Source organism: Sulfitobacter sp. HNIBRBA3233, assembly GCF_040149665.1.
Taxonomy (GTDB): domain Bacteria; phylum Pseudomonadota; class Alphaproteobacteria; order Rhodobacterales; family Rhodobacteraceae; genus Sulfitobacter; species Sulfitobacter marinivivus.
In genome coordinates this window covers 282,431-393,847 of record NZ_JBEFLP010000002.1, presented here as the reverse complement: position 1 = coordinate 393,847, position 111,417 = coordinate 282,431, and the positions used below count along the sequence as shown (strand labels likewise).

112 protein-coding genes and 1 tRNA gene (2 of these 113 only partly in view) are annotated in these 111,417 nt (G+C 62.6%); 58 read left to right on the top strand and 55 right to left on the bottom strand.

All coding sequences use genetic code 11. The annotated features are described in order from the left end of the window. A protein-coding gene (locus tag ABMC89_RS15140; RefSeq protein WP_349569392.1) for an indolepyruvate ferredoxin oxidoreductase family protein crosses the window boundary here: on the top strand, positions 1 to 424 show its final stretch. It extends 3,014 nt beyond the left edge of the window; only the last 424 of its 3,438 coding nucleotides appear in the window; its start codon lies beyond the left edge, outside the window; it ends in the stop codon at positions 422 to 424. 56 nt (positions 425 to 480) lie between these two features. Here the strand turns inward: ABMC89_RS15140 and ABMC89_RS15135 are convergent, their stop codons facing one another. The 3 genes from ABMC89_RS15135 to ABMC89_RS15125 all read right to left on the bottom strand — a co-directional run bounded on the left by ABMC89_RS15135 (position 481) and on the right by ABMC89_RS15125 (position 3,556). Then, positions 481 to 1,788 carry a TRAP transporter large permease gene (locus ABMC89_RS15135; protein ID WP_349569390.1) on the bottom strand — a complete coding sequence of 436 codons (1,308 nt, stop codon included), beginning with the start codon at positions 1,786 to 1,788 and terminating at the stop codon, positions 481 to 483. After that, complete coding sequence (locus tag ABMC89_RS15130; protein ID WP_349569387.1) at positions 1,781 to 2,332, bottom strand: TRAP transporter small permease; 552 nt, start codon at positions 2,330 to 2,332, stop codon at positions 1,781 to 1,783. The genes ABMC89_RS15135 and ABMC89_RS15130 overlap by 8 nt, the downstream gene beginning before the upstream one ends. A 63-nt stretch (positions 2,333 to 2,395) precedes the next feature. After that, complete coding sequence (locus ABMC89_RS15125) at positions 2,396 to 3,556, bottom strand: C4-dicarboxylate TRAP transporter substrate-binding protein (protein ID WP_349569385.1); 1,161 nt, start codon at positions 3,554 to 3,556, stop codon at positions 2,396 to 2,398. 305 nt (positions 3,557 to 3,861) lie between these two features. Here ABMC89_RS15125 and ABMC89_RS15120 point away from each other — a divergent pair, with 305 nt between their 5' ends. Continuing rightward, on the top strand, positions 3,862 to 4,503 hold the full coding sequence (locus tag ABMC89_RS15120; protein WP_349569383.1) for a TetR/AcrR family transcriptional regulator: 642 nt from the start codon (positions 3,862 to 3,864) through the stop codon (positions 4,501 to 4,503). On the opposite strand, the gene ABMC89_RS15115 is transcribed toward ABMC89_RS15120, so the two are convergent. Next, entirely contained in the window at positions 4,500 to 6,095 is a 1,596-nt protein-coding gene (locus tag ABMC89_RS15115; protein ID WP_349569381.1) for a class I adenylate-forming enzyme family protein, read from the bottom strand. The genes ABMC89_RS15120 and ABMC89_RS15115 overlap by 4 nt on opposite strands. A gap of 71 nt (positions 6,096 to 6,166) precedes the next feature. Then, on the bottom strand, positions 6,167 to 7,552 hold the full coding sequence (locus ABMC89_RS15110) for an aspartate aminotransferase family protein (RefSeq protein ID WP_349569379.1): 1,386 nt from the start codon (positions 7,550 to 7,552) through the stop codon (positions 6,167 to 6,169). Positions 7,553 to 7,731: 179 nt separating this feature from the next. On the opposite strand from ABMC89_RS15110, the gene doeA reads away from it, so the two are divergent. From doeA to ABMC89_RS15070, 8 genes are all read left to right on the top strand, one after another. Then, complete coding sequence (gene doeA / locus ABMC89_RS15105; protein WP_349569377.1) at positions 7,732 to 8,916, top strand: ectoine hydrolase DoeA; 1,185 nt, start codon at positions 7,732 to 7,734, stop codon at positions 8,914 to 8,916. Further along, positions 8,913 to 9,902, top strand: coding sequence for a N(2)-acetyl-L-2,4-diaminobutanoate deacetylase DoeB (gene doeB / locus ABMC89_RS15100; protein ID WP_349569375.1), 990 nt, complete (start codon positions 8,913 to 8,915; stop codon positions 9,900 to 9,902). The genes doeA and doeB overlap by 4 nt, the downstream gene beginning before the upstream one ends. Positions 9,903 to 10,538: 636 nt before the next feature. Next, positions 10,539 to 11,495 (top strand): response regulator, encoded by a 957-nt coding sequence (locus ABMC89_RS15095; protein ID WP_349569373.1) that lies wholly within the window; start codon positions 10,539 to 10,541, stop codon positions 11,493 to 11,495. 648 nt (positions 11,496 to 12,143) lie between these two features. After that, positions 12,144 to 14,537 carry a TonB-dependent receptor gene (locus tag ABMC89_RS15090; protein ID WP_349569371.1) on the top strand — a complete coding sequence of 798 codons (2,394 nt, stop codon included), beginning with the start codon at positions 12,144 to 12,146 and terminating at the stop codon, positions 14,535 to 14,537. 59 nt (positions 14,538 to 14,596) lie between these two features. Continuing rightward, positions 14,597 to 15,280, top strand: a complete 684-nt coding sequence (locus ABMC89_RS15085) for a Fe2+-dependent dioxygenase (RefSeq protein ID WP_349569369.1) — start codon at positions 14,597 to 14,599, stop codon at positions 15,278 to 15,280. Positions 15,281 to 15,283: 3 nt separating this feature from the next. Then, on the top strand, positions 15,284 to 16,120 hold the full coding sequence (gene exbB, locus ABMC89_RS15080; RefSeq protein ID WP_349569367.1) for a tonB-system energizer ExbB: 837 nt from the start codon (positions 15,284 to 15,286) through the stop codon (positions 16,118 to 16,120). 5 nt (positions 16,121 to 16,125) lie between these two features. Beyond that, on the top strand, positions 16,126 to 16,584 hold the full coding sequence (locus ABMC89_RS15075) for a biopolymer transporter ExbD (RefSeq protein ID WP_349569365.1): 459 nt from the start codon (positions 16,126 to 16,128) through the stop codon (positions 16,582 to 16,584). Next, positions 16,581 to 17,426 (top strand): energy transducer TonB, encoded by an 846-nt coding sequence (locus tag ABMC89_RS15070; RefSeq protein WP_349569363.1) that lies wholly within the window; start codon positions 16,581 to 16,583, stop codon positions 17,424 to 17,426. The genes ABMC89_RS15075 and ABMC89_RS15070 overlap by 4 nt, the downstream gene beginning before the upstream one ends. Here the strand turns inward: ABMC89_RS15070 and ABMC89_RS15065 are convergent. Next, positions 17,411 to 18,436, bottom strand: a complete 1,026-nt coding sequence (locus ABMC89_RS15065) for an alpha-hydroxy acid oxidase (RefSeq protein WP_349569361.1) — start codon at positions 18,434 to 18,436, stop codon at positions 17,411 to 17,413. The genes ABMC89_RS15070 and ABMC89_RS15065 overlap by 16 nt on opposite strands. 488 nt (positions 18,437 to 18,924) lie before the next feature. Here ABMC89_RS15065 and ABMC89_RS15060 point away from each other — a divergent pair, with 488 nt between their 5' ends. Then, complete coding sequence (locus tag ABMC89_RS15060) at positions 18,925 to 19,224, top strand: hypothetical protein (RefSeq protein ID WP_349569358.1); 300 nt, start codon at positions 18,925 to 18,927, stop codon at positions 19,222 to 19,224. Between the two features lie 102 nt (positions 19,225 to 19,326). On the opposite strand, the gene ABMC89_RS15055 is transcribed toward ABMC89_RS15060, so the two are convergent. From ABMC89_RS15055 to ABMC89_RS15035, 5 genes are all read right to left on the bottom strand, one after another. Continuing rightward, positions 19,327 to 19,533, bottom strand: coding sequence for a hypothetical protein (locus ABMC89_RS15055; RefSeq protein WP_349569356.1), 207 nt, complete (start codon positions 19,531 to 19,533; stop codon positions 19,327 to 19,329). Positions 19,534 to 19,826: 293 nt separating this feature from the next. Then, on the bottom strand, positions 19,827 to 20,879 hold the full coding sequence (locus ABMC89_RS15050; RefSeq protein WP_349569354.1) for a response regulator: 1,053 nt from the start codon (positions 20,877 to 20,879) through the stop codon (positions 19,827 to 19,829). 6 nt (positions 20,880 to 20,885) lie between these two features. Next, complete coding sequence (locus ABMC89_RS15045) at positions 20,886 to 21,878, bottom strand: PAS domain S-box protein (RefSeq protein WP_349569352.1); 993 nt, start codon at positions 21,876 to 21,878, stop codon at positions 20,886 to 20,888. Beyond that, positions 21,851 to 22,399, bottom strand: coding sequence for a hypothetical protein (locus tag ABMC89_RS15040; protein ID WP_349569351.1), 549 nt, complete (start codon positions 22,397 to 22,399; stop codon positions 21,851 to 21,853). The genes ABMC89_RS15045 and ABMC89_RS15040 overlap by 28 nt, the downstream gene beginning before the upstream one ends. A gap of 63 nt (positions 22,400 to 22,462) precedes the next feature. After that, positions 22,463 to 22,975: a putative pterin-binding protein gene (locus ABMC89_RS15035; protein ID WP_349569349.1), complete on the bottom strand. Its 513-nt coding sequence runs from the start codon at positions 22,973 to 22,975 to the stop codon at positions 22,463 to 22,465. A 264-nt stretch (positions 22,976 to 23,239) separates the two neighbouring features. Here ABMC89_RS15035 and ABMC89_RS15030 point away from each other — a divergent pair, with 264 nt between their 5' ends. Further along, positions 23,240 to 23,875, top strand: a complete 636-nt coding sequence (locus ABMC89_RS15030) for a response regulator transcription factor (RefSeq protein WP_349569347.1) — start codon at positions 23,240 to 23,242, stop codon at positions 23,873 to 23,875. A gap of 313 nt (positions 23,876 to 24,188) precedes the next feature. On the opposite strand, the gene ABMC89_RS15025 is transcribed toward ABMC89_RS15030, so the two are convergent. From ABMC89_RS15025 to ABMC89_RS15010, 4 genes are all read right to left on the bottom strand, one after another. Beyond that, positions 24,189 to 24,584 (bottom strand): hypothetical protein, encoded by a 396-nt coding sequence (locus ABMC89_RS15025; RefSeq protein WP_349569346.1) that lies wholly within the window; start codon positions 24,582 to 24,584, stop codon positions 24,189 to 24,191. 133 nt (positions 24,585 to 24,717) lie between these two features. Further along, complete coding sequence (locus ABMC89_RS15020) at positions 24,718 to 25,434, bottom strand: hypothetical protein (RefSeq protein WP_349569344.1); 717 nt, start codon at positions 25,432 to 25,434, stop codon at positions 24,718 to 24,720. Next, complete coding sequence (locus ABMC89_RS15015; protein ID WP_349569342.1) at positions 25,431 to 26,318, bottom strand: CsgG/HfaB family protein; 888 nt, start codon at positions 26,316 to 26,318, stop codon at positions 25,431 to 25,433. Before ABMC89_RS15015 ends, ABMC89_RS15020 begins: the two co-directional genes overlap by 4 nt. 533 nt (positions 26,319 to 26,851) lie before the next feature. Beyond that, the gene (locus ABMC89_RS15010) at positions 26,852 to 27,658 is read right to left on the bottom strand and encodes a LuxR C-terminal-related transcriptional regulator (protein ID WP_349569340.1); all 807 of its coding nucleotides are present in this window, start codon (positions 27,656 to 27,658) and stop codon (positions 26,852 to 26,854) included. Positions 27,659 to 27,842: 184 nt separating this feature from the next. Between ABMC89_RS15010 and ABMC89_RS15005 the strand changes: the two genes are divergently transcribed. Further along, a complete protein-coding gene (locus ABMC89_RS15005; protein ID WP_349569338.1) occupies positions 27,843 to 28,256 on the top strand; it encodes a nuclear transport factor 2 family protein in 414 nt (137 codons plus the stop codon). Further along, positions 28,256 to 29,434, top strand: a complete 1,179-nt coding sequence (locus tag ABMC89_RS15000; RefSeq protein ID WP_349569336.1) for an MFS transporter — start codon at positions 28,256 to 28,258, stop codon at positions 29,432 to 29,434. Before ABMC89_RS15005 ends, ABMC89_RS15000 begins: the two co-directional genes overlap by 1 nt. A 209-nt stretch (positions 29,435 to 29,643) precedes the next feature. On the opposite strand, the gene ABMC89_RS14995 is transcribed toward ABMC89_RS15000, so the two are convergent. Beyond that, positions 29,644 to 30,555 carry a LysR substrate-binding domain-containing protein gene (locus tag ABMC89_RS14995; RefSeq protein ID WP_349569334.1) on the bottom strand — a complete coding sequence of 304 codons (912 nt, stop codon included), beginning with the start codon at positions 30,553 to 30,555 and terminating at the stop codon, positions 29,644 to 29,646. Between the two features lie 232 nt (positions 30,556 to 30,787). Between ABMC89_RS14995 and ABMC89_RS14990 the strand changes: the two genes are divergently transcribed. After that, complete coding sequence (locus ABMC89_RS14990) at positions 30,788 to 31,204, top strand: DUF6647 family protein (RefSeq protein WP_500812333.1); 417 nt, start codon at positions 30,788 to 30,790, stop codon at positions 31,202 to 31,204. A gap of 29 nt (positions 31,205 to 31,233) precedes the next feature. Here ABMC89_RS14990 and ABMC89_RS14985 read toward each other — a convergent pair whose 3' ends face one another. From ABMC89_RS14985 to ABMC89_RS14965, 5 genes are all read right to left on the bottom strand, one after another. Continuing rightward, a complete protein-coding gene (locus tag ABMC89_RS14985; protein ID WP_349569332.1) occupies positions 31,234 to 32,901 on the bottom strand; it encodes an acyl-CoA synthetase in 1,668 nt (555 codons plus the stop codon). A gap of 4 nt (positions 32,902 to 32,905) precedes the next feature. After that, entirely contained in the window at positions 32,906 to 33,706 is an 801-nt protein-coding gene (locus ABMC89_RS14980; RefSeq protein WP_349569330.1) for an enoyl-CoA hydratase, read from the bottom strand. 19 nt (positions 33,707 to 33,725) lie between these two features. Then, entirely contained in the window at positions 33,726 to 34,175 is a 450-nt protein-coding gene (locus ABMC89_RS14975) for an OsmC family protein (protein ID WP_349569328.1), read from the bottom strand. 27 nt (positions 34,176 to 34,202) lie between these two features. After that, on the bottom strand, positions 34,203 to 35,342 hold the full coding sequence (locus ABMC89_RS14970; protein WP_349569326.1) for a glycine cleavage T C-terminal barrel domain-containing protein: 1,140 nt from the start codon (positions 35,340 to 35,342) through the stop codon (positions 34,203 to 34,205). Positions 35,343 to 35,505: 163 nt separating this feature from the next. Further along, positions 35,506 to 35,997, bottom strand: coding sequence for an Lrp/AsnC family transcriptional regulator (locus tag ABMC89_RS14965; protein ID WP_349569325.1), 492 nt, complete (start codon positions 35,995 to 35,997; stop codon positions 35,506 to 35,508). 257 nt (positions 35,998 to 36,254) lie between these two features. Between ABMC89_RS14965 and ABMC89_RS14960 the strand changes: the two genes are divergently transcribed. The 3 genes from ABMC89_RS14960 (at position 36,255) to ABMC89_RS14950 (ending at position 38,798) form a co-directional block, all read left to right on the top strand. After that, positions 36,255 to 36,461: a hypothetical protein gene (locus ABMC89_RS14960; RefSeq protein WP_349569324.1), complete on the top strand. Its 207-nt coding sequence runs from the start codon at positions 36,255 to 36,257 to the stop codon at positions 36,459 to 36,461. A gap of 125 nt (positions 36,462 to 36,586) precedes the next feature. Beyond that, positions 36,587 to 36,784, top strand: a complete 198-nt coding sequence (locus ABMC89_RS14955; RefSeq protein ID WP_349569322.1) for a hypothetical protein — start codon at positions 36,587 to 36,589, stop codon at positions 36,782 to 36,784. Between the two features lie 748 nt (positions 36,785 to 37,532). Beyond that, complete coding sequence (locus tag ABMC89_RS14950) at positions 37,533 to 38,798, top strand: adenylate/guanylate cyclase domain-containing protein (RefSeq protein WP_349569320.1); 1,266 nt, start codon at positions 37,533 to 37,535, stop codon at positions 38,796 to 38,798. Positions 38,799 to 39,107: 309 nt separating this feature from the next. On the opposite strand, the gene ABMC89_RS14945 is transcribed toward ABMC89_RS14950, so the two are convergent. From ABMC89_RS14945 to ABMC89_RS14935, 3 genes are all read right to left on the bottom strand, one after another. Next, positions 39,108 to 39,947, bottom strand: coding sequence for a methyltransferase domain-containing protein (locus ABMC89_RS14945; RefSeq protein ID WP_349569318.1), 840 nt, complete (start codon positions 39,945 to 39,947; stop codon positions 39,108 to 39,110). A gap of 183 nt (positions 39,948 to 40,130) precedes the next feature. Further along, positions 40,131 to 40,739: a DsbA family oxidoreductase gene (locus tag ABMC89_RS14940; RefSeq protein ID WP_349569315.1), complete on the bottom strand. Its 609-nt coding sequence runs from the start codon at positions 40,737 to 40,739 to the stop codon at positions 40,131 to 40,133. A 131-nt stretch (positions 40,740 to 40,870) separates the two neighbouring features. Next, positions 40,871 to 41,758 carry a LysR family transcriptional regulator gene (locus ABMC89_RS14935; RefSeq protein ID WP_349569313.1) on the bottom strand — a complete coding sequence of 296 codons (888 nt, stop codon included), beginning with the start codon at positions 41,756 to 41,758 and terminating at the stop codon, positions 40,871 to 40,873. A gap of 117 nt (positions 41,759 to 41,875) precedes the next feature. Here ABMC89_RS14935 and ABMC89_RS14930 point away from each other — a divergent pair, with 117 nt between their 5' ends. Continuing rightward, positions 41,876 to 42,976: an oxidoreductase gene (locus ABMC89_RS14930; RefSeq protein WP_349569311.1), complete on the top strand. Its 1,101-nt coding sequence runs from the start codon at positions 41,876 to 41,878 to the stop codon at positions 42,974 to 42,976. Between the two features lie 339 nt (positions 42,977 to 43,315). Here ABMC89_RS14930 and ABMC89_RS14925 read toward each other — a convergent pair whose 3' ends face one another. The 8 genes from ABMC89_RS14925 to ABMC89_RS14890 all read right to left on the bottom strand — a co-directional run bounded on the left by ABMC89_RS14925 (position 43,316) and on the right by ABMC89_RS14890 (position 48,884). Beyond that, positions 43,316 to 44,737: a sensor histidine kinase gene (locus ABMC89_RS14925; protein ID WP_349569309.1), complete on the bottom strand. Its 1,422-nt coding sequence runs from the start codon at positions 44,735 to 44,737 to the stop codon at positions 43,316 to 43,318. Continuing rightward, on the bottom strand, positions 44,707 to 45,183 hold the full coding sequence (locus ABMC89_RS14920; protein WP_349569307.1) for a putative pterin-binding protein: 477 nt from the start codon (positions 45,181 to 45,183) through the stop codon (positions 44,707 to 44,709). The genes ABMC89_RS14925 and ABMC89_RS14920 overlap by 31 nt, the downstream gene beginning before the upstream one ends. A 516-nt stretch (positions 45,184 to 45,699) precedes the next feature. Continuing rightward, positions 45,700 to 45,774: transfer RNA gene (locus ABMC89_RS14915), tRNA-Phe, on the bottom strand. Between the two features lie 99 nt (positions 45,775 to 45,873). Next, a complete protein-coding gene (locus ABMC89_RS14910) occupies positions 45,874 to 46,059 on the bottom strand; it encodes a DNA gyrase inhibitor YacG (protein ID WP_349569305.1) in 186 nt (61 codons plus the stop codon). Beyond that, positions 46,056 to 47,081: a ribonuclease E/G gene (locus ABMC89_RS14905; RefSeq protein WP_349569303.1), complete on the bottom strand. Its 1,026-nt coding sequence runs from the start codon at positions 47,079 to 47,081 to the stop codon at positions 46,056 to 46,058. The genes ABMC89_RS14910 and ABMC89_RS14905 overlap by 4 nt, the downstream gene beginning before the upstream one ends. Further along, a complete protein-coding gene (locus ABMC89_RS14900; RefSeq protein ID WP_349569301.1) occupies positions 47,078 to 47,656 on the bottom strand; it encodes a Maf family protein in 579 nt (192 codons plus the stop codon). The genes ABMC89_RS14905 and ABMC89_RS14900 overlap by 4 nt, the downstream gene beginning before the upstream one ends. Before the next feature lie 54 nt (positions 47,657 to 47,710). Further along, entirely contained in the window at positions 47,711 to 47,929 is a 219-nt protein-coding gene (gene infA, locus ABMC89_RS14895) for a translation initiation factor IF-1 (RefSeq protein WP_005978431.1), read from the bottom strand. 79 nt (positions 47,930 to 48,008) lie between these two features. Then, positions 48,009 to 48,884: a carbon-nitrogen hydrolase family protein gene (locus ABMC89_RS14890; RefSeq protein ID WP_349569299.1), complete on the bottom strand. Its 876-nt coding sequence runs from the start codon at positions 48,882 to 48,884 to the stop codon at positions 48,009 to 48,011. A gap of 127 nt (positions 48,885 to 49,011) precedes the next feature. On the opposite strand from ABMC89_RS14890, the gene ABMC89_RS14885 reads away from it, so the two are divergent. Both ABMC89_RS14885 and ABMC89_RS14880 read left to right on the top strand, forming a co-directional pair. Further along, the gene (locus ABMC89_RS14885) at positions 49,012 to 49,971 is read left to right on the top strand and encodes a LysR family transcriptional regulator (RefSeq protein WP_349569297.1); all 960 of its coding nucleotides are present in this window, start codon (positions 49,012 to 49,014) and stop codon (positions 49,969 to 49,971) included. Between the two features lie 19 nt (positions 49,972 to 49,990). Further along, a complete protein-coding gene (locus ABMC89_RS14880) occupies positions 49,991 to 50,686 on the top strand; it encodes an NAD-dependent deacylase (protein ID WP_349569295.1) in 696 nt (231 codons plus the stop codon). Here the strand turns inward: ABMC89_RS14880 and ABMC89_RS14875 are convergent. The 3 genes from ABMC89_RS14875 to meaB form a co-directional block, all read right to left on the bottom strand. After that, the gene (locus ABMC89_RS14875; RefSeq protein WP_349569293.1) at positions 50,683 to 51,159 is read right to left on the bottom strand and encodes a copper chaperone PCu(A)C; all 477 of its coding nucleotides are present in this window, start codon (positions 51,157 to 51,159) and stop codon (positions 50,683 to 50,685) included. The genes ABMC89_RS14880 and ABMC89_RS14875 overlap by 4 nt on opposite strands. Before the next feature lie 84 nt (positions 51,160 to 51,243). Continuing rightward, entirely contained in the window at positions 51,244 to 51,543 is a 300-nt protein-coding gene (rpmB, locus tag ABMC89_RS14870) for a 50S ribosomal protein L28 (RefSeq protein WP_349569291.1), read from the bottom strand. A gap of 117 nt (positions 51,544 to 51,660) precedes the next feature. Beyond that, entirely contained in the window at positions 51,661 to 52,650 is a 990-nt protein-coding gene (meaB, locus tag ABMC89_RS14865; protein ID WP_349569289.1) for a methylmalonyl Co-A mutase-associated GTPase MeaB, read from the bottom strand. A 94-nt stretch (positions 52,651 to 52,744) separates the two neighbouring features. Between meaB and hrpB the strand changes: the two genes are divergently transcribed. The 5 genes from hrpB (at position 52,745) to ABMC89_RS14840 (ending at position 60,128) form a co-directional block, all read left to right on the top strand. Further along, the gene (hrpB, locus tag ABMC89_RS14860) at positions 52,745 to 55,168 is read left to right on the top strand and encodes an ATP-dependent helicase HrpB (RefSeq protein WP_349569286.1); all 2,424 of its coding nucleotides are present in this window, start codon (positions 52,745 to 52,747) and stop codon (positions 55,166 to 55,168) included. A 165-nt stretch (positions 55,169 to 55,333) separates the two neighbouring features. Further along, positions 55,334 to 57,475: a sensor histidine kinase gene (locus ABMC89_RS14855; RefSeq protein ID WP_349569284.1), complete on the top strand. Its 2,142-nt coding sequence runs from the start codon at positions 55,334 to 55,336 to the stop codon at positions 57,473 to 57,475. After that, the gene (locus tag ABMC89_RS14850; RefSeq protein WP_349569282.1) at positions 57,472 to 58,116 is read left to right on the top strand and encodes a LuxR C-terminal-related transcriptional regulator; all 645 of its coding nucleotides are present in this window, start codon (positions 57,472 to 57,474) and stop codon (positions 58,114 to 58,116) included. Before ABMC89_RS14855 ends, ABMC89_RS14850 begins: the two co-directional genes overlap by 4 nt. Before the next feature lie 130 nt (positions 58,117 to 58,246). After that, complete coding sequence (locus tag ABMC89_RS14845) at positions 58,247 to 58,906, top strand: hypothetical protein (RefSeq protein WP_349569280.1); 660 nt, start codon at positions 58,247 to 58,249, stop codon at positions 58,904 to 58,906. Positions 58,907 to 58,961: 55 nt separating this feature from the next. After that, the gene (locus ABMC89_RS14840) at positions 58,962 to 60,128 is read left to right on the top strand and encodes a surface lipoprotein assembly modifier (protein ID WP_349569278.1); all 1,167 of its coding nucleotides are present in this window, start codon (positions 58,962 to 58,964) and stop codon (positions 60,126 to 60,128) included. 9 nt (positions 60,129 to 60,137) lie between these two features. Here the strand turns inward: ABMC89_RS14840 and gnd are convergent, their stop codons facing one another. Next, positions 60,138 to 61,559, bottom strand: a complete 1,422-nt coding sequence (gene gnd, locus ABMC89_RS14835) for an NADP-dependent phosphogluconate dehydrogenase (protein ID WP_349569276.1) — start codon at positions 61,557 to 61,559, stop codon at positions 60,138 to 60,140. Positions 61,560 to 61,707: 148 nt separating this feature from the next. Between gnd and ABMC89_RS14830 the strand changes: the two genes are divergently transcribed. Then, entirely contained in the window at positions 61,708 to 62,166 is a 459-nt protein-coding gene (locus tag ABMC89_RS14830; RefSeq protein WP_349569274.1) for an NUDIX hydrolase, read from the top strand. On the opposite strand, the gene ABMC89_RS14825 is transcribed toward ABMC89_RS14830, so the two are convergent. From ABMC89_RS14825 to ABMC89_RS14815, 3 genes are all read right to left on the bottom strand, one after another. Continuing rightward, a complete protein-coding gene (locus ABMC89_RS14825) occupies positions 62,163 to 63,170 on the bottom strand; it encodes a 2-dehydropantoate 2-reductase (protein WP_349569272.1) in 1,008 nt (335 codons plus the stop codon). The two genes, ABMC89_RS14830 and ABMC89_RS14825, sit on opposite strands and share 4 nt — an antisense overlap. Next, positions 63,160 to 64,065, bottom strand: a complete 906-nt coding sequence (argF, locus tag ABMC89_RS14820) for an ornithine carbamoyltransferase (RefSeq protein WP_349569270.1) — start codon at positions 64,063 to 64,065, stop codon at positions 63,160 to 63,162. The genes ABMC89_RS14825 and argF overlap by 11 nt, the downstream gene beginning before the upstream one ends. A 75-nt stretch (positions 64,066 to 64,140) precedes the next feature. Continuing rightward, on the bottom strand, positions 64,141 to 65,316 hold the full coding sequence (locus ABMC89_RS14815; protein ID WP_349569268.1) for an aspartate aminotransferase family protein: 1,176 nt from the start codon (positions 65,314 to 65,316) through the stop codon (positions 64,141 to 64,143). A gap of 274 nt (positions 65,317 to 65,590) precedes the next feature. Between ABMC89_RS14815 and ABMC89_RS14810 the strand changes: the two genes are divergently transcribed. The 8 genes from ABMC89_RS14810 (at position 65,591) to mdoH (ending at position 76,376) form a co-directional block, all read left to right on the top strand. After that, entirely contained in the window at positions 65,591 to 66,499 is a 909-nt protein-coding gene (locus ABMC89_RS14810) for a DMT family transporter (RefSeq protein ID WP_349569266.1), read from the top strand. 93 nt (positions 66,500 to 66,592) lie between these two features. Then, a complete protein-coding gene (locus ABMC89_RS14805; RefSeq protein WP_349569264.1) occupies positions 66,593 to 67,195 on the top strand; it encodes a GcrA family cell cycle regulator in 603 nt (200 codons plus the stop codon). 107 nt (positions 67,196 to 67,302) lie between these two features. Beyond that, complete coding sequence (locus ABMC89_RS14800; RefSeq protein WP_349569262.1) at positions 67,303 to 68,922, top strand: thiamine pyrophosphate-binding protein; 1,620 nt, start codon at positions 67,303 to 67,305, stop codon at positions 68,920 to 68,922. Further along, positions 68,909 to 70,120 carry a CaiB/BaiF CoA transferase family protein gene (locus ABMC89_RS14795; protein ID WP_349569260.1) on the top strand — a complete coding sequence of 404 codons (1,212 nt, stop codon included), beginning with the start codon at positions 68,909 to 68,911 and terminating at the stop codon, positions 70,118 to 70,120. The genes ABMC89_RS14800 and ABMC89_RS14795 overlap by 14 nt, the downstream gene beginning before the upstream one ends. Positions 70,121 to 70,335: 215 nt before the next feature. Further along, positions 70,336 to 71,688 (top strand): tetratricopeptide repeat protein, encoded by a 1,353-nt coding sequence (locus ABMC89_RS14790; protein ID WP_349569258.1) that lies wholly within the window; start codon positions 70,336 to 70,338, stop codon positions 71,686 to 71,688. A 43-nt stretch (positions 71,689 to 71,731) separates the two neighbouring features. Beyond that, positions 71,732 to 72,961 (top strand): OpgC family protein, encoded by a 1,230-nt coding sequence (locus ABMC89_RS14785; RefSeq protein ID WP_349569256.1) that lies wholly within the window; start codon positions 71,732 to 71,734, stop codon positions 72,959 to 72,961. Then, a complete protein-coding gene (locus ABMC89_RS14780) occupies positions 72,961 to 74,481 on the top strand; it encodes an OpgD/OpgG family glucan biosynthesis protein (RefSeq protein WP_439655669.1) in 1,521 nt (506 codons plus the stop codon). The genes ABMC89_RS14785 and ABMC89_RS14780 overlap by 1 nt, the downstream gene beginning before the upstream one ends. Continuing rightward, positions 74,478 to 76,376 carry a glucans biosynthesis glucosyltransferase MdoH gene (mdoH, locus tag ABMC89_RS14775; protein WP_349569252.1) on the top strand — a complete coding sequence of 633 codons (1,899 nt, stop codon included), beginning with the start codon at positions 74,478 to 74,480 and terminating at the stop codon, positions 76,374 to 76,376. Before ABMC89_RS14780 ends, mdoH begins: the two co-directional genes overlap by 4 nt. 129 nt (positions 76,377 to 76,505) lie before the next feature. Here the strand turns inward: mdoH and ABMC89_RS14770 are convergent, their stop codons facing one another. Both ABMC89_RS14770 and ABMC89_RS14765 read right to left on the bottom strand, forming a co-directional pair. Continuing rightward, the gene (locus ABMC89_RS14770) at positions 76,506 to 78,218 is read right to left on the bottom strand and encodes a capsule biosynthesis protein (RefSeq protein ID WP_349569250.1); all 1,713 of its coding nucleotides are present in this window, start codon (positions 78,216 to 78,218) and stop codon (positions 76,506 to 76,508) included. Next, entirely contained in the window at positions 78,196 to 78,855 is a 660-nt protein-coding gene (locus ABMC89_RS14765) for an ABC transporter ATP-binding protein (RefSeq protein WP_349569248.1), read from the bottom strand. Before ABMC89_RS14765 ends, ABMC89_RS14770 begins: the two co-directional genes overlap by 23 nt. A 383-nt stretch (positions 78,856 to 79,238) precedes the next feature. Here ABMC89_RS14765 and ABMC89_RS14760 point away from each other — a divergent pair, with 383 nt between their 5' ends. The 8 genes from ABMC89_RS14760 (at position 79,239) to trhA (ending at position 84,780) form a co-directional block, all read left to right on the top strand. Continuing rightward, positions 79,239 to 79,823 (top strand): uracil-DNA glycosylase family protein, encoded by a 585-nt coding sequence (locus ABMC89_RS14760; RefSeq protein ID WP_349569246.1) that lies wholly within the window; start codon positions 79,239 to 79,241, stop codon positions 79,821 to 79,823. Further along, the gene (locus tag ABMC89_RS14755) at positions 79,820 to 80,605 is read left to right on the top strand and encodes an SseB family protein (protein WP_349569244.1); all 786 of its coding nucleotides are present in this window, start codon (positions 79,820 to 79,822) and stop codon (positions 80,603 to 80,605) included. Before ABMC89_RS14760 ends, ABMC89_RS14755 begins: the two co-directional genes overlap by 4 nt. A 134-nt stretch (positions 80,606 to 80,739) precedes the next feature. Continuing rightward, complete coding sequence (locus tag ABMC89_RS14750) at positions 80,740 to 81,264, top strand: YHS domain-containing (seleno)protein (protein WP_349569242.1); 525 nt, start codon at positions 80,740 to 80,742, stop codon at positions 81,262 to 81,264. A gap of 6 nt (positions 81,265 to 81,270) precedes the next feature. After that, positions 81,271 to 81,750: a rhodanese-like domain-containing protein gene (locus ABMC89_RS14745; RefSeq protein ID WP_349569240.1), complete on the top strand. Its 480-nt coding sequence runs from the start codon at positions 81,271 to 81,273 to the stop codon at positions 81,748 to 81,750. A 41-nt stretch (positions 81,751 to 81,791) separates the two neighbouring features. Beyond that, a complete protein-coding gene (gene rimO / locus ABMC89_RS14740) occupies positions 81,792 to 83,162 on the top strand; it encodes a 30S ribosomal protein S12 methylthiotransferase RimO (RefSeq protein WP_349569238.1) in 1,371 nt (456 codons plus the stop codon). Positions 83,163 to 83,343: 181 nt separating this feature from the next. Next, positions 83,344 to 83,697, top strand: coding sequence for a hypothetical protein (locus ABMC89_RS14735; protein ID WP_349569236.1), 354 nt, complete (start codon positions 83,344 to 83,346; stop codon positions 83,695 to 83,697). A gap of 38 nt (positions 83,698 to 83,735) precedes the next feature. After that, positions 83,736 to 84,110, top strand: a complete 375-nt coding sequence (locus tag ABMC89_RS14730) for a thiol-disulfide oxidoreductase DCC family protein (RefSeq protein ID WP_349569234.1) — start codon at positions 83,736 to 83,738, stop codon at positions 84,108 to 84,110. 49 nt (positions 84,111 to 84,159) lie between these two features. Continuing rightward, positions 84,160 to 84,780: a PAQR family membrane homeostasis protein TrhA gene (gene trhA / locus ABMC89_RS14725; RefSeq protein WP_349569232.1), complete on the top strand. Its 621-nt coding sequence runs from the start codon at positions 84,160 to 84,162 to the stop codon at positions 84,778 to 84,780. Here the strand turns inward: trhA and ABMC89_RS14720 are convergent. Continuing rightward, positions 84,770 to 85,129: a YigZ family protein gene (locus ABMC89_RS14720; RefSeq protein WP_439655668.1), complete on the bottom strand. Its 360-nt coding sequence runs from the start codon at positions 85,127 to 85,129 to the stop codon at positions 84,770 to 84,772. The genes trhA and ABMC89_RS14720 overlap by 11 nt on opposite strands. A 107-nt stretch (positions 85,130 to 85,236) precedes the next feature. Then, positions 85,237 to 85,947 carry a M48 family metallopeptidase gene (locus ABMC89_RS14715; protein WP_349569709.1) on the bottom strand — a complete coding sequence of 237 codons (711 nt, stop codon included), beginning with the start codon at positions 85,945 to 85,947 and terminating at the stop codon, positions 85,237 to 85,239. A 134-nt stretch (positions 85,948 to 86,081) separates the two neighbouring features. Between ABMC89_RS14715 and ABMC89_RS14710 the strand changes: the two genes are divergently transcribed. From ABMC89_RS14710 to ABMC89_RS14655, 12 genes are all read left to right on the top strand, one after another. Beyond that, a complete protein-coding gene (locus ABMC89_RS14710) occupies positions 86,082 to 86,312 on the top strand; it encodes a DUF8831 family protein (protein ID WP_349569230.1) in 231 nt (76 codons plus the stop codon). Positions 86,313 to 86,345: 33 nt separating this feature from the next. Next, complete coding sequence (locus tag ABMC89_RS14705; RefSeq protein WP_349569228.1) at positions 86,346 to 87,224, top strand: branched-chain amino acid aminotransferase; 879 nt, start codon at positions 86,346 to 86,348, stop codon at positions 87,222 to 87,224. 119 nt (positions 87,225 to 87,343) lie between these two features. Continuing rightward, positions 87,344 to 87,799: a universal stress protein gene (locus ABMC89_RS14700; protein ID WP_349569226.1), complete on the top strand. Its 456-nt coding sequence runs from the start codon at positions 87,344 to 87,346 to the stop codon at positions 87,797 to 87,799. A gap of 90 nt (positions 87,800 to 87,889) precedes the next feature. Further along, positions 87,890 to 88,450, top strand: a complete 561-nt coding sequence (locus ABMC89_RS14695) for a NifU family protein (RefSeq protein WP_349569224.1) — start codon at positions 87,890 to 87,892, stop codon at positions 88,448 to 88,450. Positions 88,451 to 88,472: 22 nt separating this feature from the next. Continuing rightward, positions 88,473 to 89,087 (top strand): tRNA (adenosine(37)-N6)-threonylcarbamoyltransferase complex dimerization subunit type 1 TsaB, encoded by a 615-nt coding sequence (gene tsaB, locus ABMC89_RS14690; RefSeq protein WP_349569222.1) that lies wholly within the window; start codon positions 88,473 to 88,475, stop codon positions 89,085 to 89,087. Then, complete coding sequence (locus tag ABMC89_RS14685; protein ID WP_349569221.1) at positions 89,084 to 89,539, top strand: GNAT family N-acetyltransferase; 456 nt, start codon at positions 89,084 to 89,086, stop codon at positions 89,537 to 89,539. Before tsaB ends, ABMC89_RS14685 begins: the two co-directional genes overlap by 4 nt. Positions 89,540 to 89,650: 111 nt before the next feature. Then, on the top strand, positions 89,651 to 90,646 hold the full coding sequence (locus tag ABMC89_RS14680) for a BMP family lipoprotein (RefSeq protein ID WP_349569220.1): 996 nt from the start codon (positions 89,651 to 89,653) through the stop codon (positions 90,644 to 90,646). A 90-nt stretch (positions 90,647 to 90,736) separates the two neighbouring features. Further along, complete coding sequence (locus tag ABMC89_RS14675) at positions 90,737 to 92,332, top strand: ABC transporter ATP-binding protein (RefSeq protein ID WP_349569218.1); 1,596 nt, start codon at positions 90,737 to 90,739, stop codon at positions 92,330 to 92,332. Between the two features lie 3 nt (positions 92,333 to 92,335). Further along, on the top strand, positions 92,336 to 93,454 hold the full coding sequence (locus ABMC89_RS14670; RefSeq protein ID WP_349569216.1) for an ABC transporter permease: 1,119 nt from the start codon (positions 92,336 to 92,338) through the stop codon (positions 93,452 to 93,454). 3 nt (positions 93,455 to 93,457) lie between these two features. Further along, on the top strand, positions 93,458 to 94,429 hold the full coding sequence (locus ABMC89_RS14665) for an ABC transporter permease (protein ID WP_349569214.1): 972 nt from the start codon (positions 93,458 to 93,460) through the stop codon (positions 94,427 to 94,429). An 86-nt stretch (positions 94,430 to 94,515) separates the two neighbouring features. Further along, the gene (locus ABMC89_RS14660; protein WP_349569212.1) at positions 94,516 to 95,430 is read left to right on the top strand and encodes a sulfite exporter TauE/SafE family protein; all 915 of its coding nucleotides are present in this window, start codon (positions 94,516 to 94,518) and stop codon (positions 95,428 to 95,430) included. Continuing rightward, positions 95,430 to 96,194 (top strand): TIGR02186 family protein, encoded by a 765-nt coding sequence (locus ABMC89_RS14655; protein WP_349569210.1) that lies wholly within the window; start codon positions 95,430 to 95,432, stop codon positions 96,192 to 96,194. The genes ABMC89_RS14660 and ABMC89_RS14655 overlap by 1 nt, the downstream gene beginning before the upstream one ends. A 113-nt stretch (positions 96,195 to 96,307) precedes the next feature. On the opposite strand, the gene ABMC89_RS14650 is transcribed toward ABMC89_RS14655, so the two are convergent. The 6 genes from ABMC89_RS14650 to ABMC89_RS14625 all read right to left on the bottom strand — a co-directional run bounded on the left by ABMC89_RS14650 (position 96,308) and on the right by ABMC89_RS14625 (position 103,228). Next, positions 96,308 to 97,006, bottom strand: a complete 699-nt coding sequence (locus tag ABMC89_RS14650; protein ID WP_349569208.1) for an SDR family oxidoreductase — start codon at positions 97,004 to 97,006, stop codon at positions 96,308 to 96,310. Then, positions 97,006 to 98,538, bottom strand: coding sequence for an ATP-dependent DNA helicase (locus ABMC89_RS14645; RefSeq protein WP_349569206.1), 1,533 nt, complete (start codon positions 98,536 to 98,538; stop codon positions 97,006 to 97,008). Before ABMC89_RS14645 ends, ABMC89_RS14650 begins: the two co-directional genes overlap by 1 nt. Positions 98,539 to 98,579: 41 nt before the next feature. Next, on the bottom strand, positions 98,580 to 99,215 hold the full coding sequence (locus ABMC89_RS14640) for an acyl-homoserine-lactone synthase (RefSeq protein ID WP_349569204.1): 636 nt from the start codon (positions 99,213 to 99,215) through the stop codon (positions 98,580 to 98,582). A 121-nt stretch (positions 99,216 to 99,336) separates the two neighbouring features. Beyond that, positions 99,337 to 100,056, bottom strand: coding sequence for a helix-turn-helix transcriptional regulator (locus ABMC89_RS14635; RefSeq protein ID WP_349569202.1), 720 nt, complete (start codon positions 100,054 to 100,056; stop codon positions 99,337 to 99,339). A gap of 370 nt (positions 100,057 to 100,426) precedes the next feature. After that, the gene (ccrA, locus tag ABMC89_RS14630) at positions 100,427 to 101,707 is read right to left on the bottom strand and encodes a crotonyl-CoA carboxylase/reductase (protein WP_349569200.1); all 1,281 of its coding nucleotides are present in this window, start codon (positions 101,705 to 101,707) and stop codon (positions 100,427 to 100,429) included. A gap of 114 nt (positions 101,708 to 101,821) precedes the next feature. Next, on the bottom strand, positions 101,822 to 103,228 hold the full coding sequence (locus tag ABMC89_RS14625; RefSeq protein WP_349569198.1) for a 1-acyl-sn-glycerol-3-phosphate acyltransferase: 1,407 nt from the start codon (positions 103,226 to 103,228) through the stop codon (positions 101,822 to 101,824). A 164-nt stretch (positions 103,229 to 103,392) separates the two neighbouring features. Here ABMC89_RS14625 and ABMC89_RS14620 point away from each other — a divergent pair, with 164 nt between their 5' ends. The 3 genes from ABMC89_RS14620 to deoD all read left to right on the top strand — a co-directional run bounded on the left by ABMC89_RS14620 (position 103,393) and on the right by deoD (position 106,835). Then, on the top strand, positions 103,393 to 105,360 hold the full coding sequence (locus ABMC89_RS14620) for a methylmalonyl-CoA mutase family protein (protein ID WP_349569196.1): 1,968 nt from the start codon (positions 103,393 to 103,395) through the stop codon (positions 105,358 to 105,360). Positions 105,361 to 105,499: 139 nt separating this feature from the next. Next, complete coding sequence (locus tag ABMC89_RS14615) at positions 105,500 to 105,784, top strand: H-NS family nucleoid-associated regulatory protein (protein WP_439655667.1); 285 nt, start codon at positions 105,500 to 105,502, stop codon at positions 105,782 to 105,784. A gap of 340 nt (positions 105,785 to 106,124) precedes the next feature. Beyond that, on the top strand, positions 106,125 to 106,835 hold the full coding sequence (gene deoD, locus ABMC89_RS14610; protein ID WP_349569192.1) for a purine-nucleoside phosphorylase: 711 nt from the start codon (positions 106,125 to 106,127) through the stop codon (positions 106,833 to 106,835). Between the two features lie 49 nt (positions 106,836 to 106,884). Here deoD and ABMC89_RS14605 read toward each other — a convergent pair whose 3' ends face one another. The 6 genes from ABMC89_RS14605 to ABMC89_RS14580 form a co-directional block, all read right to left on the bottom strand. Continuing rightward, positions 106,885 to 107,727 (bottom strand): urea carboxylase-associated family protein, encoded by an 843-nt coding sequence (locus ABMC89_RS14605; RefSeq protein ID WP_349569190.1) that lies wholly within the window; start codon positions 107,725 to 107,727, stop codon positions 106,885 to 106,887. After that, on the bottom strand, positions 107,724 to 109,370 hold the full coding sequence (locus ABMC89_RS14600) for an FAD-binding dehydrogenase (protein ID WP_349569188.1): 1,647 nt from the start codon (positions 109,368 to 109,370) through the stop codon (positions 107,724 to 107,726). The genes ABMC89_RS14605 and ABMC89_RS14600 overlap by 4 nt, the downstream gene beginning before the upstream one ends. Positions 109,371 to 109,443: 73 nt before the next feature. Then, positions 109,444 to 109,659, bottom strand: coding sequence for a hypothetical protein (locus tag ABMC89_RS14595; protein WP_349569186.1), 216 nt, complete (start codon positions 109,657 to 109,659; stop codon positions 109,444 to 109,446). Positions 109,660 to 109,720: 61 nt separating this feature from the next. Next, positions 109,721 to 110,500 (bottom strand): succinate dehydrogenase iron-sulfur subunit, encoded by a 780-nt coding sequence (locus tag ABMC89_RS14590; protein ID WP_349569184.1) that lies wholly within the window; start codon positions 110,498 to 110,500, stop codon positions 109,721 to 109,723. A 40-nt stretch (positions 110,501 to 110,540) separates the two neighbouring features. Continuing rightward, positions 110,541 to 110,864, bottom strand: a complete 324-nt coding sequence (locus ABMC89_RS14585) for a hypothetical protein (RefSeq protein WP_349569182.1) — start codon at positions 110,862 to 110,864, stop codon at positions 110,541 to 110,543. Beyond that, a protein-coding gene (locus tag ABMC89_RS14580) for a hypothetical protein (protein ID WP_349569180.1) crosses the window boundary here: on the bottom strand, positions 110,861 to 111,417 show its 3' portion. The gene runs 340 nt beyond the window's last position; only the last 557 of its 897 coding nucleotides appear in the window; the start codon falls outside the window, past its right edge; the stop codon is at positions 110,861 to 110,863. Before ABMC89_RS14580 ends, ABMC89_RS14585 begins: the two co-directional genes overlap by 4 nt.

The window sequence follows — 111,417 nt, the reverse complement described above, 5'->3', positions numbered from 1 at the left end:
TCCGTCCTTTGCCGAAAAGCTGCGCGCGGAATTTGGCGAAGGGGCGCGGGTAAACTATCATCTCGCGCCACCGATCCTGTCGCGGGGCGCAGATGCGCGTGGCCGTCCGCGCAAGCGCAGCTTTGGTCCGTGGATGCGCCCTGTGTTCAGCGTTCTGGCACGGGCACGGCACCTGCGGGGCGGACCGCTGGATCCCTTCCGCTGGCAAGCGGACCGGAAACTGGAGCGGTCTTTGATCGACTGGTACAGATCCCTGCTGGCCACGGTCGCCCAGCGCAGCGACACCCTGCCCGCGTCCGATGTCGAAACGCTGCTCCGCGCGCCCATGGACATCCGTGGCTTCGGCCCGGTGAAGGAAAAGGCCGTCGCGGAGGTGAAGGAGCGCGTCGCGCGCGTCCTTGCCGGAGAGGCCCCGCAAGCGTGAACGCAAAAGGCCCCCGCGGATAACGGGGGCCTTGCTGTTTCAATTGACGCGCGGCGTCAGCCGATCATTTCGGGCAGGAACAGGACGATCTGCGGAAAGGCGATCAGCAGCGCGACGATCAGAAGATCGACGACGACGAACCAGACCACGCCACGGAACACGGTGGTCAGCGAGGCCATGTTGCCGATGACCCCCTTGATGACGAAAACGTTCATCCCCATCGGCGGGGTGATCATGCCGATCTCGAGCAGTTTCACCAGCACCACGCCGAACCACAGCAGGCTGTAGCCGGTTTCATCCACCAGCGGGATGACGATGGGCAGGGTCAGCAGCATCGCACCCACCGGCTCCAGCATCATGCCGAGCACGAGGTACACCACGACAACGCCGACCATGATCAGAACCGGAGACACCCCGAAGGACAGGATGCTGGACGACAGCGCATCACCGATCCCCGACAGCGCGAGGAAGCGTGTCAGAAGGCTCGCCCCGACGGCGATGATCAGCAGCGCCGCGGTGGTGGTGATCGTTTCGGTCACCGCCATGCGCAGCGCCTTCCACGTCAGGGTCCGGTACAGCGCCGCGACGACCAGCGACAGCATGGCGCCGATTGCGCCCGCTTCGGTCGGGGTGAAGGCACCGCCGAACAGGCCCGCGAAAACACCGATCACGATCAGGATCACCGGCCATGTATCGCCCAGCGCGCGGATCTTTTCGCGGCGTGTGGCTTCGGAGTGGACCGGCGGAGCCAGATCGGGGTTCAGCTTCACCCGCACGAGGATCAGCGTGACGTAAGCGGCCAGCGTGATGATCCCCACGGTCAGACCACCGAGGAAAAGCTGGCTGACGGACTGGCGCGAGATAATCCCGTAAAGGATCATCAGGATGGAGGGCGGGATCAGCGCGCCGATCGTGCCCGCAGCGGCGACTGTCCCGGTGGCCAGTTCCGCACTGTAGCGGTTGCGCACCATTTCGGGGACGGCGATCTTGCCCATGGCGGCAGAACAGGCAACCGACGATCCGGTGACCGCCGCAAATCCCGCGCAGCCGAAAACGGACGCGATGGCGAGGCCCCCGGGCAGACCGGATAGCCAGATTTGCGCCGCGCTGAACAAGCCCTGCGTCAGACGGGTGTGGTAGCAGACAAACCCCATCAACAGGAACGCCGGTATCGAGCTGAGAACCCAGCTGCTGGCGAAGTTGTAGGGGACAATCCCCAGCGATCCCCAGGCGATGTTCCAGTTGAACATCGACCACAGGCCGCCAAAGGAAACGGCGATCAGCGAAATCCCGATCGGGATACGGATCAGGATCAGGAAGAAGAGAACCCCGATGAAGATGCCGGCGGTTTGAAGGTCAGACATCTGAGTCAGCTTTCGAAAGATAGGGGTCTTCGATCTCGGGGGCGACAAGACCGCTGTCACGGCCCAGAAGCATCGCAATCGTTTTCCATGCGGAGACAAGTGCCATCAGCCCGAAACCGACAGGCAAAAAGAAGTAGGTGGGCCATGTGATGATCTTGCCGCCCGCCTCGATCGAATAGGCACCGCCTGCGTATTTTACCAACGCTTCCTGCCCGGTGCGCACGGCAACGGTCGCGGTGACGATGGCCGTCAGCAGGGTTGCGAGGAATGCCAGAAAGGTCTGGATCTTGGACGGGAACCGTTCGGCCAGAAGTTCGACCGAGATGTGCATGTCCTTCTCTTCCACGAGAGCGAGAGGAAGGAACGCGATGGCGACCATATAAAATGACGCTACATAAAGGATCGTGGCGTTCAGCGGCGTATTGAAGACGTAGCGCATTGCCACATCAAGTGTCACATGCGCCACAAGAAGGACGACCAGAACACCGGCAATACCCGAAGACGCAGCGACGACGGCGGAAATCGCCTTGCCAATTGCTTGCATGGAGCAGCCTCCTGAAAAACACGAAAAAGGACGCAGCGCGCGAACGCTGCGTCCTTAAGGGGTTTACTGGGCGTAGGTCGCAGGGTCGACCTTGGAGATGACTTCATCCCACAGAAGCTGCTGAAGCTGGTCCTGGCTTTCGACATCCGCGACCAGACCGTACCATTTTTCGAGAATGGCGGGGAATTCACCCGCGATCTCGCTGGCACGCTCGACATCATACGTATCGGTGAAGAGGGCCGACACGGTTTCGAGGTCCTGACGCGTGAACTCTTTCAACGCCGCCAGCAGCTCGGGCTCGGGATCGTAGATGTTGATGCCCTTGTCGCGCGCATTCTGGATCGCAGCGGCGTCGTCGGTGTAGAAGTTCCATGTGGTTGCGGCGGTCATCACGGCGCCACCATAAAGCATCGCTTCACGCTGCGCGTCGGTCATGCCGCGCCACTTGTCCTGGTTCACGTTGGCCGAGGCCACACCGGCAAACGCGCCACCTGGAACACCCAGCGTGATGTCGGTGACGACTTCGTGCAGGTTGTAGTTGGTCAGTTCCGGCGCGCTGAGCATTGCGCAGTCAAGAATGCCCTGGTCCAGCGCTTCGTAGACTTCGTTCACCGGCAGGCGAACGCCCTGTGCACCGAAGTGCTCGGCGAAACGGACGAAACCGGCACCACCCGCACGCAGACGCTTGCCTTCGAGGTCGGCGACGGAGGTCACTTTCACGTCTTTGCACAGCAGGTTGTAAAGCGGTGTCACACCACCGCCGGTGTAGACCTGATTCTGCGCGGAGAATTCGGCGATGCACTCGGGGCAGTTGTTGAAGGTGTATTCGACCATCGCACCGGTGAAGGCCAGCGGCTCCTTGCCGGTAGGCTCTTCGGCGAGGTTGATCAGCTGGTTCAGCTCGTGAAGGAACAGGTTGGTGCTGTATTCCGCGGCATAATAGGGTGGCAGCACGAAGCCCACGTCGGCCAGACCGTCCCGCACGCCGGGGCTGGTTTCGGGCAGGCTGAGCAGGGACATGGCGAAACCGGTCACGGCCAGTTCGCCATTCGACCGTTCGGCGACGGCATCGCCGTAATCGGATACGGCAAGCCCGATCGCGGAGTTGGCCGGATAGCCGTAGGCGAAGTTCAGGTTTTCCTGAGCGGCCAGCGGTGTTGCGGCGATTGTCGCGGATGCCGCGATTGCGAGCGCGACCGTCTTGGATGAATTCTGTATCGACATGATATGTCCTCCCTTGGTTTTTTTCATACGTTATGTTTCTTCCGGATTTCTCCGGTTGTGAGGGCTTGGCGCAGGTCTCCCTCCCGTGCCGGGCCCGTCCGCGTCGACAACAGTGTTTACGCGGACAACATTCCCAGTAGTATGTCTAGACGATCGCTGGGGGGACGACAACCATTAGTCACGCCATCCCCCACGCCGATCGCCTATGGGAGGAGCTAGGTCGCGCACGGTCCATTGCCAGCAAAGGGCATCAGGGACGCCGGGCTAAAAGGCACCGCGACCTGCGGAAGGTACGGAAAAACGGGATGGAGCAACAACCACAACAACCGGACGACGAATCGAAACCGGACAGCCAGTCGGAAATCATCGCAGCCGCCGCGACGTGCTTCATGCAAAGCGGGCTCGAAAAAGCCACGATGGACGATATCGCCGACGTGCTTGGCGCGACCAAGGGCCGTGTCTATCACCATTTCCGGTCCAAGAACGCGATTTATTTCGCCGTCTACCGTCAGGCGATGCAGTTTTGTTTCGACGCGATCGAGCCGATTATCGAACGGCGCTGTCCGCCGCCCGAAAAGCTGATGGAGATGGCAGCGACCCACGCGCGCGTGATGATGGACACCCTGCCCTACCAGCGCAGCATCCGTCTGGGCGTGGACATGTATCTGTCAGGCTCAACCACCGCGGCCGAGCGCGAAATCCTTGCCCAGCTGATCGACATGCGCAACGGATACGAAGACAGATTTCGCGCTGTGCTGGAGGAAGGCCAGCGCGACGGCAGCCTTGCGGTGACGGATGTGGCACTGGCGGGCCGCGCGCTGATCGGGGCGCTGAACGGTCTGGTCGACTGGTATCGCGTGCGCCCCGAACAGACCGATGCCGACCGCGAGCGGATCGCGCGCACCCTTGCGGGCACGCTTCTCAACGGGTTGCGGGCGCGGCCCTAGCCCTTGTTGCGCAATGCCGTCTTGACGATTTTTCCGTTCGCGTTGCGCGGCAGGGGCGTATCGCTGAAGGTCACAAAATCCGGTGCCTTGTAGTCCGCCAGTCGGGTCCGGCTGAACGCCTTGACCGCGTCGGCGTCCAGATCCGGCGCTTCGGTGTAGATGAATACTTCGAGCTTTTCACCCAGAACCGGATCGGCGCGGCCGATTGCGGCGCATTCGATGATGTCACGATGCGCCGTCAGCGCGTCCTCGACCTCGCTGCTGTAGATGTTGTAGCCACCGCGGATGATCATGTCCTTGCGCCGGTCGTGCAACCGGACGAACCCGTCCGCGTCACGCGATCCGATGTCGCCGCTTTTCCAATAGCCATCCCTGAATTCCGCTGCGGTCTTTTCGGGATTTTTCCAGTAGCCCGGCACAACCATCGGCCCCTTGATCCACAACTCCCCGGGCTCGCCCGGTGGCACATCCTTCCCGTCGGTATCCATCACGCGGATTTCGCCGCACGGAACGCAGATCCCCACGCTGTCGGCGCGCGTCACCCCGAACCCCATCGGCAGGATCGTCGCAGGCGAGGTGAGTTCGGTCGCACCGTAAGCGTTCATCAGCGCCAGTTGCGGCAGCTTTTCCGACAGTTCGCGGATTGTCGACTGCGCCATCGGGGCGCCGCCGTAGCCGCCGATGCGCCACTCGGCCAGATCGAAGTCCTCGACAGTGCAGCGCAGCAGGAAAAGGTTGTACATCGCCGGCACCATCAGCGTCTGGGTGACCCGTTCGCGGGCCATCAGTTCAAGGAAGGCGCGGGCCTCGAACTTGCGCATCAGGACACTGCAACCGGCGGTGCGCAGCATCGTGAACAGGGTCGCCACCAGACCGGTGACATGCGACGCGGGCACCGACAGAAGGGACCTCTCGCCCTCGCCCAGCTTCATGCAAAGCTCGAAATGCATTGCCGAATGGATGATGTTGAAATGCGTCAGCATCGCGCCCTTGGGCTTTCCGGTCGTGCCGGACGTATAGAGAATGACGGCGGTATCTTCCTCGTCCACCGGGGCTGGCGCGGCAGCCTCACCCGTCCTCTCGAGCGTCGCAAACGGCGCCGACCCCTGCGATGCGCCGCCCACGCTGTAGCGCGCCTTGACCGATGGCACGTCTTCGGGCGCTGGCAGTTTTTCGGCGATCTCCGCGTCGTGGACCACCACCGACGCGCTGCAATCGTTCAGAATATGCGCCAGTTCGGGCGCGCCTTCGCGGACGTTGATCGGCACGGCGATGGCCCCCACACGGATCGCCGCCAGCAAGGCCACAAGGAACTCCGGCCCGTTCGACAGCAGGATTGCGACACGGTCGCCCGCCGAAACACCCTGCCCCACCAGCCCGGCCGCACAGGCCGCGACCCTCGCGTCAAGCTCGGCGTAGGTCGCGCGCATGTCGTCGCAGACCATCGCCTCCCCCTCGGGGTTGCGCGCAACCGCCTCTGCCACCATCGTGTTGAGGCTGTCCGGCCTGTCGGTAAAGCACTTGATCGGGCCGCGTCCGAAATGCTCTTCGGTCCCGATCCTTGACGTGATCTCTGCCGGCCAGTCCTGCATTGCGGTTCCTCCTGTTGCGCTGTGGATGGCCAGTTGGCCCGACTGCACACAGGAGTTCAACTGCCAATCCGTCAGCCCGCGTCAAGAACCTCGGCGACGGCGTCCTTCGTTGCGGCGACAACCGTATCGGCCTCCTCGCGGGTCAGCGAGAAGGGTGGCGCGAAACCGATGATGTCCCCCTGTGGCATCGCGCGGGCGATGACATTGCGCTCCAGCATCGCGGCCACTACGCGCGGTCCGATCTTGAGGGCGGGATCGAAGAAAACGCGGTCGTCACGATCCTCGACCAGTTCGACCGCGCAGAGCATCCCCTCGCCGCGGATATCGCCGACCTTGGCATGTGCGCCCAGCGCGTCGGCCATGGCGGTGTTGAGGTAGGCACCCACATCGGAAGCATTCGAAATCAGGTCGAGCTTGTCGATCAGCTGCAGGTTCGCGACCCCTGCCGCGGCACCGATAGGATGCGCGGAATAGGTCCAGCCGTGACCCAGAACGCCGAATTCGTCGGTGCCCCTGACCAGAACATCCCACATGCGGTCCGACACGATGCTGCCCGACAGCGGCGCATAGGCCGATGTAAGCCCCTTGGCGATGGTGATCAGATCAGGCTTCAGCCCGTAGTGGTCCGATCCCATCATGCTGCCGGTACGGCCGAACCCGGTAACCACCTCGTCGGCGATCAGCAGGATGTCGTGCTTGGACAGCACGGCCTGGATCGCCTCCCAATAGCCGGCGGGCGGAGGCACGATGCCGCCGGTGCCCAACACAGGCTCTCCGATGAAGGCCGCGATCGTGTCCGCGCCCTCGCGTTCGATCAGCGCCTCAAGCTTGGCCGCGCAATCGGCCGAGAATTCCGCTTCGCTCATGCTGCGATCGGCGCGGCGGTAGTAATAGGGCGCTTCGGTATGCACGACCTGCGACAGCGGCAGGTCGAATTTCTTGTGGAACAGATCAAGCCCCGTCAGCGATCCGGTCATCAGGCCCGATCCGTGATACCCCCGCCAGCGCGCGATGATCTTCTTCTTTTCGGGACGGCCAAGGATGTTGTTATAGTACCACACCAGCTTGATGTTCGTCTCGTTCGCGTCCGACCCGGTCAGACCGAAATAGACGTGGTTCATTCCTTCGGGGGCGCGTTCCGCAACCATGCGCGCCAGCGTGATCGACGCTTCGGTGCCGTGGCCAACATAGGCGTGGTAATACGCAAGCTCCTTGGCCTGTTCGGCGATGGCATCGGTGATTTCGCTGCGCCCGTAGCCGGCATTGACACAGTAAAGCCCCGCAAAGGCATCGAGCGATCTGCGCCCTTCGCGGTCGGTGATGTGGACGCCGCTCGCGCCGGTGATGATCCGGTTGCCGACCTCGCGCCGGGCGAACTGGCCCAGATGCGTCGACGCGTGGAAAAAATGGTCATGATCCCATTGAGTCAGAACATCATTGGTCGCGGCTGTGCTCATCTTTGAATCCTTGTCTGAAAACGGCAGTCCTTTGATCCGACGCTAGTTGAAATCGGGCGCGCTCTCCACCCCCTGTGATCAGAAGAAACACGGCGACCCTGCGCGCAATCGAAACTTGCCAGCGACGACAAAAAGCAACAGGCTTTGCCCAGAGCCGATAACCCGGGAAAAACGCACGCATGTCCACCTTCGAGAAGAACTTCACCACCGAGGAATACCGCCGCCGTATCGCGAAGACACGCCACGTCATGGCCGCACGCGGGCTGGAGGCGATCGTGGTGTGCGATCCGTCCAACATGTCGTGGCTGACCGGTTATGACGGGTGGTCGTTCTACGTGTATCAGGCCGTGATCCTGACGCAGGAAGGCGATCCGGTGTGGTGGGGGCGCGCGATGGACGCGCGTGGCGCGGAACGCACGGTATTCATGCAGGGTGCCGACAGCATCCGGGGCTACGATGACACCTTCGTGCAAAACCCCGACAAGCATCCGATGACCGATCTGGCACTGCTTCTGGAGGAACTGGGGCTCGGCAAGGCCCGCATCGGGGTCGAGATGGACAACTACTATTACTCCGCCGCCGCCCATGCCGCGCTGAGCGCGGGGCTGGCCGCGGCCTCTCTCAAGGATGCGACAGGGCTGGTGAACTGGCAAAGGGCCGTGAAATCCGAACGCGAGATCGAATATATGCAGCGCGCCGCGCGTATCGTCGAGGAAATGCACCGGCGGGTGATTGAACTGGCCGAGCCGGGGATGCGCAAGAACGATCTGATCGCCGAGATCTACGCCAGCGGTATCCGCGGAATTGACGGGTTCTGGGGCGACTACCCCGCCATCGTGCCCATGGCCCCCTCCGGTATGGACGCGACGGCCCCGCACCTGACATGGGACGACCGGCCCATGCAGACGGGCGAGGCCACGTTCTTCGAGATCGCGGGCGCGCATCGCCGCTACCAGTGCCCGCAATCGCGCACCCTGTTTCTGGGCGAGGTACCGCAGAAATATCAGGACGCCGAGGCAGCCGTGCTCGACGCGATCGAGGCGGGGCTGGAACAGGCCCGTCCGGGCAATCAGGCGCAGGACATCGCCAACGCGTTCAACGCCACGCTGAACAAGGCAGGGTTCGAAAAGGACAGCCGCTGCGGCTATGCCATCGGGATCAGCTATCCGCCCGATTGGGGCGAGCGGACGATTTCCTTCCGGCGCGGCGACGCCACCGTGCTGGAACCCGGCATGACGTTCCACTTCATGCCCGCGCTCTGGCTGGATGACGGGGGGCTGGAGATTACCGAACCGATCCTGATCACCGAAACCGGTCATGAGTGTTTCTGCTCCACGCCGCGCGAACTGGTCGTCAAGACATGACCGGCAATCCCATCCGCACCACCGTGCCGCTGGACAGCGCCGGCGTGCATCACGGCTTTCTCAAGCTTCCCTACAGCCGCGATGACAGCGCGTGGGGATCCATCATGGTGCCGATCACGGTCATCGCGAACGGCGACGGGCCGACTGCGCTTCTGACCGGCGGGAACCACGGCGACGAATACGAGGGGCCGATTGCCCTGCAGGAACTGGCGTCAACGCTTGATCCTGCCGAGATCACCGGCAGGGTCATCATCCTGCCGATGATGAACCAGCCCGCTTTCGCCGCCGGTCTGCGCTGTTCGCCGCTTGACGGGGCGAACATGAACCGCAGCTTTCCCGGACGCCCCGATGGCAGCGTAACGCAGAAGATCTGCCACTATATCGCCACCGAACTGGTGCCACGGGCGGACATTGTTCTCGATTTCCACTCCGGGGGGCGCACACTCGATTTTCTGCCCTTTGCCGCAGCGCATGTGCTGGAGGACAAGACGCAGGAGGCCGCCTGCATGGCCGCGATGGAAGCCTTCAACGCGCCCTACTCTGTCAGGATGCTGGAGATCGACAATGTCGGCATGTTCGATACCGAAGTCGAACGGCAGGGCAAAACCTTTGTGACGACCGAACTGGGCGGTGCGGGAACCGCCTCGGCGCGCACCGCTGCCATTGCGCGCAAGGGCCTGCGCAACCTGCTGATCCATGCGGGCATCCTGTCCGGCACACCGCAGCGCAACGAGACCATCGCGCTGGACATGCCCGACGAGCGCTGTTTTTCCTTTGCCGAAACGGCGGGGCTGGTCGAATATCTGGTCGATCTGGGTGCCCCCGTTACCGAAGGACAGCCGATCGCGCGGATATGGCCCGCCGACCGGACCGGCGGGGCGCCCGCCCTCTGCCACGCGCGGCGGGACGGTCTGCTGACAGCGCGCCATGTGCCCGGCCTGATAAAGATCGGCGATTTCGTGGCACTGGTCGCCGTAGAGGTCTGACAATTTTTGGCCTCGGCCCCCATTGTGGAGCGGCGCGTATGTCATGGCGTCTTCGGCCTGAGACCTCGGAATTGTAGAGCCGGCGTGGCGATGCCTTTTTCCGAAAATGGAAGCCTTGCGGGGGTGCCAGGGCCCGCTTGTCGCCCCTGTCCGAGCCATTCCCGCACCCCATTAAATCCGCAAGTCTCGCGGCGCCCGTACCACGCGCCCAGAAACCGTGCCTCACGATCGCCAGCAGGCCCGCATCGCTTATAAAAGTTTTCGTCGGCTTTTCAGCCACTTCCGGATCAGATCGCTGCGGTTCGGGGAAAACTCGGGCTGCTCCGACGGGTCGATACGCCCATGGCCGGCAAGGCCAAAGGGGACGGTGGTCTTCTCCTCTCCGGCTGCTTTTCACGCGGTGGGCTTGCGTTGGCCCTCTGCAACTCCCCCTTGTGACGCTCAGAAAGAACGGCCTTTCACCGTCCGACCACTCGATAGAGACCCTGCCCTGCGCGTCCGGTTGCACCCGATGAGCAGATTCCCGCCAAACGTGTCATTATTCATCTGCTTCAGCATATTTAGGTCACAATCGGATGGTACCCCAATATTTAGTAAAAACTAAGGTGTTGAAAAATATCTAGGAAGGGAGAACCCGTGCAACTTCTTCTCGTTGATGACGATCCGATGATTTTGGACCTGCTACCCAGAGTTTTGGAAAGACAGGGCTATCCGGAGGTGAAAGCGGTGTCATCCGGCGCCAGTGCCCTCGAAGCGCTGAACGCCAGAAATAATGAATTCGACCTTCTGATCCTCGACATATCCATGCCGGTCATGGACGGGATCACGCTGTGTAAAAAGATCCGCAAACTGTCGCGTTACCGTGATGTCCCGATCGTGATGCTGACAGCGAACTCAGACCTGTCTTCGGTCGAGCGGGCCTTCGCAGCGGGTGCGAATGACTATATTACAAAGCCTTTCGCACTCGGCGACATCGGAAAGCGGATCGAGCTGACAGCCCGCAATTTCAAGAAAGTCCTTGAGATGCCGAACCTCGACCCCTTCGCGCGCAGCGGACGGGACGTGGAAGGCGACCATGAATTCGCCTTTGAAGACCCGCTGCGGCTTGTGAATGCGAGTCAGTACACCGACCGCTATTCGCTTGCCAACTACATGTGGCAGATCGAGCGTAGCCAGCTCAAGACGACGACCGTGTTCGCGATCCGCAACAACGAATTCGACGTCTATTACGACAACATGACGACGCATGAGTACGCCTGCACCCTGTTCAACATGACGAAATCGATCAGCAAGGTGCTCGACAGTGAAAGCCTGCTCATGTCCTACGTCGGGGATGGCACGTTCATCGGCATTTCGAACGACGATCTTCTCGAATACTGGAGCGAGATCGAAGAGATGCTGCAAGCGGACCTCAGGCAGACCCTGATCCTGCCGGATCGGGATACGCATGTCCCGGCGACAGTCACCCTTGGCCGACCGATACGCGCCCAACCCGGCAGCCCGCGACGCGTGACGCGCACGTTCGAGCGCGCGCTGGATACGCTGCAACTGCGGCTCTGCAGGGAAAAATCGGTGGCGCTCAAGTCCGCCTAACGGCACGGGCGCGCGAGCGGCCCTGCCAATCCTGAAACGGCTGTACCGGATGATCCCGGGCATGCCGCTGCTGTGAGACATGGTTCCGCAGGGCTTGCACCAGTGCTGGCCCGCGACCACGTTTTTCTGCTTCACCCATCGCAGAGCTGCCACGGCACCTGCGGCCCGCGCGGTCGGATGGGTGACCTTTGCGCTGCGACCGGCGATTCCCCTTCCTGCTGATATGTACCCGCCGAGCGGCGCATCGCGTGCGCGCACGCCTTCACGTTGTGGCGGGTGGGTTAAGGGCAGAGCGTTTCCGCGCGTAGGCCCCGGCCCCCGCGCCTTTTCCAAAGGCGCATTTCCTCGTTTTTAGCTGAAGTTTTCGGAATCACGGCCGGTTGCCCCGCCGCGATGCTGGCGTTGCGAGGTTAAAATTTGATTCCTGAGTGTTTTACTAAGTTTTTAATATTTACTTACTAAAATAGTCAGGATACGAGGTGAGATGTTGAACAAGCAGACCACCGATCGCGTGGCCAGCATAAAAATAATCTGCAAAGCGAGAGACTTATGCGTCGCCCCCCTGAAAATCGTGCTTGCCCGGACAAGCTTCACAGAAACTCAACTCTTGTTGCCGGTGGCCTTGGGGCCTCCCTGGCGATGGCTTGCATGGCCACGTCCACCGCCGCACAGGAAACGGATCTGATCATTCTTCCAACCGTCGAGGTAGAGACGACCGAAGAAGCGGCACCGCAACGACCGGCAGCCCCTGCCCCCGCAAAAGCGCGGCCCGCACCACGGCGCGCGGCAGAGCCCCGGACAGCGGCACCGGCGGTCTGCACATCGGCGCTGGCAGGCACGCCCGTCTGCGCCGCCGAGGAAGCGGCAGAGCGCGAGGCCCGCCAGACGGCAGAGATCCAGGCGCGCGCCGACGCCAAGGCGGCGGCAGGCAGCAGCCGCTTTGTCGATCAGGACGCCCCGTTCAAAGCGAACACTCTGGCGAACAGCCGCATACCCGGCCCGCTGAAGGACACTCCGCGCACGGTGACCGCGATCACACAGGAGGTTCTGGAAACCACCGGAACGACCAGCGTGCGCGAACTGGCCCGGTCGACACCGGGGATCTCCCTCGGTTTCGGCGAAGGCGGCAATTCCTTCGGGGACAACCTCTATATCCGCGGGTTCAAGGCCAATAACGACACCTATACCGATGGCATCCGCAGCCCCGGCACTGGTGTAGGCGAGACATTCAACACCGAACAGGTCGAGGTGGTAAAAGGCCCCGCAGGGACCGTCGGCGGGCGTGGCACTACGGGCGGCGCGATCGACGTCATCTCGAAAAGCCCGCAGGACATTGATTTCACGCGGACGATCACGACGGTGACCGACGCCTCCACCGTGCGCCAGACGATCGACACCAACAAGGTTTTCGACGACCGCCTGCAATTGCGCTTCAACGGTATGCTTCAGGACGGTGAAGTGGCAGGGCGCGACAGCGTCATCGACGACCGCAAGGGCGCGGCACTGGCGCTGAAGTTCAAGGCGACCGATGCGCTGACGCTGGAAGGCAACCTGAGCTATACCAAGATCGACCAGACCCCTGACTGGGGCGTGCCTTATGTGAACAACGAGGATCTGGGTGTCGTCGGGCCGGTCACGGAATACGGGATTGACCGGAGCACCTTCTACGGCGTGAAGGGGCGCGATTTCCAGACCTTCGAGGAAACCGTGGGCACCGCCAAGGCGACATATTCCTTCGACAACGGCATGACGCTGACCAATACGCTGCGGGCCTCGCGATCGCTCAACGACTATGTCCTTACCGCGCCGAGCAGGCTGATCGATAACGGTTCGACCGATCCCGAGGATTGGCAGGTCGGGCTGAGCTTCAAAAGCTGGAACCAGGAAACGGAGGTTCTGGCAAATGTGCTGGAGCTGGCGGGCGAAGGCCGGATTGGCGGCGCCACCCACACCTATGTGCTGGGGTTTGCCGCCTCGCGCGAGCATATCAGAAGGCTTGGCTACTCCAACCTGAGCAGCGAAGACTACCTGCCGCCCGAGGGCCAGCGCGGGTGTACGGTCAGCGCGGTCAATCCCGATCCCATTGCGGAAGGGTGCTGGACCGGCCAACAGCCGCAACTGGGAACCGATGTTACGACCACACAGGTCAAGACACAGTCGCTCTACGCGCTGGACACTGTCACCCTGTCGGACCGGTGGAAAGTGAACGGCGGCCTGCGGGTCGACATGTACGACATCGAGCGCACGGGCGTGAGAGACGACGAACCATATGCGCTGTCGCGGGACGATGTGATGCTGAACTGGAACCTCGGCACGACCTACGCCATCAACGACAGGCTGAATGTCTATGCGGCGGCGGCCACATCGACAAATCCGGCCGGTCAGGAGCTGGAAGCGGGCGGCGGGTTCTACGGTGGCCTTGATGACGGCGGCTCCGGGCTCGCTCCGGAAGAGAACACGTCGCTTGAGATCGGGGCGAAATACAGCATCACGCCGGATCTTCTGTTCACGGCGGCGCTCTACCAGACCACCAAGGATCAGGCGCGCGAGGATATCGGCCCCCGTGGTGCTGCGGTCACGTCGGACACGCTGAAATACCGTATCCGCGGCCTCGAACTCGGGCTCGCAGGCAGGGTGACCGAAAAGCTGAGCATCTTCGGCGGCGCGAACTTCATGGACAGCAAGGTGCTGGACAGCGCCGATGGCGAAAACATCGGCCTGTCGGTGGCCAACGTGGCCCACGAGCAGATCAACATTCTGGCCACCTATCAGGTCACCGACAAGCTGATGATCGGCGGGCGCGTCAACTATCAGGGTTCCATTGATCTGGGCAGCGTTGCCGCCAACGGCAGGTCAATCCCGGATGCCTTTACCTTCGATCTTCTGGGGGAATATGCGGTCGCCGACGACGCGATCATCAAGATGGGCATTACCAATGTCGCGGACACGACGGTCTACGATGCCGCCTATCGTTCCGGAACACCCTTCACCTATGTCGCCCCGGGCCGCGAAATCTCCGTGGCGCTGGAAATGAAGTTCTGAACCGGCCGCCAACGACGCGGGCAGCTTTGCGGCTGCCCGCAGGCCCCTGAAGGTATTTTATGCTCATCACCATTCCCTCGATCCTGACCAAGGAAGACGTGCAGAACGTGCGCGCGCATCTCGATGCCGCGGACTGGGAAAGCGGCTCGAACACCGCCGGTCCGCAGTCGCTGGAAGTCAAACGCAATCAGCAGTTGCCGCCTGCGTCGGACACGGCACAGACGCTGGGCAAATTCATCCTGCAGAAGCTGACCGCCAATCCGCTGTTTCTGTCGGCGGCCCTGCCGGCGCGCATCCTGCCACCGATGTTCAACAGGTACGACGAGGCCGAAACCTTCGGCGCGCATATCGACAATGCCATCCGCGTAAACCCCCTGACGCAGGAGCGTCTGCGCACCGACCTGTCGATGACCCTGTTCCTGAGCGAGCCCGAAGCCTACGAGGGTGGCGAGCTGGTGATCGAGGATCACTACGGCGCCCAGACCGTCAAACTGCCGGCGGGGGATATGATCCTCTATCCGTCGACCAGCCTGCATGAGGTGACCCCCGTCACCAGCGGGACACGGGTGTCTTCGTTCTTCTGGCTGCAAAGCATGATCAGATCGGACGCGCACCGCACGATCCTGTTCGACCTCGATCAGTCCATTCAGGCACTCAGCACATCCATCGGCGCGAACGATCCCGAAACCGTGCGCCTGACCGGCATCTACCACAACCTTATCCGCATATGGGCAGAGACCTGAACGATGAAGCTTCCAACGACCCTTTTCGCCACAACAGCGTTCACCGCGGCCGCCGGGCCAGCAAGCGCGCTTGATCTGGCGACACTTACAGCGCTCTTCGAGCAGGGCGCGCACGGCGATATGTCGCCCTTTGGCATGTTCATGGCCGCCGACTGGGTGGTGAAGGCGGTGATGCTGTCGCTTCTCTTCGCATCCGCGCTCGTGTGGGTCATCTTCGCGGCCCGGATCATGATCCTGCGGTGGGACCGCACCGTGCTGCGCCGGCGCTACAGGGATCTGGACAGGGCCGGTTCGCTCGTTGCGGTTCGCGATCATTTCGAACGCCGGAAAGGCGTTGTCGGCCAGATGGTGCGCGCGGCGCTGCGCGAGCGCGAAGCCTCGGCAACCGGCGCAGATGCCAAGGCAGGCATCAAGGAACGTGTCGGGTCGGAAATCGCGCGGATCGAAGCGGGGGCCGCCAGACGCATGAGCCTTGGCGCCGGTGTTCTGGCAAACGTCGGATCGACCGCACCCTTCGTGGGGCTGTTCGGCACCGTCTGGGGCATCATGAACAGCTTCATCTCGATTTCGGAAAGCAATACGACAAATCTGGCCATCGTCGCGCCGGGCATTGCCGAGGCTTTGCTGGCCACGGCCATCGGTCTGGTGGCCGCGATCCCCGCGGTGATCTTCTATAACGTCCTTGCACGCGGTTTGGGCGGCTACAAGGTGATGCTCGCGGATGCCGGCGCGCTGGTGGAGCGGACGCTCTCGCGCGATCTGGACAGTGCCACGCTGCGCGACAGCGGCGAAAGGCCACTCTACCGGCTGGGGTCCGTATCGGCCCCCGCGGCGGAGTAACGGTCATGGCGGCGCGGCTTCGCGGTGACGACGACGGCGATCTTGGCGAAAACAGCGAGATCAACGTCACCCCCTTCATCGATGTCATGCTGGTGCTGCTGATCATCTTCATGGTCGCAGCGCCGCTTTCCACCGTCGACATCCCGGTGGAGTTGCCGGTGGCAGTTGCCGAGGCCCCGGCCCGATCAGGCGATCCGGTCTTTATCACGATCACCGAAGACCTTGCGCTGTCGGTGGGCGAAAAGGCGACGACGCACGAGCGGCTTTACATCGACGTGGGCATCGCCACCGTCCAGAAGCGTGACACCCGGATCTACATCCGTGCCGACAAATCGGTGCCTTACGGTGAATTCATCCGGGTCATGAACATTCTGCGCGCCGATGGCTTCCTGAAGATCGGTTTGGTGGGTCTGGACGAGAACACGGTCGATGCGGGCGATACCGACGCGGGTGCCGATAGATGAGCCTGACCTACACATCCCGCAGCGCCATGCCGCTTTTCTGGTGTGCCGCGATTCTGCTGAGCGGTGCGCTGCACGCAGGGGTGCCGCTTCTGGTCATGGGCCGTGCGCCACAGGCAGATCCGGCCGATGCGAAGGCAGAAGGCGTGACCGGTGCGATGCTGTTCGATCTGTCCGATACCATCGCCGCACCTGCTGCACTGGAGGAAAACAGCGTTGCACAGGACGCGGCGCAAGAGGCCCCGACGGTGACCGAAAGCCCCGAGCCCGTGGACGCCGCACAGGCGTCAGAACAGCCCGTCCTCAGCCAGATCCCCTATGAGGTCGAGGACGACAGCCTGAAATTCGGCGTCGCGGCGCCCGAGCCCGAGGCAGAAACCGAAAAGACCGCCGAAGACATCGCGACCGAGCAAGACCCCGAACAGGAGCACGTCGACAGTCAGGTCGGCGCGCAAGATCGCCAAGCGTCGGAGCAGTCGATCGCGGGGCCGCGCGCCGATGCGCAAGCGGATACCGCACAGGCCGAATCCGAGGGGCTGACCGCCGAGCAGACCGAGGAAATCCGCGCATGGCAAAAAAGCATCGTGCTGCTGATCAGCAAAGCGAAGACCTATCCGCCACAGGCACGCAGTGACCGGATCGAAGGAGAGGTGCAGGTCAAGTTCACGGTCGACCGCTACGGTGCGCTGATATCGACAGAGGTGGCGAAATCGTCAGGCTCGGAAATTCTCGATCGTGCTGCGCTGAGGACAGTGGAGGGTCTGGAAAAGATGCCCACACCGCCCAACTATCTTGCCGGTGACGCCTTCGCCCTGATTATCCCGCTGCGTTACAGCTTCAGGTGAACCATGTCGCGGCGGATGTCTTCGATCCGCGCACAGCCGCTCAGAAGCATGGCGATTTCCAGCTCGTCGCGAAACAGCCGCAAGACGTGGCTGACGCCCAGCTCCCCCGCGACCGCCAGACCGCAGACCACAGGACGGCCGATCAGCACCGCCTTTGCCCCCAACGCGAGCGCGATGAAGGTATCGACGCCGCGCCTGATCCCCCCGTCCATGAGCAGCGGATAGTCGGGCCCGACCTTTTCTGCGATCGCAGGCAGCGCGGCCAGAGTGGCAGGCCCCCCGTCGAGAACGCGACCTCCGTGGTTTGACACGATCACTCCTGCGGCCCCGATTGATTGCGCCTGTTCCGCATCATCGGGGTGCAGAATACCCTTGAGCAAAAGCGGAACCCCCACCGCGTCGATCAGCCACGCAACATCGTCCCACGTCGGCAGGCTGTGGGCGATGCGGTCGAAAACAATCGACTGCCCGCCCTCGAGCGGCGCGAAAGCGGGCCGCGAAATGGAGGCAAGGTTCACCGCGCCCACATCCGGTGGCAAACGGAAACCGGCCTCGATCTCGCGGTCGCGCACCCCCTGCACCGGCGCATCGACCGTCAGAACCAACCTGTCAAATCCCGCGTCCGTCGCCAGTTGCGCCAGTTCAAGCGTGGACTGCCTGCTGCCCATCCAGTGCAACTGGAACCAGTCGCTGCCGGGGCCTGCAGATCGCACCTTCTGCGCCTGCACACTGCTTTGCGCACTCAGCACCATCTTGATCCCCTGGGCCTGCGCGCCCTTGGCTGTCGCGACCTCGCCCGAGGGATGCAGCAGACGGTGGTAGGCAAAGGGCGCGATCAGAAAGGGGGCCGTCAATGTTTGGCCCAAGAAGGATGTCTGCGTCGATCCCCCCGACAAATTCCGCAGCATCCGCGGCGTGATCGACACCCCATCGAACGCCCGTTCGTTCGCCGCAACCGTCCGTTCGTTTCCCGCACCTGCCAGAAAATAGGCGCGATTTTCCGGGCTCATCGCGTCCCGCGCCCGGCTGTAATAGGCGTTCAAAGTCGGCGGAAGCTGGTCTGGTTCAAGCACGGGCGAAATTCGATCCAAATTGACGTAAGATTACGCCGAACTGCTTCGGTAATTGGTGGCACCGGCGCGGGTTCCGACATGGGGATCGGTTTAGCCCATACGGCTGATCGGGCAAAGCAGCATTCCGGAAATAACCGCCCGCCAAGGGCGTGATCCACCGGCGGCAAATGCACTGATGTCAGGCACCTGCACTTCCAGTCAGCACGGAGGAACGGATCAGCGAGCGCTTGGTTGCCTGACTGCAACTGGATCGACGCCGAAGACGCGCGCCGACGTAAGACAACTCAATCCGTTGTGAGGAAAGGGACCGCATTTACGTCTTAAGGACAAGAATCCGAACAGCCAAGATAATGCTTTTCGGACAACGCTCGTGCGGGACTAGACGGCTGTTGTGTGTAATGCTGTCAGGAATGGGAGAAGATCAAATGAGCTTTGTTTCAATTACGACATGGCGGATCACTGGCGAGACCGAGAGCTTGGCCCACGTAAAAGACCTGATGGTGGCAAAGTATTTTCCCGGCCTTCTGGCTCTGGGTGCGAAGCATTCAATGCTGGTCGATGCAGAACTCGACCGGTTTGCGATCGTCACAGTCTACCCGAGCCGCCAAGTCCGCGATGACGCCATAACCCATATCTCTGCCCTGCGCACAGAAGGCGCGGAGGAGTTCGGAGCCGAGTTGATGGACGCCTATGGCGGAGAGATGTTGGCCGCCACGGATCTGTAAACGGGGGCGTAGCGACCCTGAAAAATCAGAACGTTCTGTATTCCATTCCAGAGGCCGGAAACGGGTACTTAAATAGAGAGAGTTTCCCAGCCCGATGCCTCCTCAGGAAATACAGGACGGATTTGCCGTAATACGCCGGCCAACAATATGCGTCGAGAAGACACGGATACATGCCATGTCATCTTTTTCCCAAACAAGTGTGCCTTGCGCAGTGGCAAAATTACCTGTCTGAACACATACGATTGAACCAACCGCCATGGAAGAAGTTTCTTCCCGAATAAAGTCAGATCTCTCGATGAAGAGGGTCATGGCATTCTCCAGTGTTTGTTACTGGATAAACTGTCCCACAAAATCTAATTCGGTGCGCGCGCTCTTCGGACCAGTTTTCATAGCCTTTGGTATACCGGCGAAAGCCTGATCGACTAGAACGCGCTATTTGCGCCTCAGGTTTGATACCCCGCCCTTTATCTCGGCGTTTTCAGCGGCGCGATTTGGCGAGTGCGCGCCAGTGCCCCAAGCGTTGCGCTGCGGATCACCGAGGTTTTCTGATCGCGTGAATATCACCATAAACGGCCGGTGTTTTCACTGCATCATCAAAACACCTAAAGGGTTTCAGTGAGACGCGCGGTGTCATTATCCTCGGCAGCCATTCCTTGCGCAGAGAGTTTCAAAGCCGCTCGGGCCTGCAACCACTCCTTGGTGAAGGACGCGACAACTTCGGGCAAGTTCGACCGCATATCCTGTCTCAGTTCGACTTCGAGGTTCCTGAGGCTCAGGCCAAGTGCCTCCAGCCGGAACACCGCGGCAGTTCCCGCGGCGTTATGCGCGTGCTGTGCTATGTCTTCTGCTTCCTCTGGCGCGCCTATCGCATTCGGACATCTGGCGACGAGCCGGTCTGTTTCCGCTATGAATTCGTCGATGAGCGCGCCCACCCTCGCCTCACCCAGCTGCTTGCACAAAACCGAGAAAACGTCCCGTGTCTCCTCCATTCCGTCGGGATCCGGGTGATGTCCGATCCTGTCCAAAGCATCCAGAAGAGACCGTTTGGTCAGCGGTTTGATGATTGTATCCACCATGCCGGCGGCCCGGAAGCGCGCCAGATCGTCGTCGTGTGCATGGGCCGTAAAGGCGATAATCGGCGTGTCGCGATTGGGGCCATCGGCGTCCCGGATAATTTGTGTTGCGGCAATGCCGTCGATAATCGGCATGGAAATATCCATGAGTATGAAGTCGAACGGCTCCTTTGCAGCGGCCTCCACGCCCTCGCGCCCCCCCGGAGCTTCCACAACCCGGTGTCCCGCCTGTTCGAGGATGTCGCGCGCCACGAGGCGATTGATCTTGTTGTCCTCGATCAGCAAGACGCTCAGGGGGCTGATCCCCGAAGGTGCTGGCGCGTTGGGCGTTTCTGCATGGCCCGCCTCCAGCGCCTTTCCGGCTGCGGCCCTCACAGGCAGCCTGACCCAGAACAGGCTTCCCGCGCCCAGTTCGCTTTCGACGCCGATCTGCCCTCCCATGGCGGTGACGAGCCGCTTTGAGATGGCAAGCCCCAGCCCCGACCCTTCCGTCAAGCGACCGAAGCTCGCATCGAGGGTCTTGAAATCCTCCCAGATGTGCGGCTGGTCCTTTTCCGCGATGCCGATACCGTCGTCGATCACGCGAAACTACACGATATTCCCGTCGGCGGCGCTGTCGCACTCGAGGAATAGATGCCCGTTGCGCGTGAACTTGTTGGCGTTGGCCAAAAGATTGAGAAGGACCTGGAAAAGGCGGTTCCGGTCGGCCCAGAACCGCGCCGGGCCCTCTTTGACTGAAACAGTAACGGTGTTTCCGTTGCTCGAAATGCTCGCGCTCTGGCTTGTCACCAACTGGTTCAGCAATTCTTCGGGGTCGATTTCGCTCGGCCTGAGGTCAAGCTTCCCGGCCTCTGCGCTGGAAATACTCAAGACATTGTTGACATGGCTTAGCAGCAGACCGGCAGAGGTTTCGATCGCAGACAGATATTGCTGCTGCTTCGCGCCCAGCGTGGTGTCCTGCAGCAGTTCGGTGGTTCCGATAATCCCGTTCAGCGGGGTGCGCATCTCATGGCTCATCACGGCGATAAGCTCATCCTTTGCCTTTTCACCCGCAACGGCCTGATCCCGCGCCTCGACAAGTTCCTTTTCAGCCGCGATCCGCTCGGAGACGTCTCGCAGGAAAGATACGAAAATCTCGTCTCCATCCGCATCGACCGAGGCAATCGTCGCCTCCACGGGGAAGACAGTCCCGTCCATTCGCTTTGCAAGAAGCTGCACCAGACCGGCACCGACGACCCGTTTTTCGCCTGTCTGGTTGTACCGTTCCATTCCCGCCTCGTGCGTCCTGCGCAGATGGTCGGGGATGATCAGTTCTGCCATGCTCTGGCCGATGGCCTGATCGCGGGTGTAGCCGAAGATCCGCTCGGCCGCGCCATTGTAATCGAGGATGCGGCCGTGCCTGTCCACCGCAAGGATGCCGTCGATGGACGTGGAAATCACGTCTTGCAGGCGATTTCGGGCGCTCGCCTCCGCGCGTTCCGCGTTCGCGCTTCTGCGGATCATCCAGATGAGGATAAAAACGAACACCAGCAATATGAGAACGAGAGCGAAGATCAGCAGGCCGATGCGCGCCAGCAACATAGCGAGCGTTTCGCGTCTTTCGTCCGACTCGGAGCGAAGAAGCCGACACCGAGCAAGGAATATGACCGCGCCACTTCGCGCAGCCCTTCAACGTCGTCCTGAATCTCTGGCAGCACGGACCTGAGGGCAGGATCCGGGCCGTCGAAGTCGGAAACTCGACGTTCCAGAAAACCGCGCAGCGTTTCGAGGGCTTCTTCTGCGCCCTGCTCCAGACGCAGTTCGGCGAACTGGCGGGCGTTGGTTGCGGTCATGACCCGGCTATAGAGGATGTCGAACTTGCGCCGGACATCGGCCAGTGCCGAGGCATCGCCCTGCGCAACCGCATCTGCCAAAGCGATCTGCAAGGCCAGCACGTCGACTTCCGTCTGTGCCAAAGACCACTGCGTCGCATCGGAGTTGGCCGCGGCCAGTCGATCAACCTCGAGTCGCACACTGCCCGCCAGGAACATCATGGTGACGGCGCTTGCGGTCAGGGCCACCGCAATCACCGCCACGCCGATGTTCAGAAGGTCTTTCTTCAACGCTGAAGCAATCACTTACCGGTCCTGACCGTCATGCATGTACACTACGCCTTTCAACGCAGTTTATTCCGACACCTCGAGACGGTCGAGTTGCCAGATGCTACGGGAATAAATCACCTCTGCCTGATAGTCTTGGTTCAGATCATAGGGGTAGACGATCCAGAGCGGTCCGTTGTCGCGCACCGACATCTCTTTGCCGCCTTGCATGTAGGCGATGATCGGACCGCCCTCGACCGCGTCAGATATGGGGATATCGACACCGTAATCGTTGATTGCCTTGGCCGACAGCGTGCCTTCGCTCACCTCGAGCCGGTCGAGCAGATCCTTCAGGGACACGCCGGTGAAGTTCTGCTCCCCGACCGTCCAGGGTGTGGTCGTCGTAAAGCTGACAGCATCCAGAGACTGCAAAAGGGCCATGTCGAACTGGGCCGTGTCGCCGACATTGGTGACCGGCACGTTGCCAGACACCGTCAACAGAATGTCGCCCGTGGGGGCTGGGAGTTCTTCTGCAGTCGCAGGGCCAAAGGGCAACCCGACTGCAAGCGTCAGGGCAAACAGGTGTCGTGCAAGTGTCATATGAATTCTCCGGTATAAGACGAACGTGCAAGAGAACCATCGCATGTGCCGACGCTCCCGTCAGCGTAGCATTGGAATACAGGACTATACTTTGGGATAGTCGCCCAAAGCGAACGGATCATCGAACGATCCGTCCGGGCCCGTGACATTGCTGAATTTTCCCTCTTTTATACTATCACAAAAATCAGGCCCCACTCCGTCTTGCCAAGACTGGCCGTGGATAGGGAAAATGAGCCTGATTCAACTTCGGAAAGGCACTCGACCATGGAAGAACGCGCAACAGCTGTGCAACCTCCCGAACTACGCCTTTTGATTGCCGACGACCACGATCTGGTCCGGGAATCCCTTGCCGCGTTGCTGAAGCAGGAAGACGATTTTCGGGTCACGACAGTTGCGTCACTGGACGACGCGCTGGACGCGGTCGCAAGCGCGGGCGATTTCGATCTGGTCCTGCTCGACTACAAGATGCCGGGGATGAACGGCCTCGATGGCGTTGCGCGGATGATAGAAGCGAACCAAGGCCGCCCCGTGGCGCTGATGTCGGGCGACGCGTCGCGCCGCATCGCGGAAGAGGCCATCGCGTCCGGAGCGGCGGGCTTTATTCCCAAGACGATGGCCTCGCGGTCCATGGCGTCTTCGCTGCGCTTCATGATCGCAGGCGGGGTGTTCGTCCCCTATGATTTCCTCCGGCAGGAAGACAAGGTCGCAGGCGATCTCAGCCAGCGCGAGACAGAGGTTCTGCGCGGAATTGCGGCAGGCAAATCCAACAAGGAAATCGCGCGCGAACTCGACCTGCAGGAAGTCACGATCAAGCTTCACGTCAAAACGCTGAGCCGGAAGCTGAACGCCCGCAATCGCACCCATGCTGCCATGATCGCGCGCGACAAGAATTTTCTTTGAGCCAACCCGCGCGAGCGGAATATCAGCGCCCGGCGCGAGAAACGGTTTGCAGTGACACCGGTGCGGACATCCGCGCACGATGATCTTTCCAGCACCAAACCTGAGTTAAATCCCAAAGCCCGTTCGTGGACGCAGACTGAAAATCTGCCGCGCGGCGTTTTGCTGAATGCCGTCTGGCGGGAAGCCCCGCTGCGCAGCCTTTGGGGAGAGAACGCACAAAGGGGGCGCGGATCGCCGCCCCCCCCTGCTGCCAGTCGTTCCGCCTCTGCTTGGAATGGCACGCTAGCCAAGCTGCACGGCGACAACGCATTTTCTATTGCGAGTGGTTTGCCTGATCGTCGGCCTGATAGGTTTCAATCAGCTCGCCCAGGATATCCGAAACGGATTGCTGGTCGCCGTTGTTCGTCTGGTCGTTCTCGATCATGATCAGACCTTCCGACCCATCACCGAGCACCATATCCACCTGAACCCAGTTCCCGATTGCATAAGAGTTGGAAACGTAGCCGAGCCCACCCGCGCCGCCCGGGACAGCAGCGCCACTCTGGGGTGCTCTCAATCCTTCCGGGCCACGCATATGCATCGTGATATGGCTCTCTCGGCTGCGCGGAGAGAAATTCCACGGCCGCGAACCGGTGACGAATGTCGTTTCGCCAGCGAGGACATCGAGCGGAAGCGCAAGGAAAATGCTTAGCGCGAACATCTTTTTCATCTTCATCTCCGTTTACCGATAATTGGGGCGGTCCGGGGGTGGGGGGCGTCCCCGGACCGCGGGACGCATCTGTTCTTGCCGTTCGATTTGGAGGGACATCGTGAGAGGCAGAAGAAGCAGATGCGTTTTCTGATCAGTTGATCCCGTCGATTGTCACACCGAGGTTGTTGCCCAGAGCGGTGGAGACCGAAGAGACAGCCGGATCAACCAGCGTGCCCAGACCGTTGACGTCGTTAAAGATGACGCCATCAACCAACGAGCTTGCCGTCGCCACTGCATAGGCGTTCTGGATGTTGTTTCCGATCAGGAAAGCATCCGAGCCCGATGTGGTGACCAGATCTGCGGTCAGATTGTTGGCAATCGCTGTTGCGCCACTGTCGACCGTTCCGTTCACGACACCGGTTGTGATCGAAGTCGCGGCCAGAATGCCGGGGAGCGATACATCGGCGATCGTCCCGGTCAGCCCGGTGCCGAGGGCCAGATCAACACCGCCGTAGGTCTGGTTCATGTCGAACTGCATGGACACATCGGATGTAAGCGCGGCGCTGTTGCCGAGCGAGGTGGATGTGGTTTCCACGGCGACCACATCGTCAAGAGCGAGGCCAGAGAGGTTCACCACGTCGTTGGTGATCAGGTTCGACGTGCTGGTCGCCGCAAAGTCACCGAGCGTGGTCTGCTCGGATTCAACCTGCTCGAGCCCGGTAGGCGCCACAGAGACATCGCTGACGGCGCCGGTTGTGACCGACGAGACGACATCGGCGTTCCAGTTCCAGGTCACGGTATCAAATGCCATGGCAGGTGCCGCGGCGAAGATGGCGATTGCGGAGACAGCGATTTTTTGGATTTTCATGGTTTGGTTTCCTCATCTGAGTTGGATTGGTTTGGTTGGTTTTGTTGGTCTGGTTGTTCGGGGTATTCCCCTCCCGGTTCGCAGCCTTCATGACTGTTTGCTGGCAAACCGAGCCCTTCGGTGAGGATCTGGTAGACCGCCAGTTCCACCACCGATCGCACTCCGAGTTGCAACGGTTCATTGCGAACCTTGCCGGAGTCGAATTCTACGAATTGGTCGCCGAAGAAGCGGAAGATGCCCGCCTCATATTCGACGCCAACAATCTGCTTTTGCAGGCTTGTGACATAAACCGTGCCGAGGCTTCTCGTATCCACGAGACGTAAATCGAGCCCCACGTTTATGACCGCAGCACGCTTGCTGCCGCCAATGCCCGCCACGAACAGCCGCTCGCCACTAGATTGAATGTTATAGTTCAGTTCCGTCACTGCCCCGAGGACGATGAAATGCGCGGGGGCGATATTTGCCTCGCCGGCAGGTTTCTTGATCAGCTTCGACTGGACGAGCTGCTCTTCGGAAAGAGCGATCCGCGGGTCGAGCCGCTCTGCGAGGTTGACCTGGCGCGTCTTGAAGAACGCGCTGATGACCATCTCGGAAGCGCCTTGCGTTACTTCCGTGCTATCGTTGACAGAGTCGTATGCCCGCTTGCCGGTCTTGTCCGCGATATTGCCAACCGCGACTGTTGGCCGGTGAAGGCCGGGGTTCTTCGCCAGCTCATCCAGACAAACGGAATAGGGAGTAGCGTTGTTGCTAACAGGAGGCCCCAGCAGCGGCTTTGTCTCGGAATTCGAGTGAATGTTCGGCGAACACGCACCAACCGATAGAGCCATCAATGCTGTATACGCTATCCGGCGGCGAGAAATTTGACTGTAACGTTTGGAAAACATCTTGACCTCTCTGCGTGTCCCGAGAGGAAAGATCGCCCAATTGCTGTTCCGAAGATATGGAGCAGAGGGTTGGCAGAAGGTGCTATGGGAATAAGGCTCATGTACGAAAGCATACAAGACCTGTATCGATGCGTAGACCGACCTACGCTTGACACCGGCATCCCGTTGGCGGCTTAGGTCTATCCGCCCAAATCAGCTCAGCGGGATCTGAGTTCAACCTGTACTTCCGCAGCAGCTCAAGGGTGTTCCCGCGCCCCGAGCGAGCGACCACCTGCCGCCGATTCTGCGGAAATCAGGACGCTCCACACGCAGAGAGTGGCGTTTGATATGGCCGCGAGCGCCTTTCCGAGCAAGCTATTCGCAATTGCTGCGACCGCAGGATTCTCGCTTCAAAGAAATAGAATTAAAACCCGCTCTGCAGACAATTCGCTCAGCTGGCATCGATGGCCGCTTTCGCAAGGTCCTGTTCCATCCAGTAAGGCAGCAAGCCTGGCAGGGTCGCTCGGCTTGTTGAAGCCGCGGGGATTTCTGCGTCAAGCTTTCGCGTCTTGCATGGTTTTGATCATCCGCGCGTTCTCCAGCGCGATCACGCTTTGTGCGGCAAACAGCTGCGCCAGTCTGGTGGCATCATCTGAGAATGGACGGACGGTCTGTCGGTACAGAGCAAACGCGCCGACCAGATCGTCAGCGGCCAGCATCGGTATGGCGACGAAGGATCGTGCACCACCCAGATCGGCGGTTGCATGGCGCAGGGGATCGTTGGTCTTGTAGATAGCCTCCGATTTGACGTCGAATATGTTGATGACTTCACGTTGGGCATCCATCCGGCCGAGCCCTGTTTCAGGGCTCACAGCGAACCAGCCCTTGTCTTCGAACCATGTCTTGAAATCCGACGGAATCCCGAGCGTGAATGTCGCATGGAATTTTCCGTTCTGCCCGTACTCGAAAAGGATGCCGTATTCCGCGTCACATAATTCGAGCGCATGGCCCAGGATCAGGGGCATCACGGCGTCCAGATTGCCTTTTGCTGCGCCAATAATCCGCAGCACCTCGCTAAGTGCTTTTTCACGGCTGATCGCTTCTTCGAGGCTCAGCGCCAGCTCCGAGATGACTGCTGTCATTTCGGACTGGTTGCGAGGTTCTGGCACTTCGCCGCTCAGCCGCGTTGCCAGTTCCTGTTTCGAGGACACCTCCAGTTTTCTGTAGATCGTCGCGAGGTGCGTGCGCACGGTAGATGGCGCAATGCAGAGGGTTTCTGCGATCTTTTGGTAGGTCGCGCCACCTGCATAGGATTGTGCGATTTCCAATTCCCGCGGGCTTAATTCGACTTGTGCTGACATGGCTGCCGCCTCGTAGAAATTCTTTCAAATGTAGTTTGAGCAGTGTGGACACGGCACGCAATCCAGCAAGTGCTGTAGTGGGATACTGCACAACTTCTTCGCAGATTAAAGCATCTGCACGATACTTGGCCTTTCTGACTTCCTCTTAAGCTGCTTCTGGAAAACAAGCTTGGAGAAAACCCAGATGACACAGTTCGATACGGCAAAAGCTTTCTTTGATGCGTGCGAAACCGGCAAAGGATGGGATGTCTGCCAAGACTGGTGCACGGATGGCGCGACTTTCAGCTGCCAGGCTGACGCGCTCGCTGAGACCAAGACGCTTGCGGACTATTGCGAGTGGATGAAGGACTTGCTGACCCCAGTGCAGGACGGGCGCTACAGGCTAACGTCTTTCGCAATGGATGAGGCGCGCGTCACCGCCGTGGTAACCGCCGAGTTTCACGGCACGCAGACGGGCCCCGGGGGACCGGTGGCACCGACCGGCAAGGCCGTCATGTCCGACTACGCCTATGTCATGCAATTCGACGGGGACAAGATCGCCCATATGACCAAGATCTGGAACGACGTGCAGGCGCTGCGCGGGCTCGGTTGGGCGTAATGCGCTGGCGCATCCTTGCCCTGCTGTTTCTTGCCCGGATCGGGATGGGGTTTCAGTTCCAGACACTGGCCTCCGTCGGCGACGGTCTGATCGCGGCCTTCGGGCTGGACTACGCAAGCCTTGGCCTGCTGATCGGGCTGTTCATGGCACCGGGGCTGATCCTGGCACTTCCGGCGGGATACCTCGGGCGGCTGATTTCCGATCGCGAGATGGCGGTTCTGGGGCTGATGGCCTTGGCTATCGGCGGGCTCATCTCTGCGGTTGCGGACGGCAGCGCCGGCATCGGGGCCGGACGCGTGATCGCGGGTATCGGGTTTCTCATCATCAATCTCTATTTCACCAAGATGGTCGCCGACTGGTTCGATGGCCGCGAGATCGCCACCGCGATGAGCATCCTCGTCATGTCCTGGCCTTTCGGCATCGCGATGGGCCAAGTGGGGCATGCCTGGCTGTCCGAACTTTACGGCTGGCGGGCGCCGTTTCAAATCGCCTCGGTCTATTGTCTGCTGGCAGCAGTGGGGGTCTTCATCTTTTATCGTGCGCCGGCCGGCCTGCCGGTCGCAAACTCCGGCGGTGCGGCGCGGCTGACCCGGCTGGAATGGCGTCTGGTGTTCTGTGCCGCGAGCGCCTGGGGCGTCTTTAACGCGGGATACGTGACCTACCTGTCCTTCGGTCCGAAGGTGCTTGAGAACCTCGGACAATCGTCAATCGCCGCTGCGGGCGTCATAAGCGTCGGAAGTTGGCTGATGATCGGCTCCGGTGCGCTATGCGGTCAGATCGTGGATCGGTACGGCCGGCGCGATCTGGTCCTGACGGTGTGTATGACGGCGGCAGTGATGGCCCTTTGGTTGCTGAGCTTGCCCGGCGCCGGTCTTGCGGCCAGCCTGCTCTTTGGGCTTGTCGGGATGGCGCCCGCCGGTGTCATCATGGCGCTGGCCGGTCTCGCCCTGCGGCCAGAGGTCCGCGCTCTTGGCATGGGGGTATTCTTTACGATCTACTACGCCATCATGCTTGCCACGCCCCCCGCAGCCGGCGCGATCCTAGATGCCACCGGGCAGCCGCAAGGCCCGATCTGGCTGGGCATGATCCTCTTCGCAAGCGTTGTCCCATGCGCACTTGCGTTCAAATTCATCAAGGAAGGCTACGGGGTAGATTTCCGAAAGGCGGGCTCGTCGTGATCGCATCAAGGTCGGCACGCGTTCAGATTGCAGCATTTGTCACCTTTGGTCCGAAGCAGACTTGCGGCGCTGTGGCAGCCGTCGGTCTAGCGGTCCTTGGCTGCGGGTGCCCGATTTCAGTCCTGGATGAGGTCACTCAGCGGACGAAGCCGCCGACCGCCGCGGTTGCCTGATCTACATCGTCATGCAGACGATAGCTTCTGACCGGATCACTCTGCCGCCTGCGTGAGGTGCTTTGGCAAGACGCGCTCGGCCTCGGCCTCCGCGCGCAACCAGCTTCGAAACGCGGCGATCCTTACGTCATCTGCTCGGGCTTCGGGACAGGCGATGGCATAGATCGACATGGGCAGAGTGGTCACATCGAAAAGGCGCTGCAATCGTCCCGAAGCGATCGTGCCTCGGACCACGGCGTCGTAGGCCAGCGACACGCCCTGTTGCTGCTCGACCATGGTCGTCGACAACTCGCAGTTGGGATAAGTCGGCCCTGGCGGCAGATCAGCCGCGGGAAGGCCCGCCGCAGCGAACCATTCTGGCCAGGCATCGTCCGTCTCGTCGTAGAAGAGCGTGAGGCGCAGCAAATCCTCAGGGTGACGCACGTTTTCGCGCTCCCGCAATGCCGGAGAGATTACCGGGTACCGTGCCGAGGCCATCAGCGGCTCGACGCGCAAGCCGGGCGTTGAGCGGTCGGACCATTGAATCACAACGTCCGCGTCATTCGTGGTGAAGTCGAGCGACGGCGCGCCGTTCGAGACGCGCAGGCGGATATCGCGGGCGAACTCAAGCTTTGGCAGACGCGGCACCAGCCAACGCGCCGCAAAGCCCGGCGTCGACAGGACCCGCAAGGGTCTCGGCGCCCCGCATACGGCCTCGGTTTCCTCGGTGAGCGCATCCAGCAGGTGAATGAGTTTTCCGGCATAGGCCTCTCCCGTGAGGGTAAGCGCGATGCGGTTGCCGGATCGCTCGAAGAGCAGCGTATCGAGAAACTCCTCCAGCGCCTTGATCTGGTGGCTGACAGCCGAGGGCGTCAGGCACAGTTCGCTCGCCGCGGCCTTGACCGACATGTGCCGTGCTGTGGCCTCAAAGGCGCGGACGGCTGCGAATGGAGGAAGCCTACGTCCCATCTTTCTGCCTGAACTGAGCTCACGCGAGCCTGAAAAGTGATCGTTCGGAACCTTTAGGCCCGCATTGTAGCATCGGGATACCAAATTTCAAAATCCTGCATTGGAGGGACTTATGTATCGCTCCCGCCGCGCCATGGCACTCGCCATGGCCCTGATAGCTTTGTGCCCAACGCTGCCACGCGCCGAGAGCGCGACGCCTGCGTCGATAGCCGAATGGCAGCAAGCGGAAGACATGGCTACGCTTGTCGCCTCGCTCGAGGCTTGGCTCGATGCGCACACAGTCTGGCCGCGTCGCGATGCGGCCCCGCGCGTGCGCCTTGTCACGGCTTGGGAGGCTGCGGCGCGCCAAGGTGCGACGGCGAGTTTTCAGCGCGGTCGTCTTCGCGGTCTCTATGATCCGGACCGGTCCGAGATCTTGCTTGTGCAGCCCTGGAATCCACGCAGGGCAGAAGATGTGGCTGTTCTACTGCACGAGCTTTCTCATCACCGGCAGGCGCCACAGCACTGGTATTGCCCGGCTGCACAGGAACTCCCGGCCTACCGGTTGCAAGAGATGTGGCTCTTGGCGCAAGGGCTTTCGCTGGACGTGAACTGGGTGGCCGTGGTGCTCGACGCAGGGTGCACCCCGCGGGACATCCATCCAGAATGAGAAGCCGATGGGGCAAGAAAAGCTCCGGCCTATTGAGCCGGAGACAATTGACCTGCATTTGGGTTTTGCGCGATCTCTCTGGCTTGGTCGCGCAAGATGAATTTCTGGATCTTGCCCGTGGAGGTGCGCGGAATCGGCATGAATACGAACCGTCCGGGCACTTTGTAGGGTGCCAGCTGGTCCCTGCACCAAGCGGTCAAACTGGCGGCATCCACGGTTTTCCCCGCGGCCAATTCGACAAAAGCACAGGGCGTCTCGCCCCATTTTTCGTGGGGCATGGCAACCACGGCGGCAATCTCAATCGCCGGGTGGCGATAGAGCGCTTCTTCCACCTCGATGGATGAAATATTCTCACCGCCCGAAATGATGATGTCCTTGGAACGGTCCTTGAGCTGAATATAGCCGTCCGCGTGCCGCACGCCCAGATCGCCGGAGTGGAACCAGCCGCCGGCGAATGCCTCCTGCGTGGCTTTCGGGTTGCGAAAATAACCTTTCATCACGACGTTGCCGCGAAACATGACCTCGCCCATGGTTTTTCCGTCACGCGGCACCGGCAGCATTGTTTCGGGATCAAGGACGTCCAGTCCTTCAAGCGGCAGATAGCGCACGCCCTGGCGCGATTTCAGCCTGGCCTGTTCGGCGGGCGGCAGATCGGACCAGCTCTGATGCCAGTCATTCACCACGGCAGGACCGTAGGTTTCTGTAAGCCCGTAAAGATGCGTTACATCAAAGCCTGCGGTTTTCATGTCGGCCAGCAGTTTTTCCGGCGGCGGGGCGGCAGCGGTAAAGAACTGCACGGTTTGATCGAGCCTGCGCTTTTGTTCCTCGGGGGCCGAGATCATCAACGACATGACAATAGGCGCGCCGCATAGATGCGTCACACCCTCATCGGCCAAGGCGTTCCAGATTGGCTCTGCCCGCACCTGGCGCAGGCAGACATGGGTCCCGATGATCGCTGACAGCGTCCAAGGGAAACACCAGCCGTTGCAGTGAAACATGGGCAGCGTCCACAGATAGACCGCATGTTTCGCCATCGAGGTCGTCAACGCATTCCCCTGCGCCAACAGATAGGCCCCCCGGTGGTGCGAAACGACACCCTTCGGATCCCCCGTTGTTCCGGAGGTGTAGTTGATCGAAATCGCGTCCCATTCGTCCAGCGGCATGAGCCAGTCGAAATCGGGATCGCCCGCCGACAGGAAATCCTCGTAGTCCTGCGCATCTGCCGCGAGGGCGGGCCCCTCGAATTCCGCATCGTCGTATTGGATCACCAGTGGCTTCACATCGGCCAGCGCCAGTGCGTCCTGCATCAAGGGCATGAATTCGCGGTCAACGATGACGATGTTGGACAGGGCATGGTCCAGCTGAAACGCGATCACCGATGCATCGAGACGGGTGTTGATGGAATGCAAGACACCGCCGCACATGGGAACGCCGTAGTGGCATTCAAGCATTGCAGGCGTATTGGACAGCAGGGCCGACACCGTGTCACCACGCCCGATGCCGTGCTGCGCCAGAGCGGAGGCCAGCTGGCGCGACCGCGCGTAGAACTCGGCATAATCACGCCGCAACGCGCCATGCACGATTGCCGTGTGATCCGGAAAGACCGAGGCCGCGCGTTCCAGAAACGTCAAAGGTGTCAGCGGCTGATGGTTTGCCGGGTTGCGGTCCAGATCGGTGTTGTAGGGGTTCGCTGTCATGGTGTCATACGTCCTGCCATTGGGGCGCGCGTTTTTCGATGAAGGCACCGATGCCTTCGCGCGCGTCTTGCGCCAGCATATTATCAACCATCACACCAGAGGCGTAGTCGTAGGCGCTGGCGAGCGTCATTTCCCGCTGAGCATAGTAGGCGCGCTTGCCCGTGGCGAGCGTCATACTGGATTTCGACGCGATCTTTCGCGCCATCTCCATCACTGTCTCTTGCAGCGCCTCGGGCGCCACGACACGGTTCACAAGGCCGATCTCGGCGGCCCGCGCGGCCGAGGTCATATCGCCTGTCAGCAGCATCTCCATCGCGTGCTTGTCCGCGACGTTGCGCGATAAGGCGACCATGGGGGTGGAGCAGAACAGCCCGATGTGAACCCCCGGTGTGCTGAATTTCGCGGTGTTTGCGGCAACCGCCAGATCGCAACTTGCGACCAGCTGACATCCTGCCGCCGTCGCCACGCCGGTCACTTCTGCAATCACAGGTTTCGGGCAGTTCACGATGCCCTGCATCACGCCTGCGCAGAGGGACATGACATGGGTGAAATAGGCCTTGCCGCCATCCTCTCCGGCGCGGCCTGCGGTCATTTCCTTCAGGTCATGGCCCGCGCAAAAGGCAGGGCCGTTGGCAGCCAGCACGACCACACGGACCGCCGGGTCTGATCCGGCATCGTCAATAGCGGCGCCGAGGTCCGCCAGCATCGCCTCGGACAGGGCATTGCGCCGCGCAACGTCATTGAGGGTCAGGCGCAGAATGCCCTGCCCGTCCAGAGTACGCAGCAGGATGTCAGATGTGGTCACGTGGCGGATCCTTTGACGGCTAGAAAATATTGATTTCGACGCTGTCGGCCAGCGTATTGGCGATAAAGCAGTAGCGGTGCGCGCGGTTCTGCATTTGCGCCAACTCGTCATCGCTGACGGCAAAGCCCGTGTCGAAACGGACCACGGGATGAAGGTCGATCCGCGTGACTGACATCTGCCCCTTCGGATTCTTCCCCAGATAGGCCTCTGCGTGGTCATGATAGCTTGCCACCGGCCAGCCTGCCTTGGCGGCCAACGCCAGAAAGGTCATCATATGACAACTGGACAGGGCCGAGGCGAGGGCCTGCTCGGGGTTGGTATTTTCGGGATTTCCGCCCCAATCTGGGGCGGAATCCACAAGCAGATCAAAGTGCTTGTTGTATTGCACGGTGTGCTCGTTGGAGTAGGAACCGGTTTGCAATACGGGCGTGACACGCTGCCAATGCAGCTCGATCGCAAGGTCTGACATCGGCGTCTGCTTTCTTTTGTCGTCGCGTTAAGCGGCAGCGATTTGCTTTTTGGGATCGTAGAAAGGGCGTTCGCAAATCGTCGCGCGAACGGGCCCGGACTTTGTGACGACCTCGACCATCGCACCGATATTTGCGTATTCGGCCGATACCATGGCCAGCGCGATGTTCTGTTTGAGCCGTGGCGAGTAGACGGCTGATGTGACCTTGCCGATACTTGCCCCATCCGCATTGATGTCCCAGAACGTGGTGTTCGGGCCGGAAAGCGGGGCACTGTCGATGATCAGGCCGATCTGCTTGCGGCTGACGCCTTCGTCCTTGATCCGGCGCAACGCGGCCTTGCCGATAAAATCAGCCTCCATATCGAGGTTGACCAGACGGTCAAAGCCAAGCTCGAAGGGGTTGGTGCTCATGTCGGCATCCGCGTGATAGGAAAGCATGCCACCTTCGATGCGACGAATGGAGGAGGTGTGCCCGGGCTTGAGCCCGAACTCCAGCCCCGCGGCCATGATGGTTTCCCACAAAAGATCGCCCTTGGACCCGTCACGCAGGTATATCTCGTAGCCCAGCTCGCTCGACCAGCCGGTGCGCGACACGATCAGCGGGATGCCGTTCAGCTCAACCTCGCGCAGCCAGTAATAGCGCAGGTCCATGATGTCGTCGCCAAAGAGCGCCCTCATGATCTCGCCTGACATCGGGCCCTGCAATTGCAACGGTGAAACATCCGGCTCACCAATCGTGACATCAAGGCCGGAGTTGATCGCGATCCCCTGCGCCCAAAGCAGAATGTCGCTGTCGGCCAATGAGATCCAGAAGTGGTTTTCCGCCAAGCGAAGCAGAATTGGATCGTTCAGAATGCCGCCATCGGCATTGGTGATGAGAATGTATTTGCACTGGCCCACGGCCATCTTGGACAGATCGCGGCAGGTCAGCATCTGGGTGAACCTGGCCGCGTCGGGGCCTGTGATCTCTACCTGACGCTCCACCGCTACGTCACACAGGATCGCCTCGTTCACGAGGTTCCAGAAGTTCTGTTCGGGGTCACCGAAATCACGGGGGATATACATGTGGTTATAGACGGAAAACCCCTGCGCGCCCCAACGCACAGTAGCGTCGAAATAGGGCGACTTGCGGATCTGTGTGCCGAAACCGAAATCATCTGCTTGCATTGAAACGTCCTCCCTTTTGGTTGTGATCCTCCCGACCACGAACCGTGAAACTCTGTCCGAGCAATAGTTCGGAAAAGCCAAGGAAAGCGGCCCAAAGATTCCGCATTCGCAGTCGAACCGGGCTGTTTTTGGAGTGCTATCAGGACCGTTTGGACCGGCGCGCCTATTTGAGGCGCGCAGTGGCCAGCTTTGATATGTTCGGCAAAGCGGTTTTCACCTGTCGGGTCGCGAAATGGGTCATGTAGCGATCGATGCCGAGGTCTGCCTCGTGCAGGTCTTCGACAAACTCCTGAAAGGCGGTCAGGCTCGCGCTGACGACCTTCATGATGTAGTCGACCCCGCCGCCCGTGGCGATGCAATCGATGATCTCGTCACGGCCGTTGACGTAGGCTTCGAAGCGGTCGAAGTCGGCCTTGCGGTGACGGCTGAGCGAGACAGTCACGATCACCTGCGCGAAATCGGCCAGTTGGCCCAAGGCAATATCGGCGTGATAGCCCCGGATGTATCCTGCAGCCTTCAGCCGCGTCAGCCGCGCCCAGCACGGCGTCGCTGAAAGGCTGCACACCTCGGCCAATTTGGCTTTGCTCATCTGACCATGCTGCTGTAGCGCGCACAGAATGCGGATGTCTGCTGCATCAAGGGCAAGTCGTTTCATCGGGTCAGCTCGTTCATGGTATAATGCAAATCCCAGTGTAGCATGACCGCCAGCCAGGTCAGCATTTACCTATCCGAAAGCCCTCCCTCAGCACGCCCGTTCTGCGACCAAAACCGGCAAATCTGCGTCGCGTCGGTCCGGGTTGCCCGCCAACAGGTGGCTATCGTCCGATGACACCAGCTTTTCGCAGCCCCCGTTTTCACGAAAGCGATGTATTCGGGATGCCAGCCTGCAGCGATCAAGGCCCAAGACGGGTGTTGGCGAAATTCACAACTGGCGACCGTGACGTCTTCGTCTCCGCCAACGCGGTTTGGGGCGCCGATTTCTGGATGGACCCGATGATCGATCAGGTCTGGCTCGCCGGCGAGCGCGCCGCGAAGATTCTGATATCGCTCAACTTGCAACAGCCGTTTCAACTGAACCAATGTAAATTCCCTGACACCGAGACATCGTTGCCGACATGAAACTGCGGGCGGCCGCTGCGCGGACGACATCGGACCTCGGACAACTGGGCGAAAATCATCCGATGCCTCAGGAGGAGGACGTGATATAAAAACGACCGGTAGCAAAGCGCGACAAGGACCAGTGAGTGACTGATACGATCAACCTGCGCCACCACAATAATCTGGACCGGCCTTTGGAAGATTTCGTTACAGGTCTTTACGGGCCAGAGGCTTTTCTTGGAAACGAGGGGGCGACTTTCCTTGACGCGGTGGACGGGGAAGAACCTGCCGCGGTACAATGGAATGCCAGTTACTGGATATTCGATCGCGAGAAGATCGGGTAATGGACAACCACGCCGCCCGCCGACAAGGGCCAGACACTGTCAATCTATCTCGATCCCGCCACCGACCGTTACGGCTATTCCGTTTTCGAGGATGCCAAGCTGATATCGGCGCGGCATGGCGCAGGGACCAGGTTCGAGGTAACCAAGTTCGAGAAAGACAGGGGCTATGAGCATCTTCAGGTGGCATATTATTGGCCGGGTGCCGATCACGAAACCGCGGAAATCATCAACAGCGGGGGTATCTCGCCTTCCGCCCCGCCTGAGGAGTTTCGGCGGGCGATCGTCTTGACCGCACTAGAGACTTACGCCGGCGGTGCTCCTTTCGGTGAGCACAGGCATTTCTTTGACGGGGTCCGCGTCCGGCCAATCCGGACGGCAGGCCGCAGATCTTCTGCAGGCAAGCTTGCCCGGCTGAAGCTTGGAAGCATTCTGAATTACTGGGGCCGGTAGCCTCGACCCAAGTGACGAACGCGGTTCGAAGCGGATCCGCGGCGCCACCGAAGAGGTAGCGTCCGGCCCGCGCGGGGATGCGTCGCTACCGGCCCGGGCGACTGCTGATGCCTACGATGCTCTCCGATTGGCCGAGCGCTATGTTGGGTCAGCCCGCGACACGACAATGGGCTGAAGCCAGACTTCGCAAAACAGGATTTCGGTAGTTAATGTTGCCTTGCAGAGATTTCGAGTTTTCACTGTAGGCAGATCGTCTTCGCCTTTTTTTTCGAAAACAGATATTTCAGGACCCACGCGCATGGCGCAAGAGCAACGCCGCACAAGCCCGTCGCTGTCAAAAATTTTCAGAGCCTACATAGAATACGGCTTGAAGGATGACATTGAACGCCAGCGTCGCAGGCAACTGATGTGCAATACGATAATGGGGCTGTCTGCACTATCTTCCTTCGTACACGTGGGAACTTTCTTGCTGCTTGGAAGTCCCTATTGGCCAGCAAGCTTCATCGCCCTCTGCATCGGTGTCACGTTCTTGGTCGCACCGATATGGTATTCATACGCGCCCACATCCGCAGTGGTACTGGGCACGCCCTTTCTGTGCGGATTATTCTGCGTGCAGACCTACCTGGTTGGCGCAGACTCGGCGACCCACTTCTACATGACGCTAACGCCAATAATCTGGCTGGCGATACTGGGGCCGCAGCGTCCGCTTCTACTTGGGTACGCTACGTTTATAGCCGTCATAAGTGTTCTCGTTGCCATGTTCTTCTTTGACACGCCGGCACTTAGCCTTCCGAACTATGCAGCCTACTCTGCCGTTTCACGAACCATGGTGGTTTCCTGGACCGTCGTCCTCACTCTCGTGATCGGGTTTGTCGCCTTTCTTCGCGCGGAGCGTGCCGAAGATGCACTTGAAGCCGAACATGCCCGCTCAGAGGCCCTGCTCTATAACCTTTTGCCAAATCAAATTGCGTCACGGCTAAAGTCGGACCCGTCGCAGACCATCGCTGATCGTGTGCCGCAAGTGGGCATCCTTTTTGCGGATATTGTGAATTTCACACCCCGCTCGTTGCAGATGAACCCCGACGAAGTTGTCAATTTTCTCAATCTGGTGTTCTCGAAGTTTGACGAACTGGCGGACCGACACGGACTTGAGAAGATAAAAACCATTGGAGACGCCTACATGGTCGCCGCGGGCATACCAACGCAGTGCAGCGACCCTGTCCATCGGATCGCGGACATGGCTCTTGATATGCTCGAAACAACACGGTCGCTGTCGGCAGGTATCCCCGGCGGCGTCGACGTTAGGATCGGCCTTCATGGTGGTCCTGCCGTGGCCGGTGTTATTGGCATCCGGAAGCTGTTCTATGATGTCTGGGGTGACACCGTGAATACCGCTTCGCGAATGGAGAGCCATGGCGAGCCCGGTCGCATTCAGGTGATGGAGACTGTCAGGACTGCCTTGGAGCGTGATTACGTGCTGGAGCGCCGTGGGACTATTGATGCCAAAGGAATGGGCGCGGTGACTACGTGGTGGTTGATTGCACGGCGCTCTACGCCGGCGTAACGCTGGTATTGGATAGGCTCTGCTACTGACAGAGAGATAAGTCTGCTCAAGCTGGCAAACCGCGCTTGATACGCAGAGCTGCCGTTGGCGCGGGATGCAGCAGTTAGCACCTTGGGCTCAAAACGGCCCTGCGGCGTCGCAGCATGGGTCGCGCCTGGCAACCTCGGCCGCGCGTCGCTACCCGCCCAGGGCCGAGCTTCGTTCTGCCTTGCTGATGCTACAGGCGCGGTCGGCATTTCAGACATTCACTATCTTGGTCGTCTCTGAGGGCAAGGCTACGGGATTTGGCTGTCGCCCCAAGTCGTATTTTCAAGACGCCTGCCTGGGCTTGTAGCAAACGATCTGAACCGGGTGTGTTCTGCCCTCCTCAATATTTCGCGCGGCATTCCGGACAATCTGCGGGGCGAGCTCGCCCAGAAGGATGTGCACTCCGAACACCGGCGCCTGGCCCTTTTCTGCGAGGGCGATGGCGGCCTTGTAGCCCTTCAGGTATTTTTCGCCCGTATCGGTCACCACCATGTCAGAGAAACCGGCCCTCTCAAGAGCTGCAACTGTCTCGGCGGGGCGCATGAGATAGGCACCGCTTCCGTCCTCGGACCAGGGGACCGGATGATATGGTTCACCCGCCACGCCGAGCCCGTGTTCGGTCAGCGCAAAGAACGCGCCGGGCTTAAGCACACGAAAGGCTTCCGCGAAGAAAACGTCGCGGTCAGGCACATTCATGGTGACATGTTGGGCATAACCACCATCAAATTGCTCATCAGCGTATGGCAATTGCTGACCGTCGCCGTGCCGGAACTGGACCTTGTCCTCCATTCCGACAAGCGCGCTCAACTTGTTCCCGGCCTCGACGAAGGGGCCTGTTATATCGACCCCGTCCACAAGGCAGCCGAAACGCTTCGCCAGATATCGGGCGGGACCGCCAATGCCGCTGCCGATATCGACAAGCCGGTCTCCCTTGTTGATCGGCAAAGCATCCGCAAGATCAACTGTCGCCGGGAACCCGCGTGCATGGAAATGATCTACCGGCGCGAGGTCTTCGATGGTCGCAGACCCGGGGTCGATCCTAGCCAATTTCATCGCTTCGATGATCCGCGCAAAGACGTCGCCCCTCCCCCAGTGGTCGGAAATGGACTTGGCGTCGGTCATGTGCAGCCCTCCAAATTGCCCCCACCTGCATATCACAGTTCGCTCGTTTTTCGTAGCGAGCTTAAGAAAGTCGGCTTCGGGCTCTTGGCGGACGATGGGTCGGGCGCAGAATATTGCATAGCGAGCGACCGCTGCACGGGCGAGGCAGCCCACCGCATCGCGCGGGCAAGATCATGGTCAGACCTATAGTAGGTTAGACGTCGCAGCGCGGATCATGGCACGCAGATTCTCGACATCTTGCATGCCGGATGCGAGGCGGTCTCCGATCAGGACCGACGGCACGGCCTGCACCCCAACGTTCCGGGCTAGGGCCAGCGCCGCATCGTGGCGGCGAGCATATTCCGGCTGAACCAGCGCCGCTTCGAAAGCGTCCGCATCAAGACCGAGACCGTCAACGATCTGCTTCAGGACCGCGATGTCACCAATGTCTCGATCTTCCTGGAAGAAGGTACGCATGACCGCTTCGACGTAGCTGTTCGCTGTGCCCTGATCGGCTGCCCATTGCATCCCGATGAAGGCCGTCCGCGTATAGGGCTGAGGTGAGATCGTGGGCAGGCGGATGTCTACACCAAGCCTTTTGGCCATTGGGTAGACACTCTTCTTCCAAGTTGTCTGCAGATAGTCATCTTCGGGGCGCAGCGTCGGGGTCGGATGTGGGCGCAGCTCGAACGGCAGCCATACCAGCGCGGCCCCCTCGGCCTCGACTGCCGCATGGATCGTGCTTTCGCCAATCAGGCAATAGGGGCAAACGAAATCGGTCCAGACATAGACTTTCACTTGCTCGTTGGTCACGGCTTTTTCCTTGAATGGGTGCGGGCGCTGGCCCGATGATGGTCGGAAGTTACCTTGTTACACGCGGCCGGCAAGAACGCCCAGACGTTATGCTGCTTAGCATTTTTTGTTCTAATAACATCCTTGCGCCGCTACGGCATTTGCCAAGTGGCGAAATGTGCCTTGAGCTGATCTATCAACGCGCGGATCCGTTTCGGAAGCTGCTGGCGTGTGGGATAGACCGCCCATATGCCGAGGTCGCGCAGCGTTGCATCCGACAGTTCAATCCGTTCGAGGCTGCCATTTTCAAGACACTCCCAGACATCCCAATAGGTCATCATGCCTATGCCAGCACCTTCGAGGCACGCCGCCCTCACGGCCTCGATGCTGCTTGTCGCGAAAGGCCCCTCTACGCGGATCGTTCTGGTCTCTCCGTTCGACTCGACGGGCCAGGATGGCATTCCGTGCAGCGTCAGGCAGAGATGAGAAGCAAGATCGCCGGTCGTCAAAGGCTTTCCGAAGCGCCGGATGTATTCCGGCGATGCGCATAGGATGCGGGGATTGGAAGCAAGCTGTGTTGCGACCAGTTCAGAAGATGCCAGTGGCGACACCCGGATTGCGAGGTCCAGACCAGAGCCGACAATATCCACGATCGCATCGGACAGTGTGACATCGACTTTCAGCGAGGGGTTGTCCGTCATAAGCCGGGTCAGCGCGGGAACGATAATCGAGCGTCCGATGAGGTTGGGTGCCGTCACCTTCAGCACTCCCCGCAAGCCGCTTTCGCCGATTGCCACGGCGGCGATAGCAGCTTCATGTGTCTCAATAAGGTTCGAGGCGTAGGGCAGGAACACCTCGCCTTCGGGTGTCAGCGATACCGATCGTGTGGTGCGATGGAACAGGCGCACGCCAAGTTCGTCTTCGAGGCTGGCAAGGCGACGGCTGACTGTCATCGCCGGTAGGCCCAGTTTCCTTCCCGCCGCCGAAAGCGTGCCGAGCGTTGCAATCGTTCTGAACAAGGAAACACTGTCTATATCCATTTTATAACGCTAAGCGTTACTCAGTTTAACGTCTAGACACACTTCTGGTTTGTGGCGCACCCAGCTAGTTCCCTGCCATGCCGCTGGCATCGCCAGGCAAATCATGAGGATTGCAAGATGACCACAGGACATCAGAAATTGTTCGATGCCGTCCAGATCGGCGACCAGACCACCAAGAACCGCCTTGGGGTGGCTCCGATGACCCGCGTGACCGCGACCGAGGATGGTCACGCCACCGAAACAATGGCGCGCTACTATGAACGCTTCGCGCGCGGCGGGTTCGGACTTGTTATCACGGAAGGGATCTACACCGATCAGGCGCATGCCCAAGGGTATCTTTTCCAGCCGGGTCTGACGGACATGGCACAGGCGCGCGCCTGGCAGCCGGTCGTGAAGGCCATCCAAAGTAACGGAGCGCTGGCACTTGCGCAATTGATGCACGCTGGCGGCATCTCTCAGGGAAACCGCTTCAGAGATTTCAATGTGGCTCCGTCTGCCGTTCAGCCCAAAGGGGAGCAAATGGCCTTCTACCGGGGCGAGGGCCTATACCCACAGCCGCGGGAAATCGACGATGCCCAAATCAAGGAAGCTATCGACGGCTTTGCTGAATCAGCCCGTCGTGCCGTCGAGATTTCCGGCTTCGACGGTGTGGAAATCCACGGGGCCAATGGCTACCTGCTCGATCAATTCCTGACGGATTACACCAACACCCGCTCGGATCAATATGGTGGCTCCACCGAAAACCGCGTGCGCCTGACGCTTGAAGTGATCGGTGCAGTTCGAGCTGCAATCGGGAATGCCGTGCCCTTGGGTGTGCGTATTTCTCAGGGCAAGGTGAACGACAACGTCCACAAGTGGGCCGGGGCCGAGAAGGACGCGGAGATCATCTTCGGATCTCTGGCGGATGCCGGCGTCGACTACATCCACGTCACCGAGTTCGAGGCCTGGCAACCCGCATTCGGAGAGGGTCCGAGCTTGGCTCATTTCGCAAAGAAATATGCCCCGAACACTGTAATCCTGGCAAACGGCAGCCTGCATGACGTTGCCAAGGCGGAAGAAGTGCTGCAGCAGGGTGCCGATGTGGTGACACTTGGCCGGGGTGCGTTGGCCAATCCCGACTTCCCTGCCCGCATCGCGCAATCGGCACAGCTGCGCGATTTCGATCCTGCCGTCCTTGGCCCCATCGCTTACGTCAAGGAGAGCGAGCTGGAGCTCTGATCAAAGCTGATCTGCATGGACCCGCGTCACAGCGGGTCCATGCATCAGAACGCTGCCTGGCCGGATCATTCGATGCGCCGGCTACTCGTTTGTCAAACTGTGTCAATGGCGCCGGGCAGACGATCGGAAGCCCCTTGAGAATGTCTGTTTTGACACGGGCTCGACGTGATATGCGTTGTGCGCGAAGGGCCACTTGCGCGTATCGCAGCATGCGCAAACGTTGGCACATAGCAGACAACTTGGGCCTCATTGCTTCCGTCCACGGCGGGCCAGAGTGCCATAGACTGCCGAACGCCTGTTTTCTCCTACGAAGGGCCCAGAGGAGGTGACGCAGTCACGTCATGCCCTTGCTTGGGTTGCGGAGGCATTGGACAGCAGATCCAACTCGATCCAAAAGGTTGAGCCCTTTTTTTCGACCGACCTGAACCCCATCTTTCCGCCGAGAAGGTCAATCAGCTGCTTCGTAATACTCAGACCCAACCCGCTGCTCTTGATGGCACCCGTGGTGCCCGGGTTGACCTGATGGAAGGGAGTGAAGATGTCACCTTGCGCGTCGATGGGGATCCCTACCCCGTTGTCGCTGATCTCTATCCGCGCCTTCTGGCCCATCTTTTCCAGACTGATTGATACGACATCACCCGAGCGTGTAAATTTTGTAGCGTTGGAAATCAAATTGACCAGAACCTGGCTGACCCGGGCGCTGTCTGTCAGGCTTTTCAACTCTTCGTCCGGCGTTTTCACCAGATAGCTGACGTTATTTTTGTCACCGTAAGCCTGGCAGCTTTCGACTGCCGAAGCCACGATTGTATTCAGGTCAACTGGTTTGCGATCAACCTTCACTTGACCCTCTGCCAAAGCCTGCGCGTCCAAGATGTCATTGACCAGTGCGAGAAGCCGATCTCCATTGCGGCATGCGACATCAAGCAGATTGAGCGCGGCTTCATCCTTCATCGTATCTGCAACTCGGCGTTTCAACAAAGCCAAGCCGCCAATGATGGAAGTCAGTGGCGTCCTTAATTCGTGACTGACGATGCTCATAAAATTCATTTTCATTCGGACAGCCGATGACGCTTCTTGAGCGAGCTGGCGCATCTCGTTTTCGGCATGCTTGGCAGTCCTAAGCTCAAGCATGAGCAAAAAGATAAAAATACCCAAAAGGGCCAGAATTGTAAGACTGAGATATGCCACCGTATCGGACAGCGTGAGAAGGCCGGATCTGAACTCCGCCATGGCCCCGGATTTTGCCTGCGAGAGAGTCACAAGAAACTCCCGGATCAAGAGATCATAGTCTTCCAGCGCAAACAGAATGGATTCAACCCTCTCAATTCGTTCTGCCCCGGTGAGGCTTTCCGTGTTGAGGCCTTGAATTACAGGTTCCAAGCGTTCGAAAGTGACCTCAAGATTCCCGACAACGCGGTCATCGACTTGGAAGCTGTCGACAAGCTGCGGCAGCTCGCCCTTCTGGAGGACATTGATCCGGCTCCATGCGATGTCAAACCGCATGGCCACATCTGCCGCCGATTTGGACCCGAGTGCATATTCGCCGAGAGCATTCTCGAGCCTCAGCAATTCAAACTGCAATTGCGAGGCAACCCACAAAGGGTCACTCTGCTCGGCAGTGTGAATTTTCTGGACCCCGTCGTCCAGTTTGGAAATCACAACGATCCCGAAAACCGCTGCGCCGATAAACAATAAAAGGAGCAGTCCACGGATAAATTTCCCGTAAGGGCTTAGTCGACGGAGATGCTCTTTAACTGCCATACCAGCCTATCATTGTAGATCTCGTCATGAAGTTCAGGATTGTCGTCCATCGGGTAGATTACCCAAATCGGTCCTTTGTCACGAACCGACATCCTTTCACCGTTCAGCAAGACCGCCAAAATGACGTCATACTCAAAGGCGTCTGCAGCCGGCACTTGGGAAGAAAAATCGTTAAGCGCGGTCATTTCCAGAGCCGCATCTTGGGTAATATCCATCTCCTGAAGCACTGAGCGCAAACTCGGCCCTTGGAAGATAGTCGTTTCGTCAACGTAATCGTTTTTCGTCACAACAGTCGTTTGCGGCATCGCGAGAATTTCTTCGAGGGTGAAACTCTCTGTTCGATCCGCCGTCGTAACGGTCAGTATATCCTGCGCATGGCTCAAGCTAGGAGCCGCAAGCAGCAAAGCAAGCAGTCCGGTCCAAAAGGCTCTCTTAATTCGCATCATTCAATCCCGGATGTATTGGTCATCAGAACCCTGTCTAACGCGACTTCATGTCAATTGTTTGTTGACCCAGGGAGAGGGTCCAGCCTCAGAATCCATAGCAAGTAGATAAAGCGTGCAGCGAGCGCGATGGCTGAGAAGAAGACTTTAGGACAGCAGATGCGCATCGTGCTCGAGGGATCGATCTTTGGTCACGGCAGGACTGGCATTCTGCTTTGACCGATCGTCCGTAAGGATTTCTTTCACGACTTCAGCAGCGTCTAAGCGGCTGGTTTCCTTGGTCGGTCGGACGACCTATCGCGTCTTGACGGGATCATTAACACGCGCGCGCCAGATCGGAGTGCGAGCTGTCTCGTAGATACTCGATCCACGGCGCAAATACTTGCTCTGCGTCTTCGCGTTTCGTGATTTTCCCGTTGAACCAGAGACTTATCCTGAGCGCCTACCTGTGTCTAAGTTTATTACACTAAGATCCGTCAGGTAACGGATGCGGTAAGTTGCTATTTATTTTGATAAATGTGGTGCCCGGGGGCGGAATCGAACCACCGACACGAGGATTTTCAATCCACTGCTCTACCCCTGAGCTACCCGGGCACGGGAACCGATCATTCGGTGGGTGAGCGCGTTCTAGGGGCTGCGCGGGCGGGTGTCCAGCCTCTTTTTCTCAGTCACGCCAGTGTTCTTTGCGAAAGGTCAGTGCGGCTTCGTGTCAGGCGCCTTTTCAAGCTCCTCAAGCGCTTTTTCAATGTCTTCCGGGTCGCGCGACGGCGTGGCATAAGCGCCGCTGAACCATTTGGCAAGGTCGATATCCGCGCAGCGGCGCGAGCAGAAGGGACGGTATTTGCGGTCGGTCTCGGCGTCACAGATCGGGCAGGTCATTCGATCACCTCGCTCAGCAGCATGCGGGCGCGCTTGCGCTGCAGTTCGAAATGGCCCAGCGGCGTCCATCCGACCAGCGTCGTCTCCACGTCATCCGACTTGAACGCCGCACGCAGGGCCGTCTCAAAGGGGCGGCGATCTTTCTTGGGCATCGGGGCAAGATCGATGACGATCTGCCCGCCGATCCCCCGCAGACGCAGCGCACGCGGCAGGGCGCGGGCGCAGGACATGTTCGCCTTGATCCCCGCGGCCAGCGAAGCGTCGGTTCCGGTATTCACATCGACGGCTGTCAGGGCGCGGGTCGGCTCGACGTACATGGACGACCCGCCGCCGAGCGATACCCTGTCCGCGCGCAACGCGTCCAGCGCGTCCAGAACCCCGTGCTCCTCGAAGCCGCCGGGTTCGGTCACGACCTCGGCCTTTGTGGTCCATTCACGCCAGGCAAGCGTGTGCGGGCCGTCGCCTTCCGCGAGGACCTCCATTTCGGTGGCGTCATCGGACAGGACAGCATCGGCAAGCGAAAGCATCGTAACGATATCTTCCGAGACCTCCTCGGCCGCTGCCCCTTCACAGCTTGACCGCAGGATCAGCCCGTATTCGGCGTCTCCCATGGTGTCATGCGCGATTTCGAGCAGGCGGTCCCGCTCCGCCTCGTCGCGGATCGCGCGGCTGACGTTCAGGCCGGGCGCTTCGGGCGTGACAATGGCGTAGCGGCTCTTAAAGAGAAGCTTTTGGGTGACGGGAATGGCCTTGCCCTCTTCGGCGAAGCCTGTGACCTGAACCAGCAGAGTCTGGCCGGGCGCAAGCCCCTTCACCTGCCGCAGGAACGCGGAGCCATCGGGAGTTTTCAGAAACATCCCCCCCTGCCCCTTGACCGGACGGTCCGCAACGGCACGGTAGACGGTGCCGACGCGCGGCGCATCGCCGGTGTCGATCAGCAGATCGTCGAGCGCGCCATCCACCATCAGGGCGGCAGCTTCGACATCGCCGAGGTGGTCAAGAATAATCGTGCGACCTTTCATCGGTCCTCTCCCTTCAGCGGGTATCCGGCAGCTTGCAGCAATCCGGCTGTTTCGCAAAGCGGCAATCCGACGATGCCGGTGAACGACCCCGAAATCCACGGGATCAAAGCGCCTGCCGGTCCCTGTATCGCGTATCCGCCCGCTTTGCCCTGCCAGTCGCCGGTGTCCAGATAGCCGCGCAGATCCGTGTCGGACAGCACCTTCATGCGCACGGTGCTGACCACGTCCCGCTGCCAGACCTGTGCGCCGCGCCGTACGGCGACGGCCGTGATCACGCGGTGGCGGCGGCCCGACAGCAGCCGCAGAAAGGCCTCGGCCTCGGCCACATCCTGCGGTTTTCCCATGATGCGCCGGCCCAGCGCCACGGTGGTATCGGCGCAGAGCACGATATCGTCCGGCGCGGCTTGCACCGCCGCGACCTTGGCGGCTGTGATGCGGTTGCAGTAGGGGCGGGGCTGTTCGTTCGGATGCGGCGTCTCGTCGATGTCGGGTGCACGTATGTCATCCGGCACGACACCGATCTGCGCCAGCAATTCGCGCCGGCGCGGCGATCCTGATCCGAGGATAAATTTCATCGCAAGGCCCCTGTCAGCGCGGCGCCTGCGGCCCCCCGCACGGGGACCGGAGCGTTATTTGAAGCGGTAGTTGATCCGTCCCTTGGTCAGGTCATAGGGGGTCATCTCGACCTGCACCTTGTCACCTGCCAGAACGCGAATCCGGTTCTTGCGCATCTTGCCTGCCGTATGCGCGATGATCTCATGGCCGTTCTCAAGCTCGACCCGAAATGTCGCGTTAGGCAGGAGTTCCTTCACAACACCGGGAAATTCGAGCGTATCTTCCTTGGCCATGGTCTCTCCTTCAATCACGTGCCCCTTTGCGGGACACGCGACTAAATGAGCGCATTCCGCCCGATTTTCAAGGGGGAAGTCATCGCAGCATCACATTTGTCGCCGGATCGTCGCGCCCGTCCTGTTCGATCCAGTGGGCGCGGTTCAGGACGGTTCCGTCCGCGCGCACATTGGCGATCACCGCGGGATCCACATCGGCGTAGGTCCAGACGGGGACGTTGATCTCGCCCGCGGCCAGAACTCCTGTCGCGGGGAACCCGGTGTCGGGCGGGCCGTATATGCCGCCCGCTCCGTAAGAGGTGCCCAGCGCCTCGGACCAGTCCGCATCGCCAACAACCGATGACATCGCCGTGACGCACTGGTTTTCCAGCGCGCGCGCCATGGCCCCGATGCGCACGCGCCAGTAACCGGCCAGCGTTTCGGTCACACTCGGGACAGCGATGACATCGCAGCTTTGCAACGCACGGGCCAACAAGGGAAATTCGCAATCGTAGCAGATCAGGATACCGATCCGCCCCAGCGCGGTATCGAATACCTGCAAGGGGCCGCCGCCGATGACACCCCAGATGTCACGCTCGAATCTGGTCATGATCTGCTTGTCCTGCACACCGATCTGCCCCGTCGGCGTGATCAGCCGCGCGCGGTTCACAGGCCGCGTGGGTGTTGCCACCGGCGCAGAGGCCGCGACGATATGCACCCCGTGCGCCGCTGCCAGCCGCTGGTGCAGCGCATCCGCCTCGGCGATCTTGTCGGACACCGCGAAGAGCGACCGCTCCAGATCGCCCGCAACCTCCAGCCCGTCGAGGGTGGCCAGCTCCATCGCACCGTATTCGGGAAAGACCAGCAGATCCGCGCCCTGCCCCGCCGCCCCGGCCACCCAGGTCGACAGCTTGTCCTCGTACTGTGACCAGGACGTCAGGACATCGAGCGGATAGGCGGCTGTTGCGATTCTCATACAGGCTCCGGTTCAGGTGGGGTGCGCGTGCAGAGTGCCAAGAGCATACCGGAGCCGCAAGGGGGCGCAGGCGGTTGACGCCCGCGCCCCGGCCCCTCACAACGTGGGGATCAGCGAAAGGGGCGGAATGCACATCAAAGGGATCAGTCTGCGCGGGCTCGAGGTCTTCGAGGCGCTTGCCCGTTCGGGCTCTGTCGCGCAGGCGGCGCAGGAAACCGGCCTCAGCCAGCCTGCGGTCAGCCAGCAGATGCGCAACCTTGAAAAGGCGCTCGGCACGAAACTGGTCGATCACTCGCGCCGCCCGATGCGCCTGACGCCCTCCGGCAAAAGCTTTCTGCGGCGCGCGGCGGCGGCGCTGTCGGAACTGCGGCTGGCGACAGCCGAGGTCAGCGTGATGGACCTTGCGCATCTGAGCGATCTCAGCCTCGGGATCATCGACGATTTCGACGACGACCTGACACCGCGCCTCGCCTTGATCCTTGCCGAAAGCCTGCAAGGCTGCCGCTTCAGGATGCTGACCGACGCCAGCCACAGCCTTCTCGAGATGGTATCGACGGACAAGCTGCACATGGCGATTGCCGCGCGTGCCGCCCCCGCCTCGGACCGTCTGGTGGAATACAAGCTGGCCAACGATCCGTTCATCCTGATTACCCCGGCCGAACATCCCTACGATCCCGCCACGTTGCTGCGCGGGGCGGCCAGCCTGCCCTTCCTGCGCTACTCCTCCGAGCAGCTGATCGCCCAGCAGATCGAAAGCTATCTCAAGCTTGAAGGCGCGACCCTGCCTGCCCGGTTCGAGATCGGCAGCCATCTGGCGCTGATGGCGATGGTCGCGCGCGGGATCGGCTGGGCCATCACCACCCCCGCAGGCTTCATGCGGGCGGCCCGTTTCCACGACCGGCTGATCGCGCAACCCCTGCCCGGCAGCGGTGCGGCGCGCCAGATCTCCCTGTTTACCGCACCGGACTGGAGCGGCGAGGTCCCCTCCGACATCGCACAGGCGATGCGCGGCCTGATGGACCGGCGGATGATCGTTCCCGCACTCGAAAAACTGCCGTGGCTGGACGGCGCGTTCCACCTGTCCTGATCCTGCAAGGAGCCCTCATATGCCCAATATCGTTATTCTGACCGGTGCAGGTATCTCCGCTGAAAGCGGGATCGAGACATTCCGCGCCGATACCGGCCTCTGGGCGCAGCACGATGTCGAAGACGTGGCGACCCCCGAAGGTTTCGCCCGCGACCCTGCGTTGGTGGTGAATTTCTACAACGCGCGGCGCAAGGCCGCCGCCGCCGCCGCGCCCAATGCCGCCCACGAGGCGCTAGCGCGGCTGGAGACGCATAACGTCGGTGACGTGCTGGTCGTCACCCAGAATGTCGATGCCCTTCACGAAAGGGCCGGCAGCACGAATCTGATCCACATGCACGGGACGCTGGACACGGCCCTGTGCGCCGCCTGCGGCCACCGCTGGCCGGCCCCCGCCGAAATGGCCCCGGCGGATCGCTGCCCCGATTGCGCAGCACCCGCCGCGCGGCCCGATATCGTCTGGTTCGGCGAGATGCCCTACCAGATGGACCGCATCTTCGACGCGCTTTCGCGGGCCGATATCTTTGCCGCGATCGGCACATCCGGCAACGTCTACCCTGCCGCGGGTTTCGTCGCCGAGGCCGCGCGCGCGGGCGCGCAGACAGTCGAGATCAACCTTGAACGCTCTCTCGTCGGATCGCAGTTCGACGAAGTACGCCTCGGGCCCGCGACGCGCACGGTGCCCGAATGGGTGGACCAGCTTCTCGAACGCGGCTAGCGGTCCAGATCGACGGGAATCTCGATGACTACATCACCGGCGTTTTCAAACGTCAGGGTGACGTTGACGGTCGCCCCCTGCTCAAGCGGCGCGGTGAGGCCGGTGAACATCAGATGATCACCGCCACGGTCAAAGAGGTGGCTCTCGCCGTCTGCGATATCGATACCGCCTTCGATCCGCGACATGCGCATGACGCCGGCGGCGTCCTCTTCATGGCGGTGGAATTCGACTTTTGCCGCAATATCCGACTGCGCCCCCACCAGACGGTCGTCCTGTCCGGTCCTGTTGATCAGCGTCAGGAACGCAGCCGCCGTCTGCGCGGATGGCATGGTGGCCCGGATATAGGGATCGCGCAGTTCGAACGCCGCATCGCTGCGGTCGATCGGAGACATCTTGACCGACACCACGGTCATCATGACCGCCAGCAGCCCGAAAAGGGCAACAACCCCGACCACGACATTTCTGTTCTGCATGGACCCTTCCTTCCCGGAGAAACGCACAAGGCCCCGGACTAGGGATCAGTCCGGGGCCTCGTGATTACGCAAGCGGGTCGAATATCAGGACAGAACGTCCGCTTCGGAACCCGACTTTTCGATCGCTTTCTTGATCTTCAGCGCGTTGGCGGACAGTTCGCTGTCTTTCGCCTTCGCGAGGAACTTGTCCAGACCACCGCGGTGATCGACGCTGCGCAGGGCATGTGCCGAGATGCGCAGCTTGAAGTTGCGGCCCAGCGCTTCGGACGCCAGCGTGGTGTCGTTCAGGTTGGGCAGGAACCGGCGGCGTGTGCGGTTCTTCGCGTGGGAGACATTGTTGCCCGACATCGGGCCTTTTCCGGTCAATTCGCAGCGGCGCGACATGAGCTTATCCTCTTGTTTTCTCAGGCGGCACCCCAGCGTGGCACCACGGCTTATGGGATCGCACCTCTGGCGACCCTGAAATTGGTTCGCAGGCTTTAGGGGGAATCGCGGTGAGGGTCAACCCGCCTGTGGGGTTTCACCGCGTAATTGCTGCACGAAATCGCGTGCGGCGACCGTGGGCTCGGCGTCTCCGGCAGCAACGGCCTGCGACAGGGCCTTCAGCCGCGCCTGTGCATCGGGCGTTTCCAGCTCGGCCAGCAGCGCCGCCTTGACCGCTTCTTCGAACCAGTAGCGGGCCTGCGCGGCGCGGGTCGCGTCCCAGTGGCCCGTCTCGCGCCGCCACTCGGCCAGCTCTTCCAGCGCGGTCCAGACCTCGGGCAGGCCGCGATCCTCCAGCGCCGAGACGGTCATCGCCTTGGGATAACCGTCGGGATCCTGCGCGCGCTTGCGCAGCAGCCGCAAAGCCCCGGCATAATCGGCCTGCGTGCGCACCGCCGTTGCCTTCAGATCGCCGTCCGCCTTGTTGATCACGATCAGGTCGGCCATTTCCATGATGCCGCGCTTGACGCCCTGCAGCTCGTCCCCGCCCGCCGGGGCCAGCAGCAGCAGGAACAGATCCGACATCTGCGCCACCACGGTTTCGGACTGTCCGACACCCACGGTTTCGATCAGCACCACGTCATATCCCGCCGCCTCGCACAGCGCGACAGCCTCGCGCGTGCGCCGCGCGACCCCGCCCAGGTGGGTCTGGCTGGGGCTGGGCCGGATGAAGGCGTTGGGATCGCGTGCCAGTTCATCCATCCGCGTCTTGTCCCCGAGGATCGACCCGCCCGAGCGCGCCGAAGACGGATCGACCGCCAGCACGGCCACGCGTTTGCCCTGCGCCGTCAGCATCTTGCCGAAGCTTTCGATAAAGGTGGATTTCCCGACGCCGGGGGTGCCCGACAGGCCGATGCGCAGGGCCTGTCGGCCGGTATCGAGCGTGGCCAGCAGTTCGGTCGCCTGCGCGCGATGATCCGCGCGGCCGCTTTCCACGAGCGTGATCGCCCGCGCCAGTGCCCGCCGTTCGCCCCCCGCGATCCGCTCTGCCATGCCGGCGATGTCCATGCCCGCTCTCCGCTGTTGTCCATCGCGTTTTTCGACGCCCCCGCGCGGAATGTCCAGCCTTGCCCCGCCCCCGGCAAGCCCCGATAAAGCCTCCATGACCCAGACCCTGCCCATCGACGATGCCCTGCCCGCCCTTCTGGATGCGCTGCGTGCCGCTGGCCGTGCGGTGCTTCAGGCGCCGCCGGGTGCGGGCAAGACCACGCGCGTCCCGCTGGCGCTGCTGGACGCGGGGCTGGTGCAGGGCCGCATCCTGATGCTGGAGCCGCGCCGCCTTGCGGCCCGCGCCGCCGCCGAGCGCATGGCCCAGACGCTGGGAGAAGAGGCAGGACAGACCGTGGGGTTTCGCGTGCGCGGGGCCTCTGCCGTGTCGAAATCGACGCGCATCGAGGTTGTGACCGAAGGCATCCTGACCCGCATGATACAGGACAATCCCGAATTGCCGGGCGTCGGTGCGGTGATTTTCGACGAATTCCACGAACGCTCCCTGAACGCCGATCTGGGTCTGGCGCTCTGTCTCGAAATTGCCGAGGCGCTGCGCGACGATCTGAAACTGGTGGTGATGTCCGCCACGCTCGATGCCGCGCCGGTGGCCGAGCTGATCGCGGCGCCGGTGGTCACCTCCGAAGGGCGCGCCTTTCCGGTGACACCGCACTGGCTGCCGCGCCCTCTGGGACGGGACGTGCGATTCGAGACCGCGGTGGCGGATCTTGCGCTGCACGCGCTGGCGCAGGAGGACGGATCGGCGCTGGTCTTTCTGCCCGGCGAGGGCGAGATCCGGCGCGTGCAGAACCTGCTGGAGCGACAGGCCCCCGCCGACTGCCAGATCGCGCCGCTGTTCGGCGCGATGGATTTCAAGGCGCAGCGCGCCGCCATCACACCGGCTGCGACGGGGCGCAAGGTGGTGCTGGCGACATCCATCGCCGAAACCTCGCTGACCATCGAAGGCATTCGCATCGTCGTCGACGGGGGCCGCGCGCGCCGGTCGGCGTTCGATCCGTCCTCGGGCATGGCACGGCTGGTCACCGAACGCGTGACCCGCGCCGAGGCAACCCAGCGCGTGGGCCGCGCGGGCCGCATCACGCCCGGCGCGGCCTACAAGCTCTGGACCAAAGGCGAGGACGGCGCACTCGCAGCCTACCCCCCCGCCGAAATCGAAAGCGGCGATCTGGCGGGCTTCGCCCTCGAACTGGCGCTCTGGGGCGCGGACGAGGCGCAGCTGAAGTTCGTCACGCCCCCGCACGCCGGACGCCTCGAAGAGGCGCGGCAGGTGCTGCGGATGCTCGACGCGCTGGACACCGAAAACCGGATTACCGCGCACGGGCGGCGGCTGGCGGGGCTGCCGCTGCATCCAAGGCTCGCGCATATGGTCGCCATGGGCGGCCCGAACGCGGCGACGCTGGCCGCGGTACTGGCCGAACGCGACCCGCTGCGCGGCGCCCCGCTGGACCTTGCGCACCGGCTGCGCGCCGTTGCGGGCGACCGCGCGCCCGGAGAGCTGAACCACGGCGCCATCGCGCGGATCAGGACCGACGCAAAGCGGCTGCGCAAGCACACCCGCGCGGATGGCCCGCAGGACACCGGCATACTCGCCGCTCTGGCCTATCCCGACCGGATCGGTCTGCGGCGGCAGGGGGACGCGCCACGCTTTGTCCTGTCGGGCGGCAAGGGGGCCATCGCGCCGCAGGGCGATCCGCTGGCCGAGCACCGCCTGCTGGTGGCCACGGATCTTGACGGCGATCCGCGAGAGGCCCGCATCCGACAGGCCGCCGCGCTGGACGAGGCCTCCCTGCGCGCGACATACGCCTCGCAGATCGCCTGGCACGACGTCTGCGCGTGGTCGCGCCGCGACAACCGCGTCGAGGCGCGGCGACAGGAGCGCTTTGGCGCGCTCGTTCTGGACGACCGTCTGTGGTCCGACGCCCCCGAGGACCGGGTCGCGCTGGCCATGCTGGACGGGGTCCGCCTGCTGGGGTTGAAACCCGACAAGGCCGCCGCGCGTTTCCTGCGCCGCGCGCGAATGATGCAGGGCACCGCAGGGTTTCCCGACTTTTCCGAAACGCACCTGATGGCCACGCTGGAGGACTGGCTGCTGCCGCATCTGTCAGGCGTGCGCAGCGCCGCGGACTGGAAGCGGTTCGACCTGTTGCCAGCGCTGCGCGCGCGGCTGGACTGGGATCAGAGCCAGACACTCGACCGCGCGGCCCCTGCGCATTTCGAAACGCCGCTGGGGCGGCGCATCGCCATCGACTATGATGGCGACACACCGCAGATCGCCGTGCGCCTGCAAGAGATGTTCGGCGTCACCCGCCACCCCACCGTGGCCGGACAACCGGTACAGGTGACGCTTTTGTCTCCCGCGCAGCGACCGGTTCAGGTGACCATGGATCTGCCCGGCTTCTGGGAAAGCTCGTACGCCGATGTGCGCCGCGACATGCGCGGGCGCTATCCGCGCCACCCGTGGCCCGAAGACCCGAGCGAGGCGGCCCCCACCCTGCGCGCGAAACCCCGCGGACAGTAGCCGCCCCCGCAGGCAAAGGGCCCGTGTATACCGCACCCACCCCCAGAATTTTCTTGATCGCAAACAGGCTTACGGCAAAGATTTAGTACCGTTTTCGGGGGATAGCCCGACCGGCGGAGACCGTATTCACTCGTCCTATTCCTTCGGCGAACAGCGCATTTTGAAATGAAATTCTATAACCTCTCACCGGCGGCCATGCTGCTGGTTTTCGCGACCGTCAGCATTCTGATGTCCGCGATCACCGTTGTCATCGCACTGAAACAGCCGCATCTCGATATCCCGCCCAACGCGATTGTCCTGTCTGTCAACGGCGAGACGCTGACCGAGGTGGACCGCTATGAAGAACCCGACCAGATCGGGAACTACGAGCAGATCAAGGCCTTCAACGCGCGTCAGGGGATGCTGCATGCGCAGCTGAGCCAGCCGCAAGTCACCGTCACCTACGCGCTGCCCGGGGCGCAGCCGGTAACCGAGACACTGGCCCCGCGCGCGCGGATGCTGGGCGATCTGCCCTTCGCGTTCTGGTTCCAGAATTTCGTCGCGCTGTTTTCGATGTTGATCGGGGGCTGGGTGCTGGGCCTGCGGCCGCACGACTGGGGCGTGCGGATGTTCGTCGGCACAACGCTGCTGCTGCCTTTCGCGGCGCTGTCCGCGTCGATCTATTCGACGCGCCAGATCGCTTTGCCGGAGACCCTGTTCTACACCCTGTCGAGCATCAATGCCTTCGGCGCGATGGGTTTCGGCATCTTCCTTGTGGGGCTTTTCACCCAATACCCGAAACAGCTGTTCCGGCCCCGCTGGCTACTGATCCCCGGTGCGATTTTCGGCACCTCGATCCTGCTGACGATACTTCAGGTCGGGCCTGACAACATGATCGGCATGACCATTCTGACCGAGATGGCGGTGTCTTTGCTTTTCGGTGTGTTCCAGTGGTACGCAAGCCGCCGCGAACCCGTCAACCGCGCGGGGCTGCGATGGTTCATCCTTGTATCCTTGACGGGATGTCTGTTGTTCGTGACCCTTTCCGCCGCCCCCAACACGCTGGGGCTGACCGAACAGGGGCTGGTGTCGCAGGGGCTGGCCTTCGGATTTTTCAACATCATGCATGTGGGCCTCGCGCTCGGGGTTCTGCGCTACCGGGTCTTCAACCTTGATCGCTGGTCCTACTACATCTGGCTGTGGGTCAGCGGGATGGCGATGATCTTCGTGCTGGATCTGCTGCTGATCAACCTGCTGCGGGGGCAGCCGTGGGTGTCACTGGGCGCGTCGCTGCTGATCGCGGGTTTTCTCTATTTCCCGCTGCGTCAGCTGCTGATGAACCAGCTGCTGCACCGGCGCGAGGCGACGCTGACGGGCCGGATGCCCGACATTGCCGGCGCCGCCCTTGCGCCGTCTTTCACAGCCCAGAACGCGCGCTGGGACACGCTGCTGCGCGATGTCTTCAAACCGCTGGCACCGCCACAGATCATCGACGAACCGGTCGATGAGCCCCGGCTTCAGGAAGACGGGCTGACCCTGCTGGTTCCGGGGATAGACACGCTGGCGCCGCGCCGGCTGCGGTATGCGCTGCGGGGGCGGCGGCTGTTCAACCAAAAGGATCTCGAGATCATCCGCAACATCCTGCAAACCTATCAACTGGCGTGGGAAACCCGCCATGCCTACGAGCGCGGCACCATTCTGGAGCGGGACCGGATCAGCCGCGACATTCACGACAACATCGGCGCGCAGCTTCTCAGCGCGCTTCATTCGTCCGAAATCGGGCGCAAGGACGATCTGCTGCGCGAAAGCCTGAGCGATCTGCGGACAATCGTGAACGACGGCTTTCTGGCCGAATATCCGCTGGGATCCGTCATCGCCGACTTGCGGCTGGAGACCTCCGACCGTCTGGCCACGCGCGACCTGCGCCTGATCTGGCGCGATGCCGTCCGCGATCCCGCCGATGACACCGCCGACGAGATGATGATCCCGTTCGAGGTGGTGAACGGGTTGCGGTCCATCCTGCGCGAAGCGATCTCGAACGTGCTGCGCCACGCCCGTGCCACCGAAGTCGAAGTCGATCTGTCGTGGAACCCTGTCGAGATCAGCCTGATGGTTCAGGACAACGGCATCGGGACCGACGCCGCCCACCCTGCCGGTGTCGTCCCGCTGAAGGGTGGCAATGGCATCCCCAACATCATCGAACGCGCAACAGCCCTTGCGGGCAAGGGACAGGTCGGCGGGCGTATCGACGGCGCGACCGGCACGCGCATCACAGTCTCGCTTCCCATCGATCCCGACGCGGCCCGCAAGAGGAGCGCGGCAGAATGATACGGTCGGTCCTCATTCTCGAAGATGTCCGCCAGTCGCGCGACTGGCTGATCGGCATCATCGAAGGGCTGTTTCCGGACGCAAAAGTGTCGCCAGCCCCGACGCTCAAGGCCGGTCTCGACGCCTGCGCGCACGAGACATTCGATCTGGCGCTCGTCGATCTCAGCCTGCCTGACGGCGACGGCACGGACCTGTTGCGCCAGCTTTCGCAGACGCAACCGGCGTGCTGCTGTGTGGTGACAACCGTCATGGCCGCGGACAGCGCGATCGTTTCAGCGCTTGCCGCGGGCGCGCAGGGGTATCTGCTGAAAAGCGATCCCGCCGAAATGATCGCCAGCCAGTTGCGCATGACCGTGGCCGGAGTGCCCGCGCTCAGCCCGCAGATCGCGCGACGCGTCATGCACCATTTCAAACTGACCGGTCCGCATTTCGAACCCGAAGCCAAGCTGACCAAACGCGAAACCGAAGTGCTGCGCATGATCGCGCGCGGCTTGCGCGTCAGCGAGGTTGCACAGGATTGCGGCATCGCCGAAAGCACGGTCATCACCCATATCAAGTCCATTTACCGCAAGCTCGAGATCAGCAACCGTGCCGAGGCAACCTTGCAGGCCAGCCGTCTGGGACTGCTGAGCGACGACTGAGTTCCCCCTTTCGGGGGAGAGCCTTTGTCCCAGTTTGAAGAGACATTTGCGCAGCGCCTCGATGAAGGGATCGGGGGGCATTTCAACTCGTGCGATCATTTCAAGCACTCTCTCATCAGAGGAAGAAAACATGACTTTTTATACGGTGTGTCGCGGCGCAATGATTGCTGCCGCCAGCCTCTCGCTTTCAGCCTGCCTTGGCAGTTCCGGCGGCAGCAGCGGCGGCGGAAGTGGCACAGGGGGCGGTGGCGCCCCGTCCATGTCCGCCTTCGACGCGAAAATTGCGGATATCCAGACGACACCGCCCTCGTCGGTCAAACTCACAGGGGCCTTCGACTACGCGGGCGAAACCCTGCTGAAAACCCAGGACGACACCGGTTCCGACAACGGCTTTGTGCTGGGCGATGTGACAGCGCGGCTTGATTTCGACAGCGAAACCGCAACCGCCGAAGTGGGCAACCTGCGCGGTGAGGTAGACGGCACCGCCTTCGCGCTGACCGGCACGCTGGATACCGACAACGCGGTCGGCGGCACCATCGGCGCAGCCACGACAACGGTTCCCGGTGTCGGGGATATCACGACAACGGCTGTGTCTCTCAACGTGGAGGGAACGCTCAGCAACGAGGCCACATCGGATACCGCGGATGTGACGCTGCTGCTGGGCGGCTCGGTTCTGGGCAACGACGCGCGCGCGGTGACGGGTGCGGCGGTCGCGGCGGGCACATCGCTCAACGGCAAGCTCGGCCTGCAGAATTTCGGCGGCGGCCAGTTCTACCTCGAAAAGAAGTAGCACCGTGCCAGCGGCGACCATAGGTTTCCTTCGGGCCCTGCTTTTGTGGGGCCTGATGCTTCTCACCCTGACCGCGACAGGGGCGGTCGCGCAGGCGGCGCTGCCCCAGGACTGGGTCCATGCGTCCGCGCATATGCAAAAGGGCGCACCCGCCGCCGCCCTGCCGCATCTGGAATCCCTCGTCCGCGCCTATCCCTCGGAACCGACCTACCGGCTTGAACTGGCCTATGCGCTGTTCCAGCTGGAGAAGGACGCGCGGGCCGAATACCACTTCCGCCAGGCCCTCGGCGCAGGGCTCAGCCCGCAGCGACAGGCCATCGTCAAAAGCTTTCTGGACAAGATCGCGGCCCGCAAGCTGCTGCATTGGCGGTTCTCGATCGCGGCGGTGCCGGCCACGAACGCGGGAAAGCGCACGAGCGCCACACAGATCACCGCGGGCGGGCTGACCTTCGATCTGGGGCCGCAGGACCGGGCGCAATCGGCAACCGGTCTGGACATCTCTGCCGGTATTACCGCCCTGCCGCATCTGGGGCAGAACCTGCGGGCCACCCTGTCCTTCGACACGCTGGTGCGCCACTACAAGGAAAAGCGCCTGCGCGAGCTGCACCTGAATGCCCGCGCCGGTCTGCGCTACACACTGGCGGCGGGCACCCATATCGAAGGTGGCGCGCTGATCGGGCGCCAGTTTCGCGGCCACGACCATTATGCCGACCGCATCGGCGTCTTCGCGGCCTATCTGACACCGCTGGGATCACGCGCTTATGGCCGGTTCGGGATCCAGCATTTCGATGAAATCTATCCTGCGTTTCCCGGTGCCGACGGGGACCGCACGGTCGTCGAGGCCTCCGTCAACTACGCCGTGGGCGCGCGGACAGTGCTGCGCTTCAGCGGCTACGCCATGCGCACCGATGCCACCAGTGCGCTGCAATCGGGATGGCGCCACGGGTTGAGCGCCGGAACCACCTTTGCCTTCGACGGCGGCCTTGTGACCACTGCCGACGTAAGCTTCGGACGTGACAGGAGGGACGGGATCGGCGCGCTCAGCGGTGTCGCCCGCAGCGACCGGTCGCTGGGCATCAACGCAAGCGTCTATCACTCCAACATCCGCTTCGGTCCGTTCACGCCGGTTGTGGGTATCGGATGGGAACGCCACCGCTCCAATCGCCGGATCAACAGCTTTTCGAACACCTCGCTCAGCCTCGGCCTGACAAGCGTATTCTAGACCATCGCGTCAGCCCTGCCCGAGCGGCGGCCAGTCGAAGGTGAACTGCCCCTCCTGCCCGCGCCGCCCGAACCCGTGGGCCCCGAAGAAATCGCGCTGCGCCTGGATCAGGTTGGTCGTCCCGCGCGCGGTCCGCAGGCTGTCGTACCACGCCAGCGCCGCGGACAGTGCAGGCAGCGGAATGCCCAGCGCAACGCCGGAGCGGACCACGCGGCGCAACCCAGGAAGGCAGCGCGCAAGCGTGTCGGCCAGATCAGGGGCAAGGATCAACGCGCCGTGCGGCGGGTCGGTGCGGCTGGCGCTGGCGAAACGCTCCAGCAGCGCGGATCGGATGATACAGCCCGCACGCCAGATTTCGGCAATGCGGGCGGGATCGAGCCCCCAGTCGAATGTCGCGGAACCCGCGCGCAGGATATCGAAGCCCTGCGCGTGCGCCAGAATGCGCCCCGCCAGCAGCGCATCCGCCAGCGCCTCTTCGTCCGGCACCTCCCCGTTCAGTGCGCCATCGGACAGGATGCCGGAGGCGGTATCACGCAGATCGCTGTCCGACGACCAGCTGCGCGCGCCCACCGCCGCTTCGATCGCGCTGGCCGACTGGCCCATCTTCAGTGCCTCAATCACGGTCCAGCGGCCGGTTCCTTTCTGGCCCGCGCGGTCCACGATCGCATCGACAAGCGGCCCGCCGGTCTGCGGATCGCGGGTTTGCAGCGCCGCTGCGGAAACCTCGATCAGGAACGAGCCGAGTTCGGTGTCGTTCCAGCCCTGAAAGAGGCCCCCGATACGACCGGCATCCCAACCGGCCGCGTCGCGCAAAAGGCCGTAGATCTCGGCGATCATCTGCATGTCCGCGTATTCGATCCCGTTGTGAACCGTCTTGACGAAATGCCCCGCGCCGTCAGGCCCCACATGGGCCACGCAGGGGTCGCCGTCGAAACGCGCGGCGATGCTTTCGAGGATCGGGCGCAGGCTGTGCCAGCTTGCCTCAGAGCCGCCGACCATCATCGACGGGCCGTGCCGCGCGCCGGTTTCACCGCCCGAAACGCCCATGCCGACGAAATGCATGCCCGCCGCTGCAACCGTGTCGCTACGGCGGCGGGTGTCGTTGAAATCGGCGTTGCCGCCGTCGATGACCGTATCGCCGGGATCGAGCATCGGAAGGACGGCATCGAGCATCGCGTCCATCGGTGCGCCCGAAGGGATCATGAAAAGGATATTGCGCGGCGGCGTGACTGCCGCGACCAGTTCTTCGAGCGACCCGCAGGCGACCAGCCGCGCCGACAGATCCCCGGCCTCCTGGACAAACGGCGCGATCCAGTCTTCCTCGCGGTTTGACACGGCAACTCTGAACCCGTTTTCGGCCAGATTGAGGGCAAGTGCGCTGCCCATCGTTCCGAGGCCGTAGACACCGATATCCGCCTTTGAGATGCTCATGCCGCACTCCGAATGATTGAAAATCAGTCGAAAGGTGCTGGTTTCCGCGCGGATGCGCAAGCCACGGCGCGGACCCATTTGTACTTTGTCAATAATAATATTATACTCTTGGCAATCATAACAAAATTTTCAGTCGTGAGCAGTATTGATGAAGCATCCTTTTCTCGATCCCGAGACCGGCGAAAGCCACCCCGTGACACGGCCCGGACGCGAGCCTCAGGTGGCTGCGCTGTGCTATCGCGCGACGCCGGAAGGCAAGGACGTGCTGCTGATCACAAGCCGCGATACGGGCCGCTGGATCGTTCCGAAGGGCTGGCCAATCGACGGCCTGGACGGTCCCGGTGCCGCCTTGCAGGAAGCATGGGAAGAGGCCGGCGTGGCCGAGGCCGAGATCTCGCCGAAACCGCTGGGTCTTTACGACTACGACAAGGGCGTTTCGGACGGCGAGAGCGTGCCGGTAACGGTCACCGTCTACCTCGCGCGGGTCACGAAACTGCGCGATACCTACCCGGAGGTGGATGAACGGACCCGCCGCTGGGTCGCCTCCGCGCAGGCCGCAACCATGGTCGATGAGCCCGAACTCCGCGACATCCTGCGCAATCTCTAGGGCCGCAGGTCCTGCGGCGCGCTGTGCGGGCATCCCTCGCGCTCGGCCCGCAGAACCGCGTCGCGGATGGCACAGGCCAGCGGCGTCGGCACCGACTTTTCCGCGCCAAGCGCGATGATCTCTCCCTGTAGGGCGTCGATTTCGGTTTTCTTTCCCGCTGCAATGTCCTGCGCCATGGAACTGCGGGCGCTGGGATCGATTGTCAGCATCTGTGCCGCGATCAGGCGGAACAGCGGCGTGGGCAGCCGCAGCACGAAAGGCACGGCACCCGGCGGCAGCGGCGTTGTCGCGCGGGCCCTGATGCCATGCGCGCGCAGCACGCGCAGCGCCTCGCGCATCTGATCGGCCATCAGGCGGCGCCATTCCCGGTCCAGCAATTGCCGGTGCAGGGTCAGGCCGGAAAGCGCGTTCAGCGCATTGTTGAGATTGATCAGCAGCTTGCCGTATTGCACCGCCTCGATTTCGGGAGTGCATTCGACCGGCATGCCCGCGACGGTCAGGTGCCGGGCAATTTCGCGCCCGTCCGGGCCGATCTGGATGGTGCCGCTCGTCGCACGGTGCCGGTGGCCTGCGGCATCCCCGACGACGTTGAAGGGCACCATGCCCGCCAGCACTTCGCGATCGGGCAGGCCGTCGCGCAGCTGGCGCAGGCCCGCCAGACCGTTTTGCAGGCTGACGACCGTGGCCTGTGGCGGTGCATGGGCGGCGATTTCGGCAGCCACTGCTGCGGTCGCCGCGGTTTTCACGCACACGAGGATCACATCCGCCCCGCGAAAGGCCTCCGCCGGGGTCGCGCAGGCCGTCAACCGGTCGGGCGTCAGCCGCAGGTCGAGACCGCCATAGTCCGTCAGGTGCAAACCCCTGTCGCGCAGGCTGTCGAGCGTCGGGCAGCGTGCCAGAAACCGGACGGTCCTGCCGCCTTCGGCCAGCATTCCGCCCACGAAGCCGCCGATGGCCCCTGCCCCGACGATGGCAATGGCAGGTCGCTTCCGTTCAGCGCCCAAGGCAGTAGCGCATGATCGCCTTCTGTGCGTGCAGACGGTTTTCCGCCTCGTCGAAGATCACGGAATTGGGGCCGTCCATCACGGCGCTGGTCGCTTCATCCTCGCGGTGCGCGGGCAGGCAGTGCATGAACAGGGCATCCGGTTTGGCCCGGCCCATCAGCGCTTCGTTCACCTGATAGCCGCGCAGCTGGTTGTGCCGCCGTTCGCGCGCCGATTGCGGATCGTGCATCGATACCCATGTGTCGGTGACCACCAGATCGGCACCTTCCACGGCCTCATGCGGGTTGCGGATGGTGGTATAAAGACCGTTCAGCGCAGGTTCGGGATCCAGCGGTTCGGGGCCGGTGAACACCAGATCGAAATCGAACTGCCTTGCCGCGTGGGCGAAGCTGGCAAAGACATTGTTGCCGTCACCGGACCAGACCACGCGCTTGCCCTTGATCGGGCCGCTGTGTTCCTCGAACGTCATGATGTCCGCCATGATCTGGCAGGGATGGCTGCGGTTGGTCAGCCCGTTAATCACCGGCACGCTGGCGTATTCCGCCATGTCGAGAAGCGTCTGTTCCTCAAAGGTCCGGATCATGATCAGATCTACGTAGCGGCTGAGGACGCGGGCGGTGTCGGCGATGGTTTCACCGTGGCCGAGCTGCATATCCGCGCCCGACAGCACCATCGTCTGCCCGCCCATCTGGCGCACGCCGACGTCGAAGGAGACCCGTGTCCGGGTCGAGGGCTTCTCGAAGATCAGCGCGACCATATGGTCCTTGAGCGGCTGGTCGTCATCGGGGGCGCCCTTCGGGCGGCCGGCGCGGGATTTCTTGGCGGCCAGCGCCCCGTCGATGATCCGCCGCAGGTCGGGCCGATCGGTTTTATGGATGTCTAGAAAATGGTTCATGGTCCGGCCCTGCGTGGCAAATGGTGGACATGGGGCGCAAGCGCCCCATGATGAGTTTATTGGCAAAATGGAGGCTCAGGCAGCGCCCAGAGAAGCGGCGGCGCGGTCGAGGCGGCTGACGGCCTCGGCGATTTCCGCATCGGTGATGGTCAGGGGCGGCAGCAGACGCACGACGTTGTCGGCTGCGGGCACCACGATCACTTCGTGAGCGTAGCCTGCGGTGACCACGTCGGCGGGCGCGCGCTTGCATTTCAGGCCCAGCATGAGGCCCGCGCCGCGCACCCCTTCGAAGACGTCGGGGTGCGACGCAATCAGCCCTTCGAGCTTCTGGCGCAAAAGGCCCGCCTTGCGGTTCACCTCGGCCAGGAAATCGGGATCACTGACGATGTCCATGACCGCGCAGCCCACCGCACAGCCGAGGGGATTGCCGCCATAGGTGGAGCCGTGGGTGCCTGCGGTCATGCCCGATGCCGCGTTTTCGGTGGCCAGCACCGCGCCGAGGGGGAACCCGCCGCCGATGCCCTTGGCCACCATCATGATGTCCGGCGTGATGCCCGCCCATTCATGGGCGAAGAGCTTGCCGGTGCGTCCGACGCCGCATTGCACTTCGTCGAGGATCATCAGTATGCCATGTTCGTCGCACAGATCGCGCAGCCCTTTCAGGCAGGCATCGGGCAGCGGGCGGATGCCGCCCTCTCCCTGCACAGGCTCTACAAGGACCGCGCAGGTCCTGTCGGTGATTGCCGCCGTCAGCGCGTCGTGGTCGCCGAATTCGAGGTGGACGAAGCCCGGGAGCAACGGGCCGAAGCCCTTGGTCATCTTCTCCGACCCGGCGGCCGCGATCCCGGCGCTGGAGCGGCCGTGGAACGACCCCGAGAAGGTGATGATCTCGACCCGCTCTGGCTGGCCCTTGTCGTAGAAATACTTGCGCGCCATCTTGACCGCCAGCTCGCAGCTTTCGGTGCCGGAGTTCGTGAAGAAGACCGTATCCGCGAAGGTCGCATCCACCAGCTTGTCCGCCAGCGCCTGCTGTTGCGGTATCTGGTAGAGGTTCGATGTATGCCACAGCGTGTTCGCCTGATCCGTCAGCGCGCGGGTCAGGGCCGGATGTGCGTGGCCCAGCGCGTTCACCGCGATGCCTGCCCCGAGGTCGAGAAAACGTCGTCCGTCAGCCTCGACCAGCCAGCTGCCTTCGCCTTTGACAAAGCTCAGGGGGGCACGGGAATAGGTGGGCAGAACAGAAGAGATCATCTGGATCGTCCTTTGCGGGAAAGCAGGCGGCGAAAAATGGCAGGAAGCCACGGGCAGGCTGCGGGGTCAAGCTGGATTAGGGAGCGGTGCGGTGCACCAATGGGATCACACCCGCGACGGGCGCGGGCCGGACGGCGGGTCAGCGACGGCGTCGTCGCGAGGGAATATGCGTCAGCGTGATCATGGATGTCGTTGTGACAGCGCCGCGTGTCGCAGGCAAGACCAAAACATCTGCACTTGCCCCGGTGATGCAATCCGGCAATAGGCTGCGCCCATGTTTGTCCCTGTCCCCAAGAACAATGCGCTGGCCGCACTGCTGATCGTGATCGCGACCGCTTTCATCGCCGCCACCACACTGATGGCCAAGGCGCTTGGCACCGACGCGCTGGGCCCGCCGCTGCCAGCCGTGCAGATCAGCCACGGCCGGTTTCTGTTCGCTTTCATCGCCCTGGGCACGGTGGCCGCGATCGTGCGGCCGGTGCTGGAGCGACCGCACTGGCGGCTGCATATCGCCCGCACCTCCTTCGGGTGGGCCGGCGTCACGCTGATGTTCGCCTCTGTCGCCTTCATCCCGCTTGCCGACGCGACGGCGATCTCGTTTCTCAACCCGGTCTTTTCGATGATGCTGGCAATCCCGCTTCTGGGCGAGCGGGTGGGCCCGGTGCGCTGGTCGGCCGCCGCCTGCGCGCTGGTCGGCGCGGCAGTGCTCTTGCGCCCCACATCGCAAAGCTTCGAGCCTGCGGCCTTGCTGGCGCTCGGGGCCGCCGTGGTGATGGGGCTTGAGCTAATCTTCATCAAAAAGCTTGCGGGGCGGGAAAAGCCGTTCCAGATCCTTCTGGTCAACAACCTGATCGGGCTCGCCATCGCGACAACCGCCGTTTTGCCCTTCTGGCAGGCGCCCACCCCTGCGCAATGGGCAACGCTGGCGGCGCTCGGGGCGTGCATGGCGATGGCGCAGACCTGTTTCGTCAACGCCATGGCGCGGGCGGATGCAAGTTTCGTCGCGCCCTTTTCCTACAGCACGCTGGTCTTTGCCGCGCTCTACGATGCGGCGATATTTTCCGTGCGTCCGGACGGTGTTTCGGTGCTCGGTGCGGGCATCATCCTGTGCGGCGCAATATGGCTGGCGCTGCGAGAAGCGCGGGTCAAAAAGCAGCTACCGCGCCCGCCGACGGCTGTCTGACGCCTTGCACCTGCCCGCCGAGTGATTAGTATAAGGGCTTGTTGTTGACAAAGCGGTCCGGTACGGGCCGCTTTTTACACTAGGGAAGCATTCATGTCCTGGACCGATGAGCGCGTCGAGATACTCAAGAAAATGTGGGGCGAAGGTCAGTCCGCCAGCCAGATCGCCAAAGAACTGGGTGGGGTCACCCGCAATGCGGTGATCGGCAAGGTGCACCGGCTGGGCCTGTCCAACCGCGCGACATCGGCCACCGCCGCGAAACCCGAAACCAAGGCCAAGCCACCCAAGGCCGAACCGACGGCAAAGGCGGCACCCGCCGCCGAGGCCAAGGAGGAGGTCGAAGCCGAGGCCGCACCGGAGAAGCCCGAGCTCAAGACAGAGCCCGCGATCCCTGTGCAGACCGGCCTGCCCGCACGCAAGCAGATCATTCCCGCAGGACAGCCCCTGCCCCCGCAGCCGTCGGCGAATGAAATCAGCCCCGAAGCGCTGGCCAAGGTCAACGAGATCGAGAAGAAGGCCAAGAAGCTGTCGCTGATGGAACTGACCGAGCGGACCTGCAAATGGCCTGTCGGCGATCCGGCGACAGAGGACTTCTGGTTCTGCGGCCTGCCGGTCAAGGCGGGCAAGCCCTATTGCGAGGCCCACGTCGGCGTGGCCTTCCAACCCATGAGCGCACGGCGCGACCGCCGCCGCTGATTGCGCCCGCCCGCGCCGTCGCGGAGCGACCAACGGATTGGTGAATTGCGCAGGCCGGGCGCCTGTGGTCTTTGGAAAGGCAATCGCTTTTCCATTGGGAGTGTCCGATGTCCCCATCCACGATCCGCGCGTCCGATGCCCTTGCCATTCGTCTTTACGATGCGGGATGCAGATACGCCTTCGGCATGCCCGGCGGAGAAGTCCTGACGCTGGTTGACGCGCTGGAGGCGGCGGGCATCCGGTTCATCCTGTGCAAACACGAAAATGCGGCGGGTTTCATGGCCGAAGCGGCCTGGCACCAGACCGGTGCGCCCGGCATCCTTGTGGCGACGCTGGGTCCGGGGATCCTCAACGGGGTGAACGCCATCGCCAACGCCGAACAGGACCGCGTGCCGCTGATCGTGCTGTCGGGCTGTGTCGATGACCACGAGGCGCAAACATATACCCACCAAGTACTCGACCAGCAGGCGGTGCTGCGCCCGATCACCAAGGCCAGCTTTCGCTTCACAGCGGGCGCGGCCCATGTGATCGCCGACAAGGCCGTGGCCATCGCGCGGGAGGGCCGCCCCGGCCCCGTCCATATCGATGTACCGATCACGGTCGCGGATACTGCCGTGCGCGCGATCCAGCCCGCGCGACGGGCCGACAGCGGGCCGACCGCCCCCGCCGGCGACGCGCTTCGGTCCGCGCGCGACTGGCTGGGCGACGCACGCCGCCCCGTGATCATCGCCGGCGTCGATGCGATGAACGAAAACGCGGGCACGGCCATCACGGAATTTGCCGAACGCTTCGGTATCCCGGTGATCACCAGCTACAAGGCCAAGGGCCTTCTGGACGAGACGCACCCGCTTGCGCTCGGGGCGGCGGGGTTGTCGCCGCGCGCGGACGAGGTGCTGCTGCCCTTCGTGCGGTCCGCCGATCTGGTCCTTTGCGTGGGCTATGACCCGATCGAGATGCGACCGGGCTGGCGCGATGTCTGGGATCCGCGCGAGACCCGCGTGATCGACATCACCGCCGCGCCGAACCACCACTACATGCATCAGGCAACATTGCCGGTCACGGCAGATTGCGCGGCAAGCCTTGCGGCCATCGGTGACGGGGTCACTGCCCGCGCGACCTGGCCCGGAGGCGAGGTGGCAGCGCTTAGGGCGGCGCTTGCCGCGGCCTTTCCGACCGATGACGCGTGGGGGCCTGCGGCAGTGATCGACACCTGCCGACGCCTCCTGCCGCGTGACACCATCGCCACCGCCGACAGCGGCGCGCACCGGATATTGCTCAGCCAGATGTGGACCTGCACACAGCCGCGCGGGCTGTTGCAGTCTTCGGCGCTGTGCACGATGGGCTGCGCCGTACCGCTCGCCATCGGCAGCGCGCTTTGCGCGCCCGACCGGACGGTCGTTTCCTTTTCCGGCGATGCCGGGTTCCTGATGATCGCCGGAGAGCTTTCGACCGCGCGGGAGCTGGGCCTCGCACCGATTTTCGTGGTGTTCGTCGATGCCTCGCTGGCGCTGATCGAGCTGAAACAACGCCAGCGACAGCTGCGCAATGCCGCGGTCGACTTTGGCCAGCATGAATTCGCGGCCATCGGGCGGGCTTTCGGCGGCGGCGGACACCGCGTGCGCAGCCGTGCAGAACTGGAAACCGCGCTTGAAGACGCCCTCCAAAGCGACACGTTCACCGTGATCGCCTGTGAAATAGAGAAAGGAAGCTACGATGGACGCATCTGACACCCCCGGAGCGCTCGACGGGCTTTTCGTTCTCGACCTCAGCCGCATTCTGGCCGGGCCTACGGCCACGCAGATGCTGGGCGATCTGGGGGCCACGGTGATCAAGGTGGAAAACCCCAAGACAGGCGGCGACGACACGCGCGGCTGGGGTCCGAACTATGCGCGCAACGCCGATGGCACGCGGTCTGACCTCTCTGCCTATTTCATGTCCTCGAACCGCAACAAGCGCTCTATCGCGGTCGACATCTCGACCGAGGAAGGACAGGCGACGATCCGCGCGCTTGCCGCACGCGCCGATGTGGTGATTGAGAACTACAAGCCCGACGGGCTGAAGAAATACGGGCTGGACCACGCAAGCCTGCGCGCGATCCACCCCGATCTCGTCTATTGTTCGATTTCCGGCTACGGGCAAACCGGCCCCAACCGCGATAAGCCGGGCTATGATCTGATGGCGCAGGGTTTCGGGGGCATCATGTCGATCACCGGCGATCCCAAAGGTGCGCCGATGAAGGTGGGCGTCGGAATCGCGGATGTCATGTGCGGCATGTACGCGACCATCGGCATCCTTGCCGCGCTGCGCCACCGCGACCGCACCGGCGAAGGGCAGCATATCGATCTGGCACTGGTCGATGCCTCGATGGCGTGGCTGATCAACGAGGGCCTGAATTTCCTGACCTCCGGCGACGCGCCGGAACGGCGCGGCAATGCGCATCCCAACATCGTGCCCTACGACACGTTCGAGACCGCAGACGGCCACTTCCTGCTTGCGGTCGGCAATGACGCGCAATTCGCGCGGTTCTGTGATGTCATCGGCTTGCCGGACTGCGCGTCGGACCCGCGTTTCACGACCAATCTTTCGCGAATTGAAAACCGCGACGCGCTGATGGAGCTGATCCGCCCGCCCCTGCGCCGCTGGACCAAGGCCGATATCATCAATGCCCTGTCCGCGGCCAAGATCCCCGCCGGTCCGATCAATACAATCGCGGAGTCGCTGACCAGTGAACAGGCCAGCGCACGGGGCGCGGTCAGGCAGGTCGCGGCCACAGGCTTCGATACCGCCGAGCTGAGCCTTCTCGGCAATCCGCTAAAATTCTCGGCCACACCCGTCACATTCCGCCGCCCACCCCCGAGGTTCGGACAGGATACCGACGAGGTTCTTGAAACATGGGTGCACAACAAACATTCAGAAGAGCAATAATCTGCTCAACCTATCGGCGAATTATGGCAGATTGGCGCTTATTTTCACGTTGCCGTGACGTGCGCCGGTACATGCCCTCACGAAACGGCTTATTCCTTTCACATTGGCGTGTGAGCAGGCCCGGCAGCGTTTGTCGGGCCCCTGGCATGCGGTAGCTTTCGGGTAAGACGGGCACAGGCGATGCCCTTCCGACAGTCCTTTTGAAGGGGTCAGCCGTGACCAAGACCGACATCTGCTTTTGCCCCGTCACCCTGACGACAGACGCCGCGCTGCGCGACTGGAACGGCGTGATTCACGCCCTTCTGAGCCACGGCACCCGCACACCCGAATACCTCGGGCGAGTGATGGACGCGGAGCCTGAGTTTGCCATGGGCCACGCGGCGCGCGGATTGTTCTGCCTGATGACAGGCCGCGCAGAGGTGATCGCACCGGCAAGGGGCGCATTGGCCAAGGCGCAATCGCTGGCGCAACTGCAATCGCTCACGCCCCGCGAGACTGGCTGGATCAAGGCGCTCGAGCATTGGCTGCACGGGCGCCCCAGCGCGGCCATCGGCGAGATCGAAAAGATCCTGAGCCGCTGGCCAGAGGATACCTTGTCGGCCAAGCTCAGCCACGGGATCCGCTTCATGATCGGTGACAGCCACGGGATGCGGCGCTCGGTCGAACGGGTCCTTCTGGCGCATGGCCCGGACCATGCCTGCCGGGGCTATCTTCTGGGGTGTCACGCCTTCAGCCTCGAAGAGACCGGCGACTACAGCCAGGCCGAACGGACCGGTCTGGAGGGTTTGACCTATGCGCAGGACGATGCCTGGGGGCTGCATGCCGTGGCGCACGTCCACGACATGACCGCCCGGTCGCAGGACGGCATCGCGCTGATCGAAGATCATTTTTCCGCATGGTTTGGCGCGAACAACTTTCGCTATCACGTCTGGTGGCACAAGGCGCTGTTGCACATGGATCTGGGCCAGACGGACGTTGTCCTCGGTCTTTACGACGCGCAGATCCGCGCGGACAAGACCGATGACTACCGCGACATCTCGAACGCGACATCGCTGCTGATGCGGCTGGAGCTCGAAGGGGTCGACGTGGGCAGGCGCTGGGAGGAACTGGCCGATCTTTCCGAGGCGCGGGTCGAGGATGGCTGCCTTGTCTTCGCGGACCTGCATTACATGCTGGCCCTCGTCGGTGCCGCGCGCGGACCGGCCCGCGAGGCGATGACCGCGCGCTTTGCCCGCGACGCCGCGAAACCGGGCGAGATGCCCTCGCGCGTCGATCATCCGGGACAGGCTGCACTGGCCGGACTGAACGCATTTTCCGAAGGACGCTACGACGAGGCATTCCGAAATCTTGCCCACGCACGGCCCGCCATGCAGACCATCGGCGGCAGCCATGCCCAGCGCGACGTATTTGAACGTATGACCATCGATGCGGGCTTGCGCGCCGGGCGCTATGACGCCACAGAGACGATCCTGAAGGACCGGCTTTACCTGCGCGGCGGTCGCTTCGACCGATTCGCGACCACCCGGTTCGAACAGCTGAACCGCGCGCGCCGCATTCCCGCGCAATAGACCGGACCCTGTCTCCCAAATGACGCTTGCTACACCTGATACAATGCCCCTGCCCGCCAAGGCGTCGGTCGCGGCTGCTGCGAATGCCACGACCCGCGCCCGCGATCTGCGGCTCGATTTCTTCCGCGGCATCGCGATGTTCATCATCCTCATCGCCCACACGCCGGGGAACTTCCTGACCCTATGGATTCCCGCCCGCTGGGGCTTTTCCGACGCGACCGAAATCTTCGTCTTCTGCTCGGGCATGGCGTCGGCCATCGCCTTTGGCGGCGCGTTTCAGAAGGCCGGTTGGGTGATGGGAACCGCACGGGTCGCCTTCCGGATCTGGCAGGTCTACTGGGCGCATATCGCGCTGTTCTTCGCAACGGCCGCGCTGTTGGCGGCGATCGATCTCTACGGCGGATATGACAAGACCTATATCGGCTCGCTGAACCTGTGGAAATTCTTCGAAGATCCCGCCGCGCCGCTCGTCGGGCTGTTCACGCTAAGCTATGTGCCGAACTATTTCGATATCCTGCCGATGTATATGGTTGTGCTTGCGATGATGCCGATCGTCATGGCGCTGGCCCGTGTAAACGTGGGACTGGTTTTCGTCTTCATGGGTCTTGTCTGGCTCGGGGCGCAGGACTGGCTACTGGGTCCGGCGCATCTTTCTTTCCCGGCCGAACCGTGGTCGGACCGCAAATGGTTCTTCAATCCGTTCGCGTGGCAGCTGATCTTCTTCACCGGCTTTGCGTTCATGCGCGGCTGGCTGCCGAAACCGCCTGTCTCGATGCTTCTGGTCTGTCTCGCGGCGGCGGTCGTGATCGCGAACATCCCGCTCAGCAATATCGGTGTGCGCGCGGTCGAGCGTGACTGGTTCTTCGCCACCGATGGCGAGAACCCGGTCATTCAGGCGCGGCTTGCCATGCTGCCCCTGATCGACAAGACCGATTTCGGGGTGTTCCGTTATCTGCATTTCCTGTCGCTGGCCTATCTGGCGTGGGTGATCGCCGGTGACCGCGGCGACAATCTGCTGCCGCGCGGGGATGGCGCATTCGCGCGGGCGTGGGAGGTGGTCCTGCGCGTGGTCCTCAAGGTCGGGCAGCAGTCGCTGGCGGTGTTCGTGGTCTCGATGTTCACGGCGCGGGTGATGGGCTTTGTCATGGACCTTGCCGGACGTGAGATAGCGACCGTCTGGTTGGTCAACTTCGGTGGCGCGCTTGTCCTTGTCGCGACCGCCTATGGCGCGGGCTGGTTCAAATCCGCCCCCTGGAAGAGAAAGCCCGCCTGATGCTGCGCCGCGATGTTCTAAAGGCGCTCGCCGCCCTCACGCTTGCCCCCCGGATCGCTATGGCAGGCGATGCGCCGCTCCGGACCGGCGCTGCGGAGCCGTTCAACGACCAGACCGTGCTGCGCCGTGCCCGTGCGCTGGCGGCGTCTGAATATACCCCCCGCCCGACGATCCCGCCGGAGTGGCAGGATATGGAATACGACACCTATCGCCAGATCTGGTTCGACACGCGCAATGCGCTCTGGGCCGGTTCGGGCGGCCCGGTCGAGGTGGATGTCTTTCCCCCCGGCCTCTATTTCCCGCGGGCTGTCGAAATCCACACTGTCAGCGACAACATGGCCGCACCGGTCCTGTTCGACATGGAGGCGTTCGACCACACGGACCAGTTTCCCGACCTGCCCCTGAACGACGCCATGGGGTATTCGGGCCTGCGCCTGCGCGGCGATCTGCTGCGGGACGGCAAATATACCGAATATGCCGTGTTTCAGGGAGCCAGCTATTTCCGCGGTATCGGCACCGGTGAAACCTACGGGCTGTCGGCGCGCGGTCTTGCGATCAAGACCGGCGACCCCATGGGCGAGGAGTTTCCCGACTTTACCGCATTCTGGATCGAGAAACCCGGTCGGACGGATGCCGCCGTGGTGGTCCACGCGCTGATGGACAGCCCCAGCTGCACCGGGGCCTACCGCTTCGAGATCACACCCGGTGAACGCCTGCGGATGGAAATCGACGCCACGATCTTTGCCCGCGAGGCATTGGACAATATCGGGATCGCGCCGCTGACCTCGATGTTCCTGTTCGATGCGACGATGCGCGACCGGTTCTCGGACTTCCGGCCCAATGTGCACGACAGCGACGGGCTGCTGATCCACAACGGCGCGGGCGAAGTGCTTTGGCGACCGCTCGCCAATCCCAGAACCCTGCAAATCAGCGCCTTTGCCGATACCTCGCCGAAGGGCTTCGGCCTGATGCAGCGCAAGCGCGACTTCGGTGCGTTCAACGATCTCGAAGCCCTTTACCACAACCGTCCCTCTGCGTGGATCACCCCGCGCGGCGACTGGGGTGCCGGTGCGGTGACCCTTGTCGAGATCCCCGCCGATCTGGAGATCTACGACAATATCGTCGCCTTCTGGCAGCCCGCCACGCCGATCCCGGCAGGCGGCGAGCAACGCCTGCGCTACGCGCTGGACTGGGCGGCCGATCCCGCGCCCGCCACACCGCTCTTGCCGGTGTTGCGCAGCGCGATGGGGGGCCGGATGGAGGGCGGGCTGGTGATCGTGATCGATTTCGAGAACGGTGATGCGATGCCCGAGGATATGGATGCCATCGAGGTCACCCTGCGCAACAGCCACGGGCGGATCGCTGCGCCGATTTTGCAGCGCAACCCTGAAACCAACGGCCCGCGTCTTGCGTTTACCTTCCATCCTGACGACGCGGCGTTTGCGGAATTCCGTGCCCAGCTGCGCGTCGGCGATGCCCCTTTAAGCGAAATCTGGCTGTACCGATGGACCCCTGCGTGAGCGATAGCACCCCTCCCCTGCGCGAAGATATGCCGCCCCTCTCCCCGCTGGCTGCGGAACCACAGGTGCTGGCGCGTGCGCCCGAGCGGCGCAGCTCGCCCCACGCGGCCCCCGCGCGCAGCGGCTTTTTCTGGCGGCTGGCGACATTTCTGCCCGCGATGATCGGGACCGGACTGTTGATGTTCGGCCTGTTCAGCTGGCTTGCACGGGACGGGATGACGGGGCTGGAATGGATGTTGCTGACGATGATCGGCGCGACCTTCGTCTGGGTTGCCCTGTCGGTCAGTACCGTTGCGGTCGCCATTGCCGGTCTGCTGGCCCGTGCGGGGGCCGATGACCGCCCGCCCGCGCAGGTGGCAGGCATAGACACGGCGCTGCTGGTCCCGATCTACAACGAGGTGCCACGCGACGTTTTCGGGAACGCCGCCGCGATGCTGGCCGATCTGGTGACCCGTCCCGCGCCGCACCGCTACGCCTTGTTCATCCTGTCAGACACCCGCGACGAGGAGATCGCCGCTCAGGAATGGCAGGCCTTCACCACCCTCAAGCGCGAGGCCCCTGCCGGGATCGCGGTATATTACCGGCGCAGGGCCGAGAACACGGACAAGAAGGTCGGCAATATCGCCGACTGGACCCGCCGCTGGGGCGGGGCCTTCGAAGGGATGGTCGTGCTGGATGCCGACAGCCTGATGACCGGGCGCGCCATCGAGCGTCTGGCATCCGAACTCTCGACGGACCCGGATGCAGGCCTCATTCAGACCTTCCCGATGCTGATCGGCGCGCGGACGGTTTTCGCGCGCCTGCAGCAGTTTTCGAACATCGCCTACGGGTGGCTTCTGGCGGAAGGTCTGGCCACCTGGGCCCGGACCGAAGGCAACTACTGGGGTCACAACGCGATCATCCGCACACGCGCCTTCGCGGAATCGGCGATGCTGCCGCATCTGCACGGTCGTGACGGGCGCGAGGATCTGATCCTGAGCCACGATTTCGTCGAGGCGGGCCTGCTGCGGCGCGCCGGATGGGGTGTGCGGTTCCTGCCGCGCGTCACCGGCAGCTTCGAAGAGACCCCGGCAACGCTCATCGACTATGTGATCCGCGACCGCCGCTGGTGCCGCGGCAACCTGCAACACCTGCGTCTGCTGGGCACAGCGGGCCTGCATCCGGTGTCGCGGTTCCACCTGTTCCACGGCGCGGTCAGCTATCTTCTGAGCCCGGCGTGGTTCTTTCTGCTGATCGTCTGGGCGCTGCTGGGCAAGGATCACGAAACCAACGTCATCCGCTATTTCAACGAGACCAATCCGCTGTTTCCCGACTGGCCCCCCGCGATGAGCCACATCGACAGCGCGGTGTTTCTGGTCATCATGTACGCGCTGCTGCTGACGCCAAAGATCGCGGGGGCTGCGATTATTGCCGCGACGCCGCGCGCGGCACGGGTTTTCGGGGGCAGCCGGGCGTTTCTGGGCGGGGTTCTTGTCGAGGTGGCGCTGTCCATCGCCTATGCCCCGATCATGATGATCCAGCAGACCAAGGCGGTGCTGCGCACGATGACCCGCGCGCCCGAGGCATGGGCACCGCAGGCGCGGGACGCCCGCCAGCACAGCCTGCGCACGCTCTTGGGCTTTCACTGGGTCGAAACCGCACTGGGCCTGGTGCTTCTGGCGGGGCTTTTTGCCGGGCTGATTTCACTGTGGCTGGTGCCGATCGTTGCCAGTCTCGTTCTGGCGGTGCCGCTTTCGGCGCTGTCGGGACGCGATATCGCCCGTCACCTGCCCGCCATGCTGCGCCTCGACAGTCCCTACACGCTGCGCGAGCCGCCGATCCTGCGCCGCGCAATGGCGCAGCGGCACCACATGGCACTGGCGCTGGCCCATTCGCAGCCCGTGCCCGCAGAGTAGGCGGGGGCTCCTCCACCCCTTATCGGGGTGTCCTCGCAGGGGCCGCGCATATGCCCACGGCAAACATGGAAACACCCGCCGGAGGACCGGCGGGTGTTTTTCACAGGCGAAGCGCGAGAGCCGCAGGGATCAGGACGTGACCTGTTCGCGCAGGATCGACGCCGTCAGCGACAGCATGAGATAAATCCCTCCGAAGATCAGGAAGGCGAGGATCGTGTTCTCGAACTTGCGCGGATAGCTCGGCTCGTCACTGGGGACGGGACGCACGGCGACCGTCAGATAGCGCACCTGCCGCACCGCTTCGGTGCGCGCCGCCTCAAGCCCCGTCTGGGCAAGCTGCATGTTCGCATCCGCATTCACCAGATCGGCCTGCGCCAGTTGCAGCGTCACCGCCTGCCGCGCCAGCGAGTTTTCCCCGGCGGTTGCATTGTTGAGCTTGTCGTTCAGCTGGTCCAGCTGCGCCTCCAGCCGGCGCACATCCCCCTGCACACCGTCCACCTTCGCGCGGTTCGGGCGCGGGTTGTCCATCAGCGCGGCGAGTTCGAGCTGCTTTTCGATCAACAGCGTCTCGTACTGGGTGATCTGGGACCGGATCGCACCGATGACCGCTTCGGGATCCACCCCGTTCGCCACCTGAAGCTCGATCAGCCGCTGCTGCGCGTCACGCCTGTTCCGCATCGCGGTCTCGTAGGCGGCCTGCGCGTCGCGCATCCCGTCCTCGCGTTTCTGCTGGCTGAGGTTGTTGACCCGCTCCTCGGCGTATTTCAGCAGTCTTTCGGAGAATTGAGTGGCAACCTCGGGATCAGTGGCGATGACTTCCATGCGGATCACGCCCTCGGTCGGATCATATCCGATCTTGATGTTCTTCTTGTAGAGCTTGTAGGCCTCTTCATTGGTCGGATTGGCGTTCAGGCGCTGGATCGGGTCGATGCTTTCATCGGTGAAATGCGCTTTGAATCCGGCATCCTCGTCGAGGCGCAGCATCGCGTCCTTCGATTGCAGGTAGGCCTGTGTGGCGATGCTGTCGGCGCTGTTAGCGAACTGTGTGGGAAGAAGGCCGCCCAGCGGGCTCTGGCCACCGCCGCCTTCGTTCTGGATGATCAGGAACTGGCTGTCGGTCGCGTACATGGGTGTCGCGATCTTGTAGAAGTAGTACCCCGCGATGAAGGTCGGGATCAGCACAAAGAACGCCAGACGCACCATCAGCAGGCCCATCTTGCGGCGGCGGCGCTGCGTGATGTCGCGCTGAATTTCCGAAATCTCGCGCATCCGGCGTTCCATCGGACTGGCGGTTTCCGTGGATGGCAGGTTGCCGCGGCCCATCGGTACGGTCTGCGGCAGCTGAACGTTGCCCTTGCCGTCCGCCCCGCTTCGCGCGGGCAGGCCGGGGGTTTCGCCCTCGCCCTGCTGCGGCACCACGAGTTCGAGCATGTTGGAGCGCTGGAACGGATCAATCCCGCGTTCGCGCAACAGGCGCACCGCATCGAAATCCGACGTCGCGGGCAACCCGTGCTTTTGCGCCACCCGGCGCGCCATGCGCAACTGGCGCCCCGTCAGCCCCTCGCGGCGGATCGCGTCGATATCAAGCTCGCCGCTGACTTCGGACGCGGAAGCGACATCGCCGGACTTCGCGGCCGCGCTTTCGGGCTGCGGCGCGGCGGGCTTCTCGGTGGCTTCGGGCGCTTTCGCATCCGCCGCCGGCGAGGGCGTGACCAGCGGCTTGGCCGGCCTTTCTGCGACAGAGGGCTTGGCCGGCGCTTCGGCGGCGGGCGTCGGGGCTTCCGTCGTTGCTGACGGGCTGCGCTTGATGCGGAACTTTCTAGCTTTGGGTTTGGTAGTCATAGAGCCGTTTCGCTTCTTCCAAGCTATCGAAGACGTTCAGCTGGCCGTTCATCAGAACCGCCGCCGAGCGCGCAAATTTCTCTAGCGTTTCGGGCTGGTGCGAGACGATGATGATCGTCGTCGTACGCAGCCGTTCCTGCAGGATTTCGCCTGCCTTTCTATTGAATTCCACATCCGTGGTCGCCGGCATCCCCTCGTCGATCAGATACATATCGAAATCGAGGGCGAGCAACAGCGCGAAAGAAAACCGCGACCGCATCCCGGAAGAATAGGTGCCGACGGGCTGGTCGAAATATTCGCCGAGCCCACACAGCCAGCGGCAGAAGCTTTCGACATAGTCGGGGTCCAGACCGTAGAGGCGCGCGATGTAGCGCGCGTTCTCCATCGCGGAGACCTTCGACACCACCCCGCCCATGAACCCCAGCGGGAAGGAGATCTTGCAATCGCGCACGATCTCTCCGTCGTCGGGCTTCTCAAGGCCGGCCATCATGTTGATCAGGGTCGTCTTGCCCGTGCCGTTCGGGGCTAGGATGCCCAGGGAATTGCCCAACTCCACGCGGAAAGACACCTGGTCAAGAATGACCTTGTGTTGCGTGCCAGTCCAGAAGGACTTGGAAACGTTGCGAAATTCCAGCATTGCGCGCCTGCTCCGGTTCGGCTTGCGGGTAAGAAAATGCCCCTCTTCGGGGGATTGAACCACCCTACTATCAGCCGATCTTGACCATATTATGTCTCAATCGGAAACAAATGTACAACACGCAGAAGCGCGAAACGCGCGGCTTTGCGGGGGCATCCGAACTGGCCCTTCGCGCCGGTTGGATGCGGGTCGGCGGCGGCAGGACGCGGCGTGCCTGCCCCGGCCTTTCGCGCGGCTTCGCCGGAAGCGAGCCGGCCCGTCGCCCAGCGCGCCAAATCCCTACGCAAGCGGCGCCCCTGATGGTGCAGGGGAAAGGCGAGCAGCCGGTGCCCGCCTTCCCCGTGGCCCTTGGAAAGGCCGCTGCGCCACCTACCTCGGGCAGGATGAAGGATATCCGCGCGCCCCTGAGCGCTTGCACCCTGTGTTCAGAGCGTTTTGCCAAGACCGCCACTGGCCATCGGCCCAATCCGGTGGTCTGGTTCGAACCCGGTGCGCGGCTGCTGATCGCCAGTCAGGCCCCGGGGATGAAGGTGCATCGCGCCAATACCCCCTTCTGGGATGCCTCAGGGGTACGCCTGCGGTCGTGGTTGGGTCTTGACGAGGACGCCTTCTATGATCGCAGCCGGGTGGCGATCGTGCCGATGGCGTTCTGTTTTCCGGGCTATGACGCAAAGGGGTCGGACCTGCCGCCGCCGCCCGTCTGCTGGAAGACATGGCGCGCCGACGCGCTGGCGATGCTGCCCGACATTCGCCTGACCGTGCTGATCGGAGGTCACGCGATGCGCTATCACCTGCCCGGTTTCACCAAGGTGACCGATGCGGTGCGCGGCTGGCGCGACCATCCGCCTGGCGTCTTCGCCTTGCCGCACCCGTCATGGCGCAATACAGGGTGGCTGAAGAAAAACCCGTGGTTCGAGGCCGAGGTCATCCCCCGCCTGCAAACCGCCGTTGCCGAGGTGATGCAATGACCGAGACACCGCTCGACCGTGCCCATGCCGCCATGATGGCGGATGAATCCGACGATACCGCGCGTTTGCGGTTCTACGAACGCATGGCAGATATCGAGGTCTATCTGCTGCTGGAGCGCGAGCCCGATGGCGACCAGATCGAGCCACAGGTGCTGGACCACGAAGGGGCAGCGTATCTGCTGGCCTTCGACCGTGCCGAGCGGCTGGCGGAATATGCGGGTGCATCGGCCTCCTACGTCGCGCTTTCGGGGCGCAATGTGGCAGCGATGCTTGAGGGCCAGCCCTTTGGCATCGCGCTGAACCTCGGTGTCGCGCCTTCGTCCATCCTGCTGCCTGACACCTCGGTCGCGTGGCTGCGCGACACCCTCAGCCAGGAGGCCGGCGAGGTCGAGGCACGGATCGAAACCGTGTTGCCGCCCAAGGGCCTTCCAGAAAGCCTGATCGAGGCAATCGACGCCAAGCTGGCTACGGCCACCGGCATGGCGGCGAACGCCTGGCTGGTCGGCGTCACCTACGAGGGCGGCGGGCGCGGGCATCTTCTGGCCTTTGTCGATGCCATCCCCCGCGCGCAACAGGCGCTGGTGCGCGCCGCGTCCGAAGCGCTGACATTCTCGGGGATCGAGGCGGGCGCGATGGACGTGGGGTTCTTCAACCACACCGACCCGGTGGTACAGAAACTGATGAAGGTCGGCTTGCGCTTTGATCTGCCACAGATGGAAGCCCTCCAGAAAACGCCGCGTATGCCCGGAAGCGACCCCGACAGCCCGCCCAAGCTTCGCTAGGGGCCGATCAGGCGCGGTCTCACGGCGCTGTCACATCGCCGCGAGGTCACACGGTTTCTGTAGGCTGGCGGGATATTCGGCGTCTAATCTCGGTTTCACGAGGCACCATGGGTGCCGAAACACAGGAGACACTGATGACCCGCTTTGCCCTCACCATTGCCGCCGCCGCAACGGCGATCGCCTTTGCCAGTCATCTCCATGCCGGAGAACAATACGTAGACGATACCGGTTTTGCCGCGTCGGGATACGATGTGGTTGCCTATTTCGCCCTGCCCCAGAACCCGGTCGGTCAGAGCCAGCCTGCCCCGGTGCCGGGCAACAGGGACATTACCGCCGATTACAATGGCGCGACCTTTGCCTTCTCCAGCGTCGAAAACCGCGACAGGTTTCTCGCCGATCCCGCGAAATACGCGCCGCAGTATGACGGCCACTGTGCCTTCGGGGTCGCCAAGGGCGGCAAATCACCGGGCAATCCGACCCTGTGGCGCATCGTCGATGACAAGCTCTATCTCAACGTCTCGCGCAATGTCGCGGGCTTCTGGGAAGGGGATATTTCCGGCAATCTCGATCGTTCGGAAAGCAATTGGCCCAGCCTTGATCCCAAGCCTGCCTCGGACAGATCCATTCCCAAGTGGTCCTCTCAGGCGCCAAAGGGCTGACCACGGATGTCCGGCGCCCCCTCACCGGACATCAAGGCGCCCCGCCGCGGAGTTCTGCGGCGGGGTTTCTTGTTCGGCGCGGTGGCGCTCGGCGGCATTGGCGCGATGCGTTGGTTCAACACCGGCGCGCGGATCGATGCGGCTTCGCTGAGCGTGACCGACGCCGCTGCCGCAGCCCGGCGCGGCGAGATCACCCTGATCGACATCCGCCGCCCCGATGAATGGGCACGCACCGGCATCGGGCGCCACGCCGTGCCCATCGACATGCGGCGCGCGGATTTCACCGATGCGCTCCTGCGCGAGCTGGACGGGGACCGCAGCGCGGCACTCGCGCTGATCTGTGCGCGCGGCGTGCGCTCGCGGGGGTTGACCAAGCGGCTGCGCGCGGCGGGCTTCGACACCGTCTACGACGTGCCCGAAGGCATGCTGGGCTCGGGAGCTGGGCCGGGCTGGATCGGCGCCGGTTTGCCGGTGGCGCGGCCCTGAAACGATTGCCGAAGCGCCGTGCGTGCCCTATAGGCTCGGCCATGAGCACCAATCCACCGAACCTCCGCCCCGACCTTGCGCCGAAGGCGCGTATCGACCCGCAGCCGCGCGCGGGCCAGCCGACTGTCGGCATGGTCAGCCTCGGCTGTCCCAAGGCGCTGGTGGACAGTGAACGGATCCTGACCCGGCTGCGCGCCGAAGGCTACGCGATCTCGCCCGATTATGCCGGTGCGGACGCGGTCATCGTGAACACCTGCGGGTTTCTGGATTCGGCCAAGGCCGAAAGCCTCGATGCCATCGGAGAGGCCCTGACAGAGAACGGGCGCGTGATCGTGACCGGCTGTCTGGGGGCGGAGCCCGATTACATCACCGGTGCGCACCCCAAGGTACTGGCGGTCACCGGCCCGCACCAGTACGAGCAGGTGCTCGACGCGGTGCACAAGGCCGTGCCGCCGGCGCCCGATCCGTTCATCGATCTTCTGCCCGCGTCCGGCGTGTCGCTGACGCCGCGGCATTTCAGCTATCTGAAGATCTCCGAGGGCTGCAACCACAAGTGCAAATTCTGCATCATCCCGGATATGCGCGGGCGCCTGCAAAGCCGTCCGGCCCACGCCGTGCTGCGCGAGGCGGAGAAGCTGGTTGAAAGCGGCGTGAAGGAACTGCTGGTGATCAGCCAAGATACCTCCGCCTACGGCGTTGACATCAAACATGCCGAGGATCGCGGCCACCGCGCGCATATCACCGACCTCGCGCGCGATCTGGGCAGCCTCGGGGCGTGGGTCCGGCTGCACTATGTCTACCCGTACCCGCACGTGCGCCAGTTGATCCCGCTGATGGCGGAGGGGCTGGTATTGCCCTACCTCGATATTCCGTTCCAGCACGCGCATCCCGATACGCTCAAACGCATGGCGCGCCCCGCCGCGGCGTCCAAGACGCTGGACGAAATCGCCGCCTGGCGGTCTGTGTGTCCGGACATCACCCTGCGGTCGACTTTCATCGTGGGCTATCCCGGAGAGACCGAAGCCGAATTCCAGACGCTGCTGGACTGGCTCGACGAGGCGCAGCTCGACCGGGTCGGGTGTTTCCAGTACGAGAACGTGGCGGGGGCGCGGTCGAACGCGCTGCCCGACCATGTGCCGGAAGAGATCAAGCAGGACCGCTGGGACCGCTTCATGGAAAAGGCACAGGCGATTTCCGAAGCAAAGCTTGCCGCCAAGGTCGGCAAGCGGATGGAGGTGATCGTCGACGAGATCGACGCCGATGCCGCAACCTGCCGGACCAAGGCGGATGCCCCCGAAATCGACGGAAGCCTCTTTATCGACGAAGGCTTCGAAGGGCTGTCCGTCGGCGACATCGTCACAGTCGAGGTGGACGAGGCCGGAGAATACGATCTGTGGGGGCGGCTGGCCTGACCCCCGCAACCCATGCGCCCGGCTGTTCGGGCCGGATTTGAGTTTACAGGCAAAATGGAGAAACGGGACCGCGCAACCGCCAAGGCATGCGCGGTTTTCAGCCTTGCCTGCAGGTATGGCACTTGAAATGTTCCCCTAATGTTCTATCTTTTGGGTCAGAGACAGAACAAGGAGCATTCCGATGTCCTTTCAGCCAAGTATTCCCGGTCTTTTCGACGCTGTCGTTCCGGTTGAGCCCGAACTGCCGTTGCAGACCCGTCAGCCTGCGACCGAAAAGCAGCTGGGCTTTGCGCGGGTTCTGGCCGCGAAAACCGGTGACGTTCTGCCAAAGGGGATCGAGGGCGACCGCGAGCAGCTGTCGAAATGGATAGATGCCCACCGGCCGCGCCCGTCGGCGTTCAATTCCTATCCTTCCTCCAAGCAGGTCGGCTTTGCCGAGCGAATCGCCGCGCTGAAACGCACCGACGTGCCGCCGGAGTGTTTCCGCGACCGCGCGCTCATGTCGCGCTGGATCGACAGCAACAAACCGCGTTGACGGCTGTGCGCAGGCGGATCGCACGCTAGTTGTGGGGCATGAAACAAGAAACGGAAGTCCTGTATAATGGCAGCTGCCCGATTTGCAGCCGCGAGGTGGTCCACTACGCGCGGTTGACCGAGCGGCAGGCGCTGGCGATACGCTATGACGATCTGGCCGACAGCGACCGGCTTGCGGCGTGGGGGATAGCACCCGACGAAGCCGCGAAGCGTCTGCACGTGCGCAAGGACGGCCAGACCTACGCCGGCGTGCCCGCCTTCCTTGTCTTGTGGCGCGACATCCCGCAGATGCGCTGGCTGGCCCGCATCGTGGAGACACCGGGGGTCCACAGGCTTGCCTGCATGACCTACGACCATGTTCTGGCACCGGTCCTCTACCGGATGCATCTGCGTCGGATGCGGCGCCGGTCCTGACGCGAAGTCAGGCTGCTCCGTTTCGCAGGGCCGTGCTAGGATACTGCCCATGCCCTATCCATTCTCGAAATCCGAAACCATTGCGGACGGTGTTGTCCATACCGCCGGTCTGGCCTTTGCCCTGCCGGCTACTCTCGTTCTACTGATGCAGGCCGGGGGCGATGTGCCGAAGCTGACCGCGGTTTTGCTGTATGGTCTGTCGATGGTCGGCGCCTTCGCGGCCTCTGCCATCTATCACATGTCGCCTCTGGACCGGACGCGGCCGCTGCTGAACCGGATCGACCATGCCGCCATCTATTTCAAGATCGCGGGGACCTATACTCCGCTGGTTGTCGTCCTCGGGTCCGGGTTTGCCTACGGTATTCTGGGCATTGTCTGGGCGCTGGCGTTTCTGGGCGCGATCGCCAAGCTGCGCGGCTGGGCCACCGACGCGCGCGGCTCGCTCGCGCTCTATCTGGGGATGGGGTGGCTGTCGACGCTGCTGATCTGGCCGATGTGGACCACGCTGCCCGGCCCGGCGCTGGTGCTGGTTGCCATCGGTGGCGCGATCTATTCGCTGGGTACCATTGTCTACGCGCGGGAACGGCTGGCCTACCAGAACGCCATCTGGCACGGATTCGTGCTTACCGCGTCGGTCTGCTTTTTCGCGGCGATTTCGATCAGCCTGTGAGGGCTTCGAGGTAGGCGTCCACACAGGTCTGGACATGGCGAAACCTGTCACCGCCAAGATGCTTGCCCCCGTACCAGCGTGTGACGATCACCACGTGGTCCTGCACCTCCGCCCGTTCGAGCATGCGCAGGATAACCATGCCCGCGCCACTTTCACCGTCGTCGGATTTTACCGCACCACCGTTCGACAGAACCGCGCCCCAGGTATTATGGGTGGCTTTTGCGTAGGGTTTGTCGCGCCTGAGCTCTTTCAGCCCTGCGTCTATCGCGGTGCGGTCCTGTGCCACGAAGCCCGAAACCGCATATTTGCTGCCGCGATCCGTCAGGATCGGGCCGAGTTTGCGCAGCATGTGCCGGTCCTTTCGCAGTCAGTCCTGCGCAATGGCATACAGGCTGCACCGGAGCCGCGCAAATACCTGCCCGCCCCCGTCAGCACGGCGTGCCGGCGTCGCTCCTGTCAGAGACCGGCGGCGGTCCGGCGCACGGTATCGAGCCGCGAGGCGTTGGGCGGATGGGTGCCAAGGAACTTGTCACCGGGATCTGGAATGCGCGTGAAGAATTCCGCGCCGCGCAGCGGATCGTAACCTGCGCGGGCCGTGATGATCGTGCCGAGGGCATCCGCCTCAAGCTCGAATTCTTTCGAGTAGCTGCGCGCGCCCACCTGTGCCCCCAGCTGCTGCGCCGTGCGCACCGCAGACGCATCGCCACCGCTGAGCGTGGCCAGTCCGGCAAAGATAACGGCACCCGCCACCGCGTTCTGCTGCTGGCGAGTGATGTGGCCCGCAATGTGGTGCGCGGCCTCGTGGCCCATGACAAACGCCAGTTCGTCCGCGTTGCGCGCATCCGCGATCAGCGGCAGGGTGAACGCGATGATCGGGCGGCCCTGGCGGTCGACGGTCTGATACGCATTCGCGGGCTGGCCCGGACGGTCGTCCACCACGATATTGAAATCGCAATTCACGTTCTGCGTGCGGGCGCGGCATTCACGCTCGGCCACCGGCTCGAGCGTCTGGACAACGCTGACAAAGCTGCGCGCGGCAGACCGCGACGATTGCGGCGCACTCGCGGGGCTGGCCGTGGGGGTGTTCGGGGCTGGCGCCGACGGCGGTGCCACTTCGCAGGCAGCGAGGGCCGCAACGAACCCCAGGGCGGCAAATGCACGCAACATCATCGGCTGAAACTCCTTTACTCGCTTTACACGGCTGATCTTAGCACGTCACCGGCGCGGGGCCAGCGACATTGCGCCGTCAGATGCATCAGCGGCGGTCTTGCGCCGCCGGATCGATGCGTTAGTGTCACCGCATGTTTACCATCGAACACGAATTCGACGCGACCGTGATTACCCTTGTCGACGAGGGCGGAACCCCGCTGCGCGAGGATGTCACCCTGAACGCTTTCGCAAGCCAGATCACGGTCGAGCAATGGGACCCGAAGACCGACAGCGTATCACGCATCACCCTGTCGCCCACGCAGCTGCGTGATCTAGCAGCAGCGCTCAATTTGCCCGAAGGCATCTACCACAGCGCGCCCTGAGGCGCGTCAACACCAGCCACAAGGGACGATTCCATGGCCACCGGCACAAATATCCGCACCTATTTCGAAGGCCGCTGGCACGACGGCGACCTGAGCGTGATGAAAGCCGCCGATCACGGCGCATGGCTCGGGACGACGGTTTTCGACGGCGCGCGCCTGTTCGACGGGCTGGCGCCGGATCTGGAAGCGCATTGCGCACGGATCAACCGCTCTGCCCGTGCGTTGATGATCACGCCGACGGTCGATACCGACACGATGGTTGCGATCGTGCGCGAGGGGCTGGCCAGCTACCCGAAGGACGCCGCCGTCTATATCCGGCCCATGTACTGGGCGCTCGAGGGGGACGAGTTGGGCATCGTGCCGCGCGCCGGTGCCACGGGCTTTGCCGTTTCGCTGGAACAGATCCCGATGGCACCGCCCGAGGCCGCGACGACACTGACGCGCACCCGCTTCCGCCGGCCAGTGCTGGAAGACAACGTTGTGAACGCGAAGGCGGGATGCCTTTATCCCAACAACGCGCGGATGCTGGCCGAAGCGCGTGCCAAGGGCTTTGGCAATGCGCTGGTTGCCGATGCGATGGGCAATGTGGCGGAAAGTGCGACGGCGAATGTCTTCATGGTCAAGGACGGAGAGGTCTTTACCCCGATTCCCAACGGCACGTTTCTGGCGGGCATCACCCGCGCGCGCCACATGACCAACATGCGTGCGGACGGGATGAAGGTTCATGAGGCGGTGCTGAGCTTCGATGACTTCCGCACCGCGGACGAGGTTTTCCTGTCCGGCAACATGATGAAGGTCACCCCCGTCAAGGCCTTCGAGGAGACCGAGTTCCGCACCGGCGGAAACGGCAATCCGGTCACCCAAAGGGTGCGCGAGATGTACTGGGACTGGGCCGCCGGCACGGCGCCCTGACCGGCGCTGGCGGCAGCAGCTGCCCGCTTGCCCGGCTCACAGCTGAAAGCGGACGTGAAAGCAATTGCAACGGGGCGCGCGCCACGTCATGATTTGCGCAGCCCGAAGGAATGAAGATCATGCGCAAGTTTCTTGTGGTTCTCGATGACAGCCGCGAATGCCTGAACGCCATGCGTTTTGCCGCCATGCGTGCGTCGAAAACCGGCGGCGGGGTCGAGGTGCTGTCGGTCATTCCGCCCGAGGAGTTCAATCACTGGATCGGGGTCAGCGATATCATGCGTGAAGAGGCCCGCGAGCGGATCGAGGTCCATTTCGAGGTTTTCGCGAAGTGGATGCGCGACCGGCAGGGGGTAGATCCCGAGCTGGTGATCCGCGAAGGCCAGCCGGTGGACGAGATCATCGCCCAGATCAAGGAAGACGGCGATATCGGCGTTCTGGTTCTGGGTGCGGGCACCGACGGCAAGGGCCCCGGCCCCCTCGTGACGCAGCTGACGCGCAGTTCCGGCAGCCTGCCCGTGCCGATCACCATCGTCCCCGGCGACATGAGCAAGGAAAGGCTTGAGGCGATCACTTGAAGCGCCCGCCTAGTTTAGAATCGTTCCAACCACCTTGACACCAAGGGTCCGCATCCGCATATCTGGAGTAACCCTTTCGGAGGCTAAAGCATGTTTATCCAGACTGAATCGACACCAAATCCCGCAACGCTCAAGTTCCTGCCCGGTCAGACCGTGCTGGAGATGGGCACAGCGGATTTCCCATCCGCCGATGCCGCGGGTAAATCCCCGCTGGCCCAGCGCATTTTCGCGGTCGAAGGTGTGACAGGCGTATTTTTCGGCACCGATTTCGTCACCGTGACCAAAGAGGACGCCGTCGAATGGGACCATCTGAAACCCAGCCTTCTGGGTGCCATCATGGAACACTTTCAGTCCGGCAAGCCGGTCATGGACGAGGGCCATCAGGCCGCATCCGGCCACGCCGAGCATTCCGGCGAGGACGAAGTGGTGGTCGGCCAGATCAAGGAGCTGCTCGATAGCCGGGTGCGCCCTGCGGTGGCACAGGACGGCGGCGACATCACGTTCCACGGCTTTGACCGCGGCGTTGTCTACCTGCACATGCAGGGTGCTTGCGCCGGCTGCCCGTCCTCGACACTGACCCTGAAAATGGGGATCGAGAACCTGCTGCGCCACTACATCCCCGAGGTCACGGAAGTGCGCCCCGTCGCCTGATCGTGCAATCCGGCCTGACGTTTTGACAGATCCGCTGATCCTTGCGTTCGATACTTCGGATGCCCATTGTGCCGTTGCCCTGATCCGGGGCGACGGCCTTCTTGCTTCTGCGCAGGAGCCGATGGCGAAAGGTCAGGCAGAGCGCCTGATGGGGCTGGTCGAAGAGGTTCTCGCGCAGGCGGACACGCCACTGCAATCGCTCGACGCGGTTGCCGTGGGAACCGGGCCGGGGAATTTCACGGGCATCCGCATATCCATCTCTGCCGCGCGGGGCCTTGCCCTCGGGCTGGGCGTGCCCGCCATCGGCGTGACGCGCTTTGAGGCACTGGAATACGGCACCTCCGGCCCCGCGCTGCTGTGCGTCGACGCGCGGCGCGACATGGTCTTTGTGCAGGGCAGCCGGACCGACACCTTCGCACAGCCCGCGCTGGCACCGATCGCGGAAGTCATGGCCAGCGGCCTGCCGATCATCGGCGCCCACGGCACCCCGCCCTCGCTGCCTGTCGCAGAGGCAACCGCACGCGTGGGCCTCGGGCGGTGGCGCGCGGGCGACACCGGCGCCCCCCCGCGCCCCCTGTACCTGCGCGCGGCGGACGCGGCACCGGCGCGCGACGCGCCGCCGGTGATCGTGTCGTGACACCCGCAGATATGGCGGCACTCCACGCCGCCGCATTCGACGGGGCCGATGCGTGGTCGGAAAGCTCAATCGCAGAGACACTTGCCCAACCGCATGTCGTGGCCTTCGCCACCAGCGGCGGCTTTGCCCTGACCCGCACCGTAGCGGGCGAATCCGAACTGCTGACGCTGGCAACGGCGCCAGCCTGTCGGCGGCGCGGGATCGCGCGCGGTCTGCTCGGCGACTGGCTGGCATCGCTGGAAGGCTCTGCCGACACGGCATTTCTCGAAGTTGCCGAAGACAATCCGGCGGCAATCGCCCTTTACACCAGTCTGGGATTCTCCCGCAGCGGTCTGAGACGGCGTTACTACACCCGCCCGGATGGCCAGAACGCCGACGCGCTGCTGATGTCGAGGGCGGTGACCCTTGGTCAAACGTGCCTCAGGCCCCCGTTTACCCCAGAATCCGGTTGACCCCGCCACCGTCTGCCCCGAAAATTTGGCAAGCGTCGCGGAAGCCCGTGCGCGACGGGCGTCCGTGCAACGCACGGGAAGCGCCCCAATATCAAACCCTGGGAGACCAACATGACCCTGATGACCAAATTCCTCGGCGCGGCCGCCGTGACGGCGCTGAGCGCCGGTGCCGCACTGGCCGAACCTGCCCTGATCTTCGATCTTGGCGGCAAATTCGACAAATCCTTCAACGAGGCCGCTTTCAACGGTGCCCAGCGCTGGGCCGAAGAAACAGGCGAATCGTTCCGCGAGATCGAGCTTCAGTCCGAAGCTCAGCGCGAGCAGGCCCTGCGCCGCTTTGCCGAAGCGGGCGCAAACCCGATCGTCATGGCCGGTTTCGCCTTTGGCGATTCACTGGGTCAGGTCGCACAGGACTATCCCGACACCAGCTTTGTCATCATCGACATGGTCGTTGACCAGCCGAACGTCCGCTCGGTTGTCTTCAACGAGCACGAAGGCTCCTACCTTGTCGGCATGATGGCTGCACAGGCCTCCGAAACCGGCACAGTCAGCTTCATCGGCGGAATGGACATCCCGCTGATCCGCAAATTCGCCTGCGGCTACGCCCAGGGCGCGAAAGCGGCCAATCCCGACATCAACGTGATCGCGAACATGACCGGCACGACACCGGCAGCCTGGAACGATCCGGTGAAGGGGTCCGAACTGACCAAGGCGCAGATTTCGCAAGGCTCCGACGTGGTCTTTGCTGCCGCTGGCGGGACCGGCGTGGGCGTTCTGCAAACCGCTGCCGACGAAGACATCCTGTCGATCGGCGTGGACAGCAACCAGAACTACCTGCACCCCGGCGAAGTCCTGACATCCATGCTCAAGCGCGTCGATAACGCCGTCTATGACGCCTTCTCAGACGGTCCCGGCATGGAAACAGGTTTCCAGGTCATGGGCGTCGCGAACGGTGGCGTAGGCTACGCGATGGACGAGAACAACGCGGATCTCGTCACCGACGAGATGCAGGCGATGGTTGACGAAGCCGCCGCCAAGATCTCTTCGGGCGAGCTTGAGGTGCATGACTACATGTCCGACGACAGCTGCCCCGCCCTGAGCTTCTGATCGCTCAAGAGAAGACATCGGGGCCGCGCCACAGCAGGCGCGGCCCCTTTTTACGTCACGGTCCCCCTTTCCCGCGTTAGGATACCTGCGATGACAACCGCTCCCGCCATCGAACTCAAAGGCATCTCGAAAGCTTTCGGCCCCGTACAGGCCAACAAGGATATCTCGATCCGCGTGATGCCCGGCACGATCCACGGCATCATCGGCGAGAACGGCGCGGGCAAATCCACGCTGATGAGCATTCTCTACGGCTTCTACAAGGCGGACCGGGGCGAAATTTACATCAAGGGACAGCGGACGCAGATCCCCGACAGCCAGGCGGCCATTGCCGCGGGCATCGGCATGGTTTTCCAGCACTTCAAGCTTGTCGAGAACTTCACCGTACTGGAAAACATCATCCTCGGCGCCGAAGACGGCCGTCTGCTGAAACCCTCGATCGCAAAGGCGCGCCGCAGCCTGATCGAGCTGGCCGACGACTACGGGCTCAGCGTCGAACCCGATGCGCTGGTTCAGGATATCGGCGTCGGGATGCAGCAGCGTGTCGAAATCCTGAAGGCGCTCTACCGGCAGGCGGATATTCTGATCCTCGACGAGCCGACAGGCGTTCTGACACCCGCGGAGGCCGATCAGCTTTTCCGCATTCTCGGACGGCTGCGCGAAGAGGGCAAGACGATCATCCTGATCACCCACAAGCTGCGCGAAATCATGGAGATCACCGATACCGTTTCAGTGATGCGCCGCGGCGAGATGACCGCCACTGTCAAAACCGCCGAGACCTCCCCCGCCGAGCTTGCCGAACTGATGGTCGGTCGCAAGGTGTTGCTGCGCGTGGACAAGGCGCCCGCCACCCCCGGCGACGTGGTGCTGGACGTCAAGAACCTGCGCGTCGTGGACGAAAAAGGCGTCGAACGTCTGCGCGGCGTCGATCTTCAGGTGCGCGCGGGCGAGGTGCTGGGCATCGCGGGTGTTGCCGGAAACGGCCAGTCCGAGCTTCTCGAAGTGTTGGGCGGCTACGCCAGCGGTACCGGCACCATTACCGTATCCGGCCAGCCGCTCGATCTGACCGGCAAGCATTCCGATGGCCGGTCGCGTCGCGCGCATGGCATTGCCCACGTCCCCGAGGACCGGCAGCGCGAGGGGCTGATCATGAATTTCGCGGCGTGGGAAAACGTGGCTTTCGGCTATCATCACGACGCTGCCTATAACAGCGGTGTGCTGATGAACAACGCAGCGATCCGCGCCGATACCGAAGCCAAGATGGAGCGGTTCGACGTGCGCCCGCCCGACCCCAAGCTCGCGGCCAAGAATTTCTCGGGCGGGAACCAGCAGAAGATTGTTCTGGCCCGTGAGATCGAACGCGATCCCGAATTGCTGTTGATCGGTCAGCCGACGCGCGGCGTCGACATCGGTGCGATCGAATTCATCCACCAGCAGGTCGTGGCCCTGCGCGACAAGGGAAAGGCCGTTCTGCTGGTCAGTGTCGAGCTGGACGAGATCATGGCGCTGAGCGACCGCATCGCGGTCATGTTCGACGGCAAGATCATGGGCGAACGCCTGCCGTCGGAGACCGACGAAAAAGAACTCGGCCTGCTGATGGCCGGGATCACCGACACCGGTCACGACCATAGCGTCGACGAGATCGAGGAAAACCTTGCCCATGCGGGCACACACGGCAAGGAGAGCTGAGCCATGGACGTGATGCCAAAATGGGCCGAGATCGTTCTCGTGCCGCTGATTTCACTGTTGCTGGCCGCCGTGCTGTCCGCGCTGGTCATTCTCGCCATCGGCGAAGATCCCGTGGCCGCCGTCAAGCTGATGGTCAACGGCGCGCTGGGGTCGAGCTATGGCTGGGGCTATACGCTCTATTACGCCACGAACTTCATGTTCACCGGTCTGGCGGTTGCCATCGCGTTTCACGCGCGGATGTTCAACATCGGTGGCGAGGGTCAGGCAGCACTTGGCGGCTTGGGTGTGGCGCTCGTGTGCCTCTACATCCCCTGGCCGCACTGGTCGCTGGCGTTGATCGGGGCTGCCGTCGGCGCGGCGATTTTCGGCGCCGCCTGGGCGGCTATTCCGGCCTATCTTCAGGCCAAACGCGGCAGCCATATCGTGATCACCACGATCATGTTCAACTTTATCGCGGCCTCTGTCCTGAATTATGTTCTGGTCAATCTCTTGCGTCCCGCAGGCCAGATGGATCCGGCCACCGCCCGCTTTCCCGAAGCGGTGCACCTGCCCACGCTGCACGACATTCTGGCCCCGATCGGCATCAACTTTTCCAAGGCAGCACCGGCGAATGTGTCGCTGCTTCTGGCAGTTGCGGCCTGTGTTTTCCTGTGGGTGCTGATCTGGCGAACCAGACTGGGCTACGAAATCCGCGCCTATGGCCAGTCCGAACCGGCGGCGGAATACGCGGGCATCTCACCGGTGAAGATCATCATGGTGTCGATGCTGATCTCGGGTGCGCTGGCAGGGATGATGGCCACCAATAACGTCATGGGAGAGGCCGAAAGGCTGGTCCTGAACTCGGTCGAGGGGGCGGGTTTCATCGGTATCGCCGTGGCGCTGATGGGCCGGTCGCATCCCTTTGGCGTGTTTCTGGCCGCGATCCTCTTCGGATTTCTCTATCAGGGGGGCGCGGAGCTGGCGCTCTGGACCTCGATCCCGCGCGAGTTGATCGTCGTCATTCAGGCGCTCGTCATTCTCTTCACCGGGGCGCTCGACAACATGGTGCGGATGCCGCTTGAAAGCATCTTTCTTGCCGCGCGCCGCCGCACACCGCCGAAACCCGAACGGAAGGAGGGCTGAGCGATGGATATCTACCTGACCCTCATCCAGCTTCTCGACAGTACCGTGCGCCTTGCCACACCGCTGTTGCTGGCCTGCCTCGCGGGGCTCTATTCCGAACGGGCGGGCATCTTCGACATCGGGCTCGAGGGCAAGATGCTGGCCGCTGCCTTCTTCTCTGCGGCGATTGCGGCGATGACCGGATCGGTCTGGATCGGCCTTCTGGCGGGGATCGCGTCGTCGATGGTGCTCAGTGCCATCCACGGCGTCGCCTCGATCACTTTCCGGGGCAATCAGCTGATCTCGGGGGTGGCGATCAATTTCCTAGCCGCGGGCATGACCGTTCTGATCGCGCAGGCATGGTTCCAGCAGGGCGGCAGGACGCCATCGCTGTTCGGCGGCGGACGGTTCGAACCGATCACCCTGCCCTTTGCCGAAGCGCTTCAGGATGTCCCGTTTCTGGGTCCGCTCTACTACGAGCTGATCTCGGGCCACTCGATCCTTGTCTACGCGGCCTTCGCGGCTGTCCCGCTGACGTGGTGGCTGCTTTTCCGTACACGCTTTGGACTGCGCCTGCGGGCCGTGGGGGAAAACCCCGCTGCGGTCGATACCGCCGGTGTGTCGGTCGTCGGTCTGCGGTTTGCGGCCGTGGGCATCTGCGGGCTGCTCTGCGGCATCGCGGGGGCGTATCTGTCGACCGCGCTTCAGGCGGGCTTTGTCAAGGATATGGCCGCCGGGCGCGGGTTCATCGCGCTGGCCGCGCTGATCTTTGCCAAATGGCGCCCGTGGCACGCGCTTTATGCGACGCTGCTCTTTGGCCTCTTCGGCGCGCTTGAGACGCGGCCGGATGTGATCGAAGGCCTGACCGGCATGAAGGTACAGGGCCAGCTGCTGGCCGCCCTGCCCTATGTGATGACGGTCATCATCCTTGCCGGTTTCGTCGGAAAGGCGATCCCCCCCCGCGCCGGTGGCGAACCCTACGTGAAGGAACGATAAGTCCAGTTGCGCCGAAGTTTTAGGCCCTCGCCGCTTCGGCGCGGCAAAAAGATTGATTTTGGCCAAGGCGCGGCCTAGGGAAAGTCATGCAAATATACCTGCCCATCGCCGAAGTATCGGTCAACGCCTTCCTCCTTCTGGGGTTGGGCGGGATTGTGGGCATCCTGTCGGGCATGTTCGGTGTCGGCGGCGGGTTTCTGATGACGCCGCTGCTTTTCTTTATCGGTATTCCGCCGGCAGTCGCCGTGGCGACCGAGGCCAACCAGATCGTCGCCTCGTCGTTCTCGGGTGTGCTTGCGCATCTCAAACGCAAGACTGTCGATCTGAGGATGGGAACGGTGCTGCTGGTCGGCGGTCTGGTCGGCGCCGCACTCGGGGTCATGGTCTTCAACTACCTGAAAGCGCAGGGTCAGGTCGATCTGCTGGTCAAGCTGTGCTACGTCGTCTTCCTCGGCGTGATCGGCGGGCTGATGTTCTTCGAGTCCCTGCGGGCGATCCGGAACACCCGCAGCGGCAAACGCGCGACACGCAAGAAACACAACTGGATCCACGGGCTTCCACTGAAAATGCGGTTCCGGGTTTCCGGTCTTTACATCTCGGTGATCCCGCCGCTTATCGTCGGTGTCGCGGTCGGTATCCTTGCCGCCATCATGGGGGTCGGGGGCGGCTTCATCATGGTGCCCGCGATGATCTATCTGCTGGGTATGCCGACCAAGGTGGTCGTGGGAACCTCGCTGTTCCAGATCATTTTTGTCACCGCCTTCACGACCCTCCTGCATGCGACGACGAACTTCACGGTCGACATCGTGCTGGCGGTGCTGCTGCTGATCGGCGGGGTGATCGGGGCGCAGATCGGCACCCGCATCGGTGTGAAGATGAAGGCCGAGCAGCTGCGCATCCTGCTGGCGATCATGGTGCTCGTGGTCTGCGGCAAGCTCGCGCTCGAGCTGCTGTTGCAACCCGCCGAGCTCTACAGCCTCGGCGCGGCGGGCACCCACTGATGCGCGCCTTGTTGGTCTCTCTCCTGCTGGCGGTGTGGACGCTGCCTGCCGTTGCCGCCGAAGAGGTGGTTCTGGGGCTGAGCAAGAACGAGGTCTCGATCACCACGAATTTCGACGGCTCGGAGATCCTCGTGTTCGGCGCGGTCAAACGCGAGACGGCGATTCCGGACGGATCCGAGTTGCAGGTGATCGTGACTGTGGCAGGACCGTCGCGCGCCGTTGTCGTGCGCCGCAAGGAAAAACGCTTTGGCATCTGGGTCAACACCGACGCGGTCGAGGTCGATGCAGCCCCGAGTTTCTACGCGATCAACACCTCCGGCGATCTCGATGACATCCTCAGCGCGGTCGAGGATCAGCGCCACAAGATCACGATCCCGCAAGCGATCCGGTCTGTCGGCGCTCCACAGAACATTTCGGACGCGGGCGCTTTTACCCAGTCGCTGATCCGGATCCGCAAAAAATCGAACCTCTACCAGCGCAACGAAGGCGCGGTCAGCGTCGAGGAGCAGACGCTCTTTCGCACCTCCGTCCGCCTGCCCGCCGCCCTGACCGAAGGCGGCTATGACACGCGGATCTTCCTGACGCGCAACGGGCAGGTTGTGGCGCAGTACGAGACATTGATCGACGTGCGCAAGGTCGGGCTGGAACGCTGGCTGTTCAACCTCAGCCGCGAGCAATCCTTGCTCTACGGTCTGATGTCGCTGGCGATTGCGATAGCGGCGGGATGGGGCGCGTCGGCTGTTTTCGGTCTGTTGCGACGCTGACACCGCGTATCGCGGGCGCTGGAGCGTGACGACGGGGCGGGATTGAGTTTATTGGCAAAATAGAGAAGCGCGGGGAGCGGTCCCGCCGCCGGTGGTGCGCGAGGGGGCGGAGGTCAGCCGCGCCCGAGATAGGGCATTTTCGTTGCCATGACCGTCATGAAGGGCACGTTTGCCGTCAGCGGCATTTCCGCCATATGCAGGACCGATCGCGCGGCGTGGGCCACATCCATCGTATGCATATCCGGATTGGCGGTCTTGAGGCCCGCGACCAGATCGCTTTCGGCGTTGCCGATGTCGATCTGCCCCGCCGTGATGTCAAAGGGGCGCCCGTCGAGGGCCAGCGATTTCGTCAGCCCCGTGATCGCGTGTTTGGTCGTCGTGTAGCAGACCGAATTCTCGCGCGGGGTATGGGCCGAGATCGAGCCGTTGTTGATGATCCGCCCGCCGCGACCCTGCAGGCGCATGGCGCCGAACGCCAGTCGCGCCGCGATGAACATTCCGCCCAGATTGACGTTGAGCACCTGCGTCCAGTCTTCGAGTGCGACTTCGTCGATGGGCGCGGAGGGACCGAAAATGCCGGCATTGTTGAACAGCGTGTCGATCTCGCCGAAACGCGCGAAGGCGTCTTTCATCGCATCCGGATCGGTCACATCGGCCTGCAGGACCACCGCCTGTGCATGGCCTTCGGCGATCTTTTCCAGAAGATCGGACCGGCGGGCGAGCAGACCCACGCGCCAGCCGCGCTGGAGGAAAAGCTCGGCCGTGGCGCGGCCAATGCCCGCGCTGGCACCGGTGACAAGGATCGAGGGCATCACAACTCCTCCGGTTCGGGTGCGTCAAGTTTGAGCGCCGCGGCGGGCGCGCGGCGCAGATCTGCCACTTCGAGCCCGTGGCTGGGTTTGGACAGGCGGTTGCGCACGACCCAGATCAACCGCTCCTGTGCGCGGGTGATGGCGACATAGGCCAGACGTTTCCACAGGGGCTGTCCCGCTTCTTGGCGCCCCATGCGCGCGGCGGCGTAGAGATCGGGCGCGAAGACCTGCACCGTGTCCCACTGGCTGCCCTGCGCCTTGTGGATCGTCACGGCAGCCCCGTGCAGGAACGTAGCCCCCATGCGCGCGGCAAAGGGGATGAAAGGTTCTTCCTCGTCGGGTTTCTCGATCTTGACGATGCTGGCCGCCGACACCTGCGGATCTTCGGCCCCCATCACGTGCAGCCGCGAGAACCCCGGTTTGCGGCCCGCGCCAAGATAGATCACCTGCGCGCCCTTGATCAGGCCGCGCGCTTCCAGATCGAGCCGCTTCTTGCGGTGCTTCAGCGGCAGTTCGATCCCGTCGCAGATCAGCGGCTCCCCTTCGAGCAGCGCATCTTCCGGCGCGCCGTGGACGTTGCGGAACGCATTGATCAGACGGATGCGGGTGGCGTTGCGCCAGACCAGCACGGGCGAGCGCGCCATCAGGTCAACCTCGACCCGCTGGCCCCAGACGACCCTTTCGTCACGCTGCGCGGCCTCTTCTACCATCCGCTCGAAATCCTCGAACCCCAGCGCCGGATCGGCCAGCGCATGGGCCAGATCGAGGATCGGGTTGTCCGCCTCCTGGCGGAAGATGCGGTTGAGGTTCATCACCCGCTTTTCGGGCAGCTTCTCGAAGACCATGGTGCCCGATTGGCCCACCGGTGCCAGCTGCGCCGGATCGCCGAAGAGCAGCAGCGTCGGGAAAATCTCCTTGAGATCCTCGAACTGTTTGTCGTCGAGCATCGAGGCCTCGTCCACGAAACCGATATCCAACGGCTCTTCCCGCCGTTTCCAGCCGGTGATGAAATCAGACCCGCGCAGACCGGCGGCGGCCAGAGCCCCGGGAATGGACTTGTTGTTCTGATAAAACGCCTGCGCCCGGTCGAGGGACACCTCCGTGAGGCCCTCGATCTCGGGGCGGTCGCCGTTTCCCGCCAGCCATTCGGCAATGCGTTCGTACTCGGGATCGTAGACCGGCGTATAGAGGATGCGATGGATCGTCGTTGCGGGCACCCCGCGCAGGCGCAGAACGCTCGCGGCCTTGTTGGTCGGCGCCAGAATCGCAAGCGTGCGCTTGTCGCGCCGCTTGCGGCTCTCATAGTCGCCCGAGACGATCTCGACACCCGCCTGTTCGAGCGCGCGGTAGAGTTCGGCCAGCAAAAGCGTCTTGCCCGATCCCGCCTTGCCGGTGACGGCCATGACCTGATCGGTATTGCCTTTGGGCGGCGTCAGCAGCGCATCGTCGAGGTTGACCCCTGCCGAGTGCAACATCGCCACGACGGCATCATGGGCCTGCGCCTGATCGTCTGAATAGGTAAGATCGTTCATGATGCGACACTAATCGCGCGGGCCGCGAGGGGCCAGAGCGATCAGCCGGTTGCAGCGAATTCAGCCATGCCGCCAGCGTTGAATGCCCTCTCGAACCAGTGACGCGATTGCGCGGGCGTGACACCGGCACGGGCGGCGACGCGGGCCTGATCGTCGGGGCTGAATGTCCACAGACCAACGCTGATCCGCGCGCGCCCCTCGCCAAACCCGCCCAGCACCTCGGGAGAGGCGCCCACGCGGCTGTAGATCCGCACCATCCGCGCATCGAACACACCGACGAACTGGTCGACCGCAAACCCCTGCATGATCTCTCCCCCGCCCAGCATCAACGCGGCGGCCACATGCGCACCCTGCCCCGGCGCCATGCAAAAACGGGTGCATTCCCAGATGCGCGGGCTGCGGATCGGTCCCGTTGTGAGATGGCCGAAATGGTCGTTCACCATTGTTCGTCCCGTCGTGGGCAGAAACCGCATCGATCCGCCATGGCCGCCCTGCGGCGTTTCCCAGATCACGTAAAGAGGATTCATATCGTCGTATTCGTCGCGTTCGTGCCCCGACGCGTCGACCTGCACGTCCCACCCCAGACGGGTTGCGAATTGATCGGCGCGGTGGCGGAACATCTGATCGGCGAGCGTGCGGTGCTGATGGAGTTGATCGGCGTAGATATAACGAAGCATGTCGGCCTTCCTGTGCTGTTTCCCCGTGTCGGGGGCAAAGGTGCCGATTCAGTGGTTTCGGTCGCGTAACGCGTGCGTGCGCGCGGTTAAGGTTCTGGTAGGAAACAGGCGGGGCGGCGGATCAGACCACGATCAACCCACGGCTCATGGCGCGGGCCACCGCGTGGGTGGTGTTGAGCGCCCCAAGCTTGAACCGTGCGCTTTCGATATAGACCCGCAGCGTATGCTCCGAGATCGACAGCATCTGCGCCACCTGCGCGCGGCTGTGACCGATTGCAAGCAGTGTCATGGCATCCAGCTCGCGCGGAGACAGCGATTGCGACGGCTCTGGCGCGCGGTCGGGTTCGAATTCCAGCGCCTTTTCGTTGAAGAAATGACCGATCAGGATCAGATCGCGGCGGTGTTTTTCGGTAAAGACCAGCCAGGTATCATCATCGCAGCGGTGGTTGACCGTAAACAGGGCGAATTGCCCGTTCGGCCCACGGATCGGGACAGAGAAGCCCTGATTGCCGACACCATAGGCGCTGGCCGTTTCGCGGAAATCGCGGGCGGCGCGGCTGCTCCAGTCGAGCTCTTTCCAGTCGACCGGGTTGAACCGCTGATAACAGCCGGCGATTACCGGGTCGATCCGCAGAAAGTTTTCATCGAGGTATTTCTGACGCCATGCGTCGGAATAGGTGCCGCATCCGTATTGGTCACCGGCGGAGTCCACCCAGTGATAAACGATATGGTCTATCCGGAAATGGTCGCGCAGGTTCTCGGTGACCTGTTGCAGATCATCAAGAGTGTCTGCGTTGGCCAGTTCGCCAAGCGTGAGTTCCAGTGTTTCTCGTGTCGCCATCGCAGCGCCCGGCCGACCTTTCTTCCCGTGCAGCGATCTCGGCCGTCGCAATCAAGGCGGTATCGTCCAATTGCTCTGCCAGAAGGGGGAGACCATTGGAGTCCGCGAAGGTGCGCAGATCGGCAAGAACGTCCAGTATCCATTCGTTTCGCATCCCGATCATCCTTCTGAAACAGTTAACGGAAAGTTAACAAAGACTACCATAGATTATCACAACCGCCCTATTCGCGAATTTTCACTCCCCAGAAATAGCGGGTACGTGCATCTTCAAACAATTGATTGCATTGAATCGGTTTCCAAAACGTAAATGCCCCGCGCAATCAGCAGTTGATTCGCGGGGCATCGGTTCAGCTTGATCGGCAGGGTGCGGTTACTTGCGCGCCTCCAGCGCGTCCTCCAGCGTCCGCAGACCCGTTGTGGGGGACTGGACGAGAACAGACATGTTGCCGGGCTTATGCTCGTTGCGCATCATTTTCATATGCGCCTCGGGCAAGTCGTTCCAGGCAAAGACCTCGGACATGCAGGGATCAAGACGGCGCTCGAGCATCAGCTTGTTGGCTGCGGACGCCTGCTTGAGATGCGCGAAGTGGCTGCCCTGAAGACGCTTCTGGTGCATCCACATGTAGCGCACGTCGAATGTCAGGTTGAAGCCGGTCGTCCCCGCGCAGATCACGACCATACCGCCCTTTTTCACCACGAAGGTCGACACCGGGAATGTGCTCTCTCCGGGGTGTTCGAAGACCATGTCGACGTTGTTGCCCTTGCCGGTGATTTCCCAGATCGCGGCGCCGAACTTGCGCGCTTCCTTGAACCATGCGGCGTATTCGGGTGTGTTGACCTTGGGAAGCTGGCCCCAGCAGTTGAAATCCTTGCGGTTCAGCACGCCCTTCGCGCCCAGATCCATGACGAACTGGCGCTTGCTCTCGTCCGAGATCACGCCGATCGCGTTCGCACCGGCCGTGTTGATCAGCTGGATCGCATAGGATCCGAGACCACCGGACGCCCCCCAGACCAGAACGTTCTGGCCGGGCTTGAGGTCATGTGGCTCGTGCCCGAAAAGCATCCGGTAGGCGGTCGCCAGCGTCAGCGTGTAGCAGGCCGCCTCTTCCCATGTCAGGTGCTTCGGGCGCGGCATAAGCTGCTGCGACTGCACGCGGGTGAACTGGCTGAAGGAGCCGTCCGGCGTTTCGTAGCCCCAGATCCGCTGGGACGGGGAATACATCGGATCGCCGCCATTGCAGTGCTCGTCGTCGCCATCGTCCTGGTTGCAGTGGATGACGACTTCGTCGCCCACCTTCCAGCGCTTTACCTTGTCACCGACGGCCCAGACGATGCCGGCCGCGTCGGATCCCGCGATGTGGTAGGGCTGCTTGTGACCGTCGAACGGGCTGATGGGCTGGCCCAGCGCCGCCCAGACACCGTTGTAGTTCACGCCCGCCGCCATCACCAGAACCAGCACGTCCTGGCTGTCGAGGACCGGCACATCGACGACTTCTTCCATCATGGCGGTGTTCGGCTCACCGTGACGTTCGCGGCGGATTGCCCATGCGTACATCTGCTTGGGCACATGGCCCATGGGTGGCATTTCGCCGACTTCATACAGGTCTTTCTCAGGCGCGTCATACTGCGCGATCGTCGTATCCAGTGCCATGTCACCCTCCGTTGGTAATGCTGCCGTGCCGCGATGCAGAATCGCGGTGCTCTGAGGAGTGATTAAGGGCCCCTTTGAAACATTGCAACCGTCCGAGGGGTCATTTTTGTAATTTTATGACCCAGCAGTCGCAGAAAGTTGCTTTGCGGGCGCAGCATTTGCAGGATCATTTTCCTCGGGAAAGAAATGCGCGATCGAGTTTGCGTAGAAACGCACCGTGTCTTCCTGCCCCTGAATGATGTGCCAGGCGCCGTCGCGCTCCTCGATCAGGCCGTGCTGCCGCATGTGACGGCAGGCGCGTTTCACCTCTGTCGCCACGTCCTTGAGCAGGGCCAGATTTTCCCGTGGCACCGCCGCGACCAGCTGCGCCACCGACGCCTCCAGCCGGATCACGTTCAGCGACCCGTCATTCAACAAGGCCGTGGACACCAGCGGCACCCCCAGCACCGGCATCACCGCCTCGATACGGCTCATCAGTTCCAGCGAAAGATTATCCACGTTATCGATCTTGCCCAGTTCGCGCATGCTCAGCGGCATGCCGAAACTGACCGCGGCAGTGCCAAACCGCGTGTCTGCCCCTCGAAGCCTTTCCCAGAATTTCTTGAGGATGAATTTCACGATCACCGAGATCCGCGCCCCGAACCGGCGATCCCCCCGCGCGTGCGCGGCCAGCAGCACCCGGTCTTCGAGCACGCGGTCGTAGTTGATCGCCACGGGAACGAAAACAATGTCGCGTTCGCCGTCGGGGTCGAACCCGTCCACCAGATAGCTCAGAAGGCCCTTCTTGGGCGGTTGCAGCTTGCCGTTCAGGCTCAGCCCGCCTTCGGGATAGAACGCCTGCGTGTCGCCGCCGTTCGTCGCCATCTGTACGTAGCGCGACAGCACCTTGCGGTAGAGCCCCCCGCGCGAGCGCCTGCGGATGAAATACGCGCCCCACAGCCGGATCAGCGCCGAAAGCGGCCACACCTGCGCCCATTCCCCCACCGCATAGCTGAGCGTCGAGGTCCGCGAGGCCATGTAGGTGACCAGCACGTAATCCATATTCGACCGGTGGTTCATGACGAAGACCGGTGTCGCATCCTCGGGGATCGCACTGAAAATCGTGTCGTTCCTGTCGGCCCAGCGGATGCGGTAGACAGCTTCGGCCAGAACCTTCGCCACCCGCATTGCAAAGCTGAAATAGGCAAAGGCGGAAAACGACGGCACGATTTCGCGGGCGTATTCGCGCGCCTTCTGGAACGCCACGTTTTCGGGGACACCGTGCTGGCGCGCGTAGACCTGTATTTCGCGGCTGACTTCGGGATCGTATATCAGACGCTGGATCATGTCGTGACGCCGCGCGAGCTTGAACGGCTGGATCGGGCGTTTCAGGCGGCTGTTCAGCCGCTCGACCGCGCGTTCGAACCGGCGACGGAAAAACCAGCGCACGGACGGCAGCAGAAGGTGGCTCAATGCGGTGACAGCCGCGAAAAGCACGATCAGGATGAAAAGCCAAAGCGGCAGCTGCACGGTCTGTGTCATGGGACGTACACTCGCAGCGGGACGCGGACAGGACAACAGGAATCGCATTTTCGCAGCGGCCGGGGGATGCCGCGATGCAGCGAATTGACACTTGCCGAAAGTTTCTTATATCTGGCACAGCACGCAAGAATGTTACAAACCGTGATTCATGAGAGAGGCCCGTCATGACAGTCCAACCCAAAGACCGCCCCTGGCTGATCCGCACCTACGCGGGCCACTCGACCGCCGAGGCATCGAATGCGCTTTACCGCGGGAACCTCGCCAAGGGGCAGACGGGGCTTTCGGTGGCGTTCGACCTGCCCACGCAGACCGGATACGACAGCGACCATATCCTGTCGCGCGGCGAAGTCGGCAAGGTGGGCGTGCCTGTCAGCCATCTGGGCGACATGCGCACGCTCTTCGACCAGATCCCGCTGGAGCAGATGAACACCTCCATGACGATCAACGCGACCGCACCGTGGCTGTTGTCGCTTTATATCGCGGTGGCCGAGGAACAGGGCGCTGATGTCAGCAAGCTGCAGGGCACGGTGCAGAACGACCTGATCAAAGAATACCTCAGCCGCGGCACGTATATCTGCCCCCCTGCCCCGTCGCTGAAGATGATCGCGGACGTGGCCGAATACTGTTATACGAATGTGCCCAAATGGAACCCGATGAACGTGTGTTCCTATCACCTGCAAGAGGCCGGTGCCACGCCCGAGCAGGAGCTTTCCTTTGCTCTGGCCACCGCCACCGCCGTGCTGGACCAGCTGCGCCCGCGTGTTGCCGAAGAAGACTTTCCCGCCCTCGTGGGCCGCATTTCGTTCTTCGTGAATGCCGGGATCCGTTTTGTCACCGAAATGTGCAAGATGCGGGCCTTTGTCGATCTGTGGGACGAGATCTGCGAAAAGCGCTACGGCGTGACCGACCCCAAGTACCGCCGCTTCCGCTATGGCGTGCAGGTGAATTCGCTGGGCCTGACCGAGCAGCAGCCCGAAAACAACGTCTACCGTATTCTGATCGAAATGCTGGCCGTCACGCTTTCGAAAAAGGCCCGCGCCCGTGCCGTCCAATTGCCCGCGTGGAACGAGGCGCTCGGCCTGCCGCGTCCGTGGGACCAGCAGTGGTCCATGCGGATGCAGCAGATCCTCGCGTATGAGACCGATTTGCTGGAATTCGACGATCTGTTTGACGGCAACCCCGCCGTCGATGCGAAGGTCGAAGAGCTGAAAGAAGGCGCGCGCGCGGAACTGGCCCATCTCGACAGCATGGGCGGCGCGATCGACGCGATCGACTACATGAAATCGCGTCTGGTCGAATCCAACGCCGACCGTCTGGGCCGGATCGAAGCGGGCGAGACCGTGGTTGTCGGGGTCAACAAATGGCAGCAGGGCGAACCCTCGCCGTTGATGTCGGCGGATGGCGGCATCATGACGGTCGATCCCGCCGTGGAGGCCGAGCAGATCGAACGTCTGAACGAATGGCGTGCCGCCCGCGACGAGAACGCGGTAAAGGCAGCACTTGCCGATCTGCGCGCCGCTGCCGCCGAAGGACGCAACGTGATGCCTGCGTCCATCGTTGCGGCAAAAGCCGGTGTGACCACTGGCGAATGGGCGGAACAGATGCGGGCCGTTCACGGCGAATACCGCGGCCCCACCGGCGTTGCGGCCGGTCGCTCGAACAAGACCGAAGGTCTGGACGACCTGCGTGCGGCGGTGGACGCGGTAAGCGACCGGCTGGGCCGCCGGTTGAAATTCCTTGTCGGCAAGCCGGGTCTCGACGGGCATTCGAACGGCGCCGAACAGATTGCCGTGCGCGCCCGCGACTGCGGCATGGACATTGCCTATGAGGGCATCCGGCTGACCCCCGCGGAAATCGTGGCCGCTGCGCAAGACGACGATGCCCATGTGGTCGGGCTCTCGATCCTGTCGGGATCGCACATGCCGCTTGTCGAGGATCTGATGAACCAGATGCGCGATGCGGGGCTTGGCCATATTCCGGTCATCGTCGGCGGCATCATCCCCGATGAGGATGCAAAACGGCTCAAAGCGATGGGGGTGGCGCGGGTCTATACGCCCAAGGATTTTGAATTGAACACGATCATGTCGGATATCGTGACATTGGCCGATCCGTCCGCCGTCGCAGCGGAATAAGGCTCAGTTTGAAATTATAATATGTAAACTCCCTGAAATCAGGATAAATGGGCCCTACAGGAAGCAATGTGGAGCCCATTTAATGTCTATTGATCTGAAATCCCTCAGCCGGAAAGAACTGGAAAAACTTCTGGCCGATGTGAAGAAGGCACTGACCAATGCCCAAGCCCGCGACCGCCGCGAGGCGCGCAAGGCAGCCGAAAAAGCGGCAGCCGAATTTGGATTTACTCTCAATGACTTGAATGAAAACGCCCCGGCCAAGGCGCCTCGGGCGAAGCCAGCGAAAAAGGCAAAAGCCGCGTCAAAACCGAAATACGCAAACCCCGCAAACCCCGCGGATACCTGGACCGGCAAGGGCCGCAAACCGAACTGGTTTCTCGCCGAGATTGAAAAAGGCACTGATCCCTCGTCCATGGAGATCTGATCCGATTCTCACGCTGGGATTGAATCGCGATTGGAATTGATAAGCGGGTTAATTAATAATCTGCCGGATTAGATAACCGCATTGATAGGCGCCGGATCTTTTGATCTCCGGTCCGGCGCCATCAAACCACGCCATTTCAGTTCATCTGTTAATTTGAATTGCCCGCGTATAGCGCGGGGCAAATTGCGTTCGCCCAAGGCATCTCGACCTAAGGCATTTCCCGGTGAAAGGCCGCGTTTCAATCGTGGCCTTCCCTTGCGTACGCAGGGTTGGATTACGGCGATTTTCCCAATATTACGATTTGAATGGAAAACGCCCCAATGCCCAGAGGAGACGCGAGATGACCGTACATATTGGCGCAAAGCCCGGAGATATTGCGCAGACCGTTCTGATGCCGGGCGATCCCTATCGCGCGAAATGGGCGGCCGAAACGTTTCTTGACGATGCAAAACTGGTCAACGAAGTGCGCGGAATGCTGGGGTTTACCGGCACATGGCGCGGCAACCGTGTGACCATTCAAGGCTCCGGCATGGGCATGCCGTCCCTGTCGATCTACGCCAATGAGCTGATCACATCCTACGATGCGCAGACCCTGATCCGTATCGGATCCTGCGGCGGCATGCAAAGCCACGTCAGCCTGCGCGATATCATCATCGCGATGACGGCCAGCACGATCACCTCGCCCTCCTCCGCGATCATGAAGGAGGTGAACTTTGCACCCTGCGCAGATTTCGGCCTGCTGCGGGATGCGGTTGCCGCCGCCGAAACGCGCGGGTCGAAAACCCATGTCGGCGGGATCTATTCATCGGATGTCTTCTATGCGGAGCGGCCGGATCTGGACGAGCAGCTTGTGCGCCACGGTATTCTGGGCGTGGAAATGGAGGCCGCCGAGCTCTATACGCTGGCCGCGCGCCACGGTCGCCGTGCGCTCGCGGTGCTGACGGTGTCGGACCATCTGGGCACCGGCGAAGCGCTGCCCTCTGAAGACCGCGAGCGGTCGTTCGGCGATATGGTTGAGATTGCACTCGCTGCGGCCTTCCCCGGCGCCTGAGCCTGCGGCAACTGCCGGAATGAGTTTAGGGGCAAAATGGAAAAGCCCGTCAGGGGCCGTGGGACCCATCGTATCCGTTGAGAGGTGGTGCACGCCAGGCCGAAATCGCCGAAGCATCCGGTGCGAATGTCTCGACCAGAAGCGGATGGCACGCGGCGCTGTCTGACGAATGCTCCGCGCTGCAATCGCCGCCCGGGCAGGCGCTGAGAGCGCCCAGCAAATCGATCTCGGCAAAAAATTCCAGTGTGTCGCCCGGGCGTACGGGGCTTGCTTTCATGAAATACTGGCCCGTGTCGCGGGTGAAGCCCGTGCACATGAAGACATTCAGCACGTCGTGGATATGCGGCTCTGCCTCCGGGCGTGAGATGCCAAGGTGAGCGGCCAGGGCGCGGGTCAGATTCGAGTGGCAGCAATGATGGTATTGCCCGCCCGAGAGGAGGTTGTGCGTGTAGGGGTCGCAGCGCGTACCGATCACGTCGTGCACCGAGCCACCGAAGGCATCGATCCCGTACCAGCCCAGACTGTCGTGGGTGATCGTCGCCATGGGCCGCAAGGCAGGCAGGCTGGACCACATGCGTTCTCCGGTGGTCAGATGTGTGCCGTGCAATGCACGGGTTTTACCGGAATAGAAACGCTCGGACAGGTCCTGCGCGTTCCACAGGTTCAGATCGCCAACCTGCGGCCCCTCGACACTGGTGATGCAAAAGAAGTGGCCTGCCGGGACGCTGAAACAGGCGGCGTCGCGGGCGGGCACCAGAACCTCCCCCGTCTTGCGCAGGGTGCGGCGCGCGGCGTGAAGCATCGCCATATCCGGTTGCGGCAAGGTTTCGACGGGATAGCAGATGACCGGGGCGATGGCGCGGCGCGCGTCTGCGTCGTCAGGCGCGGTCATGCGTTTTGCCCCGCGATACGTCCCGAAAAGAGGCACCCGCCGAGAAACGTCCCTTCGAGGGCGTTGTAGCCGTGATATCCGCCGCCTCCGAAGCCGCAGACTTCGCCAGCCGCATAGAGCCCCTCCAGCACCGCGCCGGAGGGGGTCAGAACGCGGCTTTGCAGGTCCGTGTGGATGCCGCCAAGGCTCTTGCGGGTGATGACGTTCAGGCGCACGGCGATCAGCGGGCCATGGGCCTTGTCGAGAATGGCGTGGGGTTTGGCGGTGCGGATCAGCCTGTCGCCCTTGTAGCTGCGTGCGCCGTGGATGGCGGTGATCTGCGCGTCCTTGCAAAAGCGGTTGTTCAGTTGCAAATCGCGGGCGCGGATCTGGCGGTGGATATGCGCGTGGTCAACGGGATGCGCGGGCGTCAGATCGTTCATCCGCGCGACCAGCGTTTCGAGATCCCGTTCGACGATGAAATCCGCGCCTTGCGCTTTGAACGCCTCTACAGCCGGTGTCGCGCCCTTGCCCAGCCGCGCCTGCAGGACCTCGCGCCAGCCGCCATCGGTCAGGTCGGCGTTCTGTTCCGACCCCGAAAGAGCAAATTCCTTTTCGATGATCGTCTGGGTCAGGATGAACCAGCTGTGTTCGCCCACACTCAGGATGCGCCTGAGCGTTCCGAGGGTGTCGAACCCCGGCATGAACGGCGGTTCGAGCCGGTTGCCGCGGGCGTCGAACCACATGGACGAGGGCCCCGGCAGCACGCGGATACCGTGATTGGGCCAGATCGGATCCCAGTTCCTGAGACCTTCGCAATAGTGCCACATCCGGTCCTCGTTGATCAGACCGGCACCCGCTTTGGCCGCGATTCCGTGCATGCGGCCATCGACGTAATCGGGAACGCCTGCAACCATCGTCTTCGGCGCCCGGCCCAACCTGTCTGTTGGCCAGTGTTTGCGCACCATTGCAGGGTTGCCGCCGATACCGCCGGTTGTCACGATCACGCTTTCCGCGCGATACTCGAAGCTGCCGGTCACCCTGCGCGAGGTCGATTGCCCGCGTGCTGCGGTGGTGGGCTCAAGCACATCGCCGGTGACGCCTTTCACCGCGCCACCTTCGACGATCAAGCCGCTGACGCGGTGCCGGAAACCGAGGCTGAGGGAGCCTGCCTGCGCGTGTTTCACCATCAGATCGGCGAAGGGTTTGACCACACCGGTCCCGGTCCCCCAGGTGATGTGAAAGCGCGGAACGGAATTGCCGTGTCCTCCGGCCAGTTCGCCGCCCCGCTCGGCCCAGCCGACGACAGGAAACCAGCGCATTCCCAGACCGTGGAGCCAGCTGCGCATACCCCCGCCCGCAAATTCGACGAATTTCTCGGCCCAGGCGCGCGGGTTTGCATCCTCGTCACGGTCGAACTGCGCCGATCCGAGCCAGTCGGACCACGCGAGTTCCGCGCTGTCACGGATGCCCAGCCTGCGTTGTTCGGGGCTGTCGACCATGAACAGACCGCCCAGCGACCAATACGCCTGTCCCCCGAGGCTTTGCTGGCCCTCCTGATCCAGAAGCAGCACGAGGCGACCGCGCAGGACGGCTTCGTGTGCCGCGGCCATACCGGCAAGGCCAGCGCCGATCACGATCACGTCGGGGGCGAAATCTGTCATTGGAGGGGGCTCCCAGGGCTTCCATCCGCGACGCTACACGCTGCGGCGCAAAGGTGTCGAGGAAAACGCGAGGTTAGAGAGAGGGTGGCGACAGGTCCTTGCGGCAATCGCGCGGAGGCCCCTTCGTGGCCGTGAACGCCTCCGCCCCGCAGGCGATGCAGCGGTATTTGCGCAGGCTGCCCTTGTCACCGGATCTTTCGGCGCGCCAGCGGCAATTGCGCACGTCGCGGTAGCGCCACGCATACCACGCAACCACGACCACCGCGATGATGCCGAAAATGATGATCATGCAGACCCCGGAAATGCGAACGGGCCCGCGTGAGCGGACCCGTGGCTGTCTTGGTAACCGATCAAACGGTGCGTTCGACCATCAGCTTCTTGATCTGGCTGATCGCCAGCGCCGGGTTCAACCCTTTGGGGCAGGTCTTGGCGCAGTTCATGATCGTGTGACAGCGGTACAGCTTGAACGGGTCTTCCAGCTCGTCCAGACGCTCGCCGGTGGCCTCGTCGCGGCTGTCGATGATCCAGCGGTAGGCGTGCAGCAACGCTGCGGGCCCGAGGTAGCGATCGCCGTTCCACCAGTAGCTTGGGCAGGAGGTCGAGCAGCACGCACACATGATGCATTCGTAAAGACCGTCGAGCTTTTCGCGGTCCTCGATCGATTGCTTCCACTCCTTGCGCGGCTCGGGCGTTTCCGTTTCGAGCCACGGCTTGATCGACGCGTGTTGCGCGTAGAAATGCGTCAGGTCGGGGATCAGGTCCTTGACCACGGGCATATGCGGCAGGGGGTAGACTTTGACCACGCCCTTCACCTCGTCCATGCCGTAGGTACAGGCCAGCGTGTTGATCCCGTCAATGTTCATCGCGCAGGAGCCGCAGATGCCCTCGCGGCAGGACCGGCGGAAGGTCAGCGTCGGGTCGATCTCGTTCTTGATCTTGATCAGCGCGTCCAACATCATCGGCCCGCAGGTATCCATATCGACGAAATAGGTATCGACCCGCGGGTTCTTTCCATCGTCGGGGTTCCAGCGATAGATGTGGAACTCCTTGAGGTTGGTCGCACCCTCGGGCTTCGGCCATGTCTTGCCCGCGGTCATGCGGGAATTCTTGGGGAGCGTCAGTTGTACCATGATGCTGTTCCTTCTCTCGGTTCAGGGCGCGCGGGCGCGCTCAAAGTGTCAGCGGCGCATTGCTGCGCAGGCAGGATTGTGTGGCAGGGCGCGACAGCACGTTGCGCACGACGGCCACGGTTGTGTCATCGACCCCCACGACAGAGGCCTTGGCAAGCTCGCGCACCTCGACGGCGGCGGCGTTGTCGATCACGCAGCCGACAAAGGGCTGGATCAGCGGCTTCGGCACCTGCGGGAAGTTGATCGCAATGATTTCGGTCACGGCGGATGTGGCCGCGCGGCGACCGGCGCTGTCGGCGGCAGTCTGCATTTCGGTGCAGGCCGTCAGCACCAGAAGGCCGGCAGCAAGGATCAAGCGCGTCATTGGACGGTCTCCCGAAGGGGCAGAGAAAGGTTGAGACTGGCGGTTTCGGCCAGCTGGGCCAGCCGTTCCGCGTCGTCTTCGAAATGGGCCAGAATACGCTCCATGAACCGCACGTCGTGGGCGGCGGTCCACAGGATCATCTTGTACTCCTCGTCTTCAGCCATCAGCGCGTCCCTTTCGGTAGAGCCCAGATCGGCCACGCCGGTCGTCCTGCGCTGGAACGACGATCCGCCGCCGTAGCGCTGGACCTGTCCCCGGTCCAGATCGCGGCGCGGCAGATCCAGCCGGTCCAGAATACCGGCGCGGTAGTCCTCGCTCTGCATCCAGTCATCGTAGCAGATGGCGACAACATCGCCGGGATCGGCGACGCGGTCCAGCCCCTGCACATAGGTGGCAAAGGCAAGGCCCATGATCCGCATCCGGTCCGTGGGGCCGAAGCCGTCGTTGCGCTGGATTTTCGCCAGAAGCGACGCGGCCCAGTTCAGAAAGCTCCGGTAGATGATAACCTGGCGACTGAAATCGGCGGTCGCGAACCCCTGCGAGGCGCGCTGCG

Excerpts from the sequence above, each read along its gene's own strand:
- ABMC89_RS15135 (WP_349569390.1), bottom strand. The coding sequence starts at position 1,788 with ATGTCTGACCTTCAAACCGCCGGCATCTTCATCGGGGTTCTCTTCTTC.
- ABMC89_RS15130 (WP_349569387.1), bottom strand. The coding sequence starts at position 2,332 with ATGCAAGCAATTGGCAAGGCGATTTCCGCCGTCGTCGCTGCGTCTTCG.
- ABMC89_RS15125 (WP_349569385.1), bottom strand. The coding sequence starts at position 3,556 with ATGTCGATACAGAATTCATCCAAGACGGTCGCGCTCGCAATCGCGGCA.
- ABMC89_RS15120 (WP_349569383.1), top strand. The coding sequence starts at position 3,862 with ATGGAGCAACAACCACAACAACCGGACGACGAATCGAAACCGGACAGC.
- ABMC89_RS15115 (WP_349569381.1), bottom strand. The coding sequence starts at position 6,095 with ATGCAGGACTGGCCGGCAGAGATCACGTCAAGGATCGGGACCGAAGAG.
- ABMC89_RS15110 (WP_349569379.1), bottom strand. The coding sequence starts at position 7,552 with ATGAGCACAGCCGCGACCAATGATGTTCTGACTCAATGGGATCATGAC.
- doeA (WP_349569377.1), top strand. The coding sequence starts at position 7,732 with ATGTCCACCTTCGAGAAGAACTTCACCACCGAGGAATACCGCCGCCGT.
- doeB (WP_349569375.1), top strand. The coding sequence starts at position 8,913 with ATGACCGGCAATCCCATCCGCACCACCGTGCCGCTGGACAGCGCCGGC.
- ABMC89_RS15090 (WP_349569371.1), top strand. The coding sequence starts at position 12,144 with ATGGCCACGTCCACCGCCGCACAGGAAACGGATCTGATCATTCTTCCA.
- ABMC89_RS15085 (WP_349569369.1), top strand. The coding sequence starts at position 14,597 with ATGCTCATCACCATTCCCTCGATCCTGACCAAGGAAGACGTGCAGAAC.
- exbB (WP_349569367.1), top strand. The coding sequence starts at position 15,284 with ATGAAGCTTCCAACGACCCTTTTCGCCACAACAGCGTTCACCGCGGCC.
- ABMC89_RS15075 (WP_349569365.1), top strand. The coding sequence starts at position 16,126 with ATGGCGGCGCGGCTTCGCGGTGACGACGACGGCGATCTTGGCGAAAAC.
- ABMC89_RS15070 (WP_349569363.1), top strand. The coding sequence starts at position 16,581 with ATGAGCCTGACCTACACATCCCGCAGCGCCATGCCGCTTTTCTGGTGT.
- ABMC89_RS15065 (WP_349569361.1), bottom strand. The coding sequence starts at position 18,436 with ATGAGCCCGGAAAATCGCGCCTATTTTCTGGCAGGTGCGGGAAACGAA.
- ABMC89_RS15060 (WP_349569358.1), top strand. The coding sequence starts at position 18,925 with ATGAGCTTTGTTTCAATTACGACATGGCGGATCACTGGCGAGACCGAG.
- ABMC89_RS15055 (WP_349569356.1), bottom strand. The coding sequence starts at position 19,533 with ATGACCCTCTTCATCGAGAGATCTGACTTTATTCGGGAAGAAACTTCT.
- ABMC89_RS15045 (WP_349569352.1), bottom strand. The coding sequence starts at position 21,878 with ATGTTGCTGGCGCGCATCGGCCTGCTGATCTTCGCTCTCGTTCTCATA.
- ABMC89_RS15035 (WP_349569349.1), bottom strand. The coding sequence starts at position 22,975 with ATGACACTTGCACGACACCTGTTTGCCCTGACGCTTGCAGTCGGGTTG.
- ABMC89_RS15030 (WP_349569347.1), top strand. The coding sequence starts at position 23,240 with ATGGAAGAACGCGCAACAGCTGTGCAACCTCCCGAACTACGCCTTTTG.
- ABMC89_RS15025 (WP_349569346.1), bottom strand. The coding sequence starts at position 24,584 with ATGAAAAAGATGTTCGCGCTAAGCATTTTCCTTGCGCTTCCGCTCGAT.
- ABMC89_RS15020 (WP_349569344.1), bottom strand. The coding sequence starts at position 25,434 with ATGAAAATCCAAAAAATCGCTGTCTCCGCAATCGCCATCTTCGCCGCG.
- ABMC89_RS15015 (WP_349569342.1), bottom strand. The coding sequence starts at position 26,318 with ATGTTTTCCAAACGTTACAGTCAAATTTCTCGCCGCCGGATAGCGTAT.
- ABMC89_RS15010 (WP_349569340.1), bottom strand. The coding sequence starts at position 27,658 with ATGTCAGCACAAGTCGAATTAAGCCCGCGGGAATTGGAAATCGCACAA.
- ABMC89_RS15005 (WP_349569338.1), top strand. The coding sequence starts at position 27,843 with ATGACACAGTTCGATACGGCAAAAGCTTTCTTTGATGCGTGCGAAACC.
- ABMC89_RS15000 (WP_349569336.1), top strand. The coding sequence starts at position 28,256 with ATGCGCTGGCGCATCCTTGCCCTGCTGTTTCTTGCCCGGATCGGGATG.
- ABMC89_RS14995 (WP_349569334.1), bottom strand. The coding sequence starts at position 30,555 with ATGGGACGTAGGCTTCCTCCATTCGCAGCCGTCCGCGCCTTTGAGGCC.
- ABMC89_RS14990 (WP_500812333.1), top strand. The coding sequence starts at position 30,788 with ATGGCTACGCTTGTCGCCTCGCTCGAGGCTTGGCTCGATGCGCACACA.
- ABMC89_RS14985 (WP_349569332.1), bottom strand. The coding sequence starts at position 32,901 with ATGACAGCGAACCCCTACAACACCGATCTGGACCGCAACCCGGCAAAC.
- ABMC89_RS14975 (WP_349569328.1), bottom strand. The coding sequence starts at position 34,175 with ATGTCAGACCTTGCGATCGAGCTGCATTGGCAGCGTGTCACGCCCGTA.
- ABMC89_RS14970 (WP_349569326.1), bottom strand. The coding sequence starts at position 35,342 with ATGCAAGCAGATGATTTCGGTTTCGGCACACAGATCCGCAAGTCGCCC.
- ABMC89_RS14965 (WP_349569325.1), bottom strand. The coding sequence starts at position 35,997 with ATGAAACGACTTGCCCTTGATGCAGCAGACATCCGCATTCTGTGCGCG.
- ABMC89_RS14950 (WP_349569320.1), top strand. The coding sequence starts at position 37,533 with ATGGCGCAAGAGCAACGCCGCACAAGCCCGTCGCTGTCAAAAATTTTC.
- ABMC89_RS14945 (WP_349569318.1), bottom strand. The coding sequence starts at position 39,947 with ATGACCGACGCCAAGTCCATTTCCGACCACTGGGGGAGGGGCGACGTC.
- ABMC89_RS14935 (WP_349569313.1), bottom strand. The coding sequence starts at position 41,758 with ATGGATATAGACAGTGTTTCCTTGTTCAGAACGATTGCAACGCTCGGC.
- ABMC89_RS14930 (WP_349569311.1), top strand. The coding sequence starts at position 41,876 with ATGACCACAGGACATCAGAAATTGTTCGATGCCGTCCAGATCGGCGAC.
- ABMC89_RS14925 (WP_349569309.1), bottom strand. The coding sequence starts at position 44,737 with ATGGCAGTTAAAGAGCATCTCCGTCGACTAAGCCCTTACGGGAAATTT.
- ABMC89_RS14920 (WP_349569307.1), bottom strand. The coding sequence starts at position 45,183 with ATGATGCGAATTAAGAGAGCCTTTTGGACCGGACTGCTTGCTTTGCTG.
- ABMC89_RS14910 (WP_349569305.1), bottom strand. The coding sequence starts at position 46,059 with ATGACCTGCCCGATCTGTGACGCCGAGACCGACCGCAAATACCGTCCC.
- ABMC89_RS14905 (WP_349569303.1), bottom strand. The coding sequence starts at position 47,081 with ATGAAAGGTCGCACGATTATTCTTGACCACCTCGGCGATGTCGAAGCT.
- ABMC89_RS14900 (WP_349569301.1), bottom strand. The coding sequence starts at position 47,656 with ATGAAATTTATCCTCGGATCAGGATCGCCGCGCCGGCGCGAATTGCTG.
- infA (WP_005978431.1), bottom strand. The coding sequence starts at position 47,929 with ATGGCCAAGGAAGATACGCTCGAATTTCCCGGTGTTGTGAAGGAACTC.
- ABMC89_RS14890 (WP_349569299.1), bottom strand. The coding sequence starts at position 48,884 with ATGAGAATCGCAACAGCCGCCTATCCGCTCGATGTCCTGACGTCCTGG.
- ABMC89_RS14885 (WP_349569297.1), top strand. The coding sequence starts at position 49,012 with ATGCACATCAAAGGGATCAGTCTGCGCGGGCTCGAGGTCTTCGAGGCG.
- ABMC89_RS14880 (WP_349569295.1), top strand. The coding sequence starts at position 49,991 with ATGCCCAATATCGTTATTCTGACCGGTGCAGGTATCTCCGCTGAAAGC.
- ABMC89_RS14875 (WP_349569293.1), bottom strand. The coding sequence starts at position 51,159 with ATGCAGAACAGAAATGTCGTGGTCGGGGTTGTTGCCCTTTTCGGGCTG.
- rpmB (WP_349569291.1), bottom strand. The coding sequence starts at position 51,543 with ATGTCGCGCCGCTGCGAATTGACCGGAAAAGGCCCGATGTCGGGCAAC.
- meaB (WP_349569289.1), bottom strand. The coding sequence starts at position 52,650 with ATGGACATCGCCGGCATGGCAGAGCGGATCGCGGGGGGCGAACGGCGG.
- hrpB (WP_349569286.1), top strand. The coding sequence starts at position 52,745 with ATGACCCAGACCCTGCCCATCGACGATGCCCTGCCCGCCCTTCTGGAT.
- ABMC89_RS14855 (WP_349569284.1), top strand. The coding sequence starts at position 55,334 with ATGAAATTCTATAACCTCTCACCGGCGGCCATGCTGCTGGTTTTCGCG.
- ABMC89_RS14850 (WP_349569282.1), top strand. The coding sequence starts at position 57,472 with ATGATACGGTCGGTCCTCATTCTCGAAGATGTCCGCCAGTCGCGCGAC.
- ABMC89_RS14845 (WP_349569280.1), top strand. The coding sequence starts at position 58,247 with ATGACTTTTTATACGGTGTGTCGCGGCGCAATGATTGCTGCCGCCAGC.
- ABMC89_RS14840 (WP_349569278.1), top strand. The coding sequence starts at position 58,962 with ATGCTTCTCACCCTGACCGCGACAGGGGCGGTCGCGCAGGCGGCGCTG.
- gnd (WP_349569276.1), bottom strand. The coding sequence starts at position 61,559 with ATGAGCATCTCAAAGGCGGATATCGGTGTCTACGGCCTCGGAACGATG.
- ABMC89_RS14830 (WP_349569274.1), top strand. The coding sequence starts at position 61,708 with ATGAAGCATCCTTTTCTCGATCCCGAGACCGGCGAAAGCCACCCCGTG.
- argF (WP_349569270.1), bottom strand. The coding sequence starts at position 64,065 with ATGAACCATTTTCTAGACATCCATAAAACCGATCGGCCCGACCTGCGG.
- ABMC89_RS14815 (WP_349569268.1), bottom strand. The coding sequence starts at position 65,316 with ATGATCTCTTCTGTTCTGCCCACCTATTCCCGTGCCCCCCTGAGCTTT.
- ABMC89_RS14810 (WP_349569266.1), top strand. The coding sequence starts at position 65,591 with ATGTTTGTCCCTGTCCCCAAGAACAATGCGCTGGCCGCACTGCTGATC.
- ABMC89_RS14805 (WP_349569264.1), top strand. The coding sequence starts at position 66,593 with ATGTCCTGGACCGATGAGCGCGTCGAGATACTCAAGAAAATGTGGGGC.
- ABMC89_RS14800 (WP_349569262.1), top strand. The coding sequence starts at position 67,303 with ATGTCCCCATCCACGATCCGCGCGTCCGATGCCCTTGCCATTCGTCTT.
- ABMC89_RS14795 (WP_349569260.1), top strand. The coding sequence starts at position 68,909 with ATGGACGCATCTGACACCCCCGGAGCGCTCGACGGGCTTTTCGTTCTC.
- ABMC89_RS14785 (WP_349569256.1), top strand. The coding sequence starts at position 71,732 with ATGCCCCTGCCCGCCAAGGCGTCGGTCGCGGCTGCTGCGAATGCCACG.
- ABMC89_RS14780 (WP_439655669.1), top strand. The coding sequence starts at position 72,961 with ATGCTGCGCCGCGATGTTCTAAAGGCGCTCGCCGCCCTCACGCTTGCC.
- ABMC89_RS14770 (WP_349569250.1), bottom strand. The coding sequence starts at position 78,218 with ATGACTACCAAACCCAAAGCTAGAAAGTTCCGCATCAAGCGCAGCCCG.
- ABMC89_RS14765 (WP_349569248.1), bottom strand. The coding sequence starts at position 78,855 with ATGCTGGAATTTCGCAACGTTTCCAAGTCCTTCTGGACTGGCACGCAA.
- ABMC89_RS14760 (WP_349569246.1), top strand. The coding sequence starts at position 79,239 with ATGAAGGATATCCGCGCGCCCCTGAGCGCTTGCACCCTGTGTTCAGAG.
- ABMC89_RS14755 (WP_349569244.1), top strand. The coding sequence starts at position 79,820 with ATGACCGAGACACCGCTCGACCGTGCCCATGCCGCCATGATGGCGGAT.
- ABMC89_RS14750 (WP_349569242.1), top strand. The coding sequence starts at position 80,740 with ATGACCCGCTTTGCCCTCACCATTGCCGCCGCCGCAACGGCGATCGCC.
- ABMC89_RS14745 (WP_349569240.1), top strand. The coding sequence starts at position 81,271 with ATGTCCGGCGCCCCCTCACCGGACATCAAGGCGCCCCGCCGCGGAGTT.
- rimO (WP_349569238.1), top strand. The coding sequence starts at position 81,792 with ATGAGCACCAATCCACCGAACCTCCGCCCCGACCTTGCGCCGAAGGCG.
- ABMC89_RS14735 (WP_349569236.1), top strand. The coding sequence starts at position 83,344 with ATGTCCTTTCAGCCAAGTATTCCCGGTCTTTTCGACGCTGTCGTTCCG.
- ABMC89_RS14730 (WP_349569234.1), top strand. The coding sequence starts at position 83,736 with ATGAAACAAGAAACGGAAGTCCTGTATAATGGCAGCTGCCCGATTTGC.
- trhA (WP_349569232.1), top strand. The coding sequence starts at position 84,160 with ATGCCCTATCCATTCTCGAAATCCGAAACCATTGCGGACGGTGTTGTC.
- ABMC89_RS14720 (WP_439655668.1), bottom strand. The coding sequence starts at position 85,129 with ATGCTGCGCAAACTCGGCCCGATCCTGACGGATCGCGGCAGCAAATAT.
- ABMC89_RS14715 (WP_349569709.1), bottom strand. The coding sequence starts at position 85,947 with ATGTTGCGTGCATTTGCCGCCCTGGGGTTCGTTGCGGCCCTCGCTGCC.
- ABMC89_RS14710 (WP_349569230.1), top strand. The coding sequence starts at position 86,082 with ATGTTTACCATCGAACACGAATTCGACGCGACCGTGATTACCCTTGTC.
- ABMC89_RS14705 (WP_349569228.1), top strand. The coding sequence starts at position 86,346 with ATGGCCACCGGCACAAATATCCGCACCTATTTCGAAGGCCGCTGGCAC.
- ABMC89_RS14700 (WP_349569226.1), top strand. The coding sequence starts at position 87,344 with ATGCGCAAGTTTCTTGTGGTTCTCGATGACAGCCGCGAATGCCTGAAC.
- ABMC89_RS14695 (WP_349569224.1), top strand. The coding sequence starts at position 87,890 with ATGTTTATCCAGACTGAATCGACACCAAATCCCGCAACGCTCAAGTTC.
- ABMC89_RS14680 (WP_349569220.1), top strand. The coding sequence starts at position 89,651 with ATGACCCTGATGACCAAATTCCTCGGCGCGGCCGCCGTGACGGCGCTG.
- ABMC89_RS14675 (WP_349569218.1), top strand. The coding sequence starts at position 90,737 with ATGACAACCGCTCCCGCCATCGAACTCAAAGGCATCTCGAAAGCTTTC.
- ABMC89_RS14670 (WP_349569216.1), top strand. The coding sequence starts at position 92,336 with ATGGACGTGATGCCAAAATGGGCCGAGATCGTTCTCGTGCCGCTGATT.
- ABMC89_RS14665 (WP_349569214.1), top strand. The coding sequence starts at position 93,458 with ATGGATATCTACCTGACCCTCATCCAGCTTCTCGACAGTACCGTGCGC.
- ABMC89_RS14660 (WP_349569212.1), top strand. The coding sequence starts at position 94,516 with ATGCAAATATACCTGCCCATCGCCGAAGTATCGGTCAACGCCTTCCTC.
- ABMC89_RS14655 (WP_349569210.1), top strand. The coding sequence starts at position 95,430 with ATGCGCGCCTTGTTGGTCTCTCTCCTGCTGGCGGTGTGGACGCTGCCT.
- ABMC89_RS14650 (WP_349569208.1), bottom strand. The coding sequence starts at position 97,006 with ATGCCCTCGATCCTTGTCACCGGTGCCAGCGCGGGCATTGGCCGCGCC.
- ABMC89_RS14645 (WP_349569206.1), bottom strand. The coding sequence starts at position 98,538 with ATGAACGATCTTACCTATTCAGACGATCAGGCGCAGGCCCATGATGCC.
- ABMC89_RS14640 (WP_349569204.1), bottom strand. The coding sequence starts at position 99,215 with ATGCTTCGTTATATCTACGCCGATCAACTCCATCAGCACCGCACGCTC.
- ABMC89_RS14635 (WP_349569202.1), bottom strand. The coding sequence starts at position 100,056 with ATGGCGACACGAGAAACACTGGAACTCACGCTTGGCGAACTGGCCAAC.
- ccrA (WP_349569200.1), bottom strand. The coding sequence starts at position 101,707 with ATGGCACTGGATACGACGATCGCGCAGTATGACGCGCCTGAGAAAGAC.
- ABMC89_RS14625 (WP_349569198.1), bottom strand. The coding sequence starts at position 103,228 with ATGACACAGACCGTGCAGCTGCCGCTTTGGCTTTTCATCCTGATCGTG.
- ABMC89_RS14620 (WP_349569196.1), top strand. The coding sequence starts at position 103,393 with ATGACAGTCCAACCCAAAGACCGCCCCTGGCTGATCCGCACCTACGCG.
- deoD (WP_349569192.1), top strand. The coding sequence starts at position 106,125 with ATGACCGTACATATTGGCGCAAAGCCCGGAGATATTGCGCAGACCGTT.
- ABMC89_RS14605 (WP_349569190.1), bottom strand. The coding sequence starts at position 107,727 with ATGACCGCGCCTGACGACGCAGACGCGCGCCGCGCCATCGCCCCGGTC.
- ABMC89_RS14600 (WP_349569188.1), bottom strand. The coding sequence starts at position 109,370 with ATGACAGATTTCGCCCCCGACGTGATCGTGATCGGCGCTGGCCTTGCC.
- ABMC89_RS14595 (WP_349569186.1), bottom strand. The coding sequence starts at position 109,659 with ATGATCATCATTTTCGGCATCATCGCGGTGGTCGTGGTTGCGTGGTAT.
- ABMC89_RS14590 (WP_349569184.1), bottom strand. The coding sequence starts at position 110,500 with ATGGTACAACTGACGCTCCCCAAGAATTCCCGCATGACCGCGGGCAAG.
- ABMC89_RS14585 (WP_349569182.1), bottom strand. The coding sequence starts at position 110,864 with ATGACGCGCTTGATCCTTGCTGCCGGCCTTCTGGTGCTGACGGCCTGC.